Raw genomic sequence first — 115,343 nt, forward strand, 5'->3', positions numbered from 1 at the left:
GCCGGCTCCCAAAGTATCCGCGTCATCCTCAAGTCTTTGGAACGACGCGAACCCTGTAGGAGCCGTCCGAGGTTACGAGGGCCGCGAAAGCGGTGTGCCTGCCGGGCTTTTTGAGCGCTGTTGGCCTCAAGCATCCCGCAGCAGGTCATGGGCATTGAGCAGGCGGTAGGCGATTTCAGGGTTCTTCTCCAGACCACGCCGGATCGCTGCCGGGATTGCCGCGCGGGTCTTGCGGCACATGCCGGGCAACTCCGCGATTTCGATGACGATGCCGCGCATGCTGCGCACCTCATTGAAGCCGGGTGCAATGGTCAAGCGGATGCCGAGCAACTCAAACATGCGTCGCTGCATGTGCTCCAGATCGCTCAGGCTGGCAATGTTCTGCAGACGTTCAAGCAGACGTTTCTCTTCCTGTCGAGTCAGGCACAGGATGCGCATGTCCGTACCGGGGGTTCCCAGCAAGCGTTCACGGTCGCAAATGCAAGCGCCGGGCGGACACGGTGAGCGAATGGGCAGAGTGGGCGTCATGGGGGTCGATCATAGCGAGGCTTGAGGCCGAATTACAGCCGGGGCACGCGCGGGATTACCTGGCCAGTGTGCGCGACCGTTTCGGCGACTCTCAGGGACCACCGCTGGCAGGCGTTGCCTGGTCAGTTGCCACCTTGCCGGAACACCAGCGCCTTCAGTCCACCCTCAGGCTCTGCGTCGGCAAACTCCGGAGGATTGTCGAGTCGCTGCTCGAATTGCAGGCTCGGCGCTTCGCGGGTCACGCCTTCAATCAGAAAGTCCGCGCCCAACGCCGGGTCGTTCATGCAGGCCAATACCGTACCGTGGGCGCTCAACAGCTCTGGCAGCTTGCGCAGCACCCGCTGGTAATCCTTGGTCAGCAGGAAGCTGCCTTTCTGGAACGACGGCGGGTCGATGATCACCAGATCATAAGGGCCGCCGCTCTTCACCTTGCCCCACGACTTGAACAGCTCGTGCCCAAGAAAGCTGACCCTGCTCAGGTCATGGCCGTTCAGGCGGTGATTGTCGCGGCCTCGGCTGAGTGCGGCCCGGGACATGTCCAGATTGACCACGAACTCCGCACCGCCCTCGATGGCCGCCACGGAGAAGCCGCAGGTGTAGGCAAACAGGTTGAGCACGCGCTTGCCCGAGGCATTGGCGCGCACCCAGTCGCGGCCATAGCGCATGTCGAGGAACAGCCCCGTGTTTTGCTTCTTGCCAAAATCCACGAGGTAGCGCAAGCCACCCTCGGTCAGGGTCCATTCGTCCGGCATTTCGCCTGTCAGTGCTTCGGTCAGGCTGTCCGGCAGGTACCGGTGTTGCAGCAACAGGGTGTGAGCCTGGCTGTTGCGCCAGGCGGGTGTCTGGACGAGGTCGTTGAGCAGGCGCTTCAGCGCATCGAGGTCTTCGCCGGCAGGCTCCTTGAACAGTGACACCAGCATGACGCCCTCCATCCAGTCCACTGTCAGTTGCTCCAACCCCGGCCAGCGTCGTCCGCGGCCATGGAACAGCCGACGGGTTTCCGCGGGCGGAGGGGCGAGGGCGGTCAGCAGGTGTTGGTTCAGGGTCGTCAGCGCGTCGGCGTTCATCGGTGGGCAGCGGGTCGGCAATGAGAAAGGGCGGCATTCTAAACCCAATCAGGGGGCGAGCGTCTGCAACGCGTCGAGGACCTGCTTCAGTGCCTTGTTCACCGGTTTGTCCTGACGCAACACGATGCCCAGCGTCCGACTCAAAGGTGGCGTCAACGCCTGAACCTGCAAGCTGCGTCGATGATGGGGCGCCGCCACGGACATGCGTGGCACGATGCTGTAACCCAGGCCGGCGGCGACCATTTCCTTGATGGCCTCGATACTGCCCAGTTCCATCACCGGCTTGATCCGCAGCCCCGCCTGCAGGAACCACTCATCGATCAGCAGGCGGGTGCTGCTACCTGCTTCGAACACCACCAACGGCAGGTCCAGCAGCGAATCAGGCGTGACCCGCGCTGGCAGGGGCGACTGCTCGGCGCTGAAAATTGCCACGAATTCATCGTTCAGCAGCGGCGTCACCGACAGGCTGCGACCGGCAGCGGGCAGGGTGACCAGCGCAAGGTCCAGGCGATTTTCCTCCACCGCACGCAGTATGCCGTCGGTGTTGCCGGTGCTGACCCGCACGTCCAGTGCAGGAAATTGCTGGCGCAGGGTTTGCAGAATCGGCGGAAGGAGGTGGATGCAGGCCGTCGCGCCCGTGCCGATAGCGACTCGCCCGGCAACACCTTGGGCGTGGCTCGACAGGTCAAGCAAGGCGTCTTCTACCACCGCATCGATCCGACCAATGTGCTCCAGCAGCGTGCTGCCGGCAGACGTCGGCTTGATACGTTTGCCGACGCGCTCGACCAGGCGCAGGTTCAACCGTTCTTCGAGCAGCCGGATGTGCAGGCTCACCGCCGGCTGGGTGAGGCCCAGGCGCTCAGCCGCCGCGGAAAAGCTGCCATGGTGGATGACATGGGCAAAGGTGTGAAGGTGATTGAGGTTGAGCTGATGCATGTCAAAGTTTTACTGATGCTGAGAATGACGAATCATAGCTTTGTTTTGGGATGACGGCGCGTCATCATTGCTCATCCGTTTTTACCGTGATCCAGAAGAAGACCGCACATGCCCCACGACCTTATCTTGCGCGACGCCCTCGAACACGACATGCCCGCGGTGCAGGCGATCTATGCCCATCATGTGGTTCATGGCACCGCCAGTTTCGAGCTGGAGCCGCCAACCCTGGCGCAGATGTGCCAGCGCCGCAGGGATGTGTGTGGCCACGGTCTGCCTTATCTGGTGGCCGAACTCGAGGGCGAGGTCGTCGGCTACGGTTATGCGACGTTGTATCGGCCGCGTCCGGCGTATCGTTTGACCGTGGAAGATTCTGTGTACGTGCGCGAAGGCATGGCGGGCAGAGGCATCGGCCGGGCGTTGCTGGCGCTGATCATTCAGCGTTGCATCGACGGCGGTCGTCGACAAATGGTTGCGGTCATCGGCAACAGCGAAAATACCGCCTCGATCCGCCTTCACGAGCGATTGGGGTTTCGTACCGTTGGCGTATTTGAATCGGTAGGCTTCAAGCACGGCCGTTGGCTGGACACTGTTTTGATGCAACGCGAGCTGGGCGATGGGGCAGCGACCGATCCCCTTGGCTAGCGCGTGCTGGCTGTCAGCGGGGCGTGACGCTCAGTCTCTGTGCGTCGCCCTTGGCCGGAAGCCTTAATGGAAAGGTGTCATTCTGTATTACGTAATATGTTTTCAGGTGGCTTGAGGCTGGTCCGGTTGGCGTTGATCATCGCCAGAATCAGCGTGTGGCGGCTGCTGGCGCTCTGTCGAGTCTGACGTGTTCGCGAGGGTTTCGGGTACCCCTAACCACAACAGCACGAACGCTACAGCAGCGATGGCTGCCAATGTCAGGAAGGCCGCGCTGTAACCGGCTTCGCGAATGACCAGACCGGCCAGGCCATTACTCAACGCCGCGCCCAGACCGAATACCGTCGAGATGGCACCGAGGCTGACGTTAAACCGTCCGGTGCCTTGGGTCAGGTCCTTGACCACCAAGGGCAGCAAGGCGCCGAACGCGCCGGCGCCGATCCCGTCGAGCAATTGCACGGCCACCAGCCAGAACGGATTGTCCGACAGCACATAGAGCACGCCCCGCAATGGCAAGATGACAAAGCCCGCGAGCAGCAACGGTTTGCGTCCCCAGTTGTCTGCCTTTGCGCCCACCAGCCAGGCCACTGGCACCATCACCAGTTGCGCCGCCACGATGCATGCCGAGGTCAGCGGCGTGGCGAGCTGAAGGTCGATTTGTGACAGCTTCTGGCTGACCAGCGGCAGCATCGCCGCGTTAGCCAGGTGAAAGAGGCCGCAGCAGATTGCGAAGACCAACAGCGGCCGATTGTGCAGCAGCGCTGCCCATCCGCTCGGTTGATCGTTCGCGCCCTCGTCACTGGGGTCGAAGCCTCGGGCCACGTCATGATCGATGGCATTGCCGTCGACGAAGCTCACTGCGACGATACTTGCCAAGGCCATGAAGGCCATCAGATAAAACACCGCAATCGGTCCGAACAGCCACGAGCACCCGCCGGCCAGCAAGGCTGCGCAGGCGTTGCCGGCGTGGTTCCAGGTTTCGTTGCGGCCGGTGCGCCGGGTGAACGCCTTGGGTCCGGTGATCCCCAGGGAAATCGCCGCGATGGCGGGCGCGAACACGGACCCCGCGATGGCGCTGAGCGATTGGGTGATGGCGACCCACGTGAAACTGTGGATGAACGGCAGCACCACGCAGCCCGCTGTCACCAGCAGTGCCGCCACGACCACGACCATTCGCTTGCTGCGGGTGCGGTCAATCAGCGCACCCGCTGGCGTCTGGGTCACCAAAGCCGCTATACCGGCCAGGGTCATGACCAGCCCGATGCTGGCCGGGTCCCATTTGTGCACGGCCAGCAGGTAGATCGCGAGGTAAGGGCCCAGTCCGTCGCGGACATCCGCCAGGAAAAAGTTGAGGCCGTCCAGTGAACGGTTGTTACGAAGGTCTGAGTGACGCGCGGCGGATGGGCTGGTCAAGACGGTTCTCGGGGTAAGCGCTCGTGCAACCGGGATGGTTGCCGCTCTTGCTTAATGACCGGGCGCCGTTGAGTTGGTTCGACGCCCCCCTGGCAACTATTACCGGTCTGGTAAGGGACTTTATTGCCGCGACATTTGAATCGAGAACGGTGCAGGCATAAGCTTCGCGCCATTGATATCGTCCGGACACGTCGGTCCGGTCGTTTTTCGGAAACTTTTCATCAGGAATTGCCATGTCCAGCCTGTTTCCCGCCGCCCGTCCACGTCGCCTGCGCAGCAACGCACACTTTCGTGCGTTGTTCCAGGAGACTGAATTCACGCTGAACGATCTGGTGCTGCCGATCTTCGTCGAGGAAGAAATCGACGATTTCGTGCCGATCAACAGCATGCCGGGGGTGCGTCGCATCCCCGAGTCGAAGCTGGCCCAGGAGGTGGAGCGTTATGCCCGCGCCGGGATCAAGTCGGTGATGACCTTCGGCGTGTCCCACCATCTGGATGCCTCGGGGAGCGACACCTGGCAGGAGAACGGTCTGGTGTCGCGCATGTCGCGCACCATCAAGGACGCGGTGCCGGAAATGATCGTGATGTCCGACACCTGCTTTTGCGAGTACACCGACCACGGCCATTGCGGCGTGATGCACGGTGCGCATGTCGACAACGACGCGACCATCGAAAACCTCGGCAAGCAGGCCGTCATGGCTGCGCGCGCGGGCGCTGACGTGATTGCCCCGTCGGCGGCGATGGACGGTCAGGTCAAGGCGATTCGTGCCGCGCTGGACGCAGCGGGTTTCACGCAGACGCCGATCATGGCGTACTCGACCAAGTTCGCCTCGTCGCTGTACGGCCCTTTCCGCGAAGCAGGCGGTTCGGCGCTCAAGGGTGACCGCAAAAGCTACCAGATGAACCCGATGAACCGCCGCGAAGCCCTGCGTGAATCGCTGCTGGACGAGGCCGAAGGCGCCGATGCCCTGATGGTCAAGCCTGCGGGCGCCTACCTGGACATCATCCGCGATATCCGCGAAGCCTCGAACCTGCCATTGGCGGCGTATCAGGTGAGCGGCGAGTACGCGATGATCAAGTTCGGTGCCCAGGCCGGTGCCATCGACGAGGGGCGCGTGGTGCGTGAAAGCCTGGGCGCGATCAAACGCGCGGGCGCAGACCTGATCTTCACGTACTTCGCGATGGATCTGGCGCTGAGCGGGATCTGATTCATACGCAGCAGAGAGTCTGTGGGAGCCGGCTTGCTGGCGAATGCGGCGGGTCAGCAAACATCGACGGTGCCTGATCCATCGCATTCGCTGCCCTCGTAACCTCGGACGTCTCCCACAGAGGGCCGGGTTGATGCGCGAACCTGTGTCCAGACCGCAGACCTGTGGGAGTGAGCTTGCTCTGGGCGGCATTCCGACGAATGCGGTGGGTCAGTAAATATCGATGGTGCCTGATCCACCGCATTCGCTGCCCTCGTAACCTCGGACGGCTCCTACAGGGGCTGGGTTGTTCACAAACCAGTGTCCAAACCGCAGACCTGTGGGAGCCGGCTTGCTGGCGAAAGCATTGGGTCAGCACCATCAACGGTGACTGACCCACCGCATTCGTCCGAATTGCGGCCCAGACCCTCGTAACCTCGGACGTCTCCCACAGAGGGCCGGGTTGATCGCGAACCTGTGTCCAGACCGCAAACTGTGGGAGTGAGCTTGCTCTGGGCGGCATTCCGACGAATGCCGGGGCACATCCAATGAACCAGTCATGGATGGACCCGGACTTCGTGAACGAACTCACGCCCTCAGCGTCCGGTCGATCGACATGACCGCTACCCCTGCCAATCCTTGCTCGCCTCGGTCATCATCTCTTTGATCAGCACGCCGAAACGCTGACTCAGCAGGCTTTGTGGTCTGTCTTCCGGCAGCAGCAGGTAGGTGGAAAAACGGATCTGCGGCAGGAACGGACGGGTTTCGATGCCCATGTGCACATACTCCAGTGCCACCATCGGGCTGACGATACTCACGCCCAGTCCCAACGCCACCAATGAACACACGGTCGCCGCATAGGGCGTCTCCAGGTTCAGCTTGCGGTATTCCTTGTCGCCTGCGAACGCACGGTCTACGCGGGTGCGCGAGCCGTCATTGAGCGACAGCGAGATAAATTCCTCGCCGTTCAGATCATCGGGTTTCACCGACGTGAGTTGGCTCAGGCGATGCCCCTTGGGAAACACACAGACCCCTGGCACGTCGCAGATCTTCTGCGTGCGCACCCCGGGCATCTCCTCGCCGACGTAGGACGCGAGCCCTACATGGCAGAACTGTGAGGCCGCCCAGTGCGCAACCATCGGCGAATCGCTGGTGTGGATCGAGATGGCGGCTTCGGGGTTCTCCTGACGAAAACGCTGGATGACTTTCGGCAGCACGGTCAGCGAGAGCGACGGTACCGCCGCGATGCGCAACTGCCCGGTACCCCCACGGCGGATGTTCTGCGCCGACTTCTCCAGGCTCTGCAAACCGATGAATGCACGCTCCACGTCGGCGAAGAGGGCCGCGCCTTCGTCGGTGGGCAAGAGGCGTCCCCCCACGCGTTCGAACAATTTAAAACCACTGGCCCGTTCCAGTTGCGCAATCAAGCGGCTGATGTTGGGTTGCGAGGTGTGCAGCGACTCGGCTGCGGCGGTCATCGAGCCGCTCAACATCACGGCACGGAACGCTTCGACTTGTTTGAAGTTCATGACAGACCATATCAATTTGGTATGGACGACCAATGTATTGTCATTTGTTGGCATGAGCCAGAGGCTTTATAACTGTTTTCGACATCGAAGATGCCGCGCAGACGGCCGCGATGTCCAGGCGCACCTGACCCCGTGAGGCCGCGCTGTAAATCCCGCTGCTCTCTGCCCTTGAAATCGTTGCGTGACGTCACAGGGTGTGGCGCCGCGCTGGTAGGTACCCAGGAGGCAATATGTCGTTTTCATCCAGACTGTTTTCGTTAAGCGTGTTAAGTCGTGTACTCGCGTTCTCGTGTGTCTCCCTGGCCGGTGTGGCGCAGGTTCACGCGGTGGAGCTGCCGCCCGTTCCCGATGAAATAAAGGAAGCCGGGCAACTGCGCGCCGGGGTGCGGTGTGACCAGCCGCCGTACGGTTTTCAGAACGGCAACGGTGAGTTCGCCGGCGTCGAAGTCGAGATGTCCAGACAGATCGCGCTCTGGGCGCTGGGCGCCAAGGACAAGGTGAGCTTCACCTGCGTCACCGCTGAAAACCGCGTTCCGCAGCTGTTGGGGCGCAAAGTCGACTTCCTTATCGCCACCCTCGGGGTCACGCCTGAGCGCCAGCGGGTCATCGACTTCACCACGCCGTATCGCTGGGGAGCCAGTGACGTGGTGGTCAAGAAGGACAGCCCGATCAAGTCGATCAAGGACCTCAACGGCAAGACCCTCGCCACCCTCAAGGGCTCGGTGCAGGCCAAGTGGTTCGAGGACCACATGCCGCAGGTCAAGACCCTGCGCATGAACAGCGCGGCCGACGCCTTGCAGACCTTTCGTCAAGGCCGCGCAGACGCCTACACCCATGACGCCGCGACACTGGTGGTGGTCGCCGCCAATGACAGCGACGCACGCCTGATTAACGAGCCGTTCCAGATTTCCGACGCGGCCATTGGCGTGCGCAAGAACGACGAACCGTTGCGCGACTACCTGAGCGCCGCCGTCGCGAAGATGCACGAAGACAAACTGTTCGGCGGCTGGGTGCGTCAGTACGTTCCAGAAAACATCCAGAGCTACTACCTGAGCGTGTTCGAGCAAGCCAAACCCGCCGAATCACTCTGATCGAGCGCTGTCATGGATTTCGATTTCAATTACTTGTTGGCGCAATGGCCGGCGCTGCTCGACGGTGTCCTGATGACACTCCGGGTCTCGCTGCTCGCCATCGCCTTCTCCCTGCTGATCGGCATCCTCGGCGGCGCGGCGCGGGCAATGCGCATTCCGGTCCTGGCACAGGTGGTGGCGCTGTACGTCGAGTTGATCCGCAATACGCCGATTCTGGTGCAACTGTTCTTCATCTTCTACGGCCTGCCAGCCATCGGGCTTGAACTGTCGCTGTTCTGGTCCGGCGTGTTCTGCCTGTCGTTGTGGGCGGGAGCGTATCAGGTCGAGAACATGCGGGGCGGGTTGGCCACGGTGGAGCACAAGATGCGCGAGGCGAGCATGGCCTTGAGCCTCAAGCCGCATCAGTACCTGTATCTGGTGGCCTTGCCGATTGCCTTTCGGACCAGTTTGCCGGCGGTGCTCAACACCGCGATCTCGCTGCTGAAAAACTCGTCGTACCTGCAAGCCATCGGCCTGGCGGAACTGACGTTCGTGGCGGTCGACCGGATCGCCACGGATTTCAGGGCAATCGAAATGTTCAGCGCGATCTGCGTGATGTACCTGACCCTGGTGGCGATTCTGGCGCTGTTGACCGGACGCCTGTCTGCCCACCTGCAACGTCCTTTCAGGCACTGAGGTCGCGATGGATTTTCTGATCGAAAACTGGGGTTTCGTGCTCAAGGGCTTGTGGATGACCGTGCGCCTGGCGCTGGTGATCCTGCTGTTCACCACGATGATCTCGGCCATTTTCGGCGTGCTGGCGACGCTCAAAAATCGTCTGTTGCGCCTGGTGATTCACGGCTATGTCGAGTTGTTTCGTTCAATCCCGCTGATCGTCAACGTGTTCTTCATTTTCTTTGGCGCCCCGATGCTCGGACTCGATTTGAGTCCGTTTGCGGCGGTGGTCACCGGACTGACGTTGTGGGGCAGCGCCAACGGGATCGAGATCGTTCGCGGCGGCCTGGAATCGGTATCCCGCCATCAGTGGAAAAGCGCGTGGACCCTGGGGCTGCGTCCCTGGCAGATCTACCTGCATGTGATTGCTCCGCAATCGATGAAGGCGATTCTTCCGGCGTATACGGGGCTGCTGACCATGTTGGTGCAGGCCACTTCGCTGGGCGCGCTGGTGGGCGTCGGCGAGTTTCTCAAGGTCGGCCAGATCATCGTCGAACGCTCCACCGTCATGACCGGTGTCAGCCCGGCATTCAGCGTCTACGGCCTGGTGCTGCTGGTGTACTTCGTCATCTGTTCATTGCTGAGCTGGCTCAGCCGTTATCTCGAACGTCGCCTGGGTCGTCCGGCGATGCGCGTAACTCGTCAAGGGGTTTGATCATGCAAGAATCCAAAGTCAGTCGTCGCCTGAAAGAAACCACCGCCCCTGAGGTCAACGAGTACATCTACCGGCCGCGTCTGGAAGGGTTTGCCGATGGCTTCATCAATCTGGGCAACGTCAACAAGGCGCACATCGTGATGCTCGCCGAACAAGGATTGATCCGGGAGGAACACGCCACCGCACTGGCCAAAGGTGTGTTGGACATGGAGGCCGCCGGGCCGGGTGAGGTGACGCTCGATCCGTCTCGTGAAGACGCCTATTTCAACTACGAAGCACACCTGATCGAGCAGATCGGCACCGACATCGGCGGCCGGCTGCACACCGGACGCAGCCGTAACGACATCCTTGCCACCCTCGATCGCCTGCGTTGCAGGGAGGTGCTGATGAGCCTGATCGACGCGCTGATCCAGACCCGTCAGACCGCGTTGAATAACGCTGACGTGTTCGCCGAAGTGGTGATGCCCGGTTATACCCATTTGCAGCCAGCCCAGCCGATCACTTACGGCTATTACCTGTCGGCCGTGGAACAGGCGCTCGAGCGCGACTGCAAGCGCCTGACCCAGACCCTCGAAAACATGAACCAGAGCCCCTTGGGTGCTGCCGCATTTGCGGGCACCCCGTTCGACATCGACCGCGCGCGCACCGCCGAGCTGTTGGGTTTCGACGGGTTTCTGGACAACGCGCTGGACGCCGTCGGCTCGCGGGATTTCATTCTTGAAAGCCTGTCGCATCTGAGCTTGTTGTCGGTGTTCTGGAGCCGGGTGGCTCAGGATTACTTCGTCTGGAGCACTCACGAGTTCAGCCTGATCGACTTCCCGGACAGCGTGGCCGCGACGTCGAGCATCATGCCGCAGAAGAAAAATCCGACTGTGCTCGAATACCTCAAGGGGCGGACCGGGCATATCGTCGGCCTGCTGATGGCTGCGAGCGTGACGGTCAAGGGCAGCAATTTTTCCCACACCGGCGATGCTAACCGCGAAGGCACCCGGGGTTTCTGGGAGGCGGCGGAAGAAAGCCTGCGCTGCCTGAAACTGTTGGAGCTGGTGCTGCGCACGGCGATACCCAATGCTGACCTGGCCGTGCGCCGTGCTGGCGAAGATTTCTCGACGGCCACCGGGCTGGCTGACTTGATCGTCCGCGAAGCCGACCTGTCGTTTCGCGAGGCGCATCATGTGGTTGGCGCGGCGGTGCGTAAGGCGATGGATGCCGGTCTGCCAGCGCATCGAATCGACACCGACATGGTCGACGCCTGTGCCATGGAACAACTGGGACACGCGCTGAATCTGCCAGCGCATAAGGTCCGCGAATGCCTGGACCCGACCGCTAATGTGCAGTCCCGCGATTCGGCCGGTGGCCCGGCGTTGTCGTCGCTGCGGCCAAGCCTGCAGCGGGCCAATGCGCGCTTGCAGCTGGAGCGTCAGGCGAATCAGGCGCGGCGGGATCGACTGTCGGCCGCGCAGGAAAAACTGCAGGCCGCCACGCGTGCGCAGGCCGGCCTATGAAAAGCATGTTGACGGTGCGTGGACTGCACAAGCACTTCGGCGAGGTCGAGGTGGTCAAGGGTGTCGATCTGGATGTCGCGCAGGGCGAGGTGGTCGTCATTATCGGCCCCAGCGGTTCGGGCAAGTCGACTTTCATTCGTTGCCTCAACAGCCTTGAGACACCTTCAGCCGGCAGCGTGGTGGTCGATGGCGGCGACTCTGTTCGGGCCGATGACCGCAAAGCCATGGCTCGCTTGCGTGAGGACATCGGCATGGTGTTTCAGGATTACACCCTGTTTCCGCACATGACAGTCATGGCCAACATGATTCTGGCGCCGGTCAAGGTCAAGAAGCAGAGCAGGGCTGACGCCCAGGCCAATGCGCTGGCATTGCTGGACCGCGTCGGGCTGCGGCACAAGGCCGAGGGCTATCCGGGCGAGCTCTCGGGCGGGCAGCAACAGCGGGTGGCGATCGTCCGCGCGCTGGCAATGAAGCCGCGCCTGCTGCTGTTCGATGAGCCGACCTCAGCGCTGGACCCGGAAACCGTGGGCGAAGTGCTGAACGTGATGAAGGGACTGGCGGCGGAAGGCATGACGATGATCGTGGTGACCCACGAGATGGGCTTTGCCCGGGAAGTGGCGGATCGGGTGGTGTTCTTCGACGGTGGGAGGATCGTCGAAATGGGGCCGCCCGCGCGGATTTTCTCGGCACCGGAACACCCGCGCACCCGGCAGTTCTTGCAGAGCGTGCTGCATTGAGCGCAGTCGCGTCAGCAGCGCAGGCAACCAGGGCAGGGTGATGATGGATATCGCCTGATGGACGCTGATCGGGTCAGACCGCCGCGGTCTGGCCCGGTGCGTCGGGTTCGCTGTGTGCTTCTCGCCAGGCGTCCAGCCCGCCGACCAGTGCCTTGCCGCGTGTCAGGCCATGTGCGCGAAGTTTCTGCGCCAGCAACGCTGCCGACAGCTCGTTGGGGCAGGCGCAATAAAACACCATGTCCACGTCAGTCAGTTGCGCGAGCCAGGGTTCCAGCGGCTCTTCAAGACTGATCGATAGCGCGCCGGGAATGCCTTCGACCACGGCGGTATGGAATTTAGGCCGCACATCGATGATGACGGGCGCGTCGACCGTGTCACGCAGCGCCAGGAGTTCTGGCACGGTGATGCGTGGCACTTTCGAGGTGCGAGCCAGCAGGTGTCGGCGCCTCCAGTATTTCCAGCCGATGAACAGCCCGAGCGCAGCAAGCACGCCGGCGATGGCGATGGGCAGATAACCGGCCAACAGGCTCAGCAGGGGAATGATGGCGTCAGTGAACAGCATGCCCAGCAACAGTGCCGAACCGGCCCAGATGAAAGAGCCCGCGAGCGAGTAACGCATGAACGTGGCGATCGGCGTGCCATGCATGCCGGCCACGGTGGTGACCAGCGCCCCCGCGCCGGGCAGGAATTTAGACAGCAGCATGGCGCGCGGGCCGACCCGGTCGTAGACGTTCAGACCCTGGCGAATGCAGGTGTCCTGGGACAGTGAGATTTTGCAGATGGATTTGAGCAGGACGCCGCCGTAGCGCTTGCCTGCCCAGTACCACAGGCCATCGGCGATCAGGCAGGCGAACATGGCGACCAGCACGCCTGCGCCCAGCAACGGCTTGCTTTGCATGGCCAGCGCGCCGGTGACGATCAGCGTCGGGTAAGCCGGAACCGGCAGGCCGATCTGCTCCAGCAGCACGTTGACGAACACCAGCAGCAGGCCGTGGCTTTCGTTCAACTGCTGGAGTTCGTTCATGGCGGGTGGCTCCACAGAACACGCGGGTAAAACGGCGCGTAAAAAAAGGTGTCAGTACCGTCGCCTGAACACCCTTTTGTGTCAACACCGAATGTGCGTCAACCAAGCATCTCGATGGCGGCGGCAACGCCTGCGCCGTACGCTGGGTCAGCCTTGGCGCAGTTGTCGATATGACGCTGCTTGACCATGGCTGAGGCGCCGCTGATGGCCCGCGCGGTGTTCTCGAACAGCACCTGCTGTTGCGCCGGGGACATCAAACGGAATAACGCGCGAGGCTGCGAGTAGTAGTCGTCATCGTCCTTGCGGAAGTCCCAGTTCGCTGCCGCGCCATGCAGTTCCAGCGGTGGCTCGGAGAAGTCCGGTTGTTCGACCCAGGCGCCCTTGCTGTTAGGCTCGTAGCCGATGGTGCCGCCGCTGTTGCTGTTGACGCGCATCTGACCGTCTCGGTGATAACTGTTGACCGGACACCGTGGGGCGTTGACCGGGATCTGATGATGGTTGACGCCCAGACGGTAGCGCTGTGCGTCGCCGTAAGAGAACAGGCGGCCTTGCAGCATCTTGTCCGGCGAGAAACTGATGCCCGGTATTACGTTGGCCGGGTTGAAGGCGGCTTGCTCCACATCGTGAAAGTAGTTTTCCGGGTTGCGGTTCAACTCCAGCGTGCCGACTTCGATCAACGGGTAGTCGGCGTGCGGCCAGACTTTGGTGAGGTCGAAGGGATGGACCTTGTACGTGTTGGCGTCCTGCTCCGGCATGATCTGCACGAACATTTTCCATTGCGGGAAGTCGCCTTTCTCGATGCTGTCGTACAGGTCGCGCTGATGAGTCTCGCGATCACTGGCCACCAGATCGGCCGCTTCCTGATCGGTGAGGTTCTCGATGCCTTGCTGGGTTTTCAGCGTGAACTTGACCCAGAAGCGCTCGTTTTGCGGGCTGATGAAGCTAAAGGTATGGCTGCCGAACCCGTGCATGTGACGGTAGGACTTGGGCAGGCCACGGTCGCTCATGACCACGGTGACCTGGTGCAGCGCCTCGGGCAGTGAACTCCAGAAGTCCCAGTTGTTGTCGGCGCTGCGCATGTTGGTGCGCGGGTCGCGTTTGATCGCGTGGTTCAGGTCCGGGAACTTCAGCGGGTCACGCAGGAAGAACACCGGCGTGTTGTTGCCCACCAGGTCCCAATTGCCTTGCTCGGTGTAGAACTTGACGGCGAAACCACGGATGTCGCGCTCGGCATCCGCGGCGCCGCGCTCGCCGGCCACGGTGGAGAAGCGAATGAAAATGTCGGTTTGCTTGCCGATGTCCGAGAACAACTGCGCCTTGGTGTAGCGGCTGATGTCGTGGGTGACGGTGAAGGTCCCGAAGGCGCCCGAACCCTTTGCATGCATGCGACGCTCCGGGATGACTTCACGGTCGAAGTGGGCGAGTTTTTCCAGCAGCCACACGTCTTGCAGCATCAGCGGACCGCGTGGGCCGGCCGATTGCGAGTTCTGGTTATCGACGACGGGCGCGCCCGCGACTGTGGTGAGTTTATTCATGATCAGGCTCCGGTTAGGGACGGTCAGTCTCGCCGGATCAGCGAGCCTGTTCTTGGACGCTCGTGCGCCTTTTTCGTGTAACTCGCCCGCCGATCACCCGAAGATAAAAAAAGCGCCCGTTAAGGGCGCCAAAGGGAGGAGAGAAAAGTCCGGCAGGTGACGCTAAAGGCGATGACTGTCCAGCGCGGTAACGGCCAGCAGGGCCGGGCTTTGTGCCCACACCTCCATGGTCGAAAACCAGGAATGAGGTCGGGTGGTCTGGCGGCATTCGCTGGTGAACGAGGCCCCGGTCGGAATGTCCAGCTTGATTTTGCAGATCAGTTGATTGGTCCGGTACAGCAATTCACTGACCAGGTTAGCCGTGGCGTAGTCACCCGCGTCGACGGCGTTGTCCATGAATGGCTGCGCACGCGCGGTCAACGCGGCCAGCCGCTGTGACAACTCATGGATCGCTTTGAAGCATTCCCGAAACCCCGGGGCCAGCTCGGCATCCGCCAGTGGCAGCGCAGCCGGCACGTCCTGAGTCGTGGTGCCGCTGAGCCCGTGAATCCTTGCCCGCAGGAACACCATGAACTGCTGGGTTGATTGATCGAGGCCCTTGAACAATTCCTTGAGGGCCTTGTAATTCAGCTTGCGCAAACGCCAGCGCACCTCTCTGGCAAATGCCCCGACCTGCTCGGACGTCTGCAGGTGTTCATTGAGCAGTTGCAGAAAAGCGTCACGCTCGTGACCGTGCAGAGTGGTGTACAAACCGTGGGCGTCGGCAGCGAATTCGGCGTTCAGCGCAGGCCGTGGATTGAGTTCGGCAAACATGATCAATCTCCTCACAGTGGGTTTTGAAGGGCCTGTGCGTTTCGGTCTGGTTCTCAGCGTCTGAAGAAGGATCGGCCTGGGCGACAGGAATGAGTTAACGGTATCCCTGTCACCGACCGAGGTCACTTGTACGTGGGTTTTGCGGGCTGATACGTACGTTTTCGGTGGTCATACTTTGGTTTGTTCACCCGCCCGAGAGCCGCCGACGCCGGGCAGAATCCACCCCCGTGTCAGGCTACTGCCCGGTTTTCAGCAACACCGGTTGCTCGCTGTACCGGTCGGCGAACAACTGCTTCAGCTGACTGACCTTGGGCAAGTCGTTGATCACGATGTACGGGTAGCTCGGGTGGGTGGTCAGGAAATTCTGGTGATAGTCCTCGGCCGGATAAAACCCGTTGTACTGCTCGATTTTGGTAACAATCGGTGCGTTGAACGATTTGGCGGCATCGAGCTGGGCGATGTACGCCTGGGCCACCGCCTGCTGCTCCGGTGTCTCGGGGAATATCGCCGAACGGTATTGAGTGCCATGGTCCGGGCCTTGACGGTTCAGTTCGGTGGGGTTGTGGGCCACCGAGAAGAAGATTTGCAGCAATGTGCCGTAGCTCACCTGGGTCGGGTCGAAGGTGACTTCCACCGACTCGGCGTGCCCGGTATCGCCCTCACTGACACGGTCGTATTGCGCGGTGTCGGCTTTGCCGCCGGCGTAACCGGACACGACTTTTTTTACGCCCTGCACATGCTGAAACACACCCTGGACACCCCAGAAACAGCCCCCCGCGAGCACCGCCGTCTCGCTGTGTGAGGTGCTGACCTTTTCGTCCTGCTGTGGCGGCGCGATGCTCACGGCATCTTCAGCGCCGGCGAACGAGCAGGCGGCGGTTTGCAGCAGCACGGCCCCGGCAAACAACCGAAGGCCGTTGCGGCGCCAGGCAGGCAATGCAGCGGTAAAACGGGAAACACTGAGCTTTTTCATGTCTGACACTCCTGAAACGGGCGGAATCAACCGAAGGTGAAGGCGTAAGCGGACACGCCCGGGTCGGTGAATTCGATGCTGAAGGTATGGTCGGCGACATCGCCGGATTGACGCACGAGCTGGTACAAACGTTGTTCGGTCACGATGCCGCTGCCGTCCGGGGCAACGTCAGTGCCATGGGATGCACCGGGGGCCTGACCGTCGATCATGACGTTGAAACGCACCGGCTTGCCGTCGCTGCCAGGGCCGAGGACCAGGTGCAAATCACGGGCGTGGAAGCGATAGACAATCTTGCCGTTTGCGGCGGCCAGGCTCGCGCCTTCGGCGCCGATGGTCCATTGTCCGTCCAGACCCCAGTGGTTGAGTGCCAGGCTGTTCGGCGTACTGTAATGGGCGGCGCGGTCAGTTTTGGCGCCACCCGGCGAGACGAAGTTCTCGGCGCGTTCGAAGCCCAGATAGGTTTCTGGCGACTTGACCTCGCCCATGTCCGCAGCCTGCTGCACACCCTTGCCGTTGGCATCGATCAGGTCGGTGGTGATCTGATGGTGACCCGCTTCGCGCAGCAGCTCCTGAATCACGCGCTCGGACTCGTCGTAGGCGCCTTCACCGAAGTGGTGGTAGCGGATCCGGCCCTGGGCGTCGGCAAAGTAATGGGCCGGCCAGTACTGGTTATTGAAGGCGCGCCAGATCCTGTAGTCGTTGTCGATGGCCACCGGGTAATGGATGCCCAGGTCGGCCATCGCCTTGGTGACGTTTTTCACGTCGCGTTCGAACGCAAACTCGGGAGCATGAACGCCGATCACCACCAGACCCTGGTCACGGTATTTGTCGGCCCAGGCTTTGACGTAGGGCAGGGTGCGCAGGCAGTTGATGCAGGAGTAGGTCCAGAAATCCACCAGCACCACTTTGCCTTTCAGTTGTTCGGCGGTCAGCGGGGCGGAGTTCAACCACTGGACGGCGCCATCGAGCGAAGGCAGTTGGCCTTCGACCGGCAGGCTCGAGGTGGTGTTGTTCGCCGCCATCATCATTGCCCCTGAAGCCTGCATGCGGGCGCCGTTTTCGTCGCGACCGGGGATGTTCTGCGCCATCATCGCGCCGCCCTGCATCACGTTACCGTCGGGCTGGGCATGCCCCGTCAGGCGACCGACCAGCGACTGTTCCAGGCCACCAGTCGATGCCGTCGACACGCGCGCCAGAATCCCGGTGTCCAGCCCCAGTGCGATGGCGGCTACACCTGCCAGCATGGCGGCACCCAGCCCGCGACGAATCCACTCACCGGCACCCAGTGAGCGTTTCATTGCCGTGAACACCTTGCCTCCCAGCAGCAATGCGAGGGCCAGGGAGGTCGCGGCGCCGGCGGCATACGCCAACAGCAGCAGGGTGGTGCCAATGCTGGCGCCTTGCAGTGCCGCGCCGGTCAATACCAGACCGAGGATAGGCCCGGCGCACGGCGCCCACAGCAGCCCGGTGGCGACGCCGATCATGAACGACGCCCATGGGCTGGGTCTGGCGTCCACGCCCGCGTTTTCGGATAAGCGACTGCCCGCGGCCACCAATGGCCGGGTCAGGCGCTCGGCCAGCTTGGGCAGCAGCAACGTGAGGCCGAACAGCGCGACGAAAATCAGCGCCAGTCCGCGTCCGTACTGATTGAGTTGCACAACCCAGCCACCGCCGACCGCCGCCAGTGTCGCCACCAGCGCAAAGGTCACCGCCATGCCCACCAATAACGGCAGGCCACTGCGCACAAAGGGTTGTCCGGTGCGGGCAAAGACAAATGGCAGCACCGGCAGAATGCAAGGGCTGACGATGGTCAGCACGCCGCCGAGGTAGGCAAGGATGATCAGGAGCATGGGTTAATTCCCTTCAGATAAATCCGGTTTGAAAGCGACGGCACATTTGTAGGAGCGTGGCTTGTCCCGCGATCGGCGACGAAGTCGTCGTAGATTCAGATCACGCGTTGATCCAGACAAACGGCATTCTCAGGTATTACGACGGGTTCCCCGCCGATCGCGGGACAAGCCACGCTCCTACAAGTCCGGTGTCGTCACGTCTGTTCGGCAAAACGCATGGCCAGCCCGTTCATGCAATAGCGCAGGCCGGTGGGTTTGGGGCCGTCGGTGAAGACGTGGCCCAGGTGTCCGCCGCAACGGCGACAGTGGACTTCCTTACGCAACACGCCGAACGAGGTGTCGGTGCGGATCGCCGTGGCGTTGTCCAGCGGCTGCCAGAAACTGGGCCAACCGGTGTGGCTGTCGAATTTGGTGGTCGAGGAAAACAGCGGCAACTGGCAACCGGCGCAGGCAAACGTGCCACTGCGGTGCTCGTCGTTCAGCGGACTGCTGTACGGGCGCTCGGTGGCTTCACGGCGCAGCACCTGAAACTGTTCGTCGCTGAGCAGCGCGTGCCATTCAGCGTCGGTGTGACTGACTTCGAAACTGCCGATGGGCTGATCTTCCATTAACGCGCTGTGCGGGGTCATGGTTTCGCCGTCGGCGAATTTGGGCAGGACGCCCAGCGCAATGGCGGCAACCCCGACGCTGCTGCTCAGCACCATGAACTGTCTTCTTGAAAGCATGATGATCTCCTCGGCATGGCCCGTTCCGCTTTCGGATCGGGCCTTGGATGCGATGGAGGCAAGACTAGGCGCGCGCTGTTCCCGGAATCCTCACCGAGAGTTAAACAATTCGTGATAACTGCGCGCCGACAAAATCGGCACAATGGCTTCATTGCGCAAACGATGCGCCCGTAAGGTTCGCTTTCAATGGATCAGCCCAAACGCATTCTGGTGGTCGAGGACGATAGCCATATCGCCGACCTGATTTGCCTGCATCTGCGGGATGAGCAATTCGACGTGGTACACAGTGCCGACGGCGAAAAGGGCCTGCGCCTGCTGGAGCAGGGCGGCTGGGACGCATTGATACTGGATCTGATGCTGCCGGGCGTGGACGGCCTGGAGATTTGCCGCCGCGCCCGCGCCATGACCCGCTACACGCCCATCATCATCACCAGCGCCCGCTCCAGCGAAATGCACCGGATCCTCGGCCTGGAGCTGGGCGCCGATGACTACCTGGCCAAACCGTTCTCGATGATGGAACTGGTGGCGCGGGTCAAAGCCTTGTTGCGTCGGGTCGACGCCATGGCACGTAACCTGAAGATGGACGCTGGCAGCCTGTCGAGCGCCGGGTTGTTCATCGATCCGTTGACCCGTGAGGCCTCGCTGGAAGGCCGTTTGCTGGACCTGACGCCGCGAGAGTTCGACCTGTTGTACTTCTTCGCCCGCCAACCGGGCAAAGTCTTCTCCAGGCTCGACCTGCTCAACTCCGTCTGGGGCTACAACCACGAAGGCTACGAGCACACTGTCAACACCCACATCAATCGGCTGCGCGCCAAAATCGAAGCCGATCCGGCACAACCGTTGCGGATCCTCACGGTGTGGGGGCGCGGTTACAAGTTCGCGGCACCCGGTGAGTCGGCGGGGGACGCATCGTGAAGATGACCCTGAGCCAGCGGCTGTCGCTGGTCTTCGCCCTGTTGCTGCTGATCTGCTGTGGCACTTCGGTGTGGCTGCAGGTGCGCTCCAACAAAATGCACGAGCTGGAAGTGGTTCAAGGCCTGTCCCGTGACCTCGCCCAGCACATCGCCCGCGACACGCAGTTGATGGACGCCAACGGCCTCAAGCCGGATGCGGTGCGCGAGTTGTTCAGTCAGTTGATGCTGGTCAACCCCAGCGTCGAGGTTTACCTGTTGGACACGGACGGCAAGATCGTCGGTGATGCCGCGCCCAAAGACCGGATCCTGCGCGATCGGGTCAATCTGGAGCCGGTGCGTCAATTGCTCAGCGGGGCGCCGCTGCCGATTCTGGGTGACGACCCCCGCAGCATGGACGCGCGCAAGGTGTTCAGCGCGGCACCGTTGATGGTGATGGGCAAGCCTTCGGGGTTTTTGTACGTGGTGCTGTTGGGCGAGGCCCATGACCGGTTTGCCGAGCGTGGCGCCACCAGCGAAGCGTTGAACACGGCCCTGTGGTCCATCGGTTTGATTGCCTTGTTGTGTCTTTTGGCGGGGCTGGCGGCCTTCCGCTGGATCACCAGGCCCCTGCGACGGTTGACCGATTCGGTGGGACGCTTCGACATCAATGCCGCGCCGGTGGCGCTGCCGAACGCGTCGGTCGAGCGAGCGCGTGAGGGGCATGACGAGATCGCCGTGCTGGACGCGACGTTCAAACAGATGCAGAACCGGTTGAGCGAGCAATGGCAGACATTGACCCGGCAGAGTCAGGACCGGCGTGAGCTGGTCGCCAATATTTCGCATGACTTGCGCACGCCCTTGGCGTCGTTGCACGGTTACCTGGAAGTGCTGTCGGTCAAGGATGCCAGCCTCAGCTCCGAGGAACGTCGACGTTATCTGGGGATCGCGCTGGACCAGAGCCGCAAGGTCGGCGGACTTGCCCAGTCGCTGCTGGAGCTGGTGCGACTGGAGCATGGCTTTGTCGTCCCGGTGGTCGAGCGTTTCTCGTTGACGGATCTGGTGCAGGACATCTTTCAGAAGTTCGAGCTGAGCGCCGAAGCCAAGGCCGTCACCCTGACGCCGAGTTTCGCGCCGTCCGTGCCGGGGGTTCACGCCGACCTAGGCCTGATCGAACGGGTGCTGACCAATCTGCTGGACAACGCCCTGCGGCACACACCCGCCGGTGGAAAAGTCACCGTGTCACTGCTGCCCAAGGGTCAGTTCGTCGAGGTGACCGTCAGCGACAGCGGACCGGGGATCGCTCCGGAACTGCGTAAAGGGCTGTTCCTGCGGCCGTTCAACATCGGCGGCGCCCGGCGCGACGGCGGACTCGGCTTGCGGATCGTGCACCAGATTCTGCAACTGCACGGGCACAGGATTGAGTTGATCGATGTGCCGGGGCAGGGGGCGACGTTCAGGTTTGCGCTGCCGGTGGATCAGGGGACGGCAGAGAAGGCATTGCCGCAGGAATAACGTATGGACAGCCTGATTGTCGATCGGTGTGATGGCTGATTACGGCAACAACAACCCATGCTCCATCGCGTACTTCACCAACCCCGCCGGTTTGTCGACTTTTAGCTTGCGGCGGATGCTCAGGCGGTGGGTTTCCACGGTCCTGACGCTGATCGCCAGGTCCCGGGCGATGGTTTTGTTGTCCAGCCCTTTGGCCAGTCCCACGAGCACCTGCACCTCACGGGGCGTCAATTCGTTCTCTTCGGGTTTCTTCGACACCAGTTTCAGCGTCACCTCGGCACTGTAAAACGTGCCGCCGGTGACAATGGCTTCGATGGCCGCGAGGATTTCCCTGGACGGGGCGTTCTTCAGCACGTAACCGCTGGCGCCCGCCCGGATCGAAGTGGCCACGTATTCCTGATTGTCATACATGCTCAGGATCAGAATCTTGATCGCCGGGCAGCGTTGGCGAATCAGTTGGGTCAACTCCAGCCCGTTCATGTCCTGCAGGCCGATGTCCACCAGCAGGATGTCCGGCTTGAGCGATTCGCACATCGTCACGGCGTCGGCGGCGTTTTCGGCTTCACCCACCACCTCGAACAGGGGGCGGGTGGACAGCAGTGCGCGCACGCCATCGCGGACCAGAGAATGGTCGTCGACCAGGGCAATACGGATGGTCTGACTGGCGCTCATGATGGCAAGAGGGTTCCTGTTCTGAAGAGAGTATTCACGCGGCGACACTCACCGGCAGGGTGACCGTCAACTCGCTATGGCCCGGCGCTGAGTACAGGTTGAGTTGACCGTGGAAGTGTTCGACGCGCTCGCGGATATTACGCAATCCGATGCCGCCCTGTATCTCCTGGAGGTGGGCGACATCGGCGCGAAAGCCGACACCGTCGTCGCGGACGGTCAACTGCACCTGGTTGCGGGCGCCTTGCAGGTCGATATACACGTTCTGTGCGTGGGCGTGGCGCTCGATGTTGGTCAGCGCCTCCTGAAGGATCCGGAACAGCGCAACCGGCGCACCTTCCGCCAGTTTCAGGTTGCCCAGGTTATGGGTGTAGTGAATCGTCAGGCCGGTCTGTTGCTCGAATTCGGCGACCAATTGCGTGACGGCGGCGGCCAGGCCCAGGGTGTCGAGCAGGGAAGGGCGCAGATCGTGGGAAATGGTGCGGATTTCACCGATGGCATCGCCAAGGCGTTCGGTGCCCTGACGCAGGGTGTCCAGGCCTCGCTGGTCATTGCCTTCCAGCTGCAACCCGGCCAGTTCGAACTGGAATTTGATCGACACCAGGACCTGGCTGATGCCGTCGTGCAATTCTCGTGAAAGCCGGGAGCGTTCTTCCTCCTGCAAATTCATGATGCGCTGGTTGAGCATCTGCAGCTTACGGTCGGCCAGGCGGTGTTCGCTGGCGTTGAGGGTGACACCGCAGACAAAGACCAGCAGCACCGCGATCAGGGCCACGGCACCGATGTCGAGCATGGTGGCGTAGATGCCGCGCGCCACTTCCTGTCGTGCCTGTTGCGTGGCGCGCTCCACATCTTCCAGGTAGATGCCGGTCCCCAGCATCCAGCCCCAGCGCTTGAGCATGACGACGTGGGCGAGTTTGCCGGTGACCTGACCGGTCGACGGTTTTTCCCAGGCGTAGTGCTGGAAGCCATCGCCGGATTGTGCGCTGTGCAGCAACGCGCGGATCACCAGCAGCCCTTGCGGGTCGGTCATGTTCCACAGGTCCTTGCCCACCAGCGCGGCCTGGCGCGGGTGCATCAGGTTGCGGCCGTTCTGGTCGTACACGAAGAAATAGCCGTCGATGCCGAAGCTCAGCTTGGACAATTCTTCGAGCACCTGCTGTTTGGTCTGTTCGTCGTTGCGCCCGCTGTCGTAGATCGGTGCCAGGGCGCTCATCGCCATTTCTACGTAATTTTTCAGTTCGGCGCGCTTGCTGGCCAGGATGCTGTCTTCGATCAGCTGTGCTTGCTGCTCGCCCAGCCGTTGATTTTGCACGATGACCAGCGCGCAGATCACCGACACGGCCAGAATCAGCGGCAAAATGCCAAGGGCGACGATCTTGTGTTTGAGTTGCATGGGGAAATGTCCGGCGGGGCGGGTGTCTTGTGGGCAGTATTAGACACGCTTGGGGGCTGTCAGCGCATCATTACAATGGCTGACGCGGTTTGTAGGAGCGTGGCTTGTCCCGCGATCTGGCGCGAAGCGGCAGTAAAGTCGATCGACGGGGTGTTTCAGGTATACCGCGATGGGAGGCTTTACGCCCGGTTCCCCGCCGATCGCGGGACAAGCCACGCTCCTACAGAGACTGTGTGAGGTCTGCGTAGTACTACGCAGTTGATCCCGTAGTAATACGAATTTCTCTGCGTGACAGCAGCGGGGATAGTGGCGACGCTCCGTTATCCCGGTGCACACAATAACAATGACGCCGCAAGCCATGAGCTTGGGCAGGAGACCCACAATGACCCGACTGACCAAACATCTGGGTTGGTTCGCCGTCGCTGCCCTTGGGGCATGCGCCTTGGGTGTCGTCGCGCTGCGCCGCGGCGAAGCCATCAACGCACTCTGGATTGTCGTCGCAGCTGTCGCCATCTATCTGGTTGCGTACCGCTACTACAGCCTGTTCATCGCCAATCACGTCATGCAACTTGATCCGACCCGGGCCACGCCTGCGGTGATCAACAATGACGGCCTGGATTACGTTCCCACCAACAAACACATTCTGTTCGGCCATCACTTTGCGGCTATCGCGGGCGCTGGTCCGCTCGTCGGCCCGGTGCTGGCTGCGCAAATGGGTTACCTGCCCGGCACGCTCTGGCTGATCGCCGGTGTCGTACTGGCTGGCGCGGTCCAGGACTTCATGATCCTGTTCCTGTCCACCCGCCGTAATGGCCGCTCGCTGGGCGACATGGTCCGTGAGGAAATGGGCCGCATTCCCGGCACCATCGCCTTGTTCGGCTGCTTCCTGATCATGATCATCATCCTCGCGGTGCTGGCGCTGATCGTGGTCAAGGCCCTGGCCGAAAGCCCTTGGGGCATGTTCACGGTGCTGGCGACCATCCCCATCGCGATGTTCATGGGCGTGTACATGCGCTACATCCGTCCGGGTCGTATCGGCGAGATTTCGATCATCGGCGTCGTGCTCTTGCTGCTGTCGATCTGGGCCGGTGGTCAGGTCGCGGCAAGCCCTGAGTGGGCGCATGCCTTCACCTTCACCGGTGTGCAGATCACCTGGATGCTGGTCGGTTACGGTTTCGTGGCCGCGATGTTGCCGGTCTGGCTGCTGCTGGCACCCCGTGACTACCTGTCGACCTTCCTGAAAATCGGCACCATCGTCGCGCTGGCGATAGGCATTCTGGTTCTGGCGCCCGAGCTGAAAATGCCGGCCCTGACCCAGTTCACCGACGGCACCGGTCCGGTCTGGAAAGGCGCTCTGTTCCCGTTTCTGTTCATCACCATCGCCTGCGGTGCCGTGTCGGGTTTCCATGCGCTGATCTCTTCGGGCACCACGCCGAAACTGCTGGATAACGAGAAGAACGCCCGTTACATCGGTTACGGCGGCATGCTGATGGAGTCCTTCGTAGCGATCATGGCCATGGTTGCCGCGTCGGTCATCGATCCGGGCGTGTACTTCGCCATGAACAGCCCTGCGGCAGTGGTGGGTGGTGACGTGGTTGCAGTGGCTCAGACCATCACCGGATGGGGCTTTGCGATCACCCCCGAAGCACTGACCGCCGTGGCCAAGGACATCGGTGAAAACACCGTTCTGGCCCGTGCCGGTGGTGCACCGACGCTGGCCGTCGGTATCGCGCAGATCCTGCATCAGGTGCTGCCCGGTCAAAACACCATGGCGTTCTGGTACCACTTCGCGATCCTGTTCGAGGCGTTGTTCATCCTGACGGCGGTTGACGCCGGTACCCGTGCCGGTCGCTTCATGCTGCAAGACCTGCTGGGCAGCTTTGTACCCGCGCTCAAACGCACAGAGTCCTGGACCGCCAACGTGATTGGCACCGGTGGTTGCGTGGCCCTATGGGGTTACCTGCTGTATCAGGGCGTGATCGATCCACTGGGCGGCATCAACACCTTGTGGCCGCTGTTCGGCATCTCCAACCAGATGCTGGCCGGTATCGCGCTGATGCTGGCGACCGTGGTCCTGATCAAGATGAAGCGTCAACAGTACGTGTGGGTCACCATCCTGCCCGCTTCGTGGCTGCTGATCTGCACCGTCACCGCTGGCTTCATCAAGCTGTTCGACCCGAGCCCGGCCGTAGGTTTCCTGGCGCTGGCGAAGAAATACAGCACGGCGGCTGACGCTGGTCAGATCCTGGCACCGGCCAAGACCGTCGAGCAGATGCAGCACGTGATCTTCAACGCGTACACCAACGCGGCGCTGACCACGCTGTTCCTGTTCGTGGTCCTGAGCATCCTGTTCTACGCGGTGAAAGTCGGCCGCACGGCATGGGTCAAGAAGGAGCGCAGTGACAAGGAAGCACCGTTCCAGGCGATGCCGGAAGTACGCTGATGTTCAATGACCTGAGTCGCCTCGGCAAATATCTCGGGCAGGCGGCCCGCCTGATGGTGGGCATGCCGGACTACGATAACTACGTCGAGCACATGCAAAAGACTCACCCGGACCAGCCAGTGATGCCGTACGAAACGTTCTTTCGCGAACGCCAGGACGCCCGCTACGGCGGCAAGGCCGGTCCGAAATGCTGCTGACCCGATGAGCCGCAGTGATTGGGGCACATAAACGCCACGCCGGGTCATAGCGATGGTCGATGGTTGCGATTGTCACGGATGATTTCCGGCATGGCGGACAGCTCCCTAGAATGGTCCCATCACGAGAAAACAGACCATCAGGGAGCACCAACATGGCTATTGAAATCGGCATCAACGAACAGGATCGCGCGGAGATCGTCGAGGGTTTATCGCGGCTGATCTCCGACACCTACGTGCTGTACCTTAAAACCCACAACTTCCACTGGAACGTCACCGGTCCGATGTTTCGCACCTTGCACCTGTTGTTCGAGGAGCAATACACGGAACTCGCCACCGCCGTCGACGCCATCGCCGAACGTATCCGGGCACTGGGCTTTCCGGCGCCTGGCACCTATTCGACCTATGCACGCCTGTCGTCGATCAAGGAAGAGCCGGGTGTGCCGGCGGCAACCGACATGATCAGACAGCTCGTGGAAGGCCAGGAAACCGTCACCCGAACCGCACGCGGACTCTTCCCGCTACTGGAAAAAGTCAGCGACGAACCGACCGCCGACCTGCTGACCCAGCGCATGCAGGTTCACGAAAAGGCGGCGTGGATGTTGCGCTCGCTGCTGGAAGACGAATGACCTGAACGGGTTTCAATCGGCCCCTGATGCTTTTTGGCTCAGGGGCTTTTTTATGTTGCAGGCGCCCTGCAGCAAATCCAGACGCCGTGCTGTCTCAGGCGTACCGCATCGTCTGATTTTGCTGCCGCTGCGCGCCAGATCGTCCGAGTGCGGCCCAGAGCAAGCGCGCTCCTACAGTTTCGGCGTGAACCAGCAGCAGGCGGCATACCGTCAGATCGCGATCCGGCGTCTATCACAACTTCGCTTCTGCCCGTCGGGCGTAGGAGCGCGCTTGCCCGCGATTTGCCGGGAACCGGCAGCAAATCCGGTGCATGCAGAGTGTCAGGCATAACCGGGTCGTCTGATTTTGCTGCCGCTTCGCGCCAGATCGCGGGACAAGCCACGCTCCTACAAGAGAGAGGTGCGCGGGAAATGGATGCACGCCCCAAGAATGCGATGAGCGTTAGCTCCAGCCCGAGCTGTTCATATACGTGACAGTCCTGACACCACAAAACGCGACTTGGGTGCAGGCCAAACCAGGAGCTGGGCACTTTTGGTTACACTTTTGGTGCCTTTTCAAAAGTGACCCGCCGGAGGGGCGGAAAGGTGGATCGGCGCCACCCGAGAAAACGGATCTGCTCACAATCCCAATGCCAAACCCCACGAATCCAGCGAACCCAACAAACCCGGTGCATGCAGAGTGTCAGGTACAACCAAGTCGCCTGATTTTGCTGCCGCTGCGCGCCAGATCGTCCGAGTGCGGCCCAGAGCAAGCGCGCTCCTACAGTTTCGGCGTGAATCAGCAGCACGCGGCATACCGCCAGATCGCGATCTTGGGTTTATCGAGACACCGCTTCTGCCCGCAGGGCGTAGGAGCTGCCGGGGTGGCGCTCCACCTTGCCCCGCGATCTGCCGGGAACCGGCAGCAAACCCGGTGCATGCGGAGTGTCAGGCATAACCGGGTCGTTTGGTTTTGCTGCCGCTGCGCGCCAGATCGCGGGACAAGCCACGCTCCTACAGTAAAGAGTAGCGCGGGGAGATTGATGCACAGACCAAGAAAGCGAGGAGCGTTAGCTCCAGTCCATGCTGTTCATATACGCGACAGTCCAGACAGCACAAATCGCGACTTGGGTGCAGGCCAAACGCAGACGACGCGCAGTGGGTCGAGCGGCATGGATGCCGCGAGAGCGCCGTCAGGGCATGGATGCCCGTTCGGCGCGGGCCCACGGAGCGTCGTCGGAGTGCGGGTACCCGAGGAACGAGGGCCAAACCAGGAGCTGGGCACTTTTGGTTACTTTTGGTGCCTTTTCAAAAGTGACCCGCCGGAGGGGCGGAAAGGTGAATCGGCGCCACCCGAGATAACGGATCTGCCCACCCTCCCAACGCCAAACCCCACGATCCCCGATCCCCACGAACCCCACGATTCCCACGAACCCAACAAGCCCACCCACCCCGCCTCAATCGAGAGAGGACTGCACGGGCCGCTGAATCAACGCTTCTGCAACCAGCCCAGAAAATTGTTCTTCTTGATCACCACCGGTTTGCGCAGCAGCACGTGCTGGCTGCTTTGCTGACGAATCGCCTGCAGTTTGTTCAGCGCGGTGGTGATGTCGGCGCGGTGTTCCATGCACTGGCGGGTGGCGGCTTTGTCGATGCGGTAGACCACGCAGGAGGTGAGGGCGACGAAGCGGGCCTCGGACGGCGTGTCGGCGAGTACACTCTGTTCACCCATCACTTCGCCCGGCCCCATGCGTCCGACCTCGACCATGTTGCTGCCGTCCGGGACGTTGGCCGAGACCACGCCGGTGGCGATGACCAGCAACCCGTCGGTGATGTCTCCCAGTTCGACGATGGTCTGTCCGGTGGTGTATTCGCGCGACACCATGGTCTGCGCCAACTGCGCTTTCTCCTCGGCTGTACTGGTACGGAAAACTTTGACCTCGTCCAGTAATGCCCTGGGCCGTGACACCGCTTCGGCGGTAGTTTCCGATTGCCAGGCAATGCCGGCGGCCTCCAGGTGCCGATACGCCAGGTCGAACAGCAGATTGCGTACATCGCTCTTGTTCGCCAGGTCGCTGATAAAACCGGTGACGGAGTATTCAATGGTCGTCGGGCTGGTGTCTTTAACGACCGCGCGAGGGCGAGGTGTCGGCAACAGCGCACTGCAGCCCTGCAATGCGCGCTCGAGCGCATCGAGCACCCGGCGCGGGCGAATGTGGGGAGACATCATGATGTTGATCGACACCCCGTGAATATTGACTGGTCGGCTCAAATTCACGATTTTCGCCTTGGCCGCCACTGAGTTGGGAATCACCACCATGGTGCCGACACCCGTGAGCAGGTGCGTGGCGCGCCAGTCAATGTCCATGACCTTGCCTTCCATGCCGTCGATGGAAATCGAGTCGTCCACCTGGTAAGGCTTGGTGGTGTTAAGGATGATTCCGGAGAACACATCGCTCAATGTGCTTTGCAGCGCGAGGCCGACGATGATCGCCATCGCGCCGGATGTCGCCAGCAGGCCCTTCACCGGCAACTGCAGCACATACCCGGCCGCCGCAACGATCGCGATCAGGAAAATCACCGCGCCGATGACCTCTTGCAGCAGTCGCCCGCTGTGGCCGACGCGCCCGGTCAGCAACAGGCCCAGCAAGACGGTCAGGGTGCGGGCGGCGTACATCCACCAGACGATCGCCAGCGCCGTCGCGCCGAACTGAAGTGCACTGTCGTCCGGCCAGGCCGGCGCTTCCAGCGGGCTGACGCCGGCACTGATGATCACCAGACTGTAGGCGACGAACCCTGCCAGTCGGGTGGCGATCCTCGCCAGGCGGTGACGCTCGGCCAGGAGGTGCCAGGCGACGACGTCGAACAACAGCAAAAGCAGGCTCCAGGCCAGTGAATAATGAGGGGCTGCTGTAGGCATTGGGGGATATCCGCTGGAAAGTGGCAGGACGCTGTGGCACGCGCGGATGGTAGGGACAGGAATGACGGGATGTCTATAACCGATGAGGCGTGCAATGTCGGGTAAGCCGGGCGGGTGGCCCAGGCATTCAACTCCGCTTTAATCCGGGGGAAACAAACGAGCAGCCGGAGTAGCCTCAAAACAAGCACATTGCTTCAATCGCCTGGTGGGCATCAGCGTCACCATCGATCGCCTCTTTCCTCATCGATTCGAGGCTTTCCATGCGCGCTTCTCTGTCCCCTTTGGCCTTGATTGCGGGGCTCGGTCTGGCCTTGTCTGCCCCCTTTGCGGCCGCCCAGCCTCCGGCACAGCAGAAAACCCAAGTCCCGGGTTACTTCCGTCTTGCCGTGGGCGATTACGAAGTCACCGCGCTGTTCGACGGGTACAACGACCTGTCCCCCAAACTGCTCAAAGGCATGAAGCCCGAAGAGATTCGCGCGCTCCTGGCCAGGCATGCCATCGAGACGCCGGGTGTGCAGACTGCATTCAATGCTTTTCTGATCAACACGGGCAAAAACCTGATTCTGGTCGACACCGGCGCCGGGCAATGCATCGGTGAAACCGCCGGCATGCTGCCGCAAAACATCAAGGCCGCCGGGTATCAGCCGGAACAGGTCGACACCATCTTGCTGACGCATTTGCACCTGGATCACGTGTGTGGGCTGGTGGATGCCAACAAACAGCCGGTGTTCGCCAACGCGACGGTGTACGCCGCCAAGCCTGAAGCCGATTACTGGCTGGACCCGACTGCGCTGAATCGTGTGCCGGAACAGGCCAAAGCCTATTTCCGGATCGCCCAGGATTCGACGGCGCCTTATATCGCGGCAGGCCGCTTCAAGACCTTCAACCCGGGTCAGTCGCCGGTCGCTGAAGTACGCACCACCCTGGAGGCCGGGCACACGCCGGGCAGCACGACGTATCAGTTCACATCGAACGGGCAGAGCATCGTGTTCATCGGTGATCTGGTGCACAACCTCGCCGTACAATTCGAGCACCCAGAGGTCAGCATCGCGTTCGACGAGAACAGCAAGAACGCCATTGCCAGCCGCGATGCGGTGTTCAGTGATGCGGCCAGGCGCAAAGTCTGGGTGGCGGCCGCTCACCTGCCGTTCCCGGGCACCGGCCATATCGAAACCGTCGGCAAGCATTTTCAGTGGGTGCCTGTCGAATACGGTCCTTACCAGCGGGCGGCGCATGTGCCGCTGGTCGACTAACATTGCGAAGAGCCAGCCGTCCATATACAGGGAGTGGTCGGTTGGCTGAGCCAATCAAACAGGACTCTGGACGAGGAGCCATCCTTGAATGCACCCCTGATCAAACACCTCAGCTGCGACAGATTCACCGCCGTGCGCATCCGCCAGACAACGCCCGATCCTGAAAAGATCACCGATATTCCCTGCGTCGATGCCTTCTCGATCATCGTCCAGTTGCAGGATTTCTCGGCTCATCGCTTGTGGCACGGGCGGCGTCTGAACTATTCGGGCGGTTACCGTGCGGGCAGCGTGTCGTTGCCCTTCATGGGCGATGAGCTTCGCTGCCAGCACCGCTCGGCATACGACAACCTTCGACTGACGATCTCCCGTCAGACGCTGGACGAACTGCAGGCTGACCGTGACGGGAAGAAGATAGGTGTGTTTCGGTACGATCAGGGCGGCACTCAGGATGCCGTGCTGTATCACCTCGCCCAGGCCATGTTGCCCGCTCTACAGCAACCCGAGACCGCCAACCGGCTGTTTCTCGATCATCTCTTATTGGCGATGTGCAGCCACGCGATTGATCACTACGGGCGAGTCACACCGCCGTCCGGCAAGCCTCACGCGGCACTGAGCTCTGCTCAATTGGCAATCGCCAAGGACATGATCGCCAGTCAACTGGACGGTGAGTTGTCGGTCGAGCGCATTGCCGGGGAATGTGGGCTCACCCGCAGCCATTTTTCCCGGGCCTTCAAGCAGGCCACCGGCATCGCGCCTCATGCCTGGTTGCTGAAGATGCGTGTCGAGCGTGCGCGCGAAATGCTGCGTGCCGTCCCGACGATCCCGATGGCGCAGATCGCTCAGGACTGCGGCTTTGCCGATCAGCCGCACCTGACCCGTGTGTTCACGCGTCTGACCGGTGAAACCCCCAGTGCCTGGCGCCATCGGCAACGTGGAACGGGGTTCTCGAACCAGGTATTTGAATTCGACGCGTGAATCAGGCGCTGGAACAGCACAGCCGTACAAGCCGGTCAGCGAGCCGACCGCTAGATTGCCTGCTCAACAAGCCGTGAATCCGAGGAAGGCCCGACCATGAAGCGAATGACGCTCTGGGCAGTGCTGCTGATCGCATTGATCGGCGTGATCGTGTGTGCTGCGATGATGTGGCGCCCGTCCATCAAACCGCTCGATGCACCGGTGATGGCCGATGCGCTGAAGATCGAGCGTGGCGCCAGGGTCGTGGAGCAGGGTGACTGTGCCGTCTGCCACACGCGTCCTGGCGGTGCGTACATGGCGGGCGGGCTGCCGCTGGTGACGCCCTTCGGCACGCTCTATACCACCAACATCACCCCTGACCGGGACACTGGTATCGGCGGCTGGCCCGAGGAAGCGTTTGTCCGTGCGATGCGCAAAGGCATCTCCCGCGACGGGCATTTCCTTTATCCGGCGTTTCCGTACGTGCATTACAGCCGGATGTCGGACGCCGACATCAGCGACGCTTACGCTTACCTGATGAGCGTCGATCCGGTGCAGGCGCGTGCGCCGGAAAACCACATGATGTTCCCGATGAACTTCCGCCCCTTGGTGTCGTTCTGGAACCTGCTGTTCCTGCGTGACGACCCGTTAGTACCGGTCGCAGGGCAGTCGGAGCGCTGGAACCGGGGCCGTTACCTGGTCGAGGGCGCGGGGCATTGTTCGTCGTGCCACACACCGCTGAATTTCATTGGCGGCGAGAAGTCCAGCGAGCACCTGGAAGGCGGTCTGGTGGATGGCTGGCATGCGCCGGCACTGACCGGCATGGCGCGCGCGGCCAATCCCTGGACATCGGAGCAACTGGTGGCCTACCTGCGTGGTGAGGTGGCGCCAGGGCATGGCGGCGCCGCCGGGCCGATGCTGCCGGTCAGCCTGAGCATGGTTCAACTGCCACGGGAGGATGCCGAAGCCGTCGCCGAATACATTCTTGGCCTGACCTCTGACAAAACCACGCCGGCGTCCAGTTGTGTCGCGGCGTCCCCGGCACCGATCAGGCCCGATCATAGCGAGGGCGCGGCGCTGTTCGAGGGCGCCTGCGCAGGCTGCCATGGCGGCGGTGCACCGATGCGCACGATCGACGACCGGCCAGGCCTGAGCGTGGTGTCGGCGGCGACGTCAGACAGTCCGCGCAACCTGATCAAGACGATCCTCGAAGGCATACCTCTGTCGACCCGCGCGCCCAGCCATTACATGCCGGCATTTGCCGACTCTCTGGACGACGCCCATATCGCCACCTTGGCCGGTTACCTGCGCAGCCAGGCCTGCGCCGCGAAACCCTGGGCCGACCTGGAAAAAACTGTCAACACGATTCGCCATGAGGGAGCGTCGAAATGATTACCCTGAACGTCAACGGCAAGGATCATCAACTGGACATCGATCCCGACATGCCGCTGTTATATGCCTTGCGTAATCACCTGGCACTCAATGGCGCCAAGTATGGTTGTGGCCTGGGTCAATGTGGCGCGTGCACCGTGATGGTCGGTGACAAACCGGTGTTTTCCTGCCTGATGCCGGCCGTTGCGGCGTCGGGTAAACCTGTCCGCACGGTGGAAGGACTCGGCAGCGCGGAAAAACCCGGACCGTTGCAGGCCGCGTTCATCGATGCGCAGGCCGCGCAATGCGGGTACTGCATTGCCGGGATGATCATGCGCGCCCAGGCGTTGATCGAAACGGTGCCGCATCCCTCTGATGAGCAGATCCGCGAACACATGGCGCCCAACCTGTGCCGCTGCGGCACTCACATGAGAATTTTTTCAGCGATCAAAGCCGTGGTTGCCAGCGGGGTGAAAGCATGAAGAAGCCCCATGAGGAGGTCGATCACGGCCGCCGTGCCTTCCTGATCAATGGGGCACTGGTGGTGGGCTTCGCCATGGTCCCTGGCGCCGGTCGTGCGTTTGCCGACACTGAAGTCGACACGCTCGGCACTCAGGTATTGGCGCCGGATTTGCCGGGCAGTCTGCGCACCAATCCGTTTCTTGATGCGTGGATTCGCATCGATGAGCAGAACGGCATCACCGTGTACACCGGCAAGGTCGAGTTGGGGACGGGCGTCAAGACGGCGTTGCTGCAAGTCGCCGCGGAGCGCCTTGAGGTCACGCCGCAGTCCATTCGGTTCCTGACCGCCGACACCGCGCTGACGCCCAATGAGGGCTACACGGCGGGCAGCCACACGATGTTCGACAGCGGCACTGCGTTGTTCAACGCGGCTGCGCAGGTTCGACAGTTGCTCCTGGACTCCGCGGCACGCCAGTGGGGGCAGCCGGTCGATGTACTCAGCACCCGCGATGCCAACGTGCTCGGGCCGCAAGGTCGCTCCATGACCTACGCCCAGGCCGTGGCGGGCGTGCAATTGCATCGCTATGCGAGTGCGGGTTCGCCGCCCAAATCTCCCGAACACTTTACGTTGATCGGACACTCGATGCCGCGTCTGGACATTCCGGGCAAGGTCAGCGGCGGCGCCAGCTATGTGCAGGACATGCGACTGCCCGGCATGTTGCATGCGCGGGTGATCCGTCCGCCGAGGCGCGGCAGCCAGTTGCTCGAGATTGACCAGGCCGTGATCGAACACATGGACGGCGTGCTCAAGCTGGTGCGTGACGGCAGCTACCTGGCCGTGGTCGCCAAAGATGAATGGCAGGCAATCAAGGCCATGCGCAAAGGCTACGAAGTGGCGCGTTGGTCCGACGGCAATCCGTTGCCTGACGCCGCGACGATTCATCAACGGTTGACTGAGCTTCCTTCGCGCCGTTATCCCATCGCTCGCAAAGGCACGCCTGATGAACCCGGGGCGCACGTCTGGAAAGCCAGGGTCACCAAGCAATACCTGATGCATGGGTCTATCGGGCCGTCGTGCTCGGTGGCCTGGTTTAAGGAGGGTGTGTTGACTGTCTGGACGCACACCCAGGGTGTCTATCCGTTGCGAGCGGGCATCGCCGAGATGGTCGGGCTGCCTGTGCAGCAAGTGCGTTGCATCCACGTCGAGGGTTCGGGGTGTTATGGCCACAACGGTGCCGACGATGCCGCTGCCGACGCTGCATTGATCGCGATGGCGATGCCGGGCCAGCCCGTGCGGTTGCAATGGATGCGCGAGCAGGAAAATCTCTGGGAGCCCTACAGCTCGGCGATGCGTGTCGAGCTGGACGTCGGGATGGACGGTTCCGGCCGCCTGCAGCACTGGAACACGGAACTGTGGACCACGCCGCACAACGAGCGCATCGTCAATGCCGGGCGCTTGATGCCCTCGTGGTTACTCGCCCGGCCCTTTACGCCTGCGCCTTCGGTGCCCATTGCCCAGCCCGAGGGCGACGGTGACCGAAACGTCGTGCCGTTGTATGACGTCGCCAACAGCCTGATCAACATGACGTTCGTCACGCAGATGCCGTTCCGGACATCGGCGATGCGCTCGTTGGGGGCGCACATCAACGTCTTTAGCATCGAAAGCGCGATCGACGAGCTGGCGGCACAGGCGGGCGTCGATCCGGTTCAGTTTCGCTTGCAGAACCTCAGCGATCCCCGCGCACGGGCCGTGATCGAACACGCGGCCAAAACGTTTGGCTGGCCGCAAAAGGCCCCCGGTCCCGGCAGCGGCATTGGCTTTGCCTTCGCGCGTTACAAGAACATCATGGGCTACTGCGCGATCGCGGTTCAGGTGCATGTTCAGCGGCAGACGGGCGAGGTGGTGATCGACCGGGTGGTCACCGCGGTGGACGTCGGGCAGATCGTATCGCCGGATGGCCTGCGCAATCAGGTCGAGGGCGGGATCGTACAATCGGCCAGCTGGACGTTGTACGAGCAGGTGGATTATGACCCGCAAGGTGTGCGCAGTTATGACTGGAGCGGTTATCCGATCATCCGGTTTCCGGCGCTGCCGCGTCAGGTGGAGGTTGAGCTGATCGATCAGCCGGGCCAGCCGTTCCTGGGGGCGGCGGAGATCGTGCAGGGGCCGATGGCGGCGGCGTTGGGGAATGCGCTGAGTCAGGCAGTCGGGCGGCGGTTGGTGGATTTGCCGTTGGCGAGAAGGGGCTGGCAGCGTGAGGCGTGAAAGCCGCGCGGACAGTGTGGACGAGTAGGATCGTAGGATCGTTCCCACGCTCTGCGTGGGAATGCCTGCCAGGACGCTCCGCGTCCCCATGGACGCAGAGCGTCGGTCGCAGCGTTACCACGCGGAGCGTGGGAACGATCAACCCGATCCACCCACGCCACGTCAGTGTCACCCAAAAAAACACCCCGGAAGCCCAGGCTCCGAGGTGTTGAGGTTCGTGATAACGCCGATCAGCAGCTACACGCGCTTCGTAAAGCCAACGACCAGAAACACCGCAAGCGCCAGCACCGGCAGACTTGCTCCCAGCGCAATCACACCCTGCCAGCCATGGTGTTCATACAGTCCGCTGGCCAGCGCCGAACCTATCGCGCCGCCGACAAAGATGCTCGTCATGTACAGCGCATTCAAACGTCCACGGCTCGCCGGATCCAGTGCATAGATCGCCCGTTGACCCAAGACCATGCTCATCTGCACCGCAAAATCCAGCAAGACACCCGTAACCGCCAGCCCGATCACGCTGTAGCCCGGGCCTTTGAGTCCCAGCAAAAACGCAATGGGGGCCAGCACCAACGCTACCAGCGAAGCACGTTGGGTGAGGCCTCTGTCGGCCAGCCGACCCGCGATCGGCGCGGCTATCGCACCCATCGCACCCACCAGCGCGAAGACCGCGATCTGGGTCTGCGACAAACCGAAGCGACGGGCCAATTCCATCGGCACGGCGGTCCAGAACAAACTGAATGCCGCGAACAGCAGTCCCTGATACAGCGCCCGCTGGCGCAGCACGGCATGCCGACGCATCAGCGTCATCAGCGATTTCAACAACTGACCGTACGAGGCTTTATGGTCGGGCACGCGGCGGGGAATGGTCAGTGCCAGCACGGCGATGATCGCCAGCATCACCACAGCAGCGTAGAGGAATACCGCGCGCCACCCGAAATGGTCGGCAATCAGGCTCGACAACGGACGGGCAAGCAGGATACCCAGCAGCAGGCCGCTCATGATGTTGCCCACGACCTGACCGCGAGACTGTTCGGGTGCCAGGTGGGCGGCCAATGGAATCAGCATCTGCACCGATACCGAGCTGAAGCCGATCACCAGTGAAACCAGCAAAAAGCCATTGGCGTGTTGCAGCGTTGCGGCCGCCAGCAGGCTGGCGCCTGCCACCACCGCGGTGGCGATCATCAGTTTGCGGTTCTCGACCAGGTCGGACAGCGGTACCAGAAACAGCAGACCCAGCGCATACCCGATCTGGGTCAGCGACACGATCAGGCTGGCGTGGCTGGACGAGAGCCCCAGGTCTGGCGCGATGAGCTCAACGATGGGTTGAGCGTAATAAAGATTGGCGACGATGGCGCCGCAGCAAAACGCAAAGAGCAGCACCATGGCGCGGGACAAGCGGTGCGCGGGTGCCTTGAGCGTGGAAGTCAGGGGAGTGGTCATATCTGTCAGCTCGTTCAGTGGTCAGGACAAGTCGATCAGTGTCGACGATTGCCGCAAACGTTAAAGCAGACGTTAAACGCCGAGAATGGGGTCCCGTTGCAAAACCGTGTTGCTGGTTATGCAATGCCCCCGCTCTTTATTACCAACTAACGATCCGCCAATATAGTGCTTCGTTTCTGGCAGATGAGCATTCGTTAGATCAATTACTTCGTCGTCACTACCCCTACGGATAATATCGATCATTGTGATTTGCTGATTAGATGAATGCTGACTAAAAATGGATCAGCTGCGTTGTACGTGCGCACGAGAGAATGACTCCGTGCCTGCGTTCGGCGATCTCAGGGCGTGCGAATCCAATCTAAGGACTGCGTGAATACGATGATAAGTCTCGGTCAGGCTATGGTGTCCCTGGACCTCAGGGACCTTTTCAAAGACGGCGTTGCGCTGCGTATTGGGGCTCGCGCGTTCGACATTCTCGAATTGCTGATCCGACATCAGGGGCAACTGGTGAGCAAGGAGCAGATCCTGCAACGCGTGTGGCCGGACACGGTCGTTGAGGAAAATAACCTGCAGGTGCACATCTCTGCGTTGCGCAAGGCGCTGGGCAGTGATCGGGATCTGATCCGGACGATCCCGGGGCGCGGCTACCTGTTGCTGGGCGGCGAGGGTGGCTTCGTCAACGAAGTGGCCCCTGAGGACGCTCGTACGACGCAGGGCCCGCCAGGCGTGCAGGGCACCCGATTGCCTGCAGGTGTGGCACTGGTCGGACGCGCGTCGTTGTTAGGCGAGCTCAATGCCGCCCTGGGTGACCAGCATGCGTTGATCACGCTGATCGGCCCGGGCGGGGTTGGCAAAACCAGCCTCGCCGTGGAACTCGGGCGGCAGCGTCTGGACGACCCGTCTTCTGCCGTCTATTTCGTGGCGTTGGCCGAGGTGGAAGACCCTGACGGTCTTCTCGGAGCCTTCTTCCAGGCGTTGGGCGTTGACGCGTGCGCCGCTGATCCGCTTCCGTTTCTCATCGAGCACCTGACTCAGCGCTCCGGCCTGATTATCCTGGACAACTGCGAACATCTGATCGATCAGGTGGCGTCATTGGTCGAGGCGATCCTGCGTGGGGCGCCGAATGTGCGGATTCTGGCGACGAGTCGCGAGCCGCTGCGCATTGGTGGCGAACGCAGTCTTCAAGTGCCGCCACTGACATTGCCGGAGCCGGATGCAAGCCGTGATGCCATCCTGAGCAGCGACTCGGCGCAGGTCTTTTTAAGGCATTGGCGGGCGCTGGATTGTCAGGTGGCAACCACCTCCGATGCCGAACTGGATGACTACAGCATCGACCTGGTGGGAGAGGTCTGTCGGCGGCTCGACGGCATCCCCCTGGCGCTCGAGATGGCTGCCGCCCGGGCATGCGCGTTGGGCTTGTACCAACTGGTCGAGAGCCTGGACGAGAGCATGCACCTGCTGTCAGCCAGCCTGCGAACGGCTCCGCCTCGCCAGCAAACATTGCAGGCGTCACTGTCCTGGAGTTATCGCCTGCTCAGTCGCGACGAGTGCACGGTTCTCCGACAACTGGCCGATCTGGATGGACGCTTTACCCTGGAGCAGGCATGCAACGCCCTGCAGTGCGCAACGCTGGCCCGTAGCTGCGTGATGGACTGCATGGTGAGGCTGGCGACCAAGTCGCTGTTGATGGTGACTGCACAGGGGCCGTTCCGGTATTACCGGATGCTGGCGGCCACCCGTACATGCCTGCGGCAAGGCGCGAGCGCTGTGTGGGCAAACGAAGCGCTCAACCCGGACCCGCGCAGTCTGGATCGCCCGGCATCGCTGGCAAATCTGCAGGCCGCCAGGCCTGTTCCTCTCGGGCCCGACGGGTATCATGCACGCCATCAGAGAGCGCTGGCGGTCGGCCACTGAATTGACGGATGAATGTATGACAGCAACACCCAGGGTGTACGTGGTGGACGACGATGCCGCCATCCGCACCGCATTGCAGCGATTGCTAAGCTCCGAGGACATTGCCTGTAGCGCCTTCGACAGTGCCGAGGCCTTCCTTGCCCATCCGTTGGATCACGCCCCGACGTGCCTGCTGCTGGACGTTAATCTGGCCCACGGCACGGGCTTCGATCTGCAGGATGAACTGGCGGTCAGAGGGCAGCTGTTTCCTGTCATTTTTATGACCGGTTACGGCACCATCGCGATGTCGGTCAAGGCCATCAAGGCCGGCGCACATGAGTTTTTAACCAAGCCCTTCGAGCCCGAGCAGTTGCTCGATCTGGTTCGTGAAGCGTTGGCGAACGACGCGCTCAACATGGCCGAACGCTGCCTGACCTCTAACGTCAAAGAGCGCTTCAACAGCCTGACTCCCAGAGAAAAACAGGTCATGGATTTGTTGATCACCGGAAAAATGAATAAACAGATTGCTGTCGAGTTAGGGACCAGTGAAGTCACGGCCAAAGTTCATAAAAAGCACGTGATGACAAAAATGAACGCTCGCAATGTCATCGAACTACTGAAAATGCACGAGCGGATCGGCGCAGTGCGTTAATCATTCACCGCACATATATCCATTTGCGCAAAGAGGGCAATGGTGATGGCGCGTAACATGCAACTAGCGTCAACTTTCGCTGCCCTGAAGTACCGCTTATGATCTTTTTTTTCGCAGCGTGGGGTGAAGCGACACGATCCACTCTTTTCGCAGGGAGTGATCGATTCAGTGCGCAGCCCCTTTCCAGTGATCCTCATCAAGGGTTTTCATGAGCAGTGCTTTCAACGGACCGGCGGGGATGATGTCGGGCGTGGGGCCGTTCGGACCCGGATGGCAGAGTCAGCTTGTCTGGACGTTGCTACTCACGGACGGTGAGCTGTCTCATTATCGGGTAAGTCTGGCGGCGGATCGGGCTCAACATTGGCGAATCGTCAGGGCGGTGGACCGCGCAACGGACCACGTTGCCCGGCGTCTTGCGCATGAGTTCGGCCTGGCCGACAAGCTGTTGCCGGGCTGGGCGTTGCAGCCCTTGGCGTTGCTTGCGTCAGAAGACGGCCCGCTGCTGGTCTTGAATGATCCGGGAGGGCAGCCGCTTCATGAGCTGGGTGATCATCCCGTTTCCATCGAGCGCTTTTTGCATTTGGCGACAGGCGCCGCCCGCGCCCTGTTCGAAACCCATGCGCAGGGTCTGCTGCATCGGGATGTCAAACCGTGCAATCTGGTGGAGGGCGCTGACGGGGTGGTGCGCCTCAGCGGTTTCGGGCTGAGCGTCGACGCCTGGCCAGCGGAAACCCTGCCGGTTTCGGACTCGATTTGCGGGACCCTTGCCTACATGTCGCCGGAGCAGGCCCGCAGGGTCGAACGTCGGGCCGATCAGCGCAGCGACCTTTACGCGCTGGGCATGACGTTCTACGAATGGCTGGCGGGGCGTCTGCCGTTCGAGGCCCTCGATGCGGTGGAATGGGTGTATTGCCATGTCGCTCGCCAGCCACCGGCGCTGAAGCAGTTTCGCGGTGACATTCCGCAACCCTTGGCGCAACTGGTCATGAAACTGATCGCAAAGAACCCTGATGACCGCTATCAGAATGCAGGCAGCCTGCTGGCTGATCTGCGTTCGTGCAAATGCCAGTGGCATCGGTTCAAGGACATCCCCGACCTGGCGCTTGATGCAGCCAAAGATCCTGGCGCGGCCTTGTGGCACGACGGCACTGCGCAGGCTCGCCGCCAGGCCGCAGTACTGGCTTCGCGCACGTCGGTCGTCATTCCCGGCGGCCAGGACACGCTGGACCTGGCGTCGGTGATGAAGGCCGCTCAGGCGCTATCCGAGGAAACCGGTCAGGAGCGGCTGATTGAAATGCTCATGAGCACCACGATCATGCACGCAGGTGCTCAACGCGCCGTATTGCTGCTGGTGAAAAACGACGCTCCGATCATCTGTGCCACGGGGCAGGGCTTTGATGCGGGACTGCAGGTACAACTGACCCAGCTTGCCCCCGGCAAGCACCATTTGCCCTTGTCGATTCTTTACCGGGTGATGCGCACCCATCAGCGGCTAGTGATCGATGACGTCAGTGCCGATGATTACTTTGGCGATGACCAATACCTTGAAGAGCACCCTGTTCTCTCGGCATTGTGCCTGCCGTTGCTCAAGCAAGGGCAGTTGATCGGCGTGCTCTACCTAGAAAACAACCTTGCCGCCGGGGTGTTTACCGTCGGCCGCACGGGCGTGCTGGAGTTGCTCGCCGGGCAAGCGGCCATCTCACTGGAAACCACGAGACTGCACCATCAGTTGAAAGAAGAGAGCGCCCGTCGGCAGGACATCGAAACGGCGCTGCATAACGCCCGCGCCAAGCTGGCGCAGATGTCTCAGGTCACCGTGATGGGTGAACTGGCGGCCTCGATCGCGCATGAAATCAATCAACCGCTGGCCTCAATGGTGTCCAACGCCGCAGCCAGTCTGCGCTGGCTGAATCGCGCGACGCCACAGATCGGCGAAGCCATGTCCGGCCTGCGGGACATCGTTCAGGAGGGCAGAAGGGCTGGCGAGATTGTCAACGCATTGCAGTTGCTGGCTCGCCAGGGCACCCATCAGCGGCGGCGACTGCAGATCAACGACGTGATTCGCCATGTGGTGACGCTGACGCTCGCCGAGGTCGAACAACAGCGTGTGCTGATGACCACGCACCTGACGTCGTCGCCTTCGCAGGTCATGGGGTCGGGCGTGCAGTTGCAGCAGGTGGTTTTAAACCTGATCCTCAATGCAGTGGATGCAATGAGTGCAGGCGATCAGGTACTGCGTCGGTTGTCGATCGCCAGTGAAGTGGTGGGCAGTGACTATTGGGTGGTCAGCGTTGAAGACACGGGGCCGGGTATCGACCAGAACGACCTGGACAAGGTGTTCAACGCCTTTTTCACCACCAAGGACAAGGGCATGGGCATGGGATTGGCGATCTGCCGCTCGATCATTCATGCCCACGGCGGTCAGTTGTATGTGATGCCGGCCAGATACGGTGGAACGACGTTCGTATTCACCTTGCCCGCTGTCCATTAAGGGCTCTTCTCGTACCGCGCTCAATACGGCCATGTCGACGCCAGCAGTTGCTCGCAGTAGCCCGTCGCTTTCAGGTGTCGGTCATAAAACGCCAGCACATCGGCATTGATCGTGCCGAAGGTGCTTTGCGGTCGATGCAGTTGGCCCTGCGCCAGCGTGTGCAAAAGCTTGATCTTGAACCCTGGCTCACGCGGGAACTCACGGAATATGCGGCTGATCGCGCCTGGGCATAGCGCCTGAACGTGGGTGCCGAGCATGTCCGTGTCCACACCGGCGCAGAGCAGCGCGGTCATCGCGGATTTGTGTTCCGGGATGCCGGGCGTGGTATGGAGCGCGACGGCGTCCCATACCTGGTTAATGTCCTCGCGGGAGCGGCCGTAGCCGTTGAGAAATGCCGCTGCGGCGTTCGCGCTGTCGATCTCATAGCGTTGCTGGGAATCACGGTAAAGCGCGGTGACGCCGATCCGCAGGAACAGTGCGGCAATGTACAACAGCTCGGGATCATGGCGCAGATCACGGCTGTTCCCCAGGAGCCGGGCGAACACGAACGTGCGTCGGGCCGCCTCGAACAGCAGGCTGGACTGAGTGTCGCGCATGAGCTCGGTCGCGGCGCGTGCCATCGCGCTGTCGGGGATCGGGATTCCAGCAACGTATCGGGTGGTCACTTGCGTCCCTCGCAGCGAACCAAGCCTCTGAGGAAACGACGATAAACCCGTCCACCGGCTGCGTCATTGTCGGTCTTCCTTAAATGATCTTAAGGCGCGTGCCCCCCAGAGGTTTGAGCAGCGGCTTTATCAACCCTTAAGAACGTTTAATAACCGGAGAAGGACTTTAAGGCGGTGCCCGACCAGACTCCAGAGACCGTCCACTATGAGCTGGAGAGTCCGGAATGAACGCAATCAACCCGTCACTGTTTCGTTCGCTACTGGCGTCCCTGCGTGCCCTGCCAGAGGATCAGCACGACGCGCTCGAACATGTGGTGCGCGAACTCTCCGCGCACCTGGTCCCCGATGCGGCCCGGCAACAACCGCTTCCCTGCGTTGATCGCGTGGCGCTTTCACCCTGGCAGGAGCGGCGCGCCAAAGAGCTGATGTCCAGCCAGATGGATAAAGGATTGTCCATCGCACGCATTGCCAGCGAATGCTCGTTGTCCCGCAGTCACTTCTCCAGAGCCTTCAAGAAAAACACCGGGCTTTCTCCGCGTGACTGGTACTTGCAGATGCGTCTGGACAAGGCCAGAAGCCTGCTCAGCGATTCCGGGCTGACCATTTCGCAGATCAGCCTGGATTGCGGCTTTGCCGATCAGTCCCATTTCACCCGTGTGTTCACCCGCATGACCGGGGTCACGCCATTCAACTGGCGGCGCGCGATGGCAACGGCTCCGTTGTGCTGCGCGGAATGACACCTGGCTGGACTGCACCACGTACTTGAGGCCGATATCGCGTTCCAGGCAATGACGCGCGAGAGGAGCACATTTGTTCAATTCCTTTGACGTGTGATCCTGTATATCTGGCAGGCCGCTGTCTCGCGCTGGCACTCTTTACGTCTCCCTCGTCCCTGAAACCGGAACCGCTCAATGAATCGCAACGACTTGCGTCGCGTCGACATGAACTTGCTGGTGATCTTCGAAGCGTTGATGTTCGAACGAAACCTGACCCGCGTTGCCGAGAAGCTGTTCATGGGCCAACCGGCAATCAGTGCGGCGCTGGCGCGCTTGCGCGATCTGTTCGACGACCCTTTGCTGTTGCGCAACGGTCGGGCGATGGAGCCGACGGCCCGCGCACTGGACATCCTCAAAGAGCTGCAACCGGCGCTGGACACCATTTCCGGTGCCGTGAGCCGTGCGAAGGAGTTCGACCCGAGCACCAGTTGCGACGTGTTCCGCATCGGTTTGTCCGACGACGCCGAGTTCGGTTTGTTTCCACCGTTGCTTAACCACCTGCGTGAAGAAGCACCGGGCATCATCGTCGTGGTGCGGCGGGCCAATTTCTTGCTGATGCCGACGTTGCTGGCGTCGGGCGAGATCTCCGTCGGGATCAGCTACACCACCGACCTGCCCGCCAACGCCAAGCGCAAGAAGCTGCGCGACATCGGCTGCAAGGTGCTGCGAGGCGACAAGCGTCCCGGTGCATTGACGCTGGACGACTACTGCGAGCGGCCCCACACCATGGTGTCGTTCTCGGGGGACCTGACCGGCAACATCGACATCGACCTGGCCAAGGTCGGCCGGGCGAGAAGGGTGGTGGTGGCCGTGCCGCAGTTCAGCGGCTTGCGTGCATTGCTGGCCGGCACCGAACTGATTGCCACGGTTCCGGACTACGCTGCGTGCGCGCTGGTGGAAGGCTGCGCGCTGCGCGCCGAAGACCCGCCGTTCCCGATCGAGCCGGCCGAGCTGTCGATGGTCTGGAGCGGTGTCCACGACAACGACCCCGCAGAGCGGTGGCTGCGTTCACGCATCACCGAGTACATGTCCCAGGAAACCCGGCCCATGCCGTGAGGCGAAGCACCGCGATCTGCCGGGAACCGGCCGCGAAATCGATGCATGCGGTGTGTCAGGCATAAACGGCTCGCCTGACTTTGCTGCCGCTTCGCGACAGATCGCTAGCAAGCTTGCTCCCACGGCCTCCGGCCAGAATCAAAAGCAGGCGCCACGCCGCCGTTCTGCGTCTGCCTGTAGGAGCGTGGCTTGTCCCGCGATCTGCTGCGCAGCAGCAGTAAAACCAAACGACCTCGGCTCTTCCAGGCACATCGCATCCCTGGATTCACTGCGACATCAATCTTCCTCAATCCGGATGACCTCATCGGTGACTTCCTCAAGCTGCCGCACGACCTGGTAGATATGCGCCACCGCCAGCAAGGTCGGGCGCGGGATGTGTTTGCCGGGTCTGACCTTGTACAGCGTGCGCGCCAGCCAAATGCTTTGCACCACGGGTATGCCGGCTTGTTTGGCACGGGCAATCAGCGCCAGCGCGTCGTCGTCCTCGCCTTTGCAATGAATCAGCGGTAACGGCGTTTGCCCCGGTCGGTAGTACAGCGCCACGGCATAGTGCGTCGGATTCACCACCAGCATGTCGGCGTCCTCGACCGGTTTCGGTGGTGCCGTCGGCGCTTGGTTCAGCAGTTCGTGTGCCAGTTGCCGACGATGGCCCTTGATATGCGGATCGCCCTCGGACTGCTTGTATTCCTTCTTGATGTCCTCATGGCTCATTCGCAATTTCTTCGCGTGGAAATACTTTTGCAGGGCGAAGTCGACACCGCCGATCACCAACAGCAATCCCAGCGTTGCGCGCAGGATGTGCCGGAACAGTTGCAACAGCGAATGCCAGTAGGTCGTCAGGTCAGTATCGGACAGCAGAATCAGGGCGCCGAGGGACGGTTTGACCACGCTGTACAGGGTTGCCGCAATCGCTATGGCCTTGAGCACGCTGAGTAACAGATTCGTCAGGTTCTGCGCGGAAAACATCTGCTTGGCGTGAGAGAAGGGGTTGATCTTGTTGAGGTCCATCTTCAGCGCCTTGGGGGCGAACAGGAAGCCGATCTGCACCCAGCTGCCGACCAGTCGCATCAAGACCGCCACGCCCACGCTGCTGAGGATGAAGCCGATCAGTGTCGTCAGGCCCTCGCTCGCCACCTGCTCGAGCGTGTGCATGAACGGCTGGCCGATCCCTTGAAACGACAGTGCCATCAGTTGCTGCAAGCGCGCGACGCTTTCATCCGCCAGGCCGAGGGTGACTTCGCTGACCACCATCAGCACCAGCAGCTTGCTCAGGTCCTGGCTCTGCCCGACCTGACCTTTCTCGCGGGCGTCGCGCAGCTGTTTGGGCGTGGCTTTTTCGGTTTTTTCGCTCACGGCACGGGCACCAGTTGAGGCAGCAGGTGCTTGAGGTCGGCCAGTTGCAGGATCTGACCATTGCCCAACTCCAGCAGCGTCGGCAGGTAGATCAGTAGAAACGCGATGCCCGCCATGCTTTTTGCTGGCATCGCCAGAATCGACACATTCAGTTGCTGCGCGTACAGACCGATGATTGCCAGCCCGGCCTCGATCAACAGCAACAGGCCAATGAACGGCGCGGCGTACAGCATCATGTGTTGCAGCGTCTGGTTCAGTTGCCCAAGGAACAGGTCCAGGCCATCGACGGTCATACCCGGCAACCACGCGGTGGGTGGCCAGACTTGATAGCTGTCCCAGATCACCTGCGTGATCAGCGACAGGCCGCCTGAGAGGATCACCAGCATGATCAGGGTTTCCTGAAACAGCTCGCCCAGCGGTGTGGCGTCCGGGCCGAGCGCGGGGTTGAGCTGGCCGCCACTCAGCGCACCCCGCTGGCTGTCCAGCAGGGCGCCGACGGAGGCGAACATCCAGAACGGTGCATACAGCAACAGGCCCAGCAGCGTTCCCAACACCGCTTCCTTGAGCAGCAGTGCGCCGATGGAAAACCAGTCATCATTCAGCGTAGACAGCGCGCGGCTGATCGCGGGTGCCGGGACCATCGAGACCACCAGCACTACCGCGTAGCGCAACGGGCCCTTGAGGTACTTGAAGCAAAAGGCGGGCACCAGAATCATGCACGGCAGCAGACGAGCCGCCGCGAGGCCCATGCCCAGCATCAGTTCGAACAGACCCTGCGCATCGAACGGCATCTAGTGCACGCCCCCCGAACGGGCGATGAGGTCGAACGCCATGTTGATGAACTGAATCAGCTCGACCCCGATCCAGCGCCCGGTCATCGCCAGGGTCAGGCCGACCGCTGCGAGTTTGATGCCAAAAGGCAGCGTCTGGTCCTGGATCTGCATCAGTGCCTGCACCAACGACGTGATCACGCCAACCAGTACAGCGACACCCAGTGGCGGTGCCGTGAGGATGACCACCAGAAACATGCCTTGCTTGAACAACGCCAACGCTTCCATCACCGCCTCACATATACGAGTAGAACAGGCTGTCGAGCAGGCGCGTCCACCCTTGGACCAGGACGAACAGCAGCAGCTTGAGCGGCAGGGAAATGGTCATCGGCGACACCATCTGCATGCCCAGTGCAAGCAGCAGGTTGGAGACAATCAGGTCGATGACGATGAACGGGATGTAGATAAGGAAACCGATCTGGAACCCGGCCTGCAGCTCCGAGAGTACGAACGCAGGAACGGCCAACAGCAGGTCGTTTTTGGTCGCTTGGTCGGCCATGTCCTTGGGCCACATGCGTTGAGTGTTGTCGAGCAGGTGGGCGCTGACGTCCGGGTCGGTGTTGCGGGTCATGAAGCGTTGCAACGGTTCGATGACCGTCATGGCGCTGGTCTGCAGCTTGTCGGTGCTGCCCATCTCCAGCGGGTGGTCATGAACCCGTTGCTGGATGTCGTGTGCCACAGGCGCCATCACGAACATCGTCGCCGCCAGCGCAATGCCGTACATCGCCATGTTCGGCGGCACTTGCTGCACGCCGATGGCGTTGCGAGTGATCAGCAGCGTCATCGCAATCTTCAGAAAGGCCGTGCAGACGATCAGCAAGAACGGAATCAGCGACAGGGCGCCGAGAAACAGTGCCAGCAGTACCGGGTTCATCCCGTCAGTGATCATGCGGGGGACGCCATCCGGGTGATCTGCAGGCCCAGCCGGCCCTCGACATCGACCAGTTCGCCTTCGGCGAGCACGCGCTCTCCGTGGCACAGCGTGGCGTAACCCGGCGTGATGCCGCTGACTTCCAGGACGGTCCCGGCGGCGACACGGCGCAGTTCGCCCAGGCTCATCGTTAATGTGCCGCAGCGCAGGGTGAGCGCCATGGACAGTTGATCAAGAGGGTCGAGCGTCGGCGGTGTGTCAGCCGTCGCATCATCAGGGTGATACGGCTCTTCCACGGGCCGTTCATCCTCGTGGGCCGGCCAGGCGGTGTCGGCGGGCATCGGCGTTGACGAGTCGTCGTCGCCCTCGTCAGTCAGCGACGGCGTTGCGTATTCATCCTCGGATGACATCTCCAGTTCGTCGTCATACAGCGTTTCATTGGCCATGTTCCAGCGATTCCTCGTGACTGAGCTGCACAGACAGTCGCCCTTGCTGACTGCCGGTTTGCACTGCCCACTGCCGCCCGCCCAGTTGCAAGCGCCCATTGCCGTCGCTGTCGAAGTGACACAGCGAGGGCAGCAGCACATCGCCGGGTTGCACCGACGCCAGTTGCGCCCAGGTCAATGACAGATGACCGAGTTCGAGCGGTTGAGTGATCAACCACGCTTCGTCGAGCGTCTGCCGATGGGCCTGCCAGGGCGCGGCTTCCAGCATTCGCAGCAACGTGCCGGCGTCTGCCCGGAGCAGTCCGTGCAACGACGTTGTCCCCCGTTGCACCTGTATCCGGCACGTCATCACAGCGGCAGGCAGTGCAGTGATATCGCTGAGTGGCTGCAAAGGACAAAGCAGTTCCGCCACGGCTGGAGTCATTCGCTGATTGAGCACTTGCCAGTACCACGGCTGAAAATCCCCTGCGAGGGTGACGGGCAGTTCACCCAGCAGACTCAGCATGTCCCCGGCATGACTCAGTCCGACGGGGCCGAGCGTACTGTCGAACCAATGGATCCGGGGCTCAGCGACAGGGGCGGCGAGGAGGGGGAGGAGGCTCAACCTGCCGTGCTCTCCCTGGACGCAGAAACGCAGGCTGGCCCCCATGCCGAGGCGTCGGCTGAGCCGGGCGGTCATCGAATCGACCTGGCGCAAGGACAAGCCGTTCATGCGAGCAACTCTTCATGAAAGGACAAGGCGACATGCTGTCCCAATGCCTCAGCGAGGGAGGTCTCACAGGCTCGCTGATGAGGTTGCAGGCGTTTGAGTACGCCCTTCTTTGCGAAACCCAGCTCGATATTCCATGGGTTGTCGCGCTTCCCGGCGTTGACGTGCACCTTGCCCAGATGCGGCATCAGCAGCGTGACGCTGAACGGGCCATCCGGTTGCGAGGGGAGGCGCTGCGCGAGCTCATCGATCAATTGAGTCGGCACACCGTCTGCGGGTGGCAGCAGGCTCAAGCCGCCGCCTGCAAAGCCCTCATGATCGGGTTCCTCGCTGACGGTCGGGATGAGTAGCTGTGAGAAGAACAGGCCATCCGCGCTGGACGCGTCCTGCTGGGTCGGCTGACCCCAGGCCGGGCGCAAGCGGTCCATGTCGCCACGCCGCACGCCGAGGACGGGGCGCAGGCTGTTTGAGGTTGGCGTGGCTTCTGGTGCGTGCCGTGCCTGAGGTTGAGGGTGGGCGCGAGGTGCGGATGAAAGGGGCGTGCTCATGGTTCACCTTTTTTCGTTGGGGCTTAGTCGGGTTCATTGAGGGCTTCGGCCAGGCATGCGAGCTTTTCCACGGCGCGTTGTGCGGCTTTTGCCGCGTCCCTGGCGTGCACCAGTTGCCGTTGCTGTTCGTCGATGCCCAACCGTTGCCGCTGCACGTCCTGGCGGATATAGGCCAGCCGGTCGAGCATGCGGTGTTCCTTCTCGTGCCAGCGATCGAGGTCAGTCAGCGACATCTGTCTGTTCAGGTGCGCCTCGCTCAATCCCAGACGCCGCGCTCGCTGATTGTCACGCTCATGTGTCAACGATTCGCGGGTCTGCTGCAAATGCACCTGCATGTCTTCCAGCGCTTTTTGAGCCCGGCGTTGCGCCCGCTCGGCGGTGGCCTGCCGATGTTGCCGCAACGGCGTGAGCACGCTGATCACCTGTTCCAGCGCCAGACGCTGCGGATCGATTTCCAGCTCATCTTCCAACGTGGATACCTCCGCTGATACGGATCACGACTCAAGACCTGTAGAAGCTCGTTCGCGAAGAGGCCCGCAGGCGCAGTGAGTCTCGGGCGCCTGACAGATCGTCTTCTCAAGCAACCCTGCTCTCGACGGGGTGAACGCTTCATTGCTCGGCAGTGTGTGATCTGAAGCAAACCTGTTCATCGCGTCACTCCGGCAACCGGGAGGTCAGTTGCATCAACGCGTCGAGCGTGTCCTGCAACGGCACCGGCTCGCGCAGGTCCTGGCGGAGAAAGGCGTTGATCGGCTCATTCAATTGCACGGCGCGGTCGGTGACCGGGTCGCCGCCGGGCTGGTATTCGCCCAGACGCAAAAGCATTTCCACCTGCCGGTAGGCGGCCATTAAACGGCGCAGGCGGTTGTTGGCCTGCTGATGTTCACGCCCGGTGACGTTGCTGAGTATCCGGCTGATGCTGGCCTGCACATCGATGGCGGGGTAATGGCCACGCTCGGCGAGTTTGCGTGACAGGACGATGTGGCCATCGAGCAGTGAGCGTACCTCGTCAGCCACCGGATCGTTCATCGAGTCCTGTTCAATCAACACGGTGTAAAGCGCCGTGATCGAACCGGTTTCGCTCATCCCGGCGCGCTCTACCAGACGCGGTAACAAGGTGTATACCGACGGCGGCAGGCCTCCGCGTCCGAGAGGCTCACCCGCAGCGATGCCGATTTCCCGTTGCGCACGGGCAAAACGCGTCAGCGAATCCAGCAGCAACAATACTTTCATCCCGCGCTCGCGATACGCCTCGGCGATGGCTGTGGCGGTGAATGCGGCGCGCGCACGTTCCATGCTGGAGCGGTCGGAGGTCGCGCACACCAGCACCGAGCGGCTGCGCAGCGTCGCGTCCAGTTCGTGATCGAGAAACTCACGCAGTTCACGCCCCCGCTCGCCGATCAGGCCGAAGACGATGACGTCGCAGTCCATGTTGCGTGCAAGTTCGGCCATCAACGTGGTCTTGCCGCAACCGGCTCCGGCAAACAGCCCCACCCGTTGGCCTTCACCCAGCAAGATGGCGCTGTCGATGGCGCGCACGCCGGTTGGCAGGGCGTTGGTAATGCGTGGGCGTTGAGTCGGCGGCAGCGCATCGGCGATGACCGGCAGTGTCACCCGACGGTCACCGGGTCCGGCGAATGCGCCCTGTGAGTCGTCCAGCAAGGCCCTGCCGAAACCATCCAGCACGCTGCCGAGCAGAGCGTCGTCAACGCCAATGCGATGCGCCATGCCGAGCGGGCGGATAGGGGCGCCGACCTGAATGCCGTCCGGCGTGCCCAGGGCGCTGAGCAGTGTGCAGTCACGGGTGAAACCGACGATTTCCGCCAACATGACGCTGCCGTCCGCCTTGCTCACTTCACACAAGTCACCCACTTTGGCCGCCGGGATCTGGCACTCCAGCAAAATGCCGCTGACGGCACTGACCCGACCGCTGACCTGCACCGCCGAAAACCCGCTCAGGCGCCGGGCGTGCGCTATCTGCCATTGCTCAAGGGCCGCGCTCACCAGTTCACCTCGTAATGCCGTTCGCCGTCGAACTGGATGCGGTTGTCGTCGATGCGGGTCAGGCGCAACCCGGCCAGTTCGTCGCCGATGTACAGACGATGGCCGTCCGCGGTGACCAGATGGGCGTGGGGGCCGGACATGATCTGTACGATGGTGAAGGGCAGGCCGCTGCCGGCGGCGGTGACGTTGTCGATCAGGGGTACGGGCGAATCGTAGCGGTCCTTGAATCGTTGCAACATGCGCTGATAGACCCGCTGCGACTCGGGCTTGAGGTTGCCGCTCAGGGCCAGACCTTCCGGCGTCTGCTGCACGTTTACCTCACTGAGCAGTCGATCACTGAGCATGGTGTTGAGTTGGCGCCGGGTGTCGTCAACGCTCGCCAGTCGTGTGCGCGGGTGGGTGGCGGCCGGTTTGCGCTGTCCGTCGGGTTGTCCGGGCGCGGGCGCGACCGGTTGCGTGACCGCAGTGACCGCGAGTGAGTCAGAGGCCGTGCTGCTGCGCGTGAGGCTCCACGCGCTGCCGGCAATGCCCAGCAAAACGCCGATGACGATGCCCGTGGTCCGATTGAGCACGCGAGCGCGGGATTCGACCTTTTCCAGCGGCGGCGTGCTGGCCGCAGGTTCGGGTTCCGGGGCCGGCGGTGGCGTCTGGACCAACGCCGGCACCGAAGGCCATGCGTCGTCGGCGGCGGAAACGCACAACCACACCGAACCCAGTACGAACGCGGTGTCGGGCGTCAGTTCGGTGGTTGCATGACGGTGGCCTTCCTGGTCGCGGACCGCGCCGTCCGCAGCGTCCAGTACCCAGCGGTCCCCTTGTCGCTGAAGGCGGCAATGGTGTTGCTCGACGCCGGGATCATGCAACGCCAGATCCTGTTCTGCATCCGAGCCGATGGCCCATTGTTCGCCCACCAGCGGTAACGCCGCACCCTGGTGCAGGCCGGTCAATACCCGTAATTCAAACATGCGAGATTCTCCAGGGACTCAAGCGGCGTGCTCGTTATCCAGTTCATCGAGATCGTCATTCAGGTCATCTTCCAGGTCGAACCGGCCCAAGACCTTCACCTGTGCCGCGTTGTTGATTTCTGCAAAAGACAGCACCGGCACGTGGTGAAACTCTTCCTGCAGCAAGGTCCGCAGCGGGCTGCGCAGATCCTGTGCGACCAGCAGAACGGCCTGTTCGGCGGCGCGCAGCGGGAAGGCGATGTGCAGCTGTTGCACCAGCGACTGGCTGGTCTCGTTGTCCAGGGAAAAGAAGGTTTCAGTCTGGGTCTGGCGCAGCCCATCGCGCAGAATGCCTTCGCTTTCCGGGGTCAGGACCCAGACCAACAGGCCCTCGGGCCCGCAGTACTGGTGATAGATCTGCGACTTCAGCGCGATACGCACGTAATCGGCGAGCACCGTCACCTCACGTTCGTGCTGTCCGTGCTCGATAAGGGTTTCGGCGATCACGCGGATCGCCCGCAGCGGTACGCATTCCGAGGCCAGACGCTGCAAGACCGCCGAGAAACGCGCCAGTGGCAAGACCCGCTGCATTTCCTGAGCGAGTTCCGGTTGTTCGCTTTCGAGCCAGCCCAGGATCGCCTTGGTTTCCTGCAAGCCGATGAACTGCGGGCCGCAAGACTGCAGCGCGCGCTCCATGCGCTCGATGATCAAGGTCATCGCGTCGACCCGCTCCATGTGCAGGTCTTGCAGTTGCGGTGCGTCGGCGGGCAACCACAGCCACTGAGCTTCCTGGCGATCGGTGCTGCCGTACACCGCCGCATCAGGCGACCCTTCGAGCAGGCGAGCGTCCACGGCAACATGGCTCTGGGTAAACGTGGCCTTGAGCAGCGGCACCTCATACACCGAGAAGCGAAACTCGTCCGGTGGCAGGTGCTCCACCTGCTCGATGATGAACGAGGGCAGGGTCAGGCCGTATTGCACCACCAGGCGGTTGCGTCGTTGCCGGATCTCACTGACCAGGGCCTCGATGTGCGCCGGGTTCTGGCTGGGATGAAACTGCAACACGAACTGGCGGCTGGGGGAGAAGGTGCGCAGGTCTTCGCGCCCGTTCATTTCGGGCGCCACGACAGCGGCCTGAGCCTGTTCGGCCTTGGGCCTGGCCCGCTGCAATTGCAACAGACCGCCGCTGCCACAGATGATTGCGATGACGATGAACACGGCTGTCGGCATGCCGGGCAGCGCCGCGAATCCGAGCATGGCCACGGCTGCGATGATCCAGGCCTTGGGCTGACTGGTGATCTGCTCGGCAATCTGCCGGCCAATATTGGCTTCGGCCCGGTCTTCGTCGGGCACGCGAGTGATGATCATGCCGCAGGTGACGGAAATCAGCAGTGCCGGAATCTGCGCGATCAGGCCGTCGCCGATGGTCAGAACGGTGTACACCTGCAAGGCATCGCCTGCGCTCATGTTGTGCTGCACCACGCCGATCGCGATGCCGCCGATCATGTTGATGGCGACGATGATCAGGCTGGCGATGGCGTCACCGTTGACGAATTTCATGGCGCCGTCCATGGCGCCGAACAGTTGGCTTTCCTTGCCGAGTTCAGCGCGCCGTTTGCGCGCCTCGAACACACTGATCAGGTTGGCTCGCAGGTCACTGTCGATCGACATCTGTTTACCGGGCATGGCATCGAGCGTGAAGCGCGCCCCGACTTCCGCCACGCGTTCCGACCCCTTGGTGATCACCAGAAAGTTGACCACCGTGAGGATCAGGAAAATCACCATGCCCACGGCCAGGTTGCCGCCCACCACGAACTGACCGAAGGCCTCGACGATGTGCCCGGCGTCCTGGTTCAGCAGGATCAGGCGGGTGGTGGAAATCGACAGCGCCAGGCGGAACATGGTGGTCAGCAGCAGCACCGCCGGGAACGTCGAGAACGCCAACGGTCGAGGCAGGTGCATGGCGAGCATGATCAGCAGGCAGGAAATACAGATATTGATGGCAATCAACACGTCCACCAGCCCCGTGGGCAGCGGTGTGATCATCATGAATACAATGGCGATGACCACGAACGCACCGACGATTTCCGAGCGGCGCATCGCCGCCAGCGCGAGTTGGTTGAGCAGGTGGATGACACGGTCCATCAGGCAAGCCCCCCCTGGAGCTGGTTCTGTTCCTGCCGAGTCAGTTCGGCCATGAGGATGAGCAGGTTGCCCAGTGCGTTTTGACGGCTTTTCATGTCGCGCCAGAGCAGAATCGGCAGTTGTTGCAGCATCGGACGGAGGCCGTTGAGGAAGGCCAGTTGATGTTTGAGGTGCTTGCCGCCGATGTGCTGGGTGAGCTGCAGCGTCTCATTGAGGCTCATGCCTTTGCCCGAGAGCGCCAGCAGGTGCTTGAGAAAAGCGGCCGAATCAACCTGTAGCCCGGGGTTTTTGTTGCGCATTCGGCCCAACAGGTGTTCGCAGCCTTGCAGCAGCGTCGCCACATGGCGCGCGGTGTTCAGACCGTGCATCAAGGTGCGCAATTGCTGATGGGAGGTCGAAGGCGTGAGAGCCGACAGGTCGTCGGCGATGGCGCTGCGCATGTCGCGCAAGTTGAGCTCGAACTCACCGGCTTCCTCTTGCTCGCTGAGCAGCGCGTCGATCAGCCCGGTGATGTTTTGCTGGCCTGAAACCGCAACCCCGTAAAGATTGCGCAGTGCGTTGCGGCGCTTGCTGTCCGTGCCGGACCTGGCGAAGGCCTTCGCGCTGTTGATGCCCGCGCGGGCACGCTGGCCGTATTGGCGGCGCAGCAGTTTGAGTTGCTGCGTCAGCACGACATGCTCGCCCGTGGCGCCGTCGGCCTGTGCCTGCTTACGGGCGGCCTGCAACACCACATGGGCCTTGGCCGGATCGCCGTCGGTGAAACTCACGATCTGCGCGAGGCTGGCCGCACGTTGTTTTTGCAGCTGCTTGCGCAGGTTGCGCGCCGCGTCGTCGAGACCGGTGTCCTGAGTCCCCATCAGCAGGGCGTACAACTCGCCCAGCTTCACTGCCCGCGATTGCAGCGCATTGCTGCTGGCGATCAATTCACGCTGGCTCAGCCCACGGCTTTGTTGCACCAGCGCGGCGGCGAATCGGGAGACCTGTTGCGGCGACGTCCCGTTCATGTTCGGCGTGTTCGAGCGCAGCGCCGTGACCTGCGCGGACGCATTGCTCGCGGCAGCGGGGGCAGGGGTGTGCAACACGGGGGGCGCAGAGGGGGCGGCGATCTTCATGGGCGGATTCTGAGCGTGGTCATGCGCTCTGAGTGGGGCGTCAGGCCCGTCCGGTTCCATTGACGGTGCAATCGAGAATCTGTGCCAAAACCTGTAAGGAAATCAGCGCACTCGCGCAAGATTTTGCACAAGCTGATAACTCGATAATTTATTTGTCGTTATAAATCAGTGAGTTGCGTAATTGATTCGAGTGGCATGCATATCGCTATAGGGCTAACACACTTCAAACAAGGAAGAGCCCTGATGTTTCCAAGCCTCGCGGTACTCGATATTGATTCCCCAACTCGTCGTCAATCGGCACCAGGCATTCGGCAGTTGAGCAGCGATCAGGTGAAGATGATTCGTGCGTTCATTCAGAAGCGCGTGATGAACCCGGACGATGTCGACGACATCCTGCAATGCACCTTTCTTGAGGCGCTGCGCAGCGAGCACAAGTTCCAGAACGCGAGCAAACCGCAGACGTGGCTATGCGGGATCGCGCTGAATCTGATCCGCAATCACTTTCGCAAGATGTATCGCCAGCCGTATCAGGAAAGCTGGGAAGACCACGCTCATACCGAAACTGAGACGCAAGGTGATATCGGCCACCAGGTCGACGGCCATCGGCAGTTGGTACGCGTCGTCAAAGCGATCGGCACGCTGCCTTCCAACATGCAGCGGGTGATCGAGGTGTCACTGGAAATGGACGGTAACTATCAGGAGACGGCCACGTCGCTGGGGGTGCCGATCGGCACGGTGCGTTCGCGTCTGTCTCGGGCAAGGGAACAACTGAAGCGGCAAATGGACCCGTTCGCCTGAATTCCGTCGACGTGTGCCGAGCACAACTCAAACGGCACGGGCCGTTTCAGATGTGCTCGGAGACGGTGGCAGCGTTGACCAGGTCATACAGTGCAAACGCGCGGTTGACCAGAAACACGGTAACGGCGGTGAGGACGGCGGCATTGATCAGATGGATAGTCATGGTCGTGAGTCCTTTGGTGAACGGTGGGGCGGCAGGTGATGGGGCGATGTTACGTGACGGCCCGAAAACCTGAAGACAATCGTCTTCATGGTGGTCATCAACCAGATTGATGGTGCAGACCCACCGCGTTCGCCAGCAAGCCGGCCCACAGGTCCGTGGTCTGGACACAGGCCTGTGTTTCAAGCCGGTGCCCTGTAGGAGCCGTCCGAGGTTACGAGGGTATGGGCCGCAATTCGGACGAATGCGGTGTGTCATTCATCGTTGAGGGTGCTGACCCACCGCCTTCGCGAGCAAGCTCACTCCCACAGGTCCGAGGTCTGGACACAGGCTCGTATGTCAACCCGGACTCTGTGGGAGACGTCCGAGGTTACGAGGGTATGGGCCGCAATTCGGACGAATGCGGTGTGTCATTCATCGTTGAGGGTGCTGACCTACCGCCTTCGTCGGAATGCCGCCCAGACCAAGCTCACTCCCACAGGTCTGCGGTCTGGAAGCAATTACCCATACTGCATGGCGGAAGTGGACATAAATCGTAACATCTCGGAACCGACCTCGGCTCATGACCACACAGTTGCCATCCTTCATTCCCGGATGGCGACCCCTCATGCGTATTTCGAACAGTCCCTACAGTGGTATCGCGCCTCAACCCGACAGCGGTGATTCGATCAAGCACTCGTCGCTCGGCAATGCAGCCCTGAATGCACCCAAGACGCTGCTGGCCCAGGGCGGGGCCGCCAATCCGAACGTGCAGTTCGGTGCTGCCGGCACGCAACCGCATCGTCCGGCCGAGGCCGCGGAGACGCAGTTGTTGTCGCTGCTGATTCAGTTGTTCAAGGGCAGCGCTCAGGCGCGACCCGGCACGGCGCCTCCCGGTGGCCAGACCTTACCCGCGAATACACCCCTTCAACGCGCAACAGATCCCGGCAAACCCGCGGCCGTTAACGATGTGAGCGCGGCCTCGCCGGCAGATGCCAGCAAACCTGCCAATACCACCGCCGACGTACCCAAAGCCTCCGAGGCCGGTTTTCTGGACGATTCGAAGTACTCGTCCCCCAAAGAGCTGGAACGTTGGGCGCCCATGGTTGCCAATCTGCCGCCTGACCAGCGAGAACAGGCCGCCAAGGAGCTCAATCGACCCATCGCCGCCGCTCGCATGGCGGCAGATGGTGGTCCGGATGGGGCAAGGGCGATGGACTTCATCAACGCCAATCCCGCCCTGAAAACCGCTGTTGACACCGGGAAACATGGCGGCAAAGCCGATGGCAAGATTACCGACGGCGACCTCAATGCGTTCGCCAAACACATGCAGAAAGCCGCCGACAGCGCGGACAAGGATGTCGCCAGCTATCAGAAAGATCATCCTGACGCCGATCCGCAGTCGCTGGAGCTGGTGCGCAGCGCAGCGCTGATGCGTGCCAACGAACCACTGACCAAAGCGGCCGATCCAAAACATGCACAGGGCGCTGACGGCAAGACGAAGGTCGATGGTCTGACCAGTGCCGATGGTCTAAAGGCGATCCAGAACGACAACCCAGGGCTGGCAGGCGCGCTCAGGCAGTCGGCAAAAACCTGGTCGCAACCCGGCTTCCTGACGCAGATTGACCAAGGCGGTCTGGAAGGGCGCTCTCTGGCCGCTCACAGTCCGGACAAACTGTTCAGCGCCAGCAATATCAGCGACTGGATCAAGAAGCAGGCACCCACCAACGGCGGAGAGTTCGCCAGCGTGCTCAGTGACGCAGCCACCCTGAATTCGGTCGCCAACACCGACATCAGCAAACTCGACAAAGACGTGTTCGACCACCCCTCGGCCTACACCGGTGAGCAGAAAGCTGCGGTAATGGTCAAGTTGCAACAGACCCGGCAAAGCGTTGTGGCCGGTCAGGACCTGCGCAAGACCGAGAAAACCGAAGATGCCCTGAACGAGAAAATCGGTCAGTTGCAGGCCGATCCTGACGTCCAGGCCTTTCTCGACAAACAGATTCCGCAGCAGTCACGTGCGTTGGTCGGCAGCACGCCGCAGCTGCAAAAGGCAGTCAACGAGCAGATGCAGAAGGTCAACAGTGGCCAGGCGTTGCAGGCCGACATGGCCGCCGCCGACAAGGCGACCACCAAGGACAAGCCGAATGCGGATTACAGCCGTGCGATCGGTGGCTTGTCGGCGCAGTTGCAGATGCAGAAAGACCTGCTGGGCGACGACGCGAATATCCCGAGCGCCGGCCAGGTGCTCGGCAATCGGCCCGACCTTCAAGGCCGGTTGCAGGACTCGTACGTGCGCAACTTCAGCGAAGGCGGCGCGGTAAAACAGTTGCTCAATCAGAAGAAGGCTGACGCCACCGAGTCCCTGAACGCTGCCGATGCGCAGAAGGCCGCGTACGACAGCGTCCTGCCGCAGGATTTCGTCCAGAGCCAGCAGGGAAGTTACGTCGACGCCACGTTCGCCCAACTGCAGGGTTCCAAAAGCGGGCGCAAGCTGCTTGACGATGCCAAGGGCGACAAGGAACACGCGCCTTCGATGGCCATGCAGGTCGCCACGCAAATGGGGCCTGCCGCGCTGCGGTCGGTCGCCGGCTTCGCTTCCGTTTCGGACATGCTCGCCCGGGGCGACAAGACCGATGCCGCCAAGACGCTCTATGACAGCACCAAATCCGGCTTGTCGGCGGCCAAACAGGGTTATGACGCCGTGGCCAAATCAGCCGGCCGCGCGGGTCTGGGTGAGGTCGCTGCAAAAGTCGGGGGGCGTGTGGCGGGCATGGTCGCGGGTGAGGCGGTCGGCATGGCGGCCGGCGCGGCCATTGGCGCCTCGATTCCGGTAGTGGGCTGGATTGCCGATGCCGCGATGAGCCTGGGTTTCGGCATCTCCGCGATTATCGAAGCGGTGAAGAAACACAAAGCACAGAAAGCCTTCGACCATAACGTCGACCCGACGCTGGAACAGTTCGGCATTCCAAAAGCGCATTGATGGACGGCGGCAAATTGTCGATGCCGTTCAATCACAGCACGTTGATTCATAACCCGACCTGAAAGAGGTAAACGATCATGAGTATCGGTGTTTCGTCGCTTCGCCCGTTGCAGGACCCGAATGCCCTGACCACGGACTTCTCGTCCCTGAGTGGCAAACATGGGCAGCAAAGCGCGTTGAGCGGTAGCGGCCAACAGGCTATCGACCCCAGCACGTTGCTCTTCGCCAACCCCACCCAGTCCCAGGTCAACTTCGCGCCGCCCAACAGCCAGGACCCTCAGGCGAATGCCGCCCGTCCATTGGCGGGAAATAACAACGAGACTGGCATGGTTCAACAGATCATGAGCTTGTTGATGCAGCTGTTGCAGATGCTCACGCAAAACAACAGCAACCAGCCAAATCCGCAAAATCTGGCGGCACAAGGCGGTGGGGGCAGTGGCGGAGGAGGCAGCGGTGGCGTCGACGGCGCGGGTGGCGGTGGCAGTGGGAACACGGGCGTAGGCGGCCCGTCCAGCCACGCCGCCAGCGCGGTGCCGGGCGATACCTCGCTCTCGGGATCAGGCGACCTGCATTTGCCGAAGCAACTGGAGCCGTACCGCGCCGATATCATGGACGCCTCCAGGGCGACTGGCGTACCGCCGAGCATTCTGGCCGGACAGATCTGGGCTGAATCGCGCGGGCAGTTGGGGCAGGACACCACCAACGTCAACGGCAAGACCGATGCCGGCCTGATGCAGGTCAACGCCGACACCTTCGCGGGTTTAAAGAAAGAGAATCCGGACCTTCTTGGCAACGCTGACGTTAACAACGTCCACGACAACATCATGGCGGGTGCCTTGTACATGCGCGATCAGCAGAAAGCCTTTGGCGATTGGGGAGCGGCGTTACGCGCCTATAACTCTGGGCCTGACAAGGTGAGCGGCAACCTTTCCGACGCAGGCGGGGTAGGTGATCCCCAATACGTGAATAACGTGATGAATTTCGCAAAAATCATCGAAAGTGGGCAAGGACAATTGCCGGCTTGATCGATTGAGCGCTCTGCAGCCGTCGGACCGTGACCCTATGGCTTTTTTCTGCATCCCCCGTTCCGATGGCTCAGTTCCTTTCTTGGGGTCGTGAAACCGGTCGCAACGCGACAACGTCATTGGTCCCCCATGCCACGCACTGTTATTGGCCGCCTTCCAACGCCCAAGGGCCGCCCTCGAAATCGTCCCGGCAGACCTTTAAAGCGCGCCAACAATCAAGCACTTGCCGCTTTAGCGCTTACCGTTATTTACTTAGTTGAATCCATCATGCCCTTATTCAGTGCATTGCCGGGCCGCGGTTTTGGGTCAATACACATTTCTGTTTCGGGTGACGCCATACCTTAGTGTTATTGGCTGAACTTGCCTGATCGTGCTTTTATTTATAACGGGTGAAACTAACAATCTCGCGCTGGATCGAATCGAAAATGGATAAGATAAGTCGCCGTTTGGCAGATCGTCCGTGGATGACGGGCGCGATGGCGTTACGACGACTATCCTGAACGGATGGTGTGCAATCACTGTTTTTAATTAACTGTTCAGTATAACCGGATTGGCTGACTGCCTCGTTCAAGAGGTCAAGGGCCTTCCCGGCGTTTCTGTTCAATAGAGTAAGTGATGGAATATCCAGGAAGGCAACAGTGCCGAGGTAGGCAACCCTGCGAGCAGCTTGCTCACATCAACCGACATGACACAGGGAGCAATCGGTTATGAAGAGACAAATGATTTGGGGCCTGACGGTTTCCGTGCTGGCCTTAGGCGTGTCGGCTGCGTATGCAGCCTCAGAGGTGAATGAAGACAAGACGGTTGCCGAATACGGCTCGGAGAAGGTCGGCCCGAACAGAACAGCCTCTGACGGTGCGGATCATGTTGGGGCCAATGCCACCGCCGCTGATGGCGCAGATCATGTAGGTGCCAGCAAACTGGCCGCCGATGGCGCTGATCACGTCGGCGCCAACGCCACTGCCGCCGATGGCTCTGACCATGTCGGTGCCGCAAAACTTGCAGCCGATGGGGCAGATCGCGTAGGTGCCAACCGCGTTGCCGCCGATGGCGCAGATCGGGTGGGCGCTAACCGCGTTGCCGCCGATGGCGCAGACCGAGTGGGCGCTAACCGTGTTGCCGCCGATGGCGCCGATCGGGTGGGTGCCAACCGCGTTGCCGCCGATGGCGCAGACCGTGTGGGCGCTAACCGCGTTGCAGCCGATGGGGCAGATCGCCTAGGTGCCAACCGCGTCGCAGCCGATGGGGCAGATCGCGTAGGTGCCAACCGCGTTGCAGCCGATGGCGCGGATCGCGTAGGTGCCAACCGTGTTGCCGCCGATGGCGCAGACCGTGTGGGCGCTAATCGTGTTGCAGCCGACGGTGCAGACCGTGTGGGCGCTAATCGTGTTGCAGCGGATGGCGCGGATCGAGTGGGCGCTAACCGTGTTGCCGCCGATGGGGCAGATCGCGTAGGTGCCAACCGTGTTGCCGCCGATGGGGCGGATCGCGTAGGTGCCAACCGTGTTGCCGCCGATGGCGCCGATCACGTAGGGGCCAACGCAGTTGCTGCCAACGGCAAGCCTGAGCGCGGGCTTGCGTCCGACGGATCTGACAAGGCTGGCGTCGGGCGCACGGCTGACAGACCGCTGGACCACATGAACTTCCGTGAGGTCGCCGGTGAGATGGATTACGAGCGACTGACGCAATAGGCTCAGCCAATAACAGTCCCCTCCGAAGCGATTACCCTGCGCGACTGCAGGGTAATCGCTTTTTCTTTGCCTGGTCGTAGGCTGTCGTAAGGCCAGGTGTTTGCAAATAAGTACGCCTAAAACGGTTGAAACAGTCCGATATTAGAAAGGCCTGAATCGCTCATACCGTATTCTTCCCGGTAATAAGTTCATTCATGAACAGCGCCCGTTTGGTGTATGGGAATTAGCACGTCATGTTTAACGCGCAGTCATCATTTACAACAACAGTCTGTTACAGCGGGTGAAATAATCCGCTGGTATCAATCCCGGTAATGTGTCCTATCGACCGTAAATATTTACCCTCTTGAGAACAATGGTGAAGAATCAACGCCACAAGCAAACGAACACACGCGTTGCTTACTTACGACTCACACCTTTTTCTGGAGATTTAAAATGAAAACTTTAGCCTTCGCAGCCCTGTCGGTATTCACCGCATTTGCTTCCGTCAGCGCCTATGCTGACACTCAGTCCAGCGCACAGCCTTTGACTCAGGTTGAGCAATATAACCGTCATAAAGGTATCGATATTGCCAAGGTCACTAGCGTCAAAACCGCTCAAGACCCCGATAAGGTCGACGGCTTGGTGACATCGACCATGACTTACGTGGATAGCTCGGGCGTTTCTCACAGCCTGGAATACACCACCATGGGGTACGGTCGTCAGAACGGCTAACGATGGGTAGTGATTCATGCTGAGAGCCGCATACAAAAACGCTGCGATTGATGCAGCGTTTTTTTATGCCCGCAGGTTTACCTCCCATCTGAGCAGCAACGCCAGGCGTCCAAGCTGAACTGCACCCATCCATATGGGCAAGCACGCGCCATACCTGATAGATTCCCGGCCTTTGAAAACGGCCTGAGGACTCACCCGTGACCGACCGCGAAATCGTCGTTCCAGAAACCATGAGCGCTATCGTCGACCGAGCAGGCTATGCACCGGCAGTCAGGGTGGCCGGTACCCTTTTCTGTGCCGGACAAGTGGGTCGTACTGCCGACCTGCAGGTCATCGAAGACCCCGAGCAGCAGTTCGTCGCCGCCTGGGAAAACCTGCGCAGTGTGCTGGCCGCCGGAGGGTGCCGCTTCGAGGATGTGGTTGACATGACCACCTACCATGTCGACATGTCGCGGCACATGGCCGTGTTTCGCGAGGTGAAGAATCGTCTGTTTCCAAAAGCCACCTGCGCCTGGACTTGCATTGGCGTGAGTGAGCTTGCGCATCCCGGCCTGTTGGTGGAAATCAAATGCATTGCGGTCCCGCCGCAAGGTTGACGCGGGAAACAATCAACGCCCCGTCCGGTGAATACCGCACGGCACGTTTTGCCCGGCGGTGGGGGGTATCGATTAAGCGCCTGATTATCCTGCCAATTTTTTTCACATCGTCGCTTGACTTCTCTTTTTCAGACAGTAAGATAGCCGGCATTCCGCGATAGCTCAGTTGGTAGAGCAAGTGACTGTTAATCACTGGGTCCCTGGTTCGAGTCCAGGTCGTGGAGCCAAACGAAACACTGAAAAGGCCAGCGCATTGCGCTGGCCTTTTTTTGTTGTCAGCCAGCCGCCTGGCACGCCTCTCTTGGTCGCTGACTCTCACGCCATCGCCTCCCCGACTGAGGAGGGTCGCCAGGGCGTCATACGAAGGTTTAGGCCCGGTATCCGAATCGACGATAGCGGCCACCGTCCCGGCGACCGATGATATCCAGCAAGCCAGCCACCTCCGTACGCCGCTCGGCTGTCGGAGCAGGTGCAGCCGCTAACTGGAGAGCTCTATGAACGTTCAATCCGCATCCCGAGTCGTTCTGATTCACACGCGTGAAAACCTTCAGGCCCACTGCGGCCAGTTGATCAGAGACTCGGTGGACCAGGCAAACGACGACGCTGGCTGTGTGGACTGTCAGCTTCACAGCGACACCCTCGGGCTTGGTCGCTGGATCATTCAAGGCGTATGGCTGACCGAAGACTCCATGCGCAGGAGCGTGGAACGGGTGTTCCAGCCTTTCTTCGAACGGTTGATCGCCAGCAACGCGCTTTTATCCGTTCGCGTGTGGCAGGAGGAGCGTACGTCCGATGCGCTTGAAAGCACGCTGGATGTTGACGCCTTCAGCGCGCTTTTCTAGCGTCCGTTGTCTCAGTCTGACGTTGTGGCTGTCACTCAGATCTGCTCCAGCAGCCACGCCCGAAACGCCTGCAGCGAAGGCAGCATTTCGTTGCGGGGCGGATAAGTCAGGTAGTAATTGCGCTGGCTGGCGAAGGGCATGTCCAGACTGATCAGTTCGCCACTGACCAATTCGTCCGCCACCAGGATGCGTGGCACCAAGCCAATGCCGATGCCCGCTCGAACCGCTTGAATCAGGTGCGACGTCAGCTCGAAACTGGAGCCCAGGCGCATCATTCGATGCGGCAAGTGGTGATGGCTGAACCAGTCGCCCCAAACGTTGGGGTTATTGGCGACATTGAGCAGCCTTTGTTCGGCAATCAGCGTGGGCGTCCAAAGCCCATGGGTTTCGGCAACGTGCGCAGAGACAATCACCACCAGTTCTTCGGCGTGCAGGCGGTGGCTGATCAGGCCAGGCAGGTCTCGGGTGCCGACCACGATGGCCGCGTCGATGCCACTGGTTTCGAAGTCGATGGCGTCGATGCGCGAGTTGATGTGCACCAGCATGCCCGGGTGAGTCTTGTAGAAGTCATGCAGGCGCGGGAGTAACCACTTGGAACCGAAAGTCGGCAAGGTGGCCAGCCGAAGCGTACCGCCTCCCGACTGATACGCCATGGCCTGCAGGGTGGCGCTACGAATGCGGCCCAGCGCTTCGCTCATTTCACGCTGATACAGGCGACCGACGTCAGTCAATTGCACCTGTCGGCCGTCTCGACGAAACAGCGTCAGGCCCAATTGCTGTTCAAGGGCCTGCACCTGGCGGCTCACCGCACTTTGCGTCAGGGACAACTCAACGGCAGCGCGGGTGTAGCTTTCATGACGCGCGGCGGCCTCGAAGGCCAGGAGTAGCGACATGGAGGGGGTGAGGTGACGGTAATTCATTCACAAAAGTCATCGATAGCGGCAGGATTTTGCGTTTGTATCGCGCCCGAACCTGCAGGATCATTGGCGGCATAACGACCTGAGGCTGACCGATTAATGCTCAGGCGACAAGTATTTTGATGCTTCCCGTGAATAGACCGCCAAGAGGCCATCCCCCGATGATCGCCCAATTGCCTGCCCCGTTACCTGCGGACCGGTACCCTGAATTCCTTGACGCCCTGCGTGCCGGCGGTTTCCGCGGCGAGCTCAGTGCCGACTACGCCACCCGCACGGTGCTGGCGACTGACAATTCGATTTACCAGCGCCTGCCGCAAGCGGCGGTATTCCCCCGTGATGCGGAAGACGTGGTGCGCATCGCGACGTTGATGGCCGAGCCGCGTTTCCGGCAGATCAAGCTGACGCCGCGAGGTGGCGGCACCGGCACCAATGGCCAGTCGCTGACGGACGGGATCGTCGTCGACCTGTCGCGGCACATGAACACGATTCTTGAAATCAACGTTGCCGAACGTTGGGTCAGGGTGCAGGCGGGCGTGGTCAAGGACCAGCTCAACGCCGCGCTCAAACCTCACGGCTTGTTCTTCGCGCCGGAACTGTCCACCTCCAACCGCGCCACTGTCGGGGGGATGATCAACACCGACGCCAGCGGGCAGGGCAGCTGTACGTATGGCAAGACCCGCGACCATGTCCTTGAATTGAACAGCGTCTTGCTGGGCGGGGAGCGTCTGCACAGCCATCCGTTGTCGGATGCGGATCTGGAGGCTGCGTGCGCTCAACCAGGCCGTATTGGTGAGGTGTTCCGCACGGCGCGGCATATTCAGGAAACCCAGGGCGACCTGATTGAATCGATCTTCCCCACACTCAACCGTTGCCTGACCGGGTACGACCTGGCGCACCTGCGTGACGAGCAAGGGCAGTTCAACTTGAACAGCGTGCTGTGCGGCGCCGAGGGTTCACTGGGTTACATCGTCGAAGCCAAGCTCAACGTGTTGCCGATACCGAAGTACTCGGTATTGGTGAACGTGCGCTACAGCAGTTTCATGGACGCTTTGCGCGACGCCAATGCCTTGCTCGCGCACAAGCCGTTGTCCATCGAAACCGTGGACTCGAAAGTGCTGATGCTCGCAATGAAAGACATCGTCTGGCACAGCGTGGCTGAATATTTCCCCGCCGATGCCGAGCGCCCGACGCTGGGGATCAACCTGGTCGAGTTCAGCGGTGATGAAATCGATGAGGTGAATGCGCGGGTGGCGGCGTTCGTCACGCATCTGCAGGCCGACAAGACCATCGAGCGTCTGGGCCACACGCTGGCCGAAGGCGCCGACGCGGTTACCCGGGTCTATACAATGCGCAAGCGCTCGGTGGGGTTGCTGGGCAACGTCGAGGGTGAGGTTCGTCCGCAGCCGTTCGTGGAAGACACGGCCGTACCGCCTGAGCATCTGGCTGATTACATCGCCGAATTCCGTGCGTTGCTGGATGGCCATGGCCTGGCGTACGGAATGTTCGGTCACGTCGATGCCGGCGTCCTGCACGTCCGGCCGGCGCTGGACATGAAAGACCCCGCACAGGCCGCGCTGGTCAAGCCGATTTCCGATGCCGTCGCTGAGTTGACGCAACGTTATGGCGGCCTGTTGTGGGGCGAGCATGGCAAGGGCCTGCGCTCCGAATACGTCCCGGCATTCTTTGGTGAGCTGTACCCGGCGCTGCAATCACTCAAAGGCGCGTTCGATCCGCACAACCAGCTCAACCCGGGCAAGATCTGCACGCCGCCAGACGCGACCGAAGGCTTGCTCAAGGTCAACGAAGTCACCCTGCGGGGGGATCTGGACCGCACCATCGACGAGCGCGTCTGGCAGAGTTTCGGCAGCGCTGTGCATTGCAACGGTAACGGCGCCTGCTACAACTTCGACCCTCACGACGCGATGTGCCCCTCATGGAAAGCCACGCGTGAGCGTCGGCACTCTCCGAAAGGCCGCGCCTCGTTGATTCGTGAATGGCTGCGTCTGCAAGGCGCAGCCAACATCGATGTGCTGGAGGCTGCACGCGGCAAGGCGTCGTGGATCAAAGGCCTGCCCGCGCGCCTGCGTAACAACCTGTCGCGCCGGCGTGGCGAGCCGGATTTTTCCCACGAGGTCTATGACGCCATGGCCGGCTGCCTGGCCTGTAAGTCTTGCGCGGGGCAATGTCCGATCAAGGTCAATGTGCCGGATTTCCGCTCGCGTTTCCTGGAGCTGTACCACGGTCGGTACCAGCGTCCTCTGCGTGACTACCTGATCGGGTCGCTGGAATTCACCATTCCCTACATGGCGTACGCGCCCGGGCTCTATAACGCAGTCATGGGCTCGAAGTGGGTCAGCGGTTTGCTGGAGCGCCACGTGGGCATGCTCGACAGCCCGTTGATCCATCGCTACAACCTGCAATCCACCTTGCGTGCCTGCAAAGTCGAGGTTGCCAGCGTCCCGGCGCTGCGTGAACTGTCCCCGGCGCAACGGGAGCGCAGCGTGGTGCTGGTGCAGGACGCCTTCACCCGTTACTTCGAAACCCCGTTGCTCGCGTCGCTTATCCAACTGGTGCATCAACTGGGTTATCGCGTGTTCCTGGTGCCTTACAGCGCCAACGGCAAGCCGCTGCATGTGCAAGGGTTTCTGGGCGCGTTTGCCAAGGCGGCGGTGCGCAACGGCACTCAGCTCAAGGCACTGGCCGATTGCGGTGTGCCGCTGGTGGGCCTGGACCCTGCGATGACCCTGGTCTATCGCCAGGAATACCAGAAGGTGCCGGGGCTGAGCGACTGCCCGAAGGTGCTGTTGCCTCAGGAGTGGCTGATCGACGTGCTGCCGGAAAATCCGCAGCCGGCGACTCAGGCATACCGTTTGATGGCGCATTGCACCGAGAAAACCAACGTCCCGGCCAGTACGTCGCAGTGGGAAAAAGTCTTCGCGCGCATGGGCCTCACGCTGGTTACCGAAGCCACCGGCTGCTGCGGCATGTCCGGCACCTACGGCCATGAAGCACGCAACCAGGACACCTCGCGGACCATCTTCGAGCAATCCTGGGCCACCAAGCTGGACAAACGGGGCGAAGCCTTGGCCACGGGGTATTCATGCCGCAGCCAGGTCAAGCGCCTGGCCGATCGACAACTGCGCCATCCGCTGGAAGTGGTGCTGGAGCGTCAACTGGCGCGCCAGGCGTGAGAATGCCGGATCAGCGCCGTCGTATTGCTTGCGACAGGCGTCCGGCTTAATTCGGACGGTGGGAGTGAGCGTGCTCCAAGCCGCATTCGGGCGAAGAGACCGGGGCAGGCAGTCACATCCTCAGAGGCTGGAACTCAGTCTTCGCGAGCAAGCTCACTCCCACAGGTCCGGGTCGATGCACCCAGTATGGGCGGGACATGAATCCTGAATTCACTGTCTCCATGACTGGTTGGCATACATCCTGTGGGAGTCAGCTTGCCGACGAATGCGGTGACTCAGCACCATCCCCGTGACTGACAAACCGCATTCGCGGCCCTCGTAACCTCGGACGGCTCCTACAGGTTCGGGGTGATGCACGAACCTCTGTCCAGACCGCAGACCTGTGTAGGAGCCGGCTTGCTGGCGAATGCAATGGGTCAGCAACTTTAACAGTGACTGATACGCCGCATTCGCTGGCCTCGTAACCTCGGACGTCTCCTACAGGGAATCGCGTCGTTCCAAAGACATGAGCGCGACGAGAACACTGTAGGAGCCGGCTTGCTGGCGAATGCAATGGGTCAGCAAAGTCAACAGTGACTGATCCGCCGCATTCGTCCGAATTGCGGCCCATACCCTCGTAACCTCGGACATCTCCCACAGGATCCGGATTGACGCACAAATCTCCGTCTAGACCGCAGGACCTGTGGGACCAAGCTCACACATGGCGGCGTGGCCTGCTCCTTCATCTGTTTGATACGATCCCCGTCGACTGACACCGAGCGCATGCCATGGACAGCGTCCCCGTTTTTCGAACCGATCGTCTTCTTCTCACACCCGTCGCCGAGGCCGATATCCCGGCGATTCAGCAACTGTTTCCTCATTGGGAGGTGGTTCGCTACCTCGACAGCCGCGTGCCCTGGCCTTATCCGGAAAACGGTGCGGAACACTACGTACGCGGTCACGTCTTGCCGGCAATGGCTGCTGGAAACGAGTGGCACTGGATGATTCGTCTCAATCAGACACCCGGGCAGTGCATCGGCAGCATCAGCCTGTATGACCAGCCGGGCAACCATCGCGGCTTCTGGCTTTCACCTGCCTGGCAAGGAAAGGGTTACATGCAGGAGGCCTGCACGGTCATCAACCGATACTGGTTCGAAACGCTGGACCGTCCCCTGATGCAAGTCCCTAAGGCGGTTGGAAATGCGGCCTCCCGACGCGTGTCCGAACGCGAAGGCATGCGGCTGGTCGAGGTAACAGAAGGGCATTTTGTGAGCGGCCCTCTGGGCAAGGAGGTCTGGGAACTGAGTCGCGAAGCGTGGCTACGGCGCAACGAGTCGCCTAAAGCCTGAGGATGCAGCCACCCACCTTGCTCGGTTCGAAACCTTTATGCACTCAGTCCCGCAATTGCGAGGGACTCACGCCCAGCCGCTGCCGGAACGTCGTCGCGAGGTGAGCCTGAGAGGAAAAACCGCAGGCGTGCGCGATGTCCGCGACGCTGGCCCGGGCGTTTCGCAGCAGTGCGCGGGCGCGGGCCACGCGCCGGTCGATGAGGTAGCTGTGTGGGCTCTGTCCTGTCGTCTGGCTGAAGGCGCGCATGAAGTAGCCCTCGGACAGTCCCAACAGGTTTGCCATGTCCTGAACGCTCATCGGCCGATCAAGGCCTGCGTCGATGTATTCGTCGAGCAAACGCAATCGCTGACGGGTCATTGAAGTGCCTGATGGGGTGAGCGCTGAATCCGGCTGACTGGCCCGTTCCGCCAGGCCAATGGCCCATGCTTCCCAGTCATCGTTGACGGACGCGCGTAGCAACGCATTGCGCATCCGTTGTACGAGGCGAATGGCTTGAGGGTCGATCAGGTTGTTGTACGCTCGGTCGCCGGTCAACGAGCCTCCGTCGTTGCGCTTGAGCAACAGGTATTCACCGCCGGCATCAGACGCAGAAAACACGTCGCAACCCGCAGGCACAAATGCCAGTCCATTGGGCATGGCGGCGAAAGGACGAAGACGATCGCTGCCGATCGCGTGCGTACCCCGCTGGCTGTCGAACGCAAACCCGATGCTCCACTGGGTGGCGACATAGCGGGCTTCGTAAGCAGAGGCCGGAAGCAATTCGATCGTCCACGGCCCGGCATCGGTGCGGCGGACCGGCTCGGCAACAGGCGATGGGATGACACGGTACTGACGGCTCATGAGCGCGATAGTACTCAAGAATCTGGCAAAAGGTCAGGTGGGTTTTTTGAAAGCCAGTGGCTGCGCTCGATACCTAGACTGCGAAAAACACAGCCTTGGAGAAAACCATGCCCCGCATCACTCGTGACGATCTCGAAGACGCTGCCCGACAGGTATACCGCGTAATGCCTGCCACGCCCCAGTATGCGTGGCCGTTACTTGCCGAACGACTGGGCTGCACCGTGTGGGTCAAGCACGAAAACCATACGCCCACAGGCGCCTTCAAGGTGCGCGGCGGCATCACCTTCATGGATTGGTTGAACAACACGCATCCGGACGTTAAAGGTATTGTCACGGCCACCCGTGGCAATCACGGTCAGAGTCTCGCGATGGCGGCGCATGCCGCGGGCATGCGGGCCTTGATCGTGGTGCCGGTTGGCAATTCCGTGGAGAAGAACAGCGCCATGCGCGCTTTTGGCGCCGAGGTCGTGGAGTACGGTCGGGACTTCGACGAAGCCCGTGGAGAGGCCGCGCGTCTGGCGAAAACCCAGGGGCTTTTTCTCGTACCGCCTTACCACCCGGCCTTGGTCAAAGGCGTGGCGACCTACGCGCTGGAGTTGTTCAGCGCGGCTCCCGACCTGCACACGGTGTACGTGCCCATCGGTTGCGGGTCGGGCATTTGTGGGGTGATTGCCGTACGGGACGCTTTGCAGTTGAAGACTGAGGTGGTTGGCGTGGTGTCGACCGAGGCAGACGCTGCCAGGCAGTCGTTCGAGGCAGGGGAGGTGCGCCAAACCGCGTCGGCGAACACCTTTGCCGACGGCCTGGCGGTTCGTGGACCGATCCCGGAGGCGTTCGCCATTTACAAAGACGGCGCGCAACGCGTTGTCTCGGTCAACGACGAGGAGATTGCCGAGGCCATGCGCGTCTACTACACCGACACACACAACCTGGCGGAAGGTGCGGGCGCCGCAGCGTTGGCGGCGTTGATGCAGGAGCGTGAGGCGATGCGAGGGAAAAAAGTCGGTGTCATCCTGTCTGGCGCGAACATTGATCGAACTCTCTATACCGATGTGATGGCCTGCGCATCCACGCGCGATCCAGATGCACAGTGATACCACGTTGTCTTTCAATCACTCGCCGCCGAATTGCTGTCGATACTGATTGGGCGACAGGCCAATACGTTCGCTGAACACTTTGCGCATGTGCCTCGCGCTGCCGAAACCGCAGCGCGAGGCCAACACTTTAAGCGGGACATCGCAGGATTCCAGCAGCTTGCGGGCGCGATCAATGCGCGCGTTCTGCACGTATTGCATGGGGGTCATGCCCACTTCACGCTGGAACGTACGGGCGAAATTGCGTGGGCTCATGGCCGCGATTTCAGCCATCTGATCAATGGTGCAGGGCGCTTCGAGGTGATCCACGATGTGCGCCTGGACTCTGGCGATGGCGCTGCCATCACGTGGGACCGCCGCCAGCAACGGACCATAGGGGGTCTGGCCGCCCTGACGTTTCATCACGACCAGCAGCACCTTGGCCACTTCCAGCGCGATGTCCTTGCCGTGATCCTCGGCGACCACGGCCAGCGCCATGTCGATGCCCGCGGTAATGCCGCCCGAGGTGATCAGGTTGCGGTCCATGACATAAATCTGCTCGGTTTCCACCCGGGCCTCGGGAAAGCGCTGAGCCAGGCGCTCGACATAGTTCCAGTGGGTGGTACACCGATAACCGTCAATCAAACCGGCTTCGCCCAGCAGGAAGATTCCTGTACAGATCGCGCCAAAGCGTCGTGCGCTTTTGGCGGCGCCCGGCAGCCAGGCGGTCAGTTCCGGGTGGATGAAGCCATACGCGCCCGGGCCTCCCGGGACCAGCAGCAGGTCGACGTGAGCGGGACAGTCCTGCAGTCTCAGGTCGGCGTGGACCTTGAGTCCGCAAGAACTGCGCACCAGCCCGGCCCTGTCCGACACCGTAAGCAGTCGATACTGTTTGTCCTTGGGTAGCAGGCGATTTGAAATCGAAAAAACGTCCATCGGGCCGGTCACGTCGAGCATCAGCACGTCGTTGAACAGCACCATCACAACTGTCTTGTGAGCATCAGGGTCTTGCATGCCTCAACCGCCTTCATCGCGACCCCGGCCGGCGGATGCCAACGGGGCTCAAGCTTTACAAGGCGGCAGTTTAGGCCAATTCGCGGGATGTTCGGTACAGATGGATCATTAATCACTGGATCAGATTCGCAGCATCACGCTCGGCAGATGCCTTCGGCGGAATCGAAATAGAACAGCAAGTTGTTCTGTGCCTGGTGTTGGCTTTTCATCGCGACACATCAGTGATTCTTGCAGCCGGTCGGCAACTGAAACCGGATCATCGCGCCACCCAGGTCCGACGTCTCGGCATACACATGACCCTTATGTGCCTCCACCACTGAGCGGCAGATGGTCAACCCCATTCCGAGCCCGCTTTCTTTGGTGGTGTGAAACGCGTCGAAGATGCGTTGTCTGTCCTGAGCCGGTATGCCCGGACCATTGTCCTCCACCGACACCTGTACACCGTCCTGCAAGCTACTGGATGAGATCCGCACCATCGCGCCCGGCGATTCGTGGCCCACCGTCGCCTCCATGGCGTTGGCGATCAGGTTGAACACCAGTTGCTGAAGCTGCACGGCGTCGGCTATCAACGGGCGATCGGCGCGCAAGTCGAGCACCAACGCGACGTTCCCGGCCGACAGTGCGGCGCTGTGGAGCCTCACGGCCTCCAGAATCAGGTCATTGATGTCCACCGAGTGCGGATTGAAGGGCGACCGCGTTGTGAGGGCGCGCAAGGCGGCAACGATATTGGCGGCGCGTTCGCAGTCGGCGCGAATGTCCCTGAGCCCTTCGATCGCTTCACTCACCACCGGTTTTTCCCTTTGCAGCCAACGCATGCACGCAGCGGCATTAGAGGCGATGGCCAAGAGCGGCTGGCAGATTTCGTGGGCGATAGAGGCGGTCAGTTCGCCCATGACTTGGGAGTGAGCGCTGCTGGCAAATTCGGCCTGCGGATCGATCGGCGGCCGATGTCGTGTGATGAGGGGTTCAGAAGGCGGCGCGATGACAGGAGCGCGGAGTTCAAGCATGGCCAACCGGTGCGCAGGGGCAGGCGGCAGGACTTTGAGGGAAATGCCGCTGTTCGGGTCGGGGAACAAACGGTAGGCTGGTTCGGTATCGCGCCGCAGCAGAGACATCTCGTAGTGGTCGGACCCTGTCTGGTCCAAGGCCTCGTGAGTGCCTGATAGGTATTGAGAAAGACGTTTATGTGACATCGGGCCCCCGGATTCGACGCCTGTCGCTTCGTCGCTGTCCGGAGTATACGCAGCCCGATCGGCGTACAACCGCAGAGGACCTGCTTTGGCAGAATCGGGCACCTCGATGGCTGTTGCATTCCGCTCCAGCGGCACGAGGGTCCGTCACTGATCGTCAGGCGCGCTTGGGCAGTTTCCAGTTCGGGCGGATGAAGTGACAGGTGTAGCCGTTGGGGATGCGCTCAAGATAATCCTGATGCTCAGGCTCTGCCTCCCAGAACGCGCCTGCCGGAGCCAGCTCCGTCACCACTTTGCCCGGCCAGAGGCCCGACGCGTTGACGTCCTCGATGGTGTCCAGCGCCACGTTTTTCTGTTCATCGCTGAGATAGAAAATCGCGGAGCGGTAACTCAGTCCGATGTCATTGCCCTGGCGGTTGGCCGTGGACGGGTCGTGGATCTGAAAAAAGAATTCGAGAATTTGTCGGTAGCTGATCACATTCGGATCGAACACGATTTCAATCGCTTCGGCGTGGGTACCGTGGTTGCGGTAGGTGGCGTTTTCGACATCGCCGCCGGAATACCCCACACGTGTGGACAGCACGCCAGGGTAGCGGCGCAGCAGATCCTGCATGCCCCAGAAGCAGCCGCCGGCGAGCAGGGCGGTTTCGGTTTGCGTGGTCATCGTTCTTTCTTCCCGTGACTGAGTGCATCGATATCAAGCTGGTGGTCAGTGTGCTCGCGGGCCGTCGAACCTTGCAAGGGCAGTCGGTTGAAGTGTACGGGTCCAGGTGCGGTTGGCAGTGTGCCGTTGGCGTTCGGTGAGACAAGCAGGATCTCGGGTGGACAGCATTCCATGGCGGGCGGCAAACCAGATTGTTCTGACGACGCAAGTGGGGTATTCAAGGCCTTGCAAGGGCTCTACGTTGGCTATTTCGGCTGAAACGTACCGTTTTTCCAAATGCGCGCTGTAATAATGCTCCGTTTCGGTGGCCGTCAGTTGTATTGCGTCATGGCCGGGTGCCACAATCCGCCTTATGTCACCGTGGGTTGGGCAGGCAGATCCGATGTACCTCCTTGAGCATCAGCATGACCGCGATGCCCTGATACGGGCGAACGTGCGAACCGATCGTTTGCATCTGCTATTTCGCCAAACGTTTTTCTCTGTGTCGGGAAGCATCCTGGCTGCGCTGATGTTGAGCTGGCTGTGTTGGGAGCGGGCTGACCATGGGGTGATTCTGGTCTGGCTGGGCTTGCTGTCTGTGGCGACCTCGCTCCGGGCGGTGCTTTTAGTGACGTATTTTCGTTGCCCGGTCGACACCCGAACGCCGCAACGCTGGGAACTCAAATATTGGGTGACGCTGTCGTTGTCGGCTGCGATCTGGGGCGGTGGCGCACTGGCATTGATGTGTCCGAACGACCTGATGACGCAGACCCTCGTGCTGCTGTTCATCGTGGGAATGTCAGTCAGCGCGGTCTCCTGCTATTCCAGCTACCGCTCAATGACCATCGCGTCTATCGCTCTGGTATTGCTGCCGAGCGCCCTGTGGCTGTTGTTTCAGCCCGGACCGACGCAAATTGGCATGGCCGCTGCAACGTTGGTGTTCGCCTCGTTCGTGATCAGCGCGACCCGCAAAATGTCGGAGGCCATGGAAACGGCGTTTCGCCTGACGCGTGAAATGGAATACGCCCACCGCGTCGCCCACCACGCCGCGCAGACCGATGAACTGACCGGATTGAAGAACCGCCGTGCGTTCTTCAAACAAGCCGAGCTGACTTATGAGCATTGCAAGCGCAACCGGGTGCCGCTGTCGGTGCTGATGCTGGACATCGATCATTTCAAACGCATCAACGATTCGTACGGCCATCAGGCAGGCGACGAGGTGCTGCGGCAGATCGGCGCCGTCATTTGTGCGTCCATTCGCGACGTCGATCTCTGCGGCCGGCTCGGCGGTGAAGAGTTTGCGATGCTGCTCGCCAACGCCTCGATCAGCGACGCCCAGGCCACGGCCGAGCGGCTGCGTCAGGCCATCGCACGGTTGGTATGCGAGCATGTCGACGGCATCACCGCCAGCATCGGCGTCGCTGCGATGGACGCCGCTGACAAGGACGTTCACATGTTGCTCAACAACGCCGACCAGGCACTGTTCCGGGCCAAGGCGCAGGGTCGAAACCAGACAGCGGTGGCCTGAACGTTCCTTGAATGCGATGGGGCAGTGGCTGCTGATGTCGCTGACCCACCGCATTCGCCAGCAAGCCGGCTTGTAGGGTGCGCATTTCCACTATTGGGGGTGACGCCGACGGTGTGGTTTGTCCTAACGGCCAAACTGTTCCGCCTTCGGCGGGTTACTTGAAAGGACACCCCTCTTTGTTTCAAGAGGCAGCCAAGTGTCCTGGCTCCCGGCTTGGCCCTCCTGCGTCGGGTGCTCACTCCGACGACGCTCCGTGGGCCCGCGCCGAACGGACATCCATGTCCTGACGGCGCTCTCGCGGCATCCATGCCGCTCGGCCCACTGCGCGTCGTCTGCGTTTGGCCTGCACCCAAGTCGCGCTTTGTGGTGTCTGGCCTGCTGCGGTATGAAGAACAAAAGCCAGAGCGCGCTTTGCGCTATTTAGATTCAACGCCTCAATCGTTGAATAAACATAAAACCGGTGGGAGTCAGCTTGCTGACGAATGCGGTTTGTCATTCACCTTTGATAGTGCTGAACCACCGCATTCGCGGGCAAGCGCGCTCCTACGGCCTCCGGCCAGAATCAAGAGCCGGCAGCGAAACCGATGCATGCGGAGTGTCAGGCGTAACCGGGTCGCCTGATGTTGCTGCCGCTTCGCGCCAGATCGCGGGACAAGCCACGCTCCTACAGTACAGAGTAGCGCGGGGAGATTGATGCACAGACCAAGAAAGCGAGGAGCGTTAGCTCCAGCCCATGCTGTTCATATGCGCGACAGTCCAGACACCACAAATCGCGACTTGGGTGCAGGCCAAACGCAGACGACGCGCAGTGGGTCGAGCGGCATGGATGCCGCGAGAGCGCCGTCAGGGCATGGATGCCCGTTCGGCGCGGACCCACGGAGCGTCGTCGGAGTGCGGGTACCCGACGAAGGAGGGCCCAACCAGGAGCTGGGCACTTTTGGTTACTTTTGGTGCCTTTTCAAAAGTGACCCGCCGGAGGGGCGGAAAGGTGAGTCGGCGCCACCCGAGAGAATGGATCTGCTCACCCTCCCAATGCCAAACCCAGCGAACCCAACAAACCCACCAGCCGCGAACCTCAAAACAGTAAGAAGATCAGAGGCAGACCGCTGCGTCGCTTTTGATTCCGCCGGAGGCGTAGTAGCTGCCGGGGTGGCGCTCCACTTTGTCCCGCGATCCGCCGCCCTCCGGTCGCAATCATCGCTCCTTCACTGACGTTTCTGCAGGTTGCGGCCTGTGTCACGCCACCGTGACATTTGCCTCAAGTCTTTTCATTCGCGCCGACCTGTGGCGTAGTGTGTTTCGCAAGATGACCGACTGGAAGAGGTAGAGAACGATGACCCTGCAAAACCGCCTGGACAACCTGTACCCAAGGGCCGATGAGATTCCTGAGCAGTTCCGCGCAGGACCTGCCATCGAGCAGCGTGAGTACCTGGTCAATGGCGAGCTGCGTCAGTGGCAGGGGCCGCTGGCGCCGGTGCTCAGTCCGGTGTCGTTGAAAACCGACGCGGGCTTGGAGTCTGTGGTATTGGGCAGCACGCCGCTGATGGACGCGGACACCGCAATGACAGCGCTTGACGCCGCCGTCAAAGCCTATGACCGCGGGCAGGGTGCCTGGCCGACGATGCGTGTCGTCGAGCGCATCCATCACGTCGAAACCTTCCTCAAGTTGATGCGCGAGCAACGCGATGCGGTGGTCACGCTGCTGATGTGGGAGATCGGCAAGAACCTCAAGGACTCGCAGAAAGAGTTCGACCGGACCTGCGATTACATCGTCGATACCATCAACGCGCTGAAGGAGCTGGACCGCCGCTCCAGCCGTTTCGAGCTTGAGCAGGACACGCTGGGCCAGATTCGTCGCGTCCCGCTGGGTGTCACCCTGTGCATGGGCCCCTATAACTACCCGTTGAACGAAACCTTTACCACCCTGATTCCGGCGCTGATCATGGGCAACACCGTGGTCTTCAAGCCCGCCAAGTTCGGGGTATTGCTCATCCGTCCGCTGCTCGAAGCCTTCCGCGACAGCTTCCCGGCCGGGGTCATCAACGTGATCTACGGCAGCGGCCGCGAAACCGTCAGTGCGCTGATGGCCAGCGGCAAGATTGACGTATTTGCGTTCATCGGCACCAACAAGGCGGCGAGCGCGTTGAAAAAACTGCATCCCAAACCCCATCGTTTGCGCGCTGCGTTGGGTCTGGACGCGAAAAACCCCGGTATCGTATTGCCTGACGTCAATCTGGACAACGCGGTCAGTGAGGCCATCACAGGCTCCCTGTCGTTCAACGGCCAGCGCTGCACCGCGCTGAAAATCCTCTTCGTGCATGAGAACGTGGTCGGCAGCTTTCTTGAAAAATTCGAAGAGAAGCTGGCGCAGCTCAAACCGGGCATGCCGTGGGAACCGGGCGTGTCGCTGACCCCGCTGCCAGAACCGGGCAAGACCGATTACCTCCAGGGCCTGGTCGACGATGCGGTGAGCAAAGGCGCGAAAGTGGTCAACGAAGGCGGTGGTGAGACCCATCAGCAGTTCTTCTACCCGGCAGTGCTGTACCCGGTGACCCCGGACATGCGGGTTTACCACGAAGAACAGTTCGGGCCCGTGGTGCCGGTGGTGGCCTACCGTGACCTGGAGACGGTGATCGAGTACGTGCTCGACTCGGATTTCGGCCAGCAGTTGAGCATCTTCGGTAACGATTCCAAGCAGGTGGGGCGTCTGGTCGATGCCTTTGCCAATCAGGTCGGCCGGATCAACATCAACGCCCAGTGCCAGCGTGGGCCTGACAGCTTCCCGTTCAACGGCCGCAAGAACTCGGCAGAGGGCACCTTGTCGGTTGACGACGCGTTGCGTGTGTTCTCGATCCGGACGCTGGTGGCCACCAAGTTCCAGGAGAGCAACAAAGCGCTGATCAGCGACATCATTCATAACCGTGAATCGAGTTTTTTGACCACCGATTACATTTTCTGACAGAGGGGTTTGCACCTTGGCGCCGCGCCCCTTAGTGTGCGCGGCAGCCATCTGCCTTGAACCTGCGGATGACGCTGTACTCCAAGCATTTACATACTGACTGGACGCCACCGCCCTTGGTTGAAGCTACCCTCGAATTACTGCTCAGCAGCCCTGCAACTCAGCCCTCGCGTGTCCTGCAGATGCTGCGTGCCGCCACCGCGGTGCAGCACAAGGCGCTGGAAGTCCGCCTGCCACTGACCCATCCCGATCTTGATCGCGCCACGTACCAGCGAATTATCCAGGCGTACTACGGTTTCCATGCGCCTTTGCAATGGCAGATCGAGCGTTTTCATGCACCACAGGTCGCTCCGTCCGAACGGCACAAGGTCCCGGCGCTGGTGAAAGACCTGCATGCGCTGGGATTGAGCGATGCAGAGATCAACGCGCTGCCGTTGTGCGCCGAACTGCCGCCTCTCACCTGCGAAGCCGACCTGCTGGGCATCATGTACGTCATGGAAGGCGCGACGCTGGGCGGCCAGGTGCTGCGCCGCATCATCGCCGAACGGCTGTCGATCGACGCTGCCAGCGGCGGCGAATTCCTGGATGTCTATGGCCGGGACACAGGACGTTTGTGGAAGGCGTTTCTTAAACGGTTGGCCGAATTCGATCATCCCGACGACAACCTGCTGGTGGTGCGTTCGGCCTGTACAACGTTCGCCTCGTTCGCCCGCTGGCTGGAAGGTACAGGAGTGCTGCGATGACCTCTGAAAACGATTTGCAGACGCTGCTGCAGACCTGCGCCGACGAACCGATCCGGATCCCGGGGGCGATTCAGCCTCATGGCGTATTGCTGACGCTTGACGAGGCCAGCTGGACTGTTCAACAAGTCAGCGCCAATGCCGGCTCGCTGCTGGGGATCGCTCCGCAGGTGCTGGCAGGCCAGAACTTATCCAGCTGGCTCGGCGACGCGCCGTCGGAACGCTTGCGTACACGGCTGCTCAACGAGTCGCTGGACGAGATCAACCCGATCTCGCTGCACATTGGCGATCAAACCGTCGAGGGCGTGATACATCGCCACGACGACCTGCTGTTCATTGAGCTTGAGCCGACGCAGTTACACGCCGAGTCCGTCGGATTGGATCTGCGCCTGACCCGCGTACTGCGGCGTCTTCAATCGGCGAAAACCCTGTCGTCGCTCTACGAGATTAGCGTCAACGAGATTCGTGCGCTCACGGGCTATGACCGCGTGCTGATTTACCGCTTTCAGGAGGAGGGGCACGGCCAGGTCATTGCCGAATCCGCCAACCCTGAGCTGGAGGCGTATCAGGGGCTGTTTTTTCCAGCCAGCGACATTCCCGAGCAGGCGCGCGAGCTGTATCGCCTCAACTGGTTAAGGATCATTCCCGATGCCGGTTATGTTCCGGTGCCCATGGTGCCGGCGTTGCGTCCCGACAACGGTCAGCCGCTGGACATGGCGTACGCGGTGTTGCGCAGCGTGTCGCCGATCCATTGCCAGTACATGCATAACATGGGCGTACGCTCGTCCATGAGCATTTCGCTGCTTAAGGATGACCAGTTATGGGGCCTGATCAGCTGCGGCAATCGCCAGCCATTGCGGGTGCCTCATGCCTTGCGCGCGGCGTGCGAGACCATCGGCCAGGTGCTTTCGATGCAGATCAGCGCGCTTGAAGAACTGCACGCACAGCGTCAGCGTCAGGCGAAGGCCGGTCTGCTGACGACGCTCGCGCAGGCGATGGCCGACGCTGACGGCGACGTGTACCAAGGGTTGATCGAACATCCTGAGGACGTGTCGGCGCTCGCCAATGCCAGTGGTTTTGCAGTGGTTATCGAAGATCAGGTGCATCGGTTCGGAGACTGTCCAACGGCTGAGCAGGTCAAAGCGTTGCAAGTCTGGGTGCAGCAGCAGCCAGCCCCGGTGGTGGCCACCGCGAGTCTGGGCACAGTCTTCGCTCCCGCACAGGCATATTCGCGGGTCGCCAGTGGTTTGTTGGCGTTCAGCCTGCCCAAACCAGTCGAGAATGCCGTTCTGTGGTTTCGGTCCGAGCAGAAGGGCAGCGTGCAATGGAGCGGCAATCCAGATGCGTCGAAGGTGGTGGTTGCCAACCGGTTGCAGCCGCGCGAATCGTTCGAGGTCTGGAAGCAGCAGGTCGACGGAACGGCGCTGCAGTGGGATGTCGGCGACGTTCATGCGGTGACCGACTTGCGGCGATCAGCGCTGGAATCGGACTTGTCGCGGCAGGTATTGCGGGAGAAAGACGCCGTGCGCGCCCGGGACGAACTCGTGGCAGTGGTGTCCCATGACCTGCGCAGCCCGCTGACGGCGATCGTCATGCAGTGCGGGATGATGCAGCGGTTGATCGCTGCCGATGTCAGCCCGGCGTCAAAACGCCTGAATTCGGCGATCGATACGCTGCAGCGGGCCACGGCGCGAATGACCCGGCTGATGGAAGACCTGCTCGATACGTCGACCATCGAGGCAGGCCGCTATTCCATTTCTCCGCAAGCGCTGGAAATCAGCCAGTTGTTCGAGGACGCCTGGTCTTTGCTGACGCCGTTGGCGCTGAACAAGTTCATCGACTTGACGTTCTCCGGCGAGCCCCATCTGAAGATCATGGCTGACCCTGAGCGGATGTTTCAGGTGCTCTCCAATCTGGTGGGTAACGCCATCAAGTTCACCCCCAAGGACGGGTTGATCAGCGTGACAGCGACGCTGGAGGGCGAATTCGTCGCCGTCAGCATCGTCGACTCGGGAGCGGGTATTGCCCCGGATCAGTTGCCCCATGTCTTCGAGCGCTACTGGCGCATCCGGGAAGGCAATCCAAGCGGCACCGGCCTGGGGTTGTACATCTCGCAAGGGATCGTCAAGGCCCATGGCGGCGAGCTGACCGCGTCCAGCGCGCTGGGCGTCGGCAGCGTTTTCCGGTTCACGGTGCCGGTGGCGAGTCCGGCGTGAACATCGATTCCCATCTCTGATTCCGCTCCATGGCGCGCTTTGCGAAGTTGGCGCGCCAGGCAGCCTGGTGCCCGACATCGCCAGGCTCATCGTCGTGAGCGGCAAAAACAGGCCGTTCGCTGTAGGCGCCTGGCGTGACCGGGTGTTCAAAAAAACAACTGAATGTTTCATCAATGTTTGGTTATCTGACGACGCCTTCTATATTCTTTCCCCGTCTATCCCGATGTTTTAAACGGCAGCGGCGCGAGAACGCATTCACGCAAGGCCAAAGGAAAGCTGATGAGTACCACCAGCACGCCGCTCTCCGGCGTCAACAAACCGCTCAAGGGCATCGCATTGATCGTCCTGGCGACTTTCCTGTTTTCCAGTCACGACACCTTGTCCAAATACCTGTCCGGCATCTACCCGATCATGATGGTGGTCTGGGTTCGTTACGTAGTGCACACCGCGTTGATGGCCTGCATCTTCATGCCGTCCTCGGGATTGCGGGTCTTGCGTACCAAGCGTCCCGGGTTGCAGGCGCTGCGCGCGGCCTGTTTGCTGGGAACCAGCCTGCTGTTCACCAGCGGGTTGATGTTCATCCCCATTGCCGAAGCGACAGCGGTCAACTTCCTTGCGCCTCTGCTGGTCACGGCGTTGTCGGTGCCGTTGCTCAAGGAGCAGGTCAGCCGCGGGCAGTGGATCGCCGTGTTGGTGGGGTTCAGCGGGGTCATGGTGATCGTGCACCCGGGGGGAGAGCTGTTTACCCCCGCCGTGCTGCTGCCACTGGGTTCTGCGTTGTGCTTTGCCTGCTACCAGTTGCTCACGCGCCTGGTGGCGGCGCATGACAGCCCGACTACCAGTAACTTCTTCGCCGGGTTGTTCAACAGCTTGTTGATGAGTGCCATCGTGCCGTTCTTCTGGCAGTCACCGGAGTGGAAGCACATTCCGTTCATGCTGGCATTGGGCACGTGCGGGATGGTTGCGCATTTGATGCTGACCCAGGCGTTCCGCTTCGCGGCGCCTGCCTTGTTGGCGCCGTTCGGGTATTGCCAGATCGTGTTTGCCGGGCTGTGGGGCTTTATCGTGTTCAACCATGCGCCTTCACTGACGGCACAGGCGGGGATCGCGATCATCTGCCTGAGCGGGCTGGCGGCGGCGTGGCAGCAGCGCAAGAAGGGCGGGTAGATTTTTTTGGATCGAGCATGCTGCGGTGATGAAATGCATCGTCGGGGCCCTTGTGGCGGGTGAAGAAGGCGGCGCGCGTCTTTGAAGTAAGGGCGGCATACTGGCATATGCCACTTCCTTAACGTGGCGGTGCGGCTCATAATCGCGCGACTCCAACGTGGTCGTGAGCAACGCATGAATACTGTCGACGACACCCTTGCCGAAGCGGCCGTAGCGGCCCCGCGCAAGAGCCGCAAGAACAATCCGGAAAAAACCCGTGACGGCATCCTTCAGGCTGCCATCGCGGAGTTCGTGGCCCAAGGACTTTCGGGCGCGCGGGTTGATGCCATCGCTGAACGGACGCAAACCTCCAAACGCATGATCTATTACTACTTCAATAGCAAGGAGCAGTTGTACAGCGAAGTGCTGGAGAAGCTGTACGGCGACATCCGTCATACCGAGAGCAGTTTGAAACTGGACGTACTTGAGCCCATGGCGGCGATCCAGCGTCTGGCCGAGTTCACCTTTGATCACCATGATCGTAACGTCGACTTCGTGCGCATTGTGTGCATCGAGAACATCCACAATGGCGACAACGTCAAACAGTCTCCGACCATTCGTGCGTTGAGTCAGCACGTGTTGCAGGCGCTGGATGAGACCTTGCGTCGAGGCGAACAGGAAGGCGTTTTCCGTAAAGGCGTGCAGGCGGTCGACCTGCACATGCTGATCAGCGCCTTCTGTTTCTATCGCGTGTCCAACCGCCATACATTTTCGGAGATTTTCCAGATCGAGCTGGAAGACCTGGACGTGAAGGCGCGACACAAGGCGATGATCAGCGATGCAGTGATGCGTTACCTGGTGCCATAAGCGAGCCTCGCTCGACGTCTCCTGTCCTTCGGCAATGCCCTGACCGATACGCTGACCGTCGGCGCAACACAACGCAACGGTATTCATCGCGCCCATCCGGCGAACTTTATCCTGCCCGTGACAGGCTTGCACTTGCGCAGCGGCATTGCGGCGCGAGGCGTCAGTCCTCACCCACGACTGTCTAAAATCACCACGTCCTGTGCGCGCTTTGACTATTGCCCCTCGAGGCGACAGAGCGGAGTATTTCGCTGCTACCGTTATGCAAAACACAAGAAAAACAGTGCAGGGAAAACACCATCATGCAAATCGAAGGCAAGGTATTTCTGGTCAGTGGCGGCGCATCCGGCCTGGGCGCGGCCTCGGCGCAGATGCTGATCGAGGCAGGCGCCAGGGTCATGCTGGTCGACGTTAACGCCCAGGCGCTCGACAGCCAGCTTCAAACGCTCGGCGCCGGTGCGCGCGCCAGTGTCACCGACATTACCCAGGAAAGCGCCGCGAAGGCGGCTGTCGAGAAAGCGCTGGTCGAGTTCGGGCAGGTCAATGGCCTCATCAACTGCGCCGGTATCGTCGGTGCGGAAAAAATCCTCGGCAAGGAAGGTCCTCACGGTCTCGACAGCTTCAGTCGTGTCATCAACGTCAACCTCGTGGGTAGCTTCAATCTGTTGCGCCTGACGGCGGCAGCCATTGCCGAAGGCAGCCCCGATGAAGGGGGGGAGCGCGGTGTCATTATCAATACCGCGTCGGTTGCCGCCTACGATGGCCAGATCGGACAGGCGGCCTACGCGGCTTCCAAGGGCGCCATCGCCAGCCTTACGCTGCCCGCCGCGAGGGAACTGGCGCGCTTCGGCATCCGGGTCATGACCATCGCGCCCGGTATTTTTGAAACCCCGATGATGGCGGGCATGACCCCGCAAGTGCGTGAAAGCCTGTCGGCCGGGGTTCCGTTTCCGCCACGGCTCGGCCGGCCGGATGAATACGCTGCACTCGCACGTCACATTATCGAAAACAGCATGCTCAATGGCGAGGTGATCCGTCTTGACGGCGCCCTGCGCATGGCTGCGCGCTGATCGAGGAGAAGCCCCATGTCACTGAACAAACGCCAAATGCCGATCGAAGACCCGGTGGTCATCGTCAGCGCTGTTCGCACGCCCATGGGCGGGTTTCAGGGCGATCTGAAGAGCCTCACTGCGCCGCAGCTGGGTTCGGCCGCCATTCGCGCGGCGGTTGAGCGCGCTGGAATCAGCGCGGCGGACGTCGAGCAGGTGCTCTTCGGTTGCGTGTTACCCGCAGGGCTGGGGCAGGCTCCCGCCAGGCAAGCGGCGTTGGGCGCGGGGCTGAACAACGGGACGCTGTGCACGACGCTGAACAAAATGTGCGGTTCAGGCATGCAGGCAGCGATCATGGCCCACGACCTGTTGCTCGCGGGCAGCGCTGAGGTGGTGGTCGCAGGCGGGATGGAGAGTATGTCCAACGCGCCTTATCTGCTGGACAAGGCTCGCAGCGGTTACCGCATGGGCCACGGTCAGATCATCGACCACATGTTTTTCGATGGCCTGGAGGACGCCTACGAGCGAGGGCGGTTGATGGGCACCTTCGCCGAAGAGTGCGCGTCGCTCGAAGGGTTCAGCCGTCAGGCGCAGGATGCGTTCGCCGTCGCATCATTGACTCGCGCCCAGGACGCGATGAAACAGGGCCGCTTCGAGGCGGAGATCGTCCCCGTGCAGGTGACGGTCGGCAAAGAGCAGAAAACGGTAAGCCAGGACGAGCAGCCACCCAAGGCACGGCTCGACAAGATCCCTGAGCTGAAACCGGCCTTCCGCGAAGGCGGCACCGTGACCGCTGCCAACGCCAGTTCAATTTCCGATGGCGCGGCGGCGTTGACCCTGATGCGGCAGTCTGAAGCCACGCGCCGGGGCCTGAAGCCATTGGCGGTAATCCGAGGGCATTCCGGTTACGCGAATAAGCCAGGGCTGTTTCCGACGGCACCGATCGGCGCTGTTGAGGCGCTCATGCGCAAGACCGGCTGGGCACTGACTGAGGTCGATCTGTTCGAGATCAACGAAGCGTTCGCCGTGGTGGCGCTGGTCGCGATGAGCAAACTTGGGTTGCCGCATGAGAAGGTCAACGTCAATGGCGGCGCTTGTGCATTGGGTCATCCCATCGGTGCGTCAGGTGCAAGGATTCTGGTGACGCTCATTTCTGCATTAAAGCAGCGTGGGCTTCATCGTGGCGTCGCGGCCATCTGCATCGGGGGTGGCGAAGCGACGGCAATGGCGCTGGAAATCATATGAAGGGCTTCTAAATCAATTATTTGCGGCGATTAGTTAAAGTCGTTTCATATATCGCTTGAACGAGTATGAATAATTAATAATGGAATAAATACAATGAGTTACGAAACTATTCTTACAGAGATTCGAGGTCGTGTTGCGCTCATCACGCTCAATCGACCAGAGGCGCTTAACGCCCTGAATTCAGCATTGATCAGCGAACTCAACCATGCACTCGATGAGCTGGAAAGCAACAGAGATATCGGCTGCATCGTCCTTACCGGCTCGGCAAAAGCGTTCGCGGCGGGCGCTGATATCAAGGAAATGGCAGAACTCAAATACCCCCAGATCTACCTCGACGACCTCTTTAGCGAGAGCGACCGCGTGGCGAGTCGGCGTAAGCCGATCATCGCGGCAGTCGCCGGCTTTGCGCTGGGTGGTGGTTGTGAATTGGCGCTGATGTGTGACTTCATTCTCGCGGCCGACAACGCCCGCTTCGGCCAGCCTGAAATCAAGTTAGGCGTGCTGCCAGGGATGGGCGGCACTCAACGGTTGACCCGCGCGGTGGGCAAGGCCAAGGCCATGGAAATGTGCCTCACGGGCCGCTTGATTGACGCGGTCGAAGCCGAGCGTGCGGGACTGGTGGCGCGCATTGTGCCGCAGGACCAATTGCTTGAAGAGGCGTTGAAGGTCGCTCAGACCATCGCAGCCAAGTCATTGCCCGTGGCGATGATGGTCAAGGAAAGCGTTAACCGGGCCTTTGAAGTCAGTCTTGCCGAAGGTATCCGCTTTGAACGGCGGGTATTTCATGCGGCATTCGCCAGCGAGGATCAGAAGGAGGGCATGGCGGCTTTCATCGAAAAACGTGAACCGACGTTCAAGCACCGCTAAGGATCGAGAGGCCTGGCTTGCCGGTGTCCATTGAGCGACGCCTATGAGTCGCTTTTTGTGGCCGCGCTGACCGGCATAGCAGGCGTCAGCTGAAAACAACTGCGCAGCGTCCGGCAATGCCCAGGATGCACCAGGCACAATGAGTCGTCACCCCCACGATGCAGGTCCAGGAGGCGTGAAAACTCGGGCGGGCTCAAGCCTAGCCAGCCGTTGAGGTCCGTGGTGCCTTCGAAGAGGATGTCTTCGGGGGCAATGCGGGCCAGTTTTGCCAAATCCGGATCCGGCATACGAACGATGTACCACATGCAGTACGGCAAGGGCCGCATAGGCTGGGTGGGGTCGACCAGTTGCAGGTCATGGACGAATCCGTCTTGCTTGAGTGGTGCCACCGCGGGCGCGCCCTCGGCCAGCCCGGAGGGTGAGAGATCAATGCCGGTCTCGGTGATGCTGAGCGTGGCATGAGGGCTTCGCAGGATGAGGGGGATCGGGCTGTCGACGCGCACGTGTTGGCCAGGCCGTAGAGGGATGACTGACGTGGCCCTGTCCTGTTCGAAACCCTCCAGACGCAGTGTGCGGCCCAAATGAGTGTCGTCTGCGTCAGAATCGAGGCTGCTGCACACCACGGGTTGATCCGGATCGCCTTCAAAGAAGCTGACGTTTAGCCGAGAGCCTGCCACGCAGTGCCTCAGGTTGCTGGTGATGCGGGCCCAACTGTCTTCGCCGCCTTGCTTGACGTCTCGGTGTTGCCAGTCGTAGCGCACTTTTATGCGACCCATCCTGTCGGCGCCGTCCTGGGTTTGTGTCGCGGGATGTGCGCCGGTCAGGCAGGGCTTGTGATGTTCCTGCGACGGGCGAAACGGCATCACCCATGGAATCACCTGAAAGGCATTGAAGTATCGGCCCAGCGCCGGTTTCTCCAGTGCTGTCTGACGCATCCGGGCTGCGCTGACGGGCGCGCACGACTCACCGGTTTCGACGATGGCATGAAGGATCTGGATGACATTCAAGGTCGGGCAACGCTGAAGAGGCGCCAGCTGTTTGCCGCTATGTTGCACATCCGTGATCAGCCATTGGTCGTTGAGCAGCGCATCAACATGCCCATCGACCCGCATCACACCGCCGCTGCGCAACCATGGATGGCGGCTGCTCCCCATGATTTCCCGTCGTTCGCAGCGTAAGCGTTCCAGTTGCCGGCTACTGACCTGCTGGTGGCCCTGTCCGCGGAACGTACCTGAGTTGGACGGCATCCACAGGGAGTGATTCTCGGCCTGGGTGGAAGCCAAGGGGCCTGGAAAGGTTGCAGGGACATACAGCTCGCCCGCGTGGCTGCTGTAGCACGTGCGGACTGACAGTTGCTCGGCCAGGTCATCGATCTCGACGGCCTGTGGCCACTCGGGGAAGCCGGCCGGGTCATCGGAAAACACCAACGTATGGCGCTGTGGATGGTGTTCGAAGCGAAAACTGATGCCTTCTTCCTCGCACAGCCTGCACAGCAGGTGCAGGTCGCTTTCATCGTATTGCACACAGTGCTCGCGCGAGGGGTAGACGCCGAACAGGTGATCGAAGCGCATGTAATCTTCGCTCAGACCGTGATTGTCGAGCAGGCAGGTGATGATTTGCGGGACGCTCATGCCGTTGAAGGTTCGGCGGCGCACGGCATGCTCAAGCTGCTGCAAAGCGGGCATCAAGCGCAAGCGGTAAAGACTCAGGGGCTGACCGCGGTGCAGGCGGTGCATCCTGTGAATCTGCCCATGGACACCGTGGGGGTTGCCAGTGGTCACGCCCAGTTGCAGCCAGGCGTCCAGTTGCAGGAGCGCGGCGCAGTCCAGGTCAGGGTCGGGGCTGACCAGATCGATATCGAAGCAGAAGGGCGCATTCAATCGGTCCCGACCGTTGACGCCGATGACCTGCAGATTGCTCGGGCCGTTGGCGATGGCCAGGGTCATTGTCACGTGCGGGTCTTCGCGCATCGGCTGTGTCACCTTGAAAATTCGAGGTGCAGAGGGTACGAAAACGCGTGGAGCAATAGGGCGGCTGCGGAATTTTCGGAAGCGGACTACACGCTCCGTTTGAATATCCTGAGGCAACTTGTGGCGTTTTCCCTGAAACTTATGGCCCCCGGTTTGATCGACGGCAGCACACCGGGGGTTTCATCTGTCGTCATCGCGTATAAAATGCGCCGGTCGCCATGCTCCCGCATCGGCGTGTCATCATCGGTCACCCTTTTTCAGCATTCACCGTTATCGGTCCGGCGCGCCATGCCGGGCTGACCGCAACGGTCAATCGCCATCGGAACAAGAGAGCAATCATGGGCGCACAGTGGAAGGTCAAACACAAAGAAGCAGCAGCCAACGCCAAAGGGCGTATCTTCGGCAAGCTGTCAAAGGAAATCATGATTGCCGCGCGTTCCGGCGCTGATCCCGAGATGAACGCCCGGTTGCGCCTGGTCGTCGAACAGGCGAAGAAAGCCTCCATGCCCCGTGAAACCCTTGAGCGTGCGATCAAGAAAGGCGCTGGCCTGACCGGCGAGCATGTGCATTTCGAGAAGGTGACGTACGAAGGGTTTGCGCCGCACAAGGTGCCGCTGATCGTCGAGTGCCTGACCGACAACGTCAACCGCACCGTTGCCGAGATCCGTGTGCTGTTCCGCAAAGGTCAAATGGGGGCGGCGGGTTCGATCACCTGGGACTTCGATCATCTGGGCATGATTGAGGCCGCCGGTGATGGCAAGGCCGACCCTGAAGAGGCTGCTATCGAGGCGGGCGCGCAGGACGTTGAGGCCGGCGATGAAGGCGTCACACTGTTTTACACCGAGCCGACTGACCTGGACGCCGTGTGCAAGGCGCTGCCGGAATTCGGTTTTACGGTTGAGTCCGCGAAGATCGGCTACCGCCCGAAAAACCCGGTGGAAGGCCTGAGCGACGAGCAAATGGCTGAGGTCGAAGCCTTCCTGGAAGCGATCGACAGCCATGACGACGTGCAGAACGTCTACGTCGGGTTGGCCGGCTGATCGGCGACTCGCCTCAGAATGCTTGAATGACACCTGCGGGGGCGAACTCGCTCGCTCCCGCAGGTCGTTTGAATACTGTCCGGATCGCCCGACTGGATCCTCAGGCCTGAAGGCAGCGCTCGATTTCTGCAAAGTCAGGACGACTGTTCAGGTCTGGCTGCACACAACGCGCTTGAAGCGCGCTCAATTCGGCAATGTGTTCCTCCGCCGCATCGCAACATGCCAGCAATTCTCCGAGCAAGAGGCCGAACGCCCGCACCTCGATGCGTTCGAGGGTTTCGCCTGTTCGTTTGTCCGGATAAAACGCCGCGGCGCCAAAGTCGCCCAGCAAACTGTTGCCGTCTTCGTCCCAGAGGATGTTGTGTGCATACAGGTCGCCGTGAGTGATTCCCCGGGCGTGCAAGTGGCGGCACGCAGAGGCGATGCCAGCGGCCATTCGCGTGAGGGTGTGCAGGGACAGGCGTGTGCCGTTGTAGACATCGCGTGTGCAGGACTCAAGGCTCGGTGGACGGGCGAGTGTACTGAAACGCGGTGGAATCAGCGTCATGACCAGTCCCTGTGCGTGCTGTGGATGGCCGCAGATTTGTCCCAGCACGGGGATCAGGTTGGGATGCTGGCCGGCCGCAATGCACGCTGCCATTTCCTTCAGCGGTGAGCCATCGCTGGTCAAGTCGCCCTTGTACAGCTTGACCGCGACCTCCTGGACCGTGCCGTCTTCATCCCGCCACTCAGCCTGCTGGATCACGCCTGAAGCGCCTTCGCCCAGCACGTGATGCAGCGACAACTGGTGCCAGGGAATCTGGCGAATCGGTTCCTCGACATGGATGTCGCTCAGCGGATTCCCGGAAAACGCCAGCCATGCCAGTGCCGGCATGTTCAGCAACCACGCCGGTAGCTGGCGAATGTCGTTGGCCGCCAGACGCACCAGTTCGAGCCGCTGGCATGCCACCAGGGACGCGGGAAGGCTTTGCAGGCGATTGCCAGCCAGCATCAGCTTCTGCAGGTGCGTGTGCTGGCCCAACTCCTCCGGCAGCGAGTCGATGCAGTTCCCGGTCAGCACCAGTGAACGCAGGTGCGGGGGCAGGGAGCGTGGCGACACTTCACGAATGCGACAGGCCTTGAAGCCCACGAAGAACAATTGTTCACATCGGCCCAGCGCTTCAGGCAGGCGAGTAAAGAGATTGTCGGAGCAGAACAGAATTTTCAGGTGCTTGAGCCGGTACAAGTCCGTCGGCAGTTCGCTCAACAGATTGCCGGAGAGGTTTAACACCTCCAGCGAGTCGCTGAGGCTGAAAATGTCATCGGGGAATTCAATGAGGCCGCAGCTGAGGTCCAGCCGCTTGATGCCCGCCAGCTTGCCGGCGCGCAGGTCTGCAAGAGTGTGCATGGAGATAAGACACCAATGACCAAGGGCCCGCCATCATAACGATTTGACGGGCGACATGCTTACCCGAGGCAGCGATCCAGCAATTGATGCATGCGTTCGAGGGTAGGCGCCGATTCGGCGTAGAGGATGCGATAGACCATGGGCGCGACGACCGCATCGATCAGTTCGTCCGCATCCGGGCTGCGTTCACCGCGAGCCTGCGCACGGTCGATGATGATCTGCAATTGATCGCGCACGATGTTCAGGCACTTGCCAGAGCACAGGGTCGCGCTGCTGGCGACCACGTCCCGCATCATCTCGCGGCCGGGGGCCGAACTGGTTTCCTCCAGGTAGACCTCAACCCAGGTGCGCAGATCGTCTCGCAGATTGCCGCAGTCCACCGGCTCATCCGGGCGCAGACGCTCGACCGCAGCATCGGCCAGCAAGGAGGTGAGGTCGCCCCAACGACGATAGATGGTCGAGGGGGTGACGCCGGCCCGCGCGGCGATCATCGGCACGCTCAGTGCAGAACGTTCCTGTTCCTGCAGCAGGTCGCGAACCGCCGCGTGAATCGATGTCTGCACACGGGCACTGCGGCCGCCGGTGCGAATGCCTTCTTTGATAGCCATGGAGCGGACCTTAACACAAAGTATTTGCTTTAAGCGGATTCTGCTCGCACACTCCCTAAAGCTAAGTTTTGGCTTTTGTAGCGTGCTTTTTCGGGAGAGTGTACTCGTGTCTGATTCTTTGCAGAACCCGCAAGTCGATGGCCGGAAGCAGGGGCACCTGGGTTATCTGGCGTTTGTCATGTTGTGCTTCTTTGCCGCATCCAGCGCGCCTACACCGCTTTACCATGTGTATCAGCAGGCCTGGGGATTTTCTTCCGCGCTGCTGACGCTGATTTTTGCCGTCTATGCCTTGAGTCTGCTCGGGACACTGCTGGTATTCGGCTCATTGTCGGACTACCTCGGCCGTCGCCCGGTGATCTTCGCCGCACTGTTGCTGGAAAGTGCGTCGATGCTGCTGTTCATGGGCGCGAGCGACGTCGGCTGGCTGATCGCCGCGCGGATACTGCAAGGCATCGCGACCGGGATCGCCACCAGTGCGCTGGGCGCTGCCATGCTCGATACCGACCAGAACCAGGGCCCCTTGATCAATAGCATCGCGCCAATGTTCGGCATGGCGCTCGGTGCGTTGGGCACCAGTGTGCTGGTCGAATTTGCGCCACTGCCGATGCTGTTGGCGTATGCGCTGCTGCTCGCCGCATTTCTGGTTCAAGCCGTGTATCTGCTGCGCGTAGCGGAGACGGTGACGCCCCAACCGGGTGTCCTCAATACGCTCAAGCCTACGTTGTTCGTGCCTGCGCAGGCGCGCGGAATGTTACTGCTGGTATTGCCCGCCGACATCGCGGCGTGGGCGCTGGGCGGATTTTTTCTGTCGCTGACGCCTTCTTTGCTGGCGGCGGCCACCGGCTCCACGTCGGTTGTCAATGGCGGTCTGGCGGTGGCCGCGTTGACCATCAGCGGCGCGATTTCGATCCTTAACCTGCGTTTGAGGGCGCCACGGTTGGCATTGCTGGTGGGGTGCAGCTTCCTGGCGGCAGGGGTTGCGGTCATCCTTCTCGCGGTCAATCTGGGATGGCTCTGGTTGTTTTTCACCGGCGCTGTGGTGGCGGGTATCGGTTTCGGCGCGAGTTTTCTCGGGGCGTTACGTTTGTTGTTGCCAATGGCGCACGCCCATGAGCGGGCAGGTTTGATGTCGGCGTTTCTGGCCCTCAGCTACCTGGCCTTCTGTGTGCCGTCATTGCTCGCAGGCCTGGCGGTCAAAACCGAAGGCCTGATCGTGAGCACCAATGTGTACGGTTCGGTGGTAGTGGTGCTGGCATTACTGGCCCTGGCGGGGTTGTTGTGGCGACGTTCGGGCGAAGCCAACGCGACCTGACGTATCTGGCCTGCCGACGATGGGGTGGCGATGGCGCCCCGTGGTGGTTCTGCTACCTTCATTTCTGTGTGTCAGCCCTCATAAAAACAATCACAGGGATCCACGGATGAATGACAGTCAAGTCACCGGCGCGAGTGCGCATTACACCGAGCATCACCGACGTTCCATTGCCGAGCCTGAGCAGTATTGGACGGAGCAGGCGCGACAGGTTGCCTGGTTTCGCTCACCGGAGAACACGCTTCAAACCCTGCCCGGTGGTACCCACCGCTGGTTTGCCGATGGCGAGCTCAACACGTGTTATCTGGCGCTGGATTATCAGATTGAACAGGGCCGAGGCGAACAGCGAGCGCTGATCTACGATTCTCCCGTCACCGGGCATCAGGTGATCTACACCTTCAATGAATTGCGCGACGAGGTGGCGCGCCTCGCCGGCTTGCTCCGCCAATTGGGCGTAACGAAGGGCGATGGCGTCATCATCTATATGCCGATGGTCCCGCAAGCGGCCATGGCGATGCTGGCCTGCGCGCGGATCGGGGCGGTGCATTCGGTGGTGTTCGGCGGCTTCGCGCCGCACGAGTTGGCGTTGCGGATCGACGACGTCAAGCCAGCGCTGTTGCTGACGGCGTCCTGCGGGCTGGAGTTCGACCGGGTCATTCCCTACAAACCATTGGTGGACAAGGCGCTGGCGCTCGCGAAACACCCGCCCGAACAGGTCCTGGTCTTGCAGCGGCCGCAGGCGGTTGCGCTGATGCAGGAAGGCAGGGACCTGGATTGGGAGCAGGGCCTGCGGGGCGCCGAACCGGTTGATCCGGTGCCGGTGTCGAGCCTGGACCCGCTCTATATCCTGTACACCTCTGGCACGACCGGTAAGCCCAAAGGCATCGTTCGTGAAAACGGCGGACATGCGGTGGCGATGCTCTACACCATGAATCAGGTGTACGGCATGCGGGCGGGCGATGTGTGGTGGGGCATTTCCGACGTTGGCTGGGTGGTGGGGCACACGCTCATTGTTTATGGACCGCTGATGGCCGGGTGTACGACGGTGTTCTATGAGGGCAAGCCGATTCGTACCCCGGACGCCGGGGCGTACTGGCGCATCGTCGAGCAATATCGGGTCAACGCTCTGTTTTCCGCGCCCACGGCCATTCGGGCCATTCGCAAGGAAGACCCGGAGGGTCGATTGCTGAAGGGGCGCGACCTGAGTTCAATCCGACACCTGTTTCTGGCAGGTGAAAAGCTGGATTCCAGTACCCACCAATGGCTGGAACGTCTAACCGGAAAACCGGTGCTGGATCACTGGTGGCAGACCGAAACCGGTTGGCCGGTCACCGCGCCGTGCCTGGGCCTGGAAGGACACTTACCGGCGCCAGGCTCGAGCAATCGTGGCGTGCCAGGTTTCTCGGTTCATGTCATGGACGAGGAAGGGCATTTGCTCAAGCCCGGAGCACAGGGTTCGATCGTCATCGCGTTGCCGTTGCCGCCGGGGTGCAGCCAGACCCTCTGGGGCGATCATGGGCGCTATCTACAGGCGTACCTGCAGGCGTTCCCTGGTTACTACAACACCGGCGACGGCGGTTATGTCGACGACGAGGGCTTCGTTTACATCATGGGTCGCACGGATGATGTCATTAACGTGTCGGGTCATCGGCTGTCCACCGGCGAAATGGAGGATCTGGTCGGCCAGCATCCCGCAGTGGCGGAGAGTGCAGTCATCGGCGTGCATGACGAGATCAAAGGCCAGGTGCCACTGGCGCTGGTCGTCCTCAAGGATGGTGTTCAGCAGGACGCTGAACAGGTCCGGCTCGAGTTGATCGCGCGCGTTCGCGAACACATCGGCGCGCTGGCCTGTTTCAACCGGGTGGTGGTGGTCAAGCGCCTGCCCAAGACCCGCTCCGGTAAAACGTTGCGCGCGGTATTGCGCAATATTGCCGACGCCCAGCCCTACAGCATCCCGGCAACCATCGATGATCCCGCGATTCTGGCGGAAATTGCCGAGGCGTTGAGCTAGCAGGCCGTATAAACGGGCAGGGCGTCCAAGGGTGTCCTGCTTTGTTCTCGCTAAAGTTACCCCGCAGGCAGCCGACACAGGGGGCAGGAAAATACGATCCACTTGAGCATGGAGCTGCCATGACAGCGATTTCTTCGATCTCGGCCACGCAGCCATTGGTGGTTGCCAAAGCGATGACCCCGCCACAGGTCATCAGCGAGACAGCGAACTCGATCAATAGCCCGACTTCCCCGTCCTCGGTCGTGTCGCTGGGGCAAGATACCAGCGTCATCGACGTACAGACTTACACCGCACGAGGCCTGATCGCCGACCCTGGTATTGCGCCTGTCTGGGAATACACGCAGCAGGACAATGTCTCGCTGAACATGACCGGTAATTTTGGCAGTTCCTCCAGTGCCGGCCGCTTCCAGGGGCTGGGGGCCTCGCTGTTGAACCAGTTGGCACAGACCAACCAAGGTATTTCTCAGTCAGTCATCCGTTCGACCACCGGCCGTCCCCTCGAGCCCGCTGCGCTGGAGGCCGCACAGGCGAAACTGCACAGCACTTCGGCCGAAAATGCGATCAGCCTGACGCTGAGAACCGCCAGTGGTAAAACCGTACAACTGACCTTGACCAGTCAGGACGACGGGCTCGCGGTGCAGGCTCAGGTGAGCGGGGGTGAGCTCAGTGGCGATGAACTCGCAGCGCTGGGCAAGATGGCCGACGGCTTTCAATCCGCTATCGACGGCCTGACGCGAAACCCGCCAACACTCAAACTGGAGGCATTGACTCAGTTTGACTCGAACGTATTCGCTTCGGTTGACCTGAACACGCGCCTGAAACTCAACGATGACAGCACGCAGACCCTGGTGCTGCATGCTGACGCCGACGGGCGCTCAGTGAGCATGAGTGGTGCGGCAGGCGATCTGAGTCTGTCGGTTGACCTGAAGAATGCGGCGATCATCGGCGACGGCGAGCAGCAGGCCAAAGCGCTCAAGGGGTACATGAACCAGATCGAAGCGGCACGTAAACGGGGAGATGGCGATCGACAATTGTTGTCGATGTTCGAGGATGCCTTCACGACCTTGCACGGTCACTATCCCGCGGCTCGTGTGGCCACGGCTCCCCAGACCGTCAACTCGATCGAGCTGACCGACACAGATCACAGCCTGCTCACCGGCCTTGCCGACTTCAGCGCCTCGGTGGCCGAAAAAAGCAAGGAGGGCAACCCGGCACGCCCTGGTGAGCTGGATTCTTTCGCTTACGACGTGTCGCAATCGACAGAGACCAAAGGCCGCGATCAGTTGAACCGCACTCTCGTCCAGGAGCAGCAATCGCATCTGGTGGCCAGCTACCACAAGCCCCTGTGGCCAGGCCAGAAGCTGGACCTCACGACCGACCCAAACTCTCAGAATTACCAGTATTTCCAGATCAATGATCAGGCGAGCTCCAGGGCCAGCATCGGGTATGAGAAAGGCGCCCTGGTTAACGCATCGATCAGCCAGTCGGCGAGCCAGTCCACACGGATTTCCCGATACGTGCTGGGGCATCTGGAAGAGGACAAGACGACACCGCTCAAGGCCTCGAAGACACAAAACCTGCTTGGCGTACTGAATCAGGCATTGCAGCAGGACAAGCAAGCGAAGTTGGGGCGCGGCGTCTCCTGGCTGAAAGACACGCTGTCCGACATTCAGGACAAGGTGCTGCTGCAAAGCGATCCCGCCAGGCTGAGAGGCTGAGTTGATGCTCACACCTGTGTCCAGACCTCAGACCTGTGGGAGCGAGCTTGCTGGCGAAGGCGCCGGGTCAGACACTGATATGTTGAATGACCCACCGCATTCGCCACTGTCGTAACCTCCAGCGGCTCCCACAGGATTCGCGTCGACTCACGAACCTGTGTCAGGCCCAGACCTGTGGGAGCCGGCTTGAACTGGCGAATGCGCCGGGTCAGACACTGATATGTTGAATGACCCACCGCATTCGCCACTGTCGTAACCTCCAGCGGCTCCCACAGGATTCGCGTCGACGCACGAACCTGTGTCAGGCCCAGACCGGTGGGAGCCGGCTTGCTGGCGAATGCGGCAGGTCTGGCACCGTTGATGTCCCTGATCCAGCGCGTCATACCTTAAATGGGCTGTTTCAACGCCAGTCGTGCCGCTTGCGCCGCCGGATCGTCCGCCGGGCTGATCATGGCGTAGTTGTAGCCGCCACCTGACCAGTAATCAGCTTGCAATTCGCCATCACGGCGGGAACCTCTTGGCAGCAGATGGTTGCGCTCGGCCGGTGGCCGGATGTAGAAGCTCAACGTGCGGCCTTGCGCATCCTTGTACACCACCATCGCCGCAGCGCCCTGTTCGGTGCTGGTCAGACGACCGCTAACCGGTTTGAATCCCGCGGACTCGAGATCCGGCAACCGATTGGCCCGGGCAAAGTTCTTGTCCAGCCACACCTGCACGTTGTTCGGTTTACCGGTGTTCCAGTCAGTGGCCATGTTGTCGTTGACGGCAAACATTCGGTAGGCCTGGACCGCGTCCGCCATGGGCGGAGTACCGCTGGCGAGGGTCATCTCGCGCGCTTGCCAACCGCTCAGGCCGCCGATACCGACGGCAACCAACAACACCGCAGCGGTAGCGAAGTGACGGGTGCGGTTACGGCGCAGGCGCTGACGAACGTACGCAGGATCCAGCTCCGGGTTCATGGGGCGGTGCAGATCGCCGCTCAGCCCCGCGCGCAGGTTCTGCACGTCGAGTTGCCAGGCCAGCACCTGTTTTGCCAGTTCAGGGTTGGCCGCCAGATAGGTTTCCATCGTCTGTTGATCGGCGTCGTTGAGCTGACCGTCGACGTAGGCATGCAAATCACGTTCGCTGGGAGGCAAGGTAATCATTTCAGTATCCGCAAGGCAGGGGTGGTGATTTCGCCTTCGCTGAGCAGGCGTAACGCCTGGCGCGCGCGAGACAAGCGGGACATGACGGTCCCTACGGGGACATCGAGAATGGCCGCCACTTCGTTGTAACTCAGACCCTCGACCGACACCCAGAGCAGCAGGGCCCGCTGTTCGGTATTCAGACGTTCGAACGCCTGCAAGGTGGTTTGCGCCACGACGGTGCGTTCCACGGACGGTTCGAAGTGATCTTCCTTCCCGCCGGTGAACAGCTCAAGCATGCGGCTGTATCGACGCGAACGTCGATGAGCGTCCAGAAATTGCCTATAAAGAATGGAGAACAGCCAGGCGCGCAGGTCGCCCTCTGGTCGTTTGCTGGACCAGGCCGACAGGGCCTTTTCCAGGGTCGACTGCACCAGGTCATCCGCGCTGCTGTAGTCACGGGTCAGCGACACCGCAAATCGACGCATTCGTGGCAGTAACTCTCGTAATTGATCGTCGACATCATTCATGGGGGAGCTTCCAGGTCGATCAGCGGGATCGTTTCAGATCGTGTGACCAGACAGACGCATGCCCGTGCAGGTTATTCCATTGCCTGAAAAATAAATATTGTGCGGCGGAATAAACACGCGCCAGGCGCGTCGGACTGTACCGCATTGTCAATGCGCTTTTTTTATAGAGGCCCAAGGCCCGGAGTGTGACCGATGATTGACCGTGAGCCACCGCATCACCGCAAGCCCCCGTTGACCCCTGCTGAGAAACTCGCCCGCATGGGTGGCATCGGCCTTGTGGTGCTGATTGCTGCCGGCGCGTTCGCCTACGTCAATGGCAGTCTGGATCCCCAGCGCCTGACCCCGGCCCGCGTCGTGAATGTGTTCGAGCAGAGCAACGGTGTCCACCCGGGTTATCGCCGCAACCACCCGAAAGGGATTTGCGTAGCGGGTTATTTTGACAGCAACGGCGCAGCGGCCTCGCTGTCCAGGGCGCAAGTGTTCGCCAGTGGTCGCACCCCGGTGATCGGACGCCTGGCGCTGCCCACCGGCAATCCCTACTCGCCGGACAGTGCGGCCCCCATCCGCAGTTTTGCGGTTCAGTTCACTCAACCCGATGGCCAGCAATGGCGTACCGGCATGAACAGCATGCCGGTGTTTCCGGTGGGCACGCCTGAGGCCTTTGTCGATCTACTGAAAGCCACCGCGCCCGATCCGAAGACCGGCAAGCCGGATCCCGCGAAGCCCCCGGCATTCTTCGCCGCTCACCCTGAAGCCCAGCCATTCCTGGCGTGGGTCAAGACCGCAAAACCGTCGGCGAGCTTTGTCACTGAAACCTATAACAGCGTGAACGCCTTCGTGCTGGTCGACGCCCAGGGCAAGCGTCAGGCAGTGCGCTGGAGCCTGGTGCCGGAGGCCAAGGGCGATGCACCCGCGCCGGATGCCAAGGACTATCTGCAACAGGACCTGAGTCAGAAGCTGGCGAGTGGTCCGCAGCGCTGGAACCTGGTGTTGACACTGGCTAACGCTCAAGACCCGACCAACGACGCCTCGAAGGCCTGGACCGGCGACCACAAGACCGTCAACGCGGGGACGCTGGTGATTGACGGCGACAGCTCTCAGCTGGATGGCAACTGCCGTGACATCAACTTCGATCCACTGATTTTGCCCAGCGGTATAGAAGGTTCCGACGACCCCTTGCTGGCAGCACGCTCGGCTGCGTACGCGGCTTCTTACATGCGTCGCACCCAGGAAGTCGATCAGTTGAAAGCCGCGCCTGCACAGGAGAAACAGCCATGACAACGCCCACTTCGCATTTCGCGCCGCTGGCCCGCGCGCTTCACTGGTTGATGGCATTGATGGTCATCGCGATGCTGTTCATTGGCGCAGGCATGGTCGCTTCGATCTCCGAGCGGCACGAATGGCTGTTGAACCTGCACAAGCCGCTGGGCATCGCGATACTGGTGCTGGTCATCGTGCGCCTGATCGTGCGCTTCAGCACACAGCAACCCCCTTTGCCGGCAGATCTACCGGCCTGGCAGGCACTCGCGGCCAAGCTCTCGCATTATCTGCTGTACGCGCTGATGCTGGCGATGCCACTGATTGGCTGGGCGATGATTTCGGCGGCCGGGGATCCCGTGATGCTCAGCAGTTCAGTGCGCCTGCCGTCGATTGTCGCCGCGCATGCAGAAACCTTCGCGTTCTTGCGCACGGCGCATCGGTATCTGGCGTATCTGTTTTTTCTGACCATCCTTATGCACCTGGCGGCGGCGCTGTTTCATGGCTGGGTCAGAAGGGACGAGGTACTGGACAGCATGCTGCGGGGGAAATAGAGAAAGGAGAGCGGTGGGCCCGGACGTCAATCGTCACTGACTCACCGCATTCGCTGCGTCCTATCGGTGCTTGAACAGCTGATCGGGTTCAAGCACCCATCAGCGCAGCACCGACACCATCTGCCCCAGCGTCGTCAGCACATCGCGCGCCAGTTGCATGGAGCGCTTGCCCGACCAGCCGGTGAGCGCGTCCGGTGCGTCGTCGTTGTCCTTGAACGGCATTTCCAGGGTCAGCGCCAGGCATTTGTACCGCTCGCCGACGCTGTTGCAGGCCAGATTCATATTGGCCTGGCCCGGCGCCGCTTTCGGGTAGCCATAGCGGGTCTGAAAATCCTTGGTCATGCCGCTCAATCGGGTACGGAAGTCGGCTTCCAGTTCCTTTTGCTTGTCGGTGTACCCGGGGTTGCCTTCGCACGCCGCCGTGAACACGTAAGGAATTTCCTCGTCGCCGTGCACGTCGAGAAACATGTCCACGCCATACTTCGCCATCTGCTCCTTGACGAAGAACACTTCGGGGCTCAACGCCGGCGTGGAGTCCTGCCAGGCACGATTGAGGTCCTTGCCTTGTGCGTTGGTGCGCAGATGACCGTGGAACGACCCGTCCGGATTCATGTGCGGCACCAGATAGAGGTCGGCCGAAGCGAGGAGCGCTTGCAGCTCGGCATCGTTCTCTTGCAGCCGCTCGATCACGCCTTCCATGAACCATTCGGCCATGTGCTCGCCGGGATGTTGCTGCGCGATGATCCAGATCTTGCGCTTGCCCTCAGCGCCGTCGCCTTTGCGCAGCAGTGGGATGTCACGCCCTTCGACGCTTTTGCCGGTGGCCAACAGCTCGGTACCGGCCTTGTTCAGCGCCTGATCAATCAGCCAGTCGTGACGTTCGCGGCTATATGGTTCGAAATAAGCGAACCAGACCTGCGGCTGTTCCGGCGACAGGCTGAAGTTCAGCGCCTTGCCATCGAAGTGGCTAGGGACGCGGAACCAGGTTTTCTGGTCGTAGGATGCCACGGCGTTATAGCCGGTCCATGCGCGGTTGTAGCTGGATTCGCCGGCGTTGCTCAGGCTGAATGCGTGTGGCTGCCCAGGCTGCATGCCATCGACCTTGAAGTGGAACCACTGAAAGTGCGGGCTGCGGGTGTCCGGGCGGATGGCCAGTTGCACGTTCTGCGGGTTGCTCGCGTCGAGCACGACAATGTTGCCGCTGTCAAAATCAGAGGTGATGGAAAGGGCGGTCTGAGTCACGGAAAAGTCCTGCGTACGTTAATGCCGAATCGAGGCCATCGGGCGGCGGGCCCGGGCAAGCCGGACGGCCACGCTGGGCTGTTATGGCAGGTACTTTACACGGATCGGCAGCGCGGTCCGCGACAGATTGTTCTGTCTTTGGGCCATGCGAGGCCCTGATAGGCGGAGCCTTCGAGGGCAAAAAAAAAGACCCGGCGAGAAGCCGGGTCAAAAACCGTGATTAGCCTGATGAGGAGATAATCCGCAAGCCGACCAAAGCTTCCGGGTTACCCATCGGTCTCGCGACCGATTGCGCTCAATAATAATCATTATCATTTGCACGTCAAATGGTTTTTGCATTGCCGCGCCATTTTTTCGTTTCCCTGCAACATTTCCTAATCAATCGGCAGTTCGGTCGTGCGCTTGACCACGCTCATGGCGATGTTCGAGTGCGCCTCCTGAACGTGTGGGCTTTGTAGCAAGTGGTCCCGCAGAAATCGCTCGTAGCTGGCGATGTCCTGCACCACCACCTTGAGCATGAAATCCATGTCGCCCGCCATCGTGTAGCACTCCAACACCTCGGGGTAACCGATGATTGCCTCTTCGAACTCCGTCAGATAGCGCCGGCCGTGCCCGGATAACTTCACGTCGACAAACACTGTCATCGTTAACCCGAGTTTCGCAGGATTGAGCAGGGCGACCTTGCGCTCGATGACGCCTTCCTCCTCCAGACGATTGATCCGGCGCCAGCACGGCGACTGCGACAGTTCCACCCGCTCGGCGATCTCGGCGGCGGAGAGGTCGGCATCGTGCTGAAGTAGACGAAGTATTTTGCGATCGATGGGGCTGAGTTTGACCTGCATGAATTGACCCTTTTTTATTCTTTAAATGAAACAGGCATGCAGGATATGAGCAGATTTCGGCCGATTTAGAAAGAAAAAGCCTGTCCGGCACAGGCAGTATTTGGCCTGTGAGCGTCGGGTTGAACCGTCCCGGCGATCGAGCTGCTGGCCCTTGGCTCACGAGGCCCCTGGCGCCGTTGCTCGCCACATTCAAAACGCACTAATAAAAACAAAGGAGTGCCTGAATGTCTTTGGCTGATATTCGTCTGGATGATAAGTACCGACTCGCAACCGGCAATCTGTACCTGACCGGAACCCAGGCGTTGACCCGTCTGCCCATGCTGCAGAAGCAACGCGATGAAGCGCGCGGCTTGAACACCGCCGGGTTCATTTCTGGCTATCGCGGCTCGCCGCTGGGCAATCTGGACAAAAGTCTGTGGGACGCGAAGGACTACCTTCAGCAAAATGCCATTCACTTCCAGCCTGGCGTCAACGAAGAACTGGCGGCCACGGCGGTCTGGGGCAGCCAGCAGGTCAATCTGTTTCCCCACGGCAAATACGACGGCGTGTTCGCGCTGTGGTACGGCAAGGGCCCGGGTGTCGACCGGTGCGGTGACGTGTTCAAGCACGGTAACTCGGCCGGTGTGGCCGATAATGGCGGGGTGTTGATTCTCGCGGGCGACGACCACGGCTGCAAATCGTCGACCATCGCGCATCAGAGCGAGCATGCGTTTATCGCCTCGATGATTCCGGTGCTCAACCCCAGCAACGTTCAGGAAATCCTCGATTACGGCATCATCGGCTGGGAGCTGTCGCGCTACAGCGGGTGCTGGGTAGCGATGAAAACCATCGCTGAAAACGTCGATTCTTCGGCCGTGGTGGAAGTCGATCCACTGCGCATCCAGACCCGCATTCCCGATGACTTCCAGTTGCCCAAAGACGGTTTGCACATCCGCTGGCCAGACCCGCCGCTGGCGCAGGAAGCCCGTCTGAACACCTACAAGATTTATGCAGCCCGTGCCTTCGCCCGCGCCAATCAGCTCAACAAAGTGGTGATCGATTCGCCGCAGCCTCGTCTGGGCATTATCACCACGGGCAAGTCCTATCTGGACGTTCGTCAGGCACTGGAAGAGCTGGGCATTGACGAGGCGCTGTGTGCATCGGTCGGCATCCGGGTGCTCAAGGTTGGCATGAGTTGGCCGCTGGAGCCGGTGTCGGTGCACGACTTCGCCGAAGGGCTTGACGAGATCCTGGTCGTCGAAGAAAAGCGCAGCGTGATCGAAGACCAGTTAACCGGTCAGTTGTACAACTGGCCGGTGGATCAGCGCCCGCGCGTGGTAGGCGAGTTCGACGAAGAAGGCCGCTCATTGCTGCCAAACCTGGCTGAATTGACGCCGGCGATGATTGCCCGCGTCATCGCCAGACGGCTCGCGCCGATCTACAGCAGCCCCAAAATCGAAGCGCGTCTGCAGTTTCTCCAGGACAAGGAAAAGGCACTGGCCGCGCCGCTGTTCAACACCCAGCGCACGCCACATTTTTGCTCAGGTTGCCCGCACAACAGCTCCACCAAAGTGCCTGAAGGCAGTCGCGCGCTGGCGGGGATTGGCTGCCATTACATGACCATCTGGATGGACCGCGAAACCGACACCTTTACTCAGATGGGCGGTGAGGGCGTGACCTGGATTGGCCAGGCGCCGTTCACTGAAACGCCGCACGTGTTCCAGAACCTGGGTGATGGCACCTATTTTCATTCGGGTCATCTGGCATTGCGCGCCGCAGTGGCGTCCAAGGTCAACATTACTTACAAGATTCTCTACAACGACGCCGTGGCCATGACCGGCGGCCAGCCGATCGATGGCGTGCTGCGCGTTGATCAACTGAGTCGTCAGGTGTTCAACGAAGGCGTGCAGCGCATCGCGCTGGTGTCGGACGATCCGGACAAATACCCCAGCCGTGAACAGTTCGCGCCGATCACCACCTTCCACCATCGCCGTGACCTGGACAGCGTGCAGCGAGAGCTGCGCGAATTCAAAGGGGTCTCGGTGATCATTTACGACCAGACCTGCGCGACCGAGAAACGCCGTCGCCGCAAGCGCGGCACGATGCTGGACCTGGACAAGCGCGCGATCATCAACCCCGCCGTCTGCGAAGGCTGTGGCGATTGCGGTGCGAAGTCAGGTTGCCTGTCGATTCTGCCGAAGGAAACCGCCGAAGGGCGCAAGCGCGAGATCGATCAGAGCGCCTGCAACAAGGATTTCAGCTGCGTGGAAGGCTTTTGCCCAAGCTTTGTGACGGTCCATGGTGGCAAGTTGCGCAAGCCGCAACTGCCCAAGCAAGCGCAGGCGTTTGCCGAACTGCCCGAACCGACGCTGCCAAGCCTGGATCAGCCCTTCAACATCCTGCTGCCGGGTGTCGGCGGCACGGGCGTCACCACCGTGGGTGCGATGCTCGGGTACGCGGCCAACCTGGAAGGCAAGGGCTGCAGCGTGCTCGATCAGGCCGGCCTGGCGCAGAAGTTCGGTCCGGTGGTCAGTCATATCCGTATTGCGGCACGGCAGGAAGACCTGTTCGCCGTGCGTATCGCCGCCGGTGAAGCGAACCTGTTGCTGGGGTGCGATCTGCTGGTGTCGTCGGGCCCCGATGCGATTGCCAAGCTCAACAGCGCCAAATCCTACGCGGTGGTCAACAGTCAGCAGACGCCGACGGCCGAATTCACCCGCAATCCGGACGCTGAATTTCCGGCCGACGCCATGATGCAGACGATCCTCGAAGCCGTGGGTGAAGAGAAGACCCATTTCGTTCAGGCGACGGATCTGGCCACTAAACTGATGGGCGACAGCATCGCCAGCAACCTGTTCATGTTGGGGTATGCGTATCAGCTTGGACTGATTCCGCTGACCTCTGCCGCCATCGAGAAAGCCATCGAGCTCAACGGTGTGGCGGTCAATCTGAACCAGCAGGCGTTTCTGTGGGGCCGCCGTGCCGCATTCGATCTGCCCGCGGTGCAGGCAGCGGCCAACCCGGACGCTGCGCCGGCTCAGTCTCCAGAAGCGCTGAGCCTGGAAGAGCGCCTGGCCAATAACGCGAAGACCTTGGGCGACTATCAGAACCGCGCTTACGCTGAGCGCTATCTGGCGTTGGTGAACAAAGTGCGTGTTACCGAAGCGCGGCTGTTTCCGGGTGAGCAACCTGTATTGACCGAAGCCGTTGCGTTCAACTACTTCAAGCTGCTGGCCTACAAGGACGAGTACGAAGTCGCGCGGCTTTACAGCAATGGCGAGTTCACTCGGCAGTTGCAGGCGCAATTCGAAGGTGACTACCGGCTGGAGTTTCATCTGGCACCGTCGTGGCTCGCCAAGCGCGACCCGAACAGCGGCGCGCCGCGCAAACGCAGCTTCGGCCCCTGGATGTTGAAGGCGTTCGAGGTGCTGGCCCGGTTCAAATTCCTGCGTGGCACCGCGTTTGACCCGTTTGGTCGCAGCCTGGAACGTCGTCAAGAGCGCGACCTGATCGGCACTTATGTACGCGACGTCGAACTGATTCTGGCGCAGTTGAATGCCGGGAATCGCCATACGGCGCTGAGTCTGGCGCGTCTGCCCGAGCGTATACGCGGGTACGGTCATGTGAAGGAGGCCGCGATGAAAGCAGCGGCGCTGCAGGCGGCGCGGATGCGTCAGAGCCTGATCAGCGGGGAAGTGGAGTTGCCGAAGCTGTTTGAAGTCGCGGCATAAGAAAGCGATGGTGCGGGTCAGTGACCCGCCTCATCTTCGAGGTGACGCACCGATGCCGGTGGGAGCAACTGCAGTCGCTCCCACCGGCATTTTGCGTTCAAGCGGCGATACGGACGGTGTTCAAGACGCCTTGGCAGTGACGGCGGCAATGTCGGCCAGCTCCACCAGCACCGTCCCTTCGCTGACCATTTCACCCTCTGTGCAGTACAACGCCGACACCGTCCCGGCCGTGCTCGCGCGGATGCTGTGTTCCATTTTCATGGCTTCCAGCACTACCAGAGGTGTCCCTGCCTCGACCGATTGACCGACTTCGACCAAAACCCGAACGATGCTGCCATTCATGGGGGCGGTCAGCCCGCCTTGGTGGGTGTGGCTGGCTTCCACGGCTGCTATCGGATCGTAGCGTGTGATTGTGTGCAACTCGCCTTGCCAACTGAGGTACAGCGTGTCGCCGCGACGCATCGCTCGCGTCTGGCGCCGCACGCCGTTGCGCTCAATGACAAGCTGCTCGCCGAGCCACTGAACATCGCACAGGTCCTCGCCGTGCAGGCGAATGGCGCGGTGTTCTGCGGCGCAGCTCAGGTGCATGACCATCGCGGCAGGCAGCCCCAGACGCAGGCCGTTTGCCCCCGACCAAGGCGAATGTGGATCGTCACGGCGCACCCTGGCCGGTGTGCTGAGGTGCCAGGCGATCGCGGCGGTTTGCCAGAACGCGTCCGACAACGCGTCTGAGGGTGGCAACAGGTCGGCCTGATAGCGGGGAATGAAACCGGTATCCAGCTCCGCGTCAGCGAATGCCGGGTGCGCAATGATCCGGCGCAGAAACGCGAGGTTGGTCCGCACGCCGCCGACGGCAAATTCGTCAAGCATCGACAGAAGGCGCAAACGCGCCTGTCCGCGGTCCTCGCCCCAGGCAATCAGTTTGCCCAGCATCGGGTCATAGAAGGGCGAAACGTCGTCGCCTTCACTGACGCCGCTGTCCACTCGGCGTCCCGGGCCCGACGCCGATTCCCGATACAACGTCAGCGGGCCGGTGGCCGGAAGGAAGTCATGGGTCGGGTCCTCAGCGTACAGCCTTACCTCGATCGCATGCCCGTTCAACGGCACCTGATCCTGCGTGATGGGCAGCGGCTCGCCTTGCGCAACGCGAATCTGCCAGGCGACCAGATCCAGCCCCGTGATCGCCTCGGTCACAGGGTGTTCGACCTGCAAGCGCGTGTTCATCTCCATGAAGAAGAATTCGCCACGGGCGTCCAGCAGGAATTCCACCGTGCCAGCGCCGACGTAGCCGATCGCTTGCGCAGCCCTCACGGCCGCTTGTCCCATCGCGGCACGCAATGCCGGGCTGAGTCCCGGTGCGGGCGCTTCTTCGACCACCTTTTGATGGCGACGCTGGATCGAGCAATCCCGTTCGTTGAGGTACAGGCAATGACCGTGCTGATCCGCAAACACCTGGATTTCGACGTGACGAGGCTGGAGCACGTATTTTTCCACCAGCATGCGAGAGTCGCCGAACGACGACTGTGCTTCTCGTTGCGCGGACGCCAGCGCTTCGGCCAGGTCTTCGTCGCGTTCGACGACCTTCATGCCTTTACCGCCGCCGCCCGCGGTGGCCTTGAGCAGCACCGGATAACCGATACGCGCGGCCGCTTCGCGGAAGGTTGCAGCGTCTTGTGCTTCGCCGTGATAACCGGGGACGAGGGGAACGCCCGCCGCTTCCATCAGCGATTTAGCCGCTGATTTGCTGCCCATGGCGTCAATGGCGGAGGCAGGTGGTCCCAGAAACACCAGGCCGGCTTGCTCGACAGCGCGCGCAAATCCGGCGTTTTCCGAGAGGAATCCATAACCGGGATGAATCGCCTGGGCACCGCTGTTTTTAGCAGCGGCAATCAACGCGTCGATCTGCAGATAGCTGTCTGCGGCTTTGCTGCCGCCCAGATTCACAGCGATGTCGGCTTCGCGCACATGCCGGGCATTACGGTCGACCTCGCTGTGAACCGCGACTGTGGTCAGGCCCATGGCGTGGGCGGTGCGCATGATCCGGCAGGCAATTTCGCCCCGGTTGGCGACCAGCACCGACGTTAAAGCGATGCGTTTATTCGCGTCCATCAGCGTGACTCTCCGTTCTTATTGTCATTGCGCCAGGCAGGCTCGCGTTTTTGCAGAAAGGCTCGCAAGCCTTCCTGACCCTCCGGGCTGACCCGGATTCTGGCAATGGCGTTTTCACAGTAACGGCGCAGTGCGGGCGTCAGCTCGCCATGACCGACTTCGCGAAGCAGATCCTTGCTGACGCGCATGGCCTGAGGGCTGTTGAGCAGCAGGTTGTCGATCCAGTGCTGGACCTGCTGTTCAAGTTCTGATGCTGGATAACACTCGGCGAGCAACCCGATCTCCCGCGCGCGCATGCCATTGAAACGTTCGGCGGTGAGTGCGTAGCGCCGGGCGTGGCGTTCACCGATCGCCTGAATCACGAACGGGCTGATCACCGCAGGCGCCAGTCCGATTTTGACTTCCGACAGGCAAAACTGCGCGTCGTCAGCGCCGATTGCCATGTCACAGCAACTGATCAGGCCCAAGGCGCCGCCGTAGGCCGCGCCTTGCACCACGGCCAGGGAAGGCAATTTCAGCTTGGCCAGGTTGTACATCAGCTCGCCGAGTTCCCGGGCGTCCCCCAGGTTGGTGTTGTAGTCCAGGTTGGCGGATTCCTGCATCCAGGCCAGGTCGGCCCCGGCGCTGAAGTGTTTGCCCCGCGCCCGCAGTACGAGGAAGCGCAAGCGGGCGTCGCTCTGTACCCGGTCGAGGGCGATGATCAGCTCGCGAATCATCTGCGCATTGAAGGCATTGTTCTTTTCCGGGCGATTGAGCCACAAGGTCGCAAAGCCCCGTGGGTCGAATTCAAGTTCCAGCGTGTCGAAATCATTGACGTTCATGAAAGGCGTCATCCTCGGGTCACATGCGGAACACGCCAAAGCGTGTTGCCTCGATGGGGGCGTTAAGGGCAGCGCTGATCGCCAGGGCCAGAATGTCGCGGGTCTGCGCCGGATCGATCACGCCGTCGTCCCACAACCGGGCGCTGGAGTAGTAGGGGTGACCCTGATGTTCGTACTGGTCAAGAATCGGCTGTTTCAGTTTGGCTTCCTGCTCGGCGGTGAACGTCTGGCCGCCGCGTTCCGCTTGCTCCCGCTTGACCTGCACCAGGACGCCCGCCGCCTGTTCGCCGCCCATGACGCCGATGCGCGCGTTGGGCCACATCCACAGGAAGCGCGGGTCATAGGCGCGACCGCACATGCCGTAGTTCCCGGCGCCGAAGCTGCCGCCGATGATCACCGTGAACTTGGGGACCCTGGCGCACGCGACGGCGGTGACCAGCTTGGCCCCGTGCTTGGCGATGCCGCCTGCTTCGTACTTCTGGCCGACCATGAAGCCGGTGATGTTTTGCAGGAAGAGCAGGGGAATGCCACGCTGGCAGGCCAGTTCGATGAAGTGCGCGCCTTTTTGCGCCGCTTCGGCGAACAGAATGCCGTTGTTGGCGAGGATTGCGATCGGGTAGCCATTCAGGTGGGCGAAACCACAGACCAGCGTGGTGCCGAACAGCGCCTTGAACTCATCGAACACCGAGCCATCGACCAGTCTGGCGATCACTTCGCGCACGTCGAACGGCTGCTTGGGATCGGCGGAAATCACGCCATACAGTTCGTCGCTGGGGTAAAGGGGCGCCTGTGGCGTTTGCCGTTGCAGCTCGCCCTGTTTGCGCCAGTTGAGGTGAGCGATGCTGCGGCGTGCCAGTTCCAGCGCATGTTCATCGCTGTCGGCATAGTGATCCGCGACGCCGGAGACTTTGCAGTGCACGTCGGCACCGCCCAGGTCTTCGGCGCTCACCACTTCGCCGGTGGCCGCTTTCACCAGCGGTGGCCCCGCCAGAAAGATGGTCGCCTGCTGGCGGACCATGATGGCTTCATCGGCCATCGCGGGCACATAAGCGCCGCCCGCTGTGCATGAGCCCATGACCACCGCGATCTGCGGGATTCCCTGAGCACTCATGTTGGCCTGGTTGAAGAAGATGCGGCCGAAATGCTCGCGGTCCGGAAACACTTCGTCCTGGCGCGGCAGGTTGGCGCCACCGGAATCAACCAGGTAGATGCAGGGCAAGCGGTTTTGCTGGGCGATGGCCTGGGCGCGCAGGTGTTTTTTGACCGTCAGCGGGTAATACGAGCCGCCTTTCACCGTCGCGTCGTTGGCGATGATCATGCACTCGACGCCCTCGACCCGGCCAATGCCAGCGATCACGCCTGCGCACGGCACGTCCTCACCGTAAACGTCGTAAGCCGCCAACTGGCTGATTTCAAGAAACGCGGAGCCTGGGTCCAGCAATCGGTCGATGCGGTCGCGGGGTAACAGCTTGCCGCGTGAGGTATGGCGCTCTTGCGCGTTGGCGCCGCCGCCTTCGTGGACCTGCGCCAGCAACTGGCGCAAATCGTCGACCTGTTTTTGCAGGCTGGTACGGTTAGTGGAAAACTCCGCCGAGCGCGGATTGATGCGTGTGTGCAGGATTGCCATGCTGCCTCCGGCGCTGTCAGCGGGTTTCGTTGAACAATTCACGGCCGATCAGCATCCGCCGGATTTCGCTGGTTCCAGCGCCGATCTCGTACAGCTTGGCATCCCGCAGCAGGCGTCCGGCAGGGAACTCATTGATGTAGCCGTTCCCGCCGAGGATCTGAATGGTGTCCAGTGCCATCTGGGTGGCGCGTTCTGCGCTGTAGAGAATGACGCCGGCGGCGTCCTTGCGGGTGGTTTCGCCACGCTCACACGCCTGGGCCACGGCATACAGGTACGCGCGGCTGGCGTTGAGCTGGGTGTACATGTCGGCGACTTTGCCCTGGATCAACTGGAACTCGCCGATGCTCTGGCCGAACTGTTTGCGGTCATGGATGTAAGGCAGCACCACGTCCATGCACGCCTGCATGATCCCGGTCGGCCCGCCGGAGAGCACGACGCGTTCGTAATCCAGTCCGCTCATCAGCACTTTGACGCCGCCGTTCAACGCACCCAGCAGGTTTTCTTCCGGGACTTCCACGTCGTCGAAGAACAGCTCGCAGGTGTTCGAGCCGCGCATGCCCAATTTGTCGAACTTGTTGCTGCGCGAGAAGCCTTTCCAGTCACGCTCGACGATGAACGCGCTGATGCCGTGAGCGCCTTTTTCAAGGTCGGTCTTGGCGTAGATCACGTAGGTGTTGGCGTCCGGGCCGTTGGTGATCCAGGTCTTGCTGCCATTGAGCACGAACCGGTCACCGCGTTTGTCGGCGCGCAATTTCATCGACACGACGTCGGAACCGGCGTTGGGCTCGCTCATCGCAAGGGCGCCGACGTGTTCGCCGCTGATCAGCTTGGGGAGGTAGCGTGCTTTCTGTTCGGAATTGCCGTTGCGGTTGATCTGATTGACGCACAGATTCGAATGCGCCCCGTAGGAGAGTGCTACGGACGCAGAGCCGCGGCTGATTTCTTCCATGGCAATCACGTGGGCCAGGTAACCCAGACCGGCGCCACCGTATTGTTCATCGACGGTGATGCCCAGCAGGCCCATCTCGCCGAATTTGCGCCACATGTCGGCCGGGAACAGGTTGTCTTTGTCGATCTGTGCAGCGCGAGGCGCAAGTTCAGCGACCACGAATGCCTGCACCTGATCGCGCAGCATGTCCAGCGTCTCGCCAAGGCCGAAATTGAGCGTGGGGTAATTCATGAGACGGCGTTCCCTTGTTGTTTTTGGAGGGGCTGACAGAGGCAATATTCAGTGTCACCTTTACGTTAACGTAAACCTTGGCTCAGGCCGATGTCAATGCAGCCGATGACCGGGGTTCAGGATTCGGGCGGGAGATCTGATGGGGGAGGAGAGAAACGTTTTTCGAACGCCAGACAGCACGAAGGGGAGCCTGGGCTCCCCTTCAAGTTCAGTTGCATGCTCTTTTTTGTTTTTAGGCGGCCTGTTGTTGTTTTTGGTGGCCAGACCTTTTTTGCTTTTTTGAGCGACCCCCATGCGGGATCAAGAGCAAACGTATTTTTTTGAGCGCTGATACTGCTTCGATCTTGCGATTCAACCCGTTCGGTCGCTACCTGAAGGTAGTTTTATTGTTCTCGGTACGGTCGAGAGGCCAACGCCTCACAAAGCGATCCACTCCAAAAAAATCAGTTAGCTACGCCTCTGTCCGTGTTGTTCTTGTTATGTCAGAGCCGTTACGTCTTGTTTTTATTGGGTTGCTGCCATTTGTTATTTTTGTTGTACGTAAGACATAGCAGAAGCCATGCCAACTTTTTATGAATCCTGGCGAGAGCCCGGAAAACGGGGCTTCGGAGAAAAATTTGAAATCGGTGGGTCTTTGAAATCGTGACCCGGTGTTTCCGTGTTACCCGTTTTCGGTGTCTCAATACCGACGAGGGTAACACTGTGTGACAAGTTGTCGCACGTCAGCCCGACAAACGTGCTTTCGCCACCCGCGAACCGTTGGCCCGGCCGAGCACGTCGCTGATGCGTTGCCCGGCGGCAATCAGCATGTCCAGATTCACACCGGTGTCGATGCCCAGCCCCATGAGCATGTAAAGCACATCCTCGGTGGCGACATTGCCCGTGGCCCCTTTGGCGTAGGGACAGCCGCCCAGCCCGGCGACCGAGCTGTCGAAGACCTGAATGCCTTCCAGCAGACTCGCGTAGAGGTTGGCCAGCGCCTGACCGTAGGTGTCGTGGAAATGCCCGGCCAGTTTGCTGCGCGGTATCTGGCCGGCGACCTCATTGAACAACTCGCGCGTGGCGCCTGGCGTCCCCGTGCCGATGGTGTCGCCGAGTGACACTTCGTAACAGCCCATGGCAAACAGTTCATTGGCCACGGCAGCGACCTGTTTGGGCGACACAGTGCCTTCATAGGGGCAACCCAGCACGCAGGACACGTAACCACGCACCCTGATGCCGTGCAGACGAGCGGCTTCCATGATCGGCAGAAACCGATCCAGGCTCTCGCTGATCGAGCAGTTTATGTTGCGCTGGGAAAAGGATTCCGAGGCGGCGGCAAACACCGCAACCTCCTTGACGCCTGCGGTCAATGCGTCTTCAAAACCGCGCAGGTTAGGCGCGAGCGCGGCATAGGTGACGCATTCCTTTTTCTCAATGCCGGCGAACACGTCTGCGGAGCCTGCCATTTGCGGCACCCATTTGGGCGAGACGAAGCTACCGACTTCGATGTAGCCAAGACCGGCCTGGGTCAGGTCATTCACCAGGCGGATTTTGTCGGCGACATCGATCGGACGGGCTTCATTCTGCAGGCCGTCCCTTGGGCCGACCTCTACCAGGCGTACGCGTTGTGGGAGGGGCATGGCAGGTATCCTTTATCAACGACTTTCCAGGTATGGAATGTATCTTTCTGTTATTGAACGGTTTTTTTCAGCGCCGCCTTGCAGCGTTCTTCAGCGGTATCCAGCTCCAGCTTCATTTGCTCAATGTCCAGCAGCTGTTGATCGAGCTGGGCGCGGCGCTCTGCAATCTTCACGAGCATGGTGGTGAGTTGCTTCTGGTTATCCCCGGTCGGGTCGTAAAGGCCGATCAGATCACGGCACTCGGCAAGCGAGAAGCCGATGCGCTTGCCGCGCAGGATCAACTTGAGTGTGACCTTATCGCGCGCCGAATAGATGCGCTCCAGGCCACGCCTTTCGGGACTCAGCATGCCTTGTTCTTCGTAAAAGCGGATGGTGCGCGTGGTGATGTCCAGCTCGCGCGCCAGGTCGGAGATACTGTAAGTCGGATTGCTCATGGAGAGGCTCTTGCGAAAAAGGCGTCGAGCTAACGTACGGCGACCTTGACGTAAACGTCAAGCTGGCATGAGCACCATCATTCGATCTGTAACGGACGGCGGGAGGGTGCAGGCGTCATGTCAGAACGCCCGAAACGCTGACATGGCGCCGGGCAACCAACAAGTTCATGGCGTGAAATAGCTCTAACTGACGTTAAGAGCTATAGATAACCAATTGATTTAATTTATTTAACTGCTCCTTCAAGTGATCTCTCAAGTTTCCTTTCCTGAGCGACAACCAGTTGGCAAAGCTCGATGATCTGCTCGCGCATCCATCGGTTCGCCGGATCCTGGTCAGTGCTTTCGTGCCAGTACAGATGGGTTTCCACGGCGGGCACATCGTTCACGGGCAAGTGCACGTAATGCAGGTCGTTACGGCGCGCGAAGCGTTCCGGAACGGTCATGACCATGTCAGTCTGTTGCAACACTTGTGACGCCATCAGGTAATGCTGCGAACGCAGGGCGACTTTGCGTTGAATACCCATTTTCCCCAGTGCCAGGTCCACATAACCCAAACCGCTGCGGCGACTGGAAATGTGAATGTGGGCGACTGACAGATAGTCATCCAGGCTAATGGCCGTCTTACCGGCCAGCGGATGGCCTCTGCGCATGGCGCATACAAAGTTGTCTTCCATCAACTTGACATGCCGCACTTGCGGATCGGTGTTGAGCGGCGCGTCCACCGCAAAGTCAAGCCGTCCAGCCGCGAGTTCTTTGGTGGTTTCCCGGCGTTTGGACAGAAAGCTTTCGATGGTCACTGCAGGCGCGAGTCGACGAAGCCGTTGAAACAGCGCCGGCAAGATAATCGCCTCGGTC

Annotated in this window: 95 protein-coding genes, 1 tRNA gene and 2 pseudogenes (1 of these 98 running past the window's edge); 51 read left to right on the forward strand and 47 right to left on the reverse strand. The window is 61.1% G+C overall.

All coding sequences use genetic code 11. The annotated features are described in order from the left end of the window. Positions 1-126: 126 nt before the first annotated feature. From BMY73_RS05120 to BMY73_RS05130, 3 genes are all read right to left on the reverse strand, one after another. On the reverse strand, positions 127-528 hold the full coding sequence (locus BMY73_RS05120; RefSeq protein ID WP_092405511.1) for a hypothetical protein: 402 nt from the start codon (positions 526-528) through the stop codon (positions 127-129). Between the two features lie 122 nt (positions 529-650). Next, a complete protein-coding gene (locus tag BMY73_RS05125; protein WP_092405513.1) occupies positions 651-1,595 on the reverse strand; it encodes a class I SAM-dependent methyltransferase in 945 nt (314 codons plus the stop codon). Positions 1,596-1,643: 48 nt separating this feature from the next. Beyond that, positions 1,644-2,531 (reverse strand): LysR family transcriptional regulator, encoded by an 888-nt coding sequence (locus tag BMY73_RS05130; protein ID WP_092405515.1) that lies wholly within the window; start codon positions 2,529-2,531, stop codon positions 1,644-1,646. A gap of 108 nt (positions 2,532-2,639) precedes the next feature. On the opposite strand from BMY73_RS05130, the gene BMY73_RS05135 reads away from it, so the two are divergent. Next, a complete protein-coding gene (locus BMY73_RS05135) occupies positions 2,640-3,173 on the forward strand; it encodes a GNAT family N-acetyltransferase (RefSeq protein ID WP_092405517.1) in 534 nt (177 codons plus the stop codon). A gap of 102 nt (positions 3,174-3,275) precedes the next feature. On the opposite strand, the gene BMY73_RS05140 is transcribed toward BMY73_RS05135, so the two are convergent. Continuing rightward, positions 3,276-4,583 (reverse strand): MFS transporter, encoded by a 1,308-nt coding sequence (locus BMY73_RS05140; RefSeq protein WP_092405519.1) that lies wholly within the window; start codon positions 4,581-4,583, stop codon positions 3,276-3,278. Positions 4,584-4,816: 233 nt separating this feature from the next. Here BMY73_RS05140 and hemB point away from each other — a divergent pair, with 233 nt between their 5' ends. After that, the gene (gene hemB / locus BMY73_RS05145) at positions 4,817-5,791 is read left to right on the forward strand and encodes a porphobilinogen synthase (RefSeq protein ID WP_062381867.1); all 975 of its coding nucleotides are present in this window, start codon (positions 4,817-4,819) and stop codon (positions 5,789-5,791) included. A gap of 602 nt (positions 5,792-6,393) precedes the next feature. Here the strand turns inward: hemB and BMY73_RS05150 are convergent. Further along, positions 6,394-7,299 carry a LysR substrate-binding domain-containing protein gene (locus tag BMY73_RS05150; RefSeq protein ID WP_092405521.1) on the reverse strand — a complete coding sequence of 302 codons (906 nt, stop codon included), beginning with the start codon at positions 7,297-7,299 and terminating at the stop codon, positions 6,394-6,396. A gap of 230 nt (positions 7,300-7,529) precedes the next feature. Here BMY73_RS05150 and BMY73_RS05155 point away from each other — a divergent pair, with 230 nt between their 5' ends. The 5 genes from BMY73_RS05155 to BMY73_RS05175 are packed head-to-tail and all read left to right on the forward strand — an operon-like array spanning position 7,530 to position 12,001. Then, on the forward strand, positions 7,530-8,390 hold the full coding sequence (locus BMY73_RS05155; RefSeq protein WP_092405523.1) for a transporter substrate-binding domain-containing protein: 861 nt from the start codon (positions 7,530-7,532) through the stop codon (positions 8,388-8,390). A gap of 12 nt (positions 8,391-8,402) precedes the next feature. Further along, positions 8,403-9,065, forward strand: coding sequence for an amino acid ABC transporter permease (locus BMY73_RS05160; RefSeq protein ID WP_062381865.1), 663 nt, complete (start codon positions 8,403-8,405; stop codon positions 9,063-9,065). Between the two features lie 7 nt (positions 9,066-9,072). After that, positions 9,073-9,759 carry an amino acid ABC transporter permease gene (locus tag BMY73_RS05165; RefSeq protein WP_062381864.1) on the forward strand — a complete coding sequence of 229 codons (687 nt, stop codon included), beginning with the start codon at positions 9,073-9,075 and terminating at the stop codon, positions 9,757-9,759. 2 nt (positions 9,760-9,761) lie between these two features. Continuing rightward, the gene (gene argH / locus BMY73_RS05170) at positions 9,762-11,264 is read left to right on the forward strand and encodes an argininosuccinate lyase (protein WP_092405525.1); all 1,503 of its coding nucleotides are present in this window, start codon (positions 9,762-9,764) and stop codon (positions 11,262-11,264) included. Beyond that, the gene (locus BMY73_RS05175) at positions 11,261-12,001 is read left to right on the forward strand and encodes an amino acid ABC transporter ATP-binding protein (protein ID WP_092405527.1); all 741 of its coding nucleotides are present in this window, start codon (positions 11,261-11,263) and stop codon (positions 11,999-12,001) included. Before argH ends, BMY73_RS05175 begins: the two co-directional genes overlap by 4 nt. A gap of 73 nt (positions 12,002-12,074) precedes the next feature. Here the strand turns inward: BMY73_RS05175 and BMY73_RS05180 are convergent, their stop codons facing one another. From BMY73_RS05180 to msrB, 6 genes are all read right to left on the reverse strand, one after another. Continuing rightward, complete coding sequence (locus BMY73_RS05180) at positions 12,075-13,025, reverse strand: VTT domain-containing protein (protein ID WP_092405529.1); 951 nt, start codon at positions 13,023-13,025, stop codon at positions 12,075-12,077. A gap of 98 nt (positions 13,026-13,123) precedes the next feature. Further along, on the reverse strand, positions 13,124-14,560 hold the full coding sequence (locus BMY73_RS05185; RefSeq protein ID WP_092405531.1) for a catalase: 1,437 nt from the start codon (positions 14,558-14,560) through the stop codon (positions 13,124-13,126). Between the two features lie 162 nt (positions 14,561-14,722). Then, complete coding sequence (locus BMY73_RS05190; RefSeq protein ID WP_062381860.1) at positions 14,723-15,373, reverse strand: hypothetical protein; 651 nt, start codon at positions 15,371-15,373, stop codon at positions 14,723-14,725. Between the two features lie 235 nt (positions 15,374-15,608). Continuing rightward, positions 15,609-16,346 carry a peptide-methionine (S)-S-oxide reductase MsrA gene (msrA, locus tag BMY73_RS05195; RefSeq protein WP_092405533.1) on the reverse strand — a complete coding sequence of 246 codons (738 nt, stop codon included), beginning with the start codon at positions 16,344-16,346 and terminating at the stop codon, positions 15,609-15,611. A gap of 26 nt (positions 16,347-16,372) precedes the next feature. Beyond that, on the reverse strand, positions 16,373-18,196 hold the full coding sequence (locus tag BMY73_RS05200) for a cytochrome c biogenesis protein DipZ (RefSeq protein ID WP_092405535.1): 1,824 nt from the start codon (positions 18,194-18,196) through the stop codon (positions 16,373-16,375). A gap of 194 nt (positions 18,197-18,390) precedes the next feature. After that, entirely contained in the window at positions 18,391-18,921 is a 531-nt protein-coding gene (gene msrB / locus BMY73_RS05205) for a peptide-methionine (R)-S-oxide reductase MsrB (protein ID WP_062381857.1), read from the reverse strand. Positions 18,922-19,107: 186 nt separating this feature from the next. On the opposite strand from msrB, the gene BMY73_RS05210 reads away from it, so the two are divergent. Both BMY73_RS05210 and BMY73_RS05215 read left to right on the forward strand, forming a co-directional pair. Continuing rightward, positions 19,108-19,836 carry a response regulator transcription factor gene (locus tag BMY73_RS05210; protein WP_092405537.1) on the forward strand — a complete coding sequence of 243 codons (729 nt, stop codon included), beginning with the start codon at positions 19,108-19,110 and terminating at the stop codon, positions 19,834-19,836. After that, positions 19,833-21,326, forward strand: a complete 1,494-nt coding sequence (locus BMY73_RS05215) for a HAMP domain-containing sensor histidine kinase (protein WP_092405539.1) — start codon at positions 19,833-19,835, stop codon at positions 21,324-21,326. The genes BMY73_RS05210 and BMY73_RS05215 overlap by 4 nt, the downstream gene beginning before the upstream one ends. A 39-nt stretch (positions 21,327-21,365) precedes the next feature. Here BMY73_RS05215 and BMY73_RS05220 read toward each other — a convergent pair whose 3' ends face one another. Further along, positions 21,366-21,998: a response regulator gene (locus BMY73_RS05220; protein WP_062381854.1), complete on the reverse strand. Its 633-nt coding sequence runs from the start codon at positions 21,996-21,998 to the stop codon at positions 21,366-21,368. Positions 21,999-22,032: 34 nt separating this feature from the next. Continuing rightward, positions 22,033-23,391, reverse strand: coding sequence for a cache domain-containing protein (locus BMY73_RS05225; protein ID WP_092405541.1), 1,359 nt, complete (start codon positions 23,389-23,391; stop codon positions 22,033-22,035). A 382-nt stretch (positions 23,392-23,773) separates the two neighbouring features. Between BMY73_RS05225 and BMY73_RS05230 the strand changes: the two genes are divergently transcribed. The 3 genes from BMY73_RS05230 (at position 23,774) to BMY73_RS05240 (ending at position 26,657) form a co-directional block, all read left to right on the forward strand. Beyond that, positions 23,774-25,834, forward strand: a complete 2,061-nt coding sequence (locus BMY73_RS05230; protein WP_092405543.1) for a carbon starvation CstA family protein — start codon at positions 23,774-23,776, stop codon at positions 25,832-25,834. Then, positions 25,834-26,031, forward strand: a complete 198-nt coding sequence (locus BMY73_RS05235) for a YbdD/YjiX family protein (protein WP_092405545.1) — start codon at positions 25,834-25,836, stop codon at positions 26,029-26,031. Before BMY73_RS05230 ends, BMY73_RS05235 begins: the two co-directional genes overlap by 1 nt. Positions 26,032-26,183: 152 nt before the next feature. After that, positions 26,184-26,657: a Dps family protein gene (locus BMY73_RS05240; RefSeq protein WP_092405547.1), complete on the forward strand. Its 474-nt coding sequence runs from the start codon at positions 26,184-26,186 to the stop codon at positions 26,655-26,657. A 1,468-nt stretch (positions 26,658-28,125) separates the two neighbouring features. Here the strand turns inward: BMY73_RS05240 and BMY73_RS05250 are convergent. Continuing rightward, complete coding sequence (locus BMY73_RS05250) at positions 28,126-29,556, reverse strand: mechanosensitive ion channel family protein (RefSeq protein WP_062381849.1); 1,431 nt, start codon at positions 29,554-29,556, stop codon at positions 28,126-28,128. A gap of 260 nt (positions 29,557-29,816) precedes the next feature. Here BMY73_RS05250 and BMY73_RS05255 point away from each other — a divergent pair, with 260 nt between their 5' ends. The 5 genes from BMY73_RS05255 to BMY73_RS05275 all read left to right on the forward strand — a co-directional run bounded on the left by BMY73_RS05255 (position 29,817) and on the right by BMY73_RS05275 (position 35,862). Further along, positions 29,817-30,809, forward strand: a complete 993-nt coding sequence (locus BMY73_RS05255) for an MBL fold metallo-hydrolase (RefSeq protein ID WP_062381848.1) — start codon at positions 29,817-29,819, stop codon at positions 30,807-30,809. An 84-nt stretch (positions 30,810-30,893) separates the two neighbouring features. Next, entirely contained in the window at positions 30,894-31,784 is an 891-nt protein-coding gene (locus BMY73_RS05260) for a helix-turn-helix domain-containing protein (protein ID WP_092405551.1), read from the forward strand. Between the two features lie 96 nt (positions 31,785-31,880). Next, a complete protein-coding gene (locus BMY73_RS05265; RefSeq protein WP_092405553.1) occupies positions 31,881-33,155 on the forward strand; it encodes a cytochrome c in 1,275 nt (424 codons plus the stop codon). Then, the gene (locus BMY73_RS05270) at positions 33,152-33,616 is read left to right on the forward strand and encodes a (2Fe-2S)-binding protein (protein ID WP_062381845.1); all 465 of its coding nucleotides are present in this window, start codon (positions 33,152-33,154) and stop codon (positions 33,614-33,616) included. The genes BMY73_RS05265 and BMY73_RS05270 overlap by 4 nt, the downstream gene beginning before the upstream one ends. Continuing rightward, positions 33,613-35,862 carry a xanthine dehydrogenase family protein molybdopterin-binding subunit gene (locus BMY73_RS05275; protein ID WP_092405555.1) on the forward strand — a complete coding sequence of 750 codons (2,250 nt, stop codon included), beginning with the start codon at positions 33,613-33,615 and terminating at the stop codon, positions 35,860-35,862. Before BMY73_RS05270 ends, BMY73_RS05275 begins: the two co-directional genes overlap by 4 nt. Before the next feature lie 237 nt (positions 35,863-36,099). On the opposite strand, the gene BMY73_RS05285 is transcribed toward BMY73_RS05275, so the two are convergent. Next, positions 36,100-37,302: an MFS transporter gene (locus BMY73_RS05285; RefSeq protein WP_092405559.1), complete on the reverse strand. Its 1,203-nt coding sequence runs from the start codon at positions 37,300-37,302 to the stop codon at positions 36,100-36,102. A 378-nt stretch (positions 37,303-37,680) separates the two neighbouring features. Between BMY73_RS05285 and BMY73_RS05290 the strand changes: the two genes are divergently transcribed. The 3 genes from BMY73_RS05290 (at position 37,681) to BMY73_RS05305 (ending at position 42,338) form a co-directional block, all read left to right on the forward strand. Continuing rightward, on the forward strand, positions 37,681-39,216 hold the full coding sequence (locus BMY73_RS05290; RefSeq protein ID WP_092405561.1) for an ATP-binding protein: 1,536 nt from the start codon (positions 37,681-37,683) through the stop codon (positions 39,214-39,216). Between the two features lie 16 nt (positions 39,217-39,232). Continuing rightward, entirely contained in the window at positions 39,233-39,847 is a 615-nt protein-coding gene (locus tag BMY73_RS05295) for a response regulator transcription factor (protein WP_092405563.1), read from the forward strand. A gap of 208 nt (positions 39,848-40,055) precedes the next feature. Further along, the gene (locus BMY73_RS05305) at positions 40,056-42,338 is read left to right on the forward strand and encodes an ATP-binding protein (RefSeq protein WP_092405565.1); all 2,283 of its coding nucleotides are present in this window, start codon (positions 40,056-40,058) and stop codon (positions 42,336-42,338) included. 20 nt (positions 42,339-42,358) lie between these two features. Here the strand turns inward: BMY73_RS05305 and BMY73_RS05310 are convergent, their stop codons facing one another. Continuing rightward, a complete protein-coding gene (locus tag BMY73_RS05310) occupies positions 42,359-43,003 on the reverse strand; it encodes a phosphohydrolase (RefSeq protein ID WP_139214109.1) in 645 nt (214 codons plus the stop codon). Between the two features lie 224 nt (positions 43,004-43,227). Between BMY73_RS05310 and BMY73_RS05315 the strand changes: the two genes are divergently transcribed. Continuing rightward, positions 43,228-43,740, forward strand: coding sequence for a helix-turn-helix domain-containing protein (locus BMY73_RS05315; RefSeq protein WP_062381837.1), 513 nt, complete (start codon positions 43,228-43,230; stop codon positions 43,738-43,740). A 174-nt stretch (positions 43,741-43,914) separates the two neighbouring features. Then, a complete protein-coding gene (locus BMY73_RS05320) occupies positions 43,915-44,835 on the forward strand; it encodes a LysR family transcriptional regulator (protein WP_062381836.1) in 921 nt (306 codons plus the stop codon). 276 nt (positions 44,836-45,111) lie between these two features. Here the strand turns inward: BMY73_RS05320 and sctU are convergent, their stop codons facing one another. From sctU to sctW, 12 genes are all read right to left on the reverse strand, one after another. Further along, positions 45,112-46,188: a type III secretion system export apparatus subunit SctU gene (sctU, locus tag BMY73_RS05325; protein WP_092405569.1), complete on the reverse strand. Its 1,077-nt coding sequence runs from the start codon at positions 46,186-46,188 to the stop codon at positions 45,112-45,114. Then, positions 46,185-46,979 carry a type III secretion system export apparatus subunit SctT gene (gene sctT / locus BMY73_RS05330; protein ID WP_092405571.1) on the reverse strand — a complete coding sequence of 265 codons (795 nt, stop codon included), beginning with the start codon at positions 46,977-46,979 and terminating at the stop codon, positions 46,185-46,187. Before sctT ends, sctU begins: the two co-directional genes overlap by 4 nt. Further along, positions 46,980-47,246 carry a type III secretion system export apparatus subunit SctS gene (gene sctS, locus BMY73_RS05335; protein ID WP_062381833.1) on the reverse strand — a complete coding sequence of 89 codons (267 nt, stop codon included), beginning with the start codon at positions 47,244-47,246 and terminating at the stop codon, positions 46,980-46,982. A 7-nt stretch (positions 47,247-47,253) separates the two neighbouring features. Continuing rightward, complete coding sequence (sctR, locus tag BMY73_RS05340; protein WP_062381832.1) at positions 47,254-47,907, reverse strand: type III secretion system export apparatus subunit SctR; 654 nt, start codon at positions 47,905-47,907, stop codon at positions 47,254-47,256. Further along, complete coding sequence (locus tag BMY73_RS05345) at positions 47,904-48,335, reverse strand: FliM/FliN family flagellar motor switch protein (protein WP_092405573.1); 432 nt, start codon at positions 48,333-48,335, stop codon at positions 47,904-47,906. The genes sctR and BMY73_RS05345 overlap by 4 nt, the downstream gene beginning before the upstream one ends. Beyond that, positions 48,325-49,047 (reverse strand): hypothetical protein, encoded by a 723-nt coding sequence (locus BMY73_RS05350; RefSeq protein WP_092405575.1) that lies wholly within the window; start codon positions 49,045-49,047, stop codon positions 48,325-48,327. Before BMY73_RS05350 ends, BMY73_RS05345 begins: the two co-directional genes overlap by 11 nt. Next, the gene (locus tag BMY73_RS05355; protein WP_092405577.1) at positions 49,044-49,592 is read right to left on the reverse strand and encodes a type III secretion system HrpP C-terminal domain-containing protein; all 549 of its coding nucleotides are present in this window, start codon (positions 49,590-49,592) and stop codon (positions 49,044-49,046) included. Before BMY73_RS05355 ends, BMY73_RS05350 begins: the two co-directional genes overlap by 4 nt. 23 nt (positions 49,593-49,615) lie before the next feature. Further along, positions 49,616-50,062: a YscO family type III secretion system apparatus protein gene (locus tag BMY73_RS05360; protein ID WP_092405579.1), complete on the reverse strand. Its 447-nt coding sequence runs from the start codon at positions 50,060-50,062 to the stop codon at positions 49,616-49,618. Between the two features lie 184 nt (positions 50,063-50,246). Then, complete coding sequence (locus tag BMY73_RS05365) at positions 50,247-51,596, reverse strand: FliI/YscN family ATPase (protein ID WP_092405581.1); 1,350 nt, start codon at positions 51,594-51,596, stop codon at positions 50,247-50,249. Further along, a complete protein-coding gene (gene sctD, locus BMY73_RS05370) occupies positions 51,593-52,561 on the reverse strand; it encodes a type III secretion system inner membrane ring subunit SctD (protein ID WP_092405583.1) in 969 nt (322 codons plus the stop codon). Before sctD ends, BMY73_RS05365 begins: the two co-directional genes overlap by 4 nt. 18 nt (positions 52,562-52,579) lie before the next feature. Then, on the reverse strand, positions 52,580-54,685 hold the full coding sequence (sctV, locus tag BMY73_RS05375; protein WP_062381825.1) for a type III secretion system export apparatus subunit SctV: 2,106 nt from the start codon (positions 54,683-54,685) through the stop codon (positions 52,580-52,582). Next, positions 54,685-55,797 carry a type III secretion system gatekeeper subunit SctW gene (gene sctW, locus BMY73_RS05380; RefSeq protein ID WP_092405585.1) on the reverse strand — a complete coding sequence of 371 codons (1,113 nt, stop codon included), beginning with the start codon at positions 55,795-55,797 and terminating at the stop codon, positions 54,685-54,687. Before sctW ends, sctV begins: the two co-directional genes overlap by 1 nt. 243 nt (positions 55,798-56,040) lie before the next feature. Here sctW and BMY73_RS05385 point away from each other — a divergent pair, with 243 nt between their 5' ends. The 9 genes and pseudogenes from BMY73_RS05385 (at position 56,041) to BMY73_RS05420 (ending at position 64,582) form a co-directional block, all read left to right on the forward strand. Then, complete coding sequence (locus BMY73_RS05385) at positions 56,041-56,595, forward strand: RNA polymerase sigma factor (RefSeq protein ID WP_062381823.1); 555 nt, start codon at positions 56,041-56,043, stop codon at positions 56,593-56,595. 767 nt (positions 56,596-57,362) lie between these two features. Further along, a complete protein-coding gene (locus tag BMY73_RS05390) occupies positions 57,363-59,717 on the forward strand; it encodes a type III effector HrpK domain-containing protein (RefSeq protein WP_092405587.1) in 2,355 nt (784 codons plus the stop codon). A 215-nt stretch (positions 59,718-59,932) separates the two neighbouring features. After that, a complete protein-coding gene (locus BMY73_RS05395) occupies positions 59,933-60,742 on the forward strand; it encodes a transglycosylase SLT domain-containing protein (protein ID WP_175500139.1) in 810 nt (269 codons plus the stop codon). A gap of 1,001 nt (positions 60,743-61,743) precedes the next feature. Then, positions 61,744-61,938, forward strand: a pseudogene (locus tag BMY73_RS28755) (phage infection protein); the annotation flags it as partial. Further along, positions 61,921-62,172, forward strand: a pseudogene (locus BMY73_RS28495) (hypothetical protein); the annotation flags it as partial. The pseudogenes BMY73_RS28755 and BMY73_RS28495, both read left to right, overlap by 18 nt. A 693-nt stretch (positions 62,173-62,865) precedes the next feature. After that, positions 62,866-63,144 (forward strand): DUF2790 domain-containing protein, encoded by a 279-nt coding sequence (locus tag BMY73_RS05405; RefSeq protein ID WP_062381820.1) that lies wholly within the window; start codon positions 62,866-62,868, stop codon positions 63,142-63,144. Between the two features lie 197 nt (positions 63,145-63,341). Then, positions 63,342-63,740 carry a RidA family protein gene (locus BMY73_RS05410; protein WP_092405591.1) on the forward strand — a complete coding sequence of 133 codons (399 nt, stop codon included), beginning with the start codon at positions 63,342-63,344 and terminating at the stop codon, positions 63,738-63,740. Positions 63,741-63,891: 151 nt separating this feature from the next. Further along, a tRNA-Asn gene (locus tag BMY73_RS05415) sits at positions 63,892-63,967 on the forward strand. Between the two features lie 267 nt (positions 63,968-64,234). Further along, positions 64,235-64,582, forward strand: coding sequence for a hypothetical protein (locus tag BMY73_RS05420; RefSeq protein ID WP_092405593.1), 348 nt, complete (start codon positions 64,235-64,237; stop codon positions 64,580-64,582). Between the two features lie 35 nt (positions 64,583-64,617). Here BMY73_RS05420 and BMY73_RS05425 read toward each other — a convergent pair whose 3' ends face one another. Then, positions 64,618-65,502: a LysR substrate-binding domain-containing protein gene (locus BMY73_RS05425; RefSeq protein ID WP_092405596.1), complete on the reverse strand. Its 885-nt coding sequence runs from the start codon at positions 65,500-65,502 to the stop codon at positions 64,618-64,620. A 158-nt stretch (positions 65,503-65,660) separates the two neighbouring features. Here BMY73_RS05425 and BMY73_RS05430 point away from each other — a divergent pair, with 158 nt between their 5' ends. Together BMY73_RS05430 and BMY73_RS05435 are read left to right on the forward strand one after the other, a co-directional pair. Further along, positions 65,661-68,690: a D-2-hydroxyglutarate dehydrogenase YdiJ gene (locus BMY73_RS05430; RefSeq protein ID WP_092405598.1), complete on the forward strand. Its 3,030-nt coding sequence runs from the start codon at positions 65,661-65,663 to the stop codon at positions 68,688-68,690. A 767-nt stretch (positions 68,691-69,457) separates the two neighbouring features. Further along, on the forward strand, positions 69,458-70,018 hold the full coding sequence (locus BMY73_RS05435) for a GNAT family N-acetyltransferase (RefSeq protein ID WP_092405600.1): 561 nt from the start codon (positions 69,458-69,460) through the stop codon (positions 70,016-70,018). Between the two features lie 43 nt (positions 70,019-70,061). On the opposite strand, the gene BMY73_RS05440 is transcribed toward BMY73_RS05435, so the two are convergent. Beyond that, positions 70,062-70,859 carry a helix-turn-helix transcriptional regulator gene (locus BMY73_RS05440; RefSeq protein WP_092405602.1) on the reverse strand — a complete coding sequence of 266 codons (798 nt, stop codon included), beginning with the start codon at positions 70,857-70,859 and terminating at the stop codon, positions 70,062-70,064. A 107-nt stretch (positions 70,860-70,966) separates the two neighbouring features. Between BMY73_RS05440 and BMY73_RS05445 the strand changes: the two genes are divergently transcribed. Further along, positions 70,967-71,953: a threonine dehydratase gene (locus BMY73_RS05445; RefSeq protein WP_092405604.1), complete on the forward strand. Its 987-nt coding sequence runs from the start codon at positions 70,967-70,969 to the stop codon at positions 71,951-71,953. Between the two features lie 18 nt (positions 71,954-71,971). Here the strand turns inward: BMY73_RS05445 and BMY73_RS05450 are convergent, their stop codons facing one another. From BMY73_RS05450 to msrA (BMY73_RS05460), 3 genes are all read right to left on the reverse strand, one after another. Continuing rightward, on the reverse strand, positions 71,972-72,946 hold the full coding sequence (locus tag BMY73_RS05450) for a GlxA family transcriptional regulator (RefSeq protein ID WP_062381812.1): 975 nt from the start codon (positions 72,944-72,946) through the stop codon (positions 71,972-71,974). A 218-nt stretch (positions 72,947-73,164) separates the two neighbouring features. After that, the gene (locus BMY73_RS05455) at positions 73,165-74,274 is read right to left on the reverse strand and encodes a sensor histidine kinase (RefSeq protein WP_092405606.1); all 1,110 of its coding nucleotides are present in this window, start codon (positions 74,272-74,274) and stop codon (positions 73,165-73,167) included. A gap of 19 nt (positions 74,275-74,293) precedes the next feature. Further along, positions 74,294-74,800 (reverse strand): peptide-methionine (S)-S-oxide reductase MsrA, encoded by a 507-nt coding sequence (msrA, locus tag BMY73_RS05460; protein ID WP_062381810.1) that lies wholly within the window; start codon positions 74,798-74,800, stop codon positions 74,294-74,296. 352 nt (positions 74,801-75,152) lie between these two features. Here msrA (BMY73_RS05460) and BMY73_RS05465 point away from each other — a divergent pair, with 352 nt between their 5' ends. From BMY73_RS05465 to BMY73_RS05505, 10 genes are all read left to right on the forward strand, one after another. Continuing rightward, positions 75,153-76,307 carry a GGDEF domain-containing protein gene (locus BMY73_RS05465; RefSeq protein WP_062381809.1) on the forward strand — a complete coding sequence of 385 codons (1,155 nt, stop codon included), beginning with the start codon at positions 75,153-75,155 and terminating at the stop codon, positions 76,305-76,307. Between the two features lie 1,333 nt (positions 76,308-77,640). Next, a complete protein-coding gene (locus BMY73_RS05470) occupies positions 77,641-79,266 on the forward strand; it encodes an NADP-dependent glyceraldehyde-3-phosphate dehydrogenase (RefSeq protein ID WP_092405608.1) in 1,626 nt (541 codons plus the stop codon). A gap of 116 nt (positions 79,267-79,382) precedes the next feature. Then, complete coding sequence (locus tag BMY73_RS05475; RefSeq protein WP_371914950.1) at positions 79,383-80,009, forward strand: biliverdin-producing heme oxygenase; 627 nt, start codon at positions 79,383-79,385, stop codon at positions 80,007-80,009. Then, positions 80,006-82,222, forward strand: coding sequence for an ATP-binding protein (locus BMY73_RS05480; RefSeq protein WP_092405611.1), 2,217 nt, complete (start codon positions 80,006-80,008; stop codon positions 82,220-82,222). The genes BMY73_RS05475 and BMY73_RS05480 overlap by 4 nt, the downstream gene beginning before the upstream one ends. A 67-nt stretch (positions 82,223-82,289) precedes the next feature. Then, on the forward strand, positions 82,290-82,454 hold the full coding sequence (locus BMY73_RS28250; protein ID WP_162770511.1) for a hypothetical protein: 165 nt from the start codon (positions 82,290-82,292) through the stop codon (positions 82,452-82,454). Between the two features lie 47 nt (positions 82,455-82,501). After that, positions 82,502-83,389: a DMT family transporter gene (locus BMY73_RS05485; RefSeq protein WP_092405613.1), complete on the forward strand. Its 888-nt coding sequence runs from the start codon at positions 82,502-82,504 to the stop codon at positions 83,387-83,389. Positions 83,390-83,563: 174 nt separating this feature from the next. Beyond that, complete coding sequence (locus tag BMY73_RS05490; protein WP_092405615.1) at positions 83,564-84,235, forward strand: TetR/AcrR family transcriptional regulator; 672 nt, start codon at positions 83,564-83,566, stop codon at positions 84,233-84,235. A 299-nt stretch (positions 84,236-84,534) separates the two neighbouring features. Continuing rightward, complete coding sequence (locus BMY73_RS05495; protein ID WP_062381802.1) at positions 84,535-85,302, forward strand: SDR family NAD(P)-dependent oxidoreductase; 768 nt, start codon at positions 84,535-84,537, stop codon at positions 85,300-85,302. A 36-nt stretch (positions 85,303-85,338) separates the two neighbouring features. Further along, a complete protein-coding gene (locus BMY73_RS05500; protein ID WP_092405793.1) occupies positions 85,339-86,526 on the forward strand; it encodes an acetyl-CoA C-acyltransferase in 1,188 nt (395 codons plus the stop codon). A 93-nt stretch (positions 86,527-86,619) separates the two neighbouring features. Next, positions 86,620-87,393: an enoyl-CoA hydratase gene (locus BMY73_RS05505; RefSeq protein WP_062381799.1), complete on the forward strand. Its 774-nt coding sequence runs from the start codon at positions 86,620-86,622 to the stop codon at positions 87,391-87,393. Between the two features lie 41 nt (positions 87,394-87,434). On the opposite strand, the gene BMY73_RS05510 is transcribed toward BMY73_RS05505, so the two are convergent. After that, complete coding sequence (locus BMY73_RS05510) at positions 87,435-89,363, reverse strand: type VI secretion system Vgr family protein (protein WP_092405617.1); 1,929 nt, start codon at positions 89,361-89,363, stop codon at positions 87,435-87,437. 338 nt (positions 89,364-89,701) lie between these two features. Here BMY73_RS05510 and BMY73_RS05515 point away from each other — a divergent pair, with 338 nt between their 5' ends. Then, on the forward strand, positions 89,702-90,403 hold the full coding sequence (locus BMY73_RS05515; RefSeq protein ID WP_092405795.1) for a YebC/PmpR family DNA-binding transcriptional regulator: 702 nt from the start codon (positions 89,702-89,704) through the stop codon (positions 90,401-90,403). A 100-nt stretch (positions 90,404-90,503) separates the two neighbouring features. Here the strand turns inward: BMY73_RS05515 and BMY73_RS05520 are convergent, their stop codons facing one another. Both BMY73_RS05520 and BMY73_RS05525 read right to left on the reverse strand, forming a co-directional pair. Further along, on the reverse strand, positions 90,504-91,790 hold the full coding sequence (locus BMY73_RS05520) for a leucine-rich repeat-containing protein kinase family protein (protein WP_092405619.1): 1,287 nt from the start codon (positions 91,788-91,790) through the stop codon (positions 90,504-90,506). A 59-nt stretch (positions 91,791-91,849) separates the two neighbouring features. After that, the gene (locus BMY73_RS05525) at positions 91,850-92,398 is read right to left on the reverse strand and encodes a TetR/AcrR family transcriptional regulator (RefSeq protein ID WP_062381792.1); all 549 of its coding nucleotides are present in this window, start codon (positions 92,396-92,398) and stop codon (positions 91,850-91,852) included. A 106-nt stretch (positions 92,399-92,504) separates the two neighbouring features. Here BMY73_RS05525 and BMY73_RS05530 point away from each other — a divergent pair, with 106 nt between their 5' ends. The 3 genes from BMY73_RS05530 to BMY73_RS05540 all read left to right on the forward strand — a co-directional run bounded on the left by BMY73_RS05530 (position 92,505) and on the right by BMY73_RS05540 (position 97,436). Beyond that, the gene (locus BMY73_RS05530; RefSeq protein WP_062381790.1) at positions 92,505-93,710 is read left to right on the forward strand and encodes an MFS transporter; all 1,206 of its coding nucleotides are present in this window, start codon (positions 92,505-92,507) and stop codon (positions 93,708-93,710) included. A 106-nt stretch (positions 93,711-93,816) separates the two neighbouring features. Further along, complete coding sequence (locus BMY73_RS05535; RefSeq protein WP_092405621.1) at positions 93,817-95,718, forward strand: propionyl-CoA synthetase; 1,902 nt, start codon at positions 93,817-93,819, stop codon at positions 95,716-95,718. Between the two features lie 119 nt (positions 95,719-95,837). Beyond that, a complete protein-coding gene (locus BMY73_RS05540) occupies positions 95,838-97,436 on the forward strand; it encodes a hypothetical protein (protein ID WP_092405623.1) in 1,599 nt (532 codons plus the stop codon). Positions 97,437-97,822: 386 nt separating this feature from the next. Here BMY73_RS05540 and BMY73_RS05545 read toward each other — a convergent pair whose 3' ends face one another. Together BMY73_RS05545 and BMY73_RS05550 are read right to left on the reverse strand one after the other, a co-directional pair. Continuing rightward, positions 97,823-98,581 carry an anti-sigma factor family protein gene (locus BMY73_RS05545; RefSeq protein ID WP_062381786.1) on the reverse strand — a complete coding sequence of 253 codons (759 nt, stop codon included), beginning with the start codon at positions 98,579-98,581 and terminating at the stop codon, positions 97,823-97,825. Next, positions 98,578-99,090 carry a sigma-70 family RNA polymerase sigma factor gene (locus BMY73_RS05550; RefSeq protein ID WP_062381785.1) on the reverse strand — a complete coding sequence of 171 codons (513 nt, stop codon included), beginning with the start codon at positions 99,088-99,090 and terminating at the stop codon, positions 98,578-98,580. The genes BMY73_RS05545 and BMY73_RS05550 overlap by 4 nt, the downstream gene beginning before the upstream one ends. A gap of 192 nt (positions 99,091-99,282) precedes the next feature. Between BMY73_RS05550 and BMY73_RS05555 the strand changes: the two genes are divergently transcribed. Beyond that, positions 99,283-100,368: a catalase family peroxidase gene (locus BMY73_RS05555; protein ID WP_092405625.1), complete on the forward strand. Its 1,086-nt coding sequence runs from the start codon at positions 99,283-99,285 to the stop codon at positions 100,366-100,368. Next, positions 100,365-100,901, forward strand: a complete 537-nt coding sequence (locus BMY73_RS05560) for a cytochrome b (protein ID WP_092405627.1) — start codon at positions 100,365-100,367, stop codon at positions 100,899-100,901. The genes BMY73_RS05555 and BMY73_RS05560 overlap by 4 nt, the downstream gene beginning before the upstream one ends. A 99-nt stretch (positions 100,902-101,000) precedes the next feature. Here the strand turns inward: BMY73_RS05560 and BMY73_RS05565 are convergent, their stop codons facing one another. Beyond that, the gene (locus BMY73_RS05565) at positions 101,001-102,143 is read right to left on the reverse strand and encodes a M14 family metallopeptidase (RefSeq protein WP_092405629.1); all 1,143 of its coding nucleotides are present in this window, start codon (positions 102,141-102,143) and stop codon (positions 101,001-101,003) included. Positions 102,144-102,517: 374 nt separating this feature from the next. After that, positions 102,518-102,985 carry an Lrp/AsnC family transcriptional regulator gene (locus tag BMY73_RS05570; RefSeq protein WP_062381778.1) on the reverse strand — a complete coding sequence of 156 codons (468 nt, stop codon included), beginning with the start codon at positions 102,983-102,985 and terminating at the stop codon, positions 102,518-102,520. 224 nt (positions 102,986-103,209) lie between these two features. Between BMY73_RS05570 and BMY73_RS05575 the strand changes: the two genes are divergently transcribed. Next, positions 103,210-106,695, forward strand: coding sequence for an indolepyruvate ferredoxin oxidoreductase family protein (locus BMY73_RS05575; protein ID WP_092405631.1), 3,486 nt, complete (start codon positions 103,210-103,212; stop codon positions 106,693-106,695). A gap of 120 nt (positions 106,696-106,815) precedes the next feature. On the opposite strand, the gene BMY73_RS05580 is transcribed toward BMY73_RS05575, so the two are convergent. The 7 genes from BMY73_RS05580 to BMY73_RS05610 all read right to left on the reverse strand — a co-directional run. Continuing rightward, entirely contained in the window at positions 106,816-108,804 is a 1,989-nt protein-coding gene (locus tag BMY73_RS05580) for an acetyl/propionyl/methylcrotonyl-CoA carboxylase subunit alpha (RefSeq protein WP_092405633.1), read from the reverse strand. After that, a complete protein-coding gene (locus BMY73_RS05585) occupies positions 108,804-109,625 on the reverse strand; it encodes a gamma-carboxygeranoyl-CoA hydratase (protein ID WP_092405797.1) in 822 nt (273 codons plus the stop codon). The genes BMY73_RS05580 and BMY73_RS05585 overlap by 1 nt, the downstream gene beginning before the upstream one ends. Positions 109,626-109,644: 19 nt before the next feature. After that, positions 109,645-111,252, reverse strand: coding sequence for a carboxyl transferase domain-containing protein (locus BMY73_RS05590; RefSeq protein ID WP_092405635.1), 1,608 nt, complete (start codon positions 111,250-111,252; stop codon positions 109,645-109,647). 16 nt (positions 111,253-111,268) lie between these two features. Next, positions 111,269-112,432 (reverse strand): isovaleryl-CoA dehydrogenase, encoded by a 1,164-nt coding sequence (locus BMY73_RS05595; RefSeq protein ID WP_092405637.1) that lies wholly within the window; start codon positions 112,430-112,432, stop codon positions 111,269-111,271. Positions 112,433-113,154: 722 nt separating this feature from the next. Further along, the gene (locus BMY73_RS05600; RefSeq protein ID WP_092405639.1) at positions 113,155-114,054 is read right to left on the reverse strand and encodes a hydroxymethylglutaryl-CoA lyase; all 900 of its coding nucleotides are present in this window, start codon (positions 114,052-114,054) and stop codon (positions 113,155-113,157) included. 50 nt (positions 114,055-114,104) lie between these two features. Then, entirely contained in the window at positions 114,105-114,488 is a 384-nt protein-coding gene (locus BMY73_RS05605) for a MerR family transcriptional regulator (protein ID WP_092405641.1), read from the reverse strand. A gap of 224 nt (positions 114,489-114,712) precedes the next feature. Further along, positions 114,713-115,343, reverse strand: partial view of a LysR family transcriptional regulator gene (locus BMY73_RS05610; protein ID WP_092405643.1) — the 3' portion only. Its footprint extends 317 nt past the window's final position; 631 of the gene's 948 nt are visible here — the last part of the coding sequence; its start codon lies beyond the right edge, outside the window; it ends in the stop codon at positions 114,713-114,715.

The sequence above is a fragment of the Pseudomonas sp. NFACC02 genome (assembly GCF_900110765.1).
GTDB lineage: Bacteria > Pseudomonadota > Gammaproteobacteria > Pseudomonadales > Pseudomonadaceae > Aquipseudomonas.

Excerpts from the sequence above, each read along its gene's own strand:
- BMY73_RS05295 (WP_092405563.1), top strand. The coding sequence starts at position 39,233 with ATGACAGCAACACCCAGGGTGTACGTGGTGGACGACGATGCCGCCATC.
- BMY73_RS05470 (WP_092405608.1), top strand. The coding sequence starts at position 77,641 with ATGACCCTGCAAAACCGCCTGGACAACCTGTACCCAAGGGCCGATGAG.
- BMY73_RS05445 (WP_092405604.1), top strand. The coding sequence starts at position 70,967 with ATGCCCCGCATCACTCGTGACGATCTCGAAGACGCTGCCCGACAGGTA.
- BMY73_RS05150 (WP_092405521.1), bottom strand. The coding sequence starts at position 7,299 with ATGAACTTCAAACAAGTCGAAGCGTTCCGTGCCGTGATGTTGAGCGGC.
- hemB (WP_062381867.1), top strand. The coding sequence starts at position 4,817 with ATGTCCAGCCTGTTTCCCGCCGCCCGTCCACGTCGCCTGCGCAGCAAC.
- BMY73_RS05240 (WP_092405547.1), top strand. The coding sequence starts at position 26,184 with ATGGCTATTGAAATCGGCATCAACGAACAGGATCGCGCGGAGATCGTC.
- BMY73_RS05520 (WP_092405619.1), bottom strand. The coding sequence starts at position 91,790 with ATGCACACTCTTGCAGACCTGCGCGCCGGCAAGCTGGCGGGCATCAAG.
- sctW (WP_092405585.1), bottom strand. The coding sequence starts at position 55,797 with ATGAAGATCGCCGCCCCCTCTGCGCCCCCCGTGTTGCACACCCCTGCC.
- BMY73_RS05160 (WP_062381865.1), top strand. The coding sequence starts at position 8,403 with ATGGATTTCGATTTCAATTACTTGTTGGCGCAATGGCCGGCGCTGCTC.
- BMY73_RS05585 (WP_092405797.1), bottom strand. The coding sequence starts at position 109,625 with ATGAACGTCAATGATTTCGACACGCTGGAACTTGAATTCGACCCACGG.
- BMY73_RS05290 (WP_092405561.1), top strand. The coding sequence starts at position 37,681 with ATGATAAGTCTCGGTCAGGCTATGGTGTCCCTGGACCTCAGGGACCTT.
- sctR (WP_062381832.1), bottom strand. The coding sequence starts at position 47,907 with ATGATCACTGACGGGATGAACCCGGTACTGCTGGCACTGTTTCTCGGC.
- BMY73_RS05450 (WP_062381812.1), bottom strand. The coding sequence starts at position 72,946 with ATGCAAGACCCTGATGCTCACAAGACAGTTGTGATGGTGCTGTTCAAC.
- BMY73_RS05570 (WP_062381778.1), bottom strand. The coding sequence starts at position 102,985 with ATGCAGGTCAAACTCAGCCCCATCGATCGCAAAATACTTCGTCTACTT.
- BMY73_RS05535 (WP_092405621.1), top strand. The coding sequence starts at position 93,817 with ATGAATGACAGTCAAGTCACCGGCGCGAGTGCGCATTACACCGAGCAT.
- BMY73_RS05440 (WP_092405602.1), bottom strand. The coding sequence starts at position 70,859 with ATGAGCCGTCAGTACCGTGTCATCCCATCGCCTGTTGCCGAGCCGGTC.
- BMY73_RS05200 (WP_092405535.1), bottom strand. The coding sequence starts at position 18,196 with ATGCTCCTGATCATCCTTGCCTACCTCGGCGGCGTGCTGACCATCGTC.
- BMY73_RS05120 (WP_092405511.1), bottom strand. The coding sequence starts at position 528 with ATGACGCCCACTCTGCCCATTCGCTCACCGTGTCCGCCCGGCGCTTGC.
- BMY73_RS05590 (WP_092405635.1), bottom strand. The coding sequence starts at position 111,252 with ATGGCAATCCTGCACACACGCATCAATCCGCGCTCGGCGGAGTTTTCC.
- BMY73_RS05480 (WP_092405611.1), top strand. The coding sequence starts at position 80,006 with ATGACCTCTGAAAACGATTTGCAGACGCTGCTGCAGACCTGCGCCGAC.
- BMY73_RS05545 (WP_062381786.1), bottom strand. The coding sequence starts at position 98,581 with ATGATTACCTTGCCTCCCAGCGAACGTGATTTGCATGCCTACGTCGAC.
- BMY73_RS05305 (WP_092405565.1), top strand. The coding sequence starts at position 40,056 with ATGAGCAGTGCTTTCAACGGACCGGCGGGGATGATGTCGGGCGTGGGG.
- BMY73_RS05490 (WP_092405615.1), top strand. The coding sequence starts at position 83,564 with ATGAATACTGTCGACGACACCCTTGCCGAAGCGGCCGTAGCGGCCCCG.
- BMY73_RS05550 (WP_062381785.1), bottom strand. The coding sequence starts at position 99,090 with ATGAATGATGTCGACGATCAATTACGAGAGTTACTGCCACGAATGCGT.
- BMY73_RS05555 (WP_092405625.1), top strand. The coding sequence starts at position 99,283 with ATGATTGACCGTGAGCCACCGCATCACCGCAAGCCCCCGTTGACCCCT.
- BMY73_RS05235 (WP_092405545.1), top strand. The coding sequence starts at position 25,834 with ATGTTCAATGACCTGAGTCGCCTCGGCAAATATCTCGGGCAGGCGGCC.
- BMY73_RS05175 (WP_092405527.1), top strand. The coding sequence starts at position 11,261 with ATGAAAAGCATGTTGACGGTGCGTGGACTGCACAAGCACTTCGGCGAG.
- BMY73_RS05435 (WP_092405600.1), top strand. The coding sequence starts at position 69,458 with ATGGACAGCGTCCCCGTTTTTCGAACCGATCGTCTTCTTCTCACACCC.
- BMY73_RS05345 (WP_092405573.1), bottom strand. The coding sequence starts at position 48,335 with ATGGCCAATGAAACGCTGTATGACGACGAACTGGAGATGTCATCCGAG.
- msrA (WP_092405533.1), bottom strand. The coding sequence starts at position 16,346 with ATGAAAAAGCTCAGTGTTTCCCGTTTTACCGCTGCATTGCCTGCCTGG.
- BMY73_RS05425 (WP_092405596.1), bottom strand. The coding sequence starts at position 65,502 with ATGAATTACCGTCACCTCACCCCCTCCATGTCGCTACTCCTGGCCTTC.
- BMY73_RS05515 (WP_092405795.1), top strand. The coding sequence starts at position 89,702 with ATGGGCGCACAGTGGAAGGTCAAACACAAAGAAGCAGCAGCCAACGCC.
- msrB (WP_062381857.1), bottom strand. The coding sequence starts at position 18,921 with ATGCTTTCAAGAAGACAGTTCATGGTGCTGAGCAGCAGCGTCGGGGTT.
- sctT (WP_092405571.1), bottom strand. The coding sequence starts at position 46,979 with ATGCCGTTCGATGCGCAGGGTCTGTTCGAACTGATGCTGGGCATGGGC.
- BMY73_RS05275 (WP_092405555.1), top strand. The coding sequence starts at position 33,613 with ATGAAGAAGCCCCATGAGGAGGTCGATCACGGCCGCCGTGCCTTCCTG.
- BMY73_RS05210 (WP_092405537.1), top strand. The coding sequence starts at position 19,108 with ATGGATCAGCCCAAACGCATTCTGGTGGTCGAGGACGATAGCCATATC.
- BMY73_RS05165 (WP_062381864.1), top strand. The coding sequence starts at position 9,073 with ATGGATTTTCTGATCGAAAACTGGGGTTTCGTGCTCAAGGGCTTGTGG.
- msrA (WP_062381810.1), bottom strand. The coding sequence starts at position 74,800 with ATGACCACGCAAACCGAAACCGCCCTGCTCGCCGGCGGCTGCTTCTGG.
- BMY73_RS05220 (WP_062381854.1), bottom strand. The coding sequence starts at position 21,998 with ATGAGCGCCAGTCAGACCATCCGTATTGCCCTGGTCGACGACCATTCT.
- argH (WP_092405525.1), top strand. The coding sequence starts at position 9,762 with ATGCAAGAATCCAAAGTCAGTCGTCGCCTGAAAGAAACCACCGCCCCT.
- BMY73_RS05265 (WP_092405553.1), top strand. The coding sequence starts at position 31,881 with ATGAAGCGAATGACGCTCTGGGCAGTGCTGCTGATCGCATTGATCGGC.
- sctD (WP_092405583.1), bottom strand. The coding sequence starts at position 52,561 with ATGTTTGAATTACGGGTATTGACCGGCCTGCACCAGGGTGCGGCGTTA.
- BMY73_RS05355 (WP_092405577.1), bottom strand. The coding sequence starts at position 49,592 with ATGAGCACGCCCCTTTCATCCGCACCTCGCGCCCACCCTCAACCTCAG.
- BMY73_RS05350 (WP_092405575.1), bottom strand. The coding sequence starts at position 49,047 with ATGAACGGCTTGTCCTTGCGCCAGGTCGATTCGATGACCGCCCGGCTC.
- BMY73_RS05270 (WP_062381845.1), top strand. The coding sequence starts at position 33,152 with ATGATTACCCTGAACGTCAACGGCAAGGATCATCAACTGGACATCGAT.
- BMY73_RS05420 (WP_092405593.1), top strand. The coding sequence starts at position 64,235 with ATGAACGTTCAATCCGCATCCCGAGTCGTTCTGATTCACACGCGTGAA.
- BMY73_RS05465 (WP_062381809.1), top strand. The coding sequence starts at position 75,153 with ATGTCACCGTGGGTTGGGCAGGCAGATCCGATGTACCTCCTTGAGCAT.
- BMY73_RS05600 (WP_092405639.1), bottom strand. The coding sequence starts at position 114,054 with ATGCCCCTCCCACAACGCGTACGCCTGGTAGAGGTCGGCCCAAGGGAC.
- BMY73_RS05130 (WP_092405515.1), bottom strand. The coding sequence starts at position 2,531 with ATGCATCAGCTCAACCTCAATCACCTTCACACCTTTGCCCATGTCATC.
- BMY73_RS05485 (WP_092405613.1), top strand. The coding sequence starts at position 82,502 with ATGAGTACCACCAGCACGCCGCTCTCCGGCGTCAACAAACCGCTCAAG.
- BMY73_RS05430 (WP_092405598.1), top strand. The coding sequence starts at position 65,661 with ATGATCGCCCAATTGCCTGCCCCGTTACCTGCGGACCGGTACCCTGAA.
- BMY73_RS05500 (WP_092405793.1), top strand. The coding sequence starts at position 85,339 with ATGCCGATCGAAGACCCGGTGGTCATCGTCAGCGCTGTTCGCACGCCC.
- BMY73_RS05225 (WP_092405541.1), bottom strand. The coding sequence starts at position 23,391 with ATGCAACTCAAACACAAGATCGTCGCCCTTGGCATTTTGCCGCTGATT.
- BMY73_RS05230 (WP_092405543.1), top strand. The coding sequence starts at position 23,774 with ATGACCCGACTGACCAAACATCTGGGTTGGTTCGCCGTCGCTGCCCTT.
- BMY73_RS05605 (WP_092405641.1), bottom strand. The coding sequence starts at position 114,488 with ATGAGCAATCCGACTTACAGTATCTCCGACCTGGCGCGCGAGCTGGAC.
- BMY73_RS05385 (WP_062381823.1), top strand. The coding sequence starts at position 56,041 with ATGTTTCCAAGCCTCGCGGTACTCGATATTGATTCCCCAACTCGTCGT.
- BMY73_RS05525 (WP_062381792.1), bottom strand. The coding sequence starts at position 92,398 with ATGGCTATCAAAGAAGGCATTCGCACCGGCGGCCGCAGTGCCCGTGTG.
- BMY73_RS05125 (WP_092405513.1), bottom strand. The coding sequence starts at position 1,595 with ATGAACGCCGACGCGCTGACGACCCTGAACCAACACCTGCTGACCGCC.
- BMY73_RS05320 (WP_062381836.1), top strand. The coding sequence starts at position 43,915 with ATGAATCGCAACGACTTGCGTCGCGTCGACATGAACTTGCTGGTGATC.
- BMY73_RS05510 (WP_092405617.1), bottom strand. The coding sequence starts at position 89,363 with ATGCGCGAAGACCCGCACGTGACAATGACCCTGGCCATCGCCAACGGC.
- sctV (WP_062381825.1), bottom strand. The coding sequence starts at position 54,685 with ATGGACCGTGTCATCCACCTGCTCAACCAACTCGCGCTGGCGGCGATG.
- BMY73_RS05540 (WP_092405623.1), top strand. The coding sequence starts at position 95,838 with ATGACAGCGATTTCTTCGATCTCGGCCACGCAGCCATTGGTGGTTGCC.
- BMY73_RS05250 (WP_062381849.1), bottom strand. The coding sequence starts at position 29,556 with ATGCCTACAGCAGCCCCTCATTATTCACTGGCCTGGAGCCTGCTTTTG.
- BMY73_RS05390 (WP_092405587.1), top strand. The coding sequence starts at position 57,363 with ATGCGTATTTCGAACAGTCCCTACAGTGGTATCGCGCCTCAACCCGAC.
- BMY73_RS05135 (WP_092405517.1), top strand. The coding sequence starts at position 2,640 with ATGCCCCACGACCTTATCTTGCGCGACGCCCTCGAACACGACATGCCC.
- BMY73_RS05285 (WP_092405559.1), bottom strand. The coding sequence starts at position 37,302 with ATGACCACTCCCCTGACTTCCACGCTCAAGGCACCCGCGCACCGCTTG.
- BMY73_RS05180 (WP_092405529.1), bottom strand. The coding sequence starts at position 13,025 with ATGAACGAACTCCAGCAGTTGAACGAAAGCCACGGCCTGCTGCTGGTG.
- BMY73_RS05595 (WP_092405637.1), bottom strand. The coding sequence starts at position 112,432 with ATGAATTACCCCACGCTCAATTTCGGCCTTGGCGAGACGCTGGACATG.
- BMY73_RS05315 (WP_062381837.1), top strand. The coding sequence starts at position 43,228 with ATGAACGCAATCAACCCGTCACTGTTTCGTTCGCTACTGGCGTCCCTG.
- BMY73_RS05190 (WP_062381860.1), bottom strand. The coding sequence starts at position 15,373 with ATGTTTGCCGAACTCAATCCACGGCCTGCGCTGAACGCCGAATTCGCT.
- BMY73_RS05405 (WP_062381820.1), top strand. The coding sequence starts at position 62,866 with ATGAAAACTTTAGCCTTCGCAGCCCTGTCGGTATTCACCGCATTTGCT.
- BMY73_RS05185 (WP_092405531.1), bottom strand. The coding sequence starts at position 14,560 with ATGAATAAACTCACCACAGTCGCGGGCGCGCCCGTCGTCGATAACCAG.
- BMY73_RS05495 (WP_062381802.1), top strand. The coding sequence starts at position 84,535 with ATGCAAATCGAAGGCAAGGTATTTCTGGTCAGTGGCGGCGCATCCGGC.
- BMY73_RS05505 (WP_062381799.1), top strand. The coding sequence starts at position 86,620 with ATGAGTTACGAAACTATTCTTACAGAGATTCGAGGTCGTGTTGCGCTC.
- BMY73_RS05580 (WP_092405633.1), bottom strand. The coding sequence starts at position 108,804 with ATGGACGCGAATAAACGCATCGCTTTAACGTCGGTGCTGGTCGCCAAC.
- sctS (WP_062381833.1), bottom strand. The coding sequence starts at position 47,246 with ATGGAAGCGTTGGCGTTGTTCAAGCAAGGCATGTTTCTGGTGGTCATC.
- BMY73_RS05560 (WP_092405627.1), top strand. The coding sequence starts at position 100,365 with ATGACAACGCCCACTTCGCATTTCGCGCCGCTGGCCCGCGCGCTTCAC.
- BMY73_RS05255 (WP_062381848.1), top strand. The coding sequence starts at position 29,817 with ATGCGCGCTTCTCTGTCCCCTTTGGCCTTGATTGCGGGGCTCGGTCTG.
- BMY73_RS05575 (WP_092405631.1), top strand. The coding sequence starts at position 103,210 with ATGTCTTTGGCTGATATTCGTCTGGATGATAAGTACCGACTCGCAACC.
- BMY73_RS05155 (WP_092405523.1), top strand. The coding sequence starts at position 7,530 with ATGTCGTTTTCATCCAGACTGTTTTCGTTAAGCGTGTTAAGTCGTGTA.